General features: G+C 64.9%; 107 protein-coding genes and 1 pseudogene (2 of these 108 cut by a window edge). 49 read left to right on the plus strand and 59 right to left on the minus strand.

The features are described from left to right. The 4 genes and pseudogenes from AC0J5K_RS19510 to AC0J5K_RS19525 all read right to left on the minus strand — a co-directional run. Window positions 1-305: the start of a multicopper oxidase family protein gene (locus tag AC0J5K_RS19510; RefSeq protein ID WP_473009936.1), read on the minus strand. The gene continues 502 nt to the left of window position 1, outside the view; only the first 305 of its 807 coding nucleotides appear in the window; its start codon is at window positions 303-305; its stop codon lies off the left edge, out of view. Window positions 306-410: 105 nt separating this feature from the next. After that, window positions 411-650 (minus strand): annotated as a pseudogene (locus tag AC0J5K_RS19515) (multicopper oxidase domain-containing protein); the annotation flags it as partial. A gap of 160 nt (window positions 651-810) precedes the next feature. Further along, window positions 811-1,542 carry a DsbA family protein gene (locus AC0J5K_RS19520; protein ID WP_048535036.1) on the minus strand — a complete coding sequence of 244 codons (732 nt, stop codon included), beginning with the start codon at window positions 1,540-1,542 and terminating at the stop codon, window positions 811-813. Window positions 1,543-1,631: 89 nt separating this feature from the next. After that, window positions 1,632-2,195: a L,D-transpeptidase gene (locus AC0J5K_RS19525; RefSeq protein WP_420398558.1), complete on the minus strand. Its 564-nt coding sequence runs from the start codon at window positions 2,193-2,195 to the stop codon at window positions 1,632-1,634. Between the two features lie 127 nt (window positions 2,196-2,322). On the opposite strand from AC0J5K_RS19525, the gene AC0J5K_RS19530 reads away from it, so the two are divergent. Beyond that, entirely contained in the window at window positions 2,323-2,946 is a 624-nt protein-coding gene (locus AC0J5K_RS19530; RefSeq protein WP_283644065.1) for a hypothetical protein, read from the plus strand. Window positions 2,947-2,969: 23 nt separating this feature from the next. On the opposite strand, the gene AC0J5K_RS19535 is transcribed toward AC0J5K_RS19530, so the two are convergent. The 7 genes from AC0J5K_RS19535 to AC0J5K_RS19565 all read right to left on the minus strand — a co-directional run bounded on the left by AC0J5K_RS19535 (window position 2,970) and on the right by AC0J5K_RS19565 (window position 10,141). After that, window positions 2,970-4,352, minus strand: a complete 1,383-nt coding sequence (locus tag AC0J5K_RS19535; RefSeq protein ID WP_420398557.1) for a multicopper oxidase family protein — start codon at window positions 4,350-4,352, stop codon at window positions 2,970-2,972. 34 nt (window positions 4,353-4,386) lie between these two features. Beyond that, window positions 4,387-5,280: a c-type cytochrome gene (locus AC0J5K_RS19540; RefSeq protein WP_074837095.1), complete on the minus strand. Its 894-nt coding sequence runs from the start codon at window positions 5,278-5,280 to the stop codon at window positions 4,387-4,389. 1 nt (window position 5,281) lies between these two features. Further along, a complete protein-coding gene (locus AC0J5K_RS19545; RefSeq protein WP_283638661.1) occupies window positions 5,282-5,887 on the minus strand; it encodes a c-type cytochrome in 606 nt (201 codons plus the stop codon). A 47-nt stretch (window positions 5,888-5,934) separates the two neighbouring features. Next, entirely contained in the window at window positions 5,935-6,267 is a 333-nt protein-coding gene (locus AC0J5K_RS19550; protein WP_420398556.1) for a hypothetical protein, read from the minus strand. A 3-nt stretch (window positions 6,268-6,270) separates the two neighbouring features. After that, window positions 6,271-6,717 (minus strand): c-type cytochrome, encoded by a 447-nt coding sequence (locus AC0J5K_RS19555; RefSeq protein WP_048535048.1) that lies wholly within the window; start codon window positions 6,715-6,717, stop codon window positions 6,271-6,273. A 292-nt stretch (window positions 6,718-7,009) separates the two neighbouring features. Further along, window positions 7,010-9,298, minus strand: coding sequence for a copper-transporting P-type ATPase (locus AC0J5K_RS19560; RefSeq protein ID WP_274590377.1), 2,289 nt, complete (start codon window positions 9,296-9,298; stop codon window positions 7,010-7,012). A 261-nt stretch (window positions 9,299-9,559) separates the two neighbouring features. Continuing rightward, window positions 9,560-10,141 carry an EF-hand domain-containing protein gene (locus AC0J5K_RS19565; RefSeq protein WP_170850549.1) on the minus strand — a complete coding sequence of 194 codons (582 nt, stop codon included), beginning with the start codon at window positions 10,139-10,141 and terminating at the stop codon, window positions 9,560-9,562. Window positions 10,142-10,312: 171 nt separating this feature from the next. On the opposite strand from AC0J5K_RS19565, the gene AC0J5K_RS19570 reads away from it, so the two are divergent. Continuing rightward, window positions 10,313-11,035: a response regulator gene (locus AC0J5K_RS19570; RefSeq protein WP_048535052.1), complete on the plus strand. Its 723-nt coding sequence runs from the start codon at window positions 10,313-10,315 to the stop codon at window positions 11,033-11,035. Continuing rightward, complete coding sequence (locus tag AC0J5K_RS19575; protein WP_420398555.1) at window positions 11,035-12,483, plus strand: ATP-binding protein; 1,449 nt, start codon at window positions 11,035-11,037, stop codon at window positions 12,481-12,483. The genes AC0J5K_RS19570 and AC0J5K_RS19575 overlap by 1 nt, the downstream gene beginning before the upstream one ends. Window positions 12,484-12,567: 84 nt before the next feature. On the opposite strand, the gene AC0J5K_RS19580 is transcribed toward AC0J5K_RS19575, so the two are convergent. Together AC0J5K_RS19580 and AC0J5K_RS19585 are read right to left on the minus strand one after the other, a co-directional pair. Further along, on the minus strand, window positions 12,568-12,777 hold the full coding sequence (locus AC0J5K_RS19580; protein WP_074837091.1) for a hypothetical protein: 210 nt from the start codon (window positions 12,775-12,777) through the stop codon (window positions 12,568-12,570). 34 nt (window positions 12,778-12,811) lie between these two features. Next, entirely contained in the window at window positions 12,812-13,105 is a 294-nt protein-coding gene (locus AC0J5K_RS19585; protein ID WP_048535055.1) for a DUF2933 domain-containing protein, read from the minus strand. A 397-nt stretch (window positions 13,106-13,502) separates the two neighbouring features. On the opposite strand from AC0J5K_RS19585, the gene AC0J5K_RS19590 reads away from it, so the two are divergent. The 5 genes from AC0J5K_RS19590 to AC0J5K_RS19610 all read left to right on the plus strand — a co-directional run bounded on the left by AC0J5K_RS19590 (window position 13,503) and on the right by AC0J5K_RS19610 (window position 16,430). Then, on the plus strand, window positions 13,503-13,961 hold the full coding sequence (locus AC0J5K_RS19590; RefSeq protein WP_048535056.1) for a c-type cytochrome: 459 nt from the start codon (window positions 13,503-13,505) through the stop codon (window positions 13,959-13,961). Between the two features lie 55 nt (window positions 13,962-14,016). Beyond that, window positions 14,017-14,319 carry a hypothetical protein gene (locus AC0J5K_RS19595; protein ID WP_473009920.1) on the plus strand — a complete coding sequence of 101 codons (303 nt, stop codon included), beginning with the start codon at window positions 14,017-14,019 and terminating at the stop codon, window positions 14,317-14,319. Window positions 14,320-14,361: 42 nt separating this feature from the next. After that, window positions 14,362-14,943, plus strand: coding sequence for a cytochrome c (locus tag AC0J5K_RS19600; protein WP_074837089.1), 582 nt, complete (start codon window positions 14,362-14,364; stop codon window positions 14,941-14,943). Window position 14,944: 1 nt separating this feature from the next. Beyond that, window positions 14,945-15,889 (plus strand): c-type cytochrome, encoded by a 945-nt coding sequence (locus AC0J5K_RS19605; RefSeq protein ID WP_074837088.1) that lies wholly within the window; start codon window positions 14,945-14,947, stop codon window positions 15,887-15,889. Between the two features lie 133 nt (window positions 15,890-16,022). After that, window positions 16,023-16,430: a c-type cytochrome gene (locus AC0J5K_RS19610; RefSeq protein ID WP_048535139.1), complete on the plus strand. Its 408-nt coding sequence runs from the start codon at window positions 16,023-16,025 to the stop codon at window positions 16,428-16,430. A 93-nt stretch (window positions 16,431-16,523) separates the two neighbouring features. Here AC0J5K_RS19610 and AC0J5K_RS19615 read toward each other — a convergent pair whose 3' ends face one another. Continuing rightward, window positions 16,524-16,730 (minus strand): heavy-metal-associated domain-containing protein, encoded by a 207-nt coding sequence (locus AC0J5K_RS19615; protein ID WP_420398553.1) that lies wholly within the window; start codon window positions 16,728-16,730, stop codon window positions 16,524-16,526. Between the two features lie 138 nt (window positions 16,731-16,868). Here AC0J5K_RS19615 and AC0J5K_RS19620 point away from each other — a divergent pair, with 138 nt between their 5' ends. The 5 genes from AC0J5K_RS19620 to AC0J5K_RS19640 all read left to right on the plus strand — a co-directional run bounded on the left by AC0J5K_RS19620 (window position 16,869) and on the right by AC0J5K_RS19640 (window position 21,987). Continuing rightward, window positions 16,869-19,388, plus strand: coding sequence for a heavy metal translocating P-type ATPase (locus AC0J5K_RS19620; RefSeq protein WP_420398552.1), 2,520 nt, complete (start codon window positions 16,869-16,871; stop codon window positions 19,386-19,388). Window positions 19,389-19,400: 12 nt separating this feature from the next. After that, a complete protein-coding gene (cueR, locus tag AC0J5K_RS19625) occupies window positions 19,401-19,820 on the plus strand; it encodes a Cu(I)-responsive transcriptional regulator (RefSeq protein ID WP_048535064.1) in 420 nt (139 codons plus the stop codon). Window positions 19,821-19,832: 12 nt separating this feature from the next. Further along, window positions 19,833-20,249 carry an ion channel gene (locus tag AC0J5K_RS19630; protein WP_283646358.1) on the plus strand — a complete coding sequence of 139 codons (417 nt, stop codon included), beginning with the start codon at window positions 19,833-19,835 and terminating at the stop codon, window positions 20,247-20,249. Between the two features lie 105 nt (window positions 20,250-20,354). Next, window positions 20,355-21,221, plus strand: coding sequence for a DUF305 domain-containing protein (locus tag AC0J5K_RS19635; RefSeq protein WP_283638656.1), 867 nt, complete (start codon window positions 20,355-20,357; stop codon window positions 21,219-21,221). Between the two features lies 1 nt (window position 21,222). Next, window positions 21,223-21,987, plus strand: a complete 765-nt coding sequence (locus AC0J5K_RS19640) for a MauE/DoxX family redox-associated membrane protein (RefSeq protein ID WP_283638655.1) — start codon at window positions 21,223-21,225, stop codon at window positions 21,985-21,987. Here AC0J5K_RS19640 and pcaF read toward each other — a convergent pair whose 3' ends face one another. The 9 genes from pcaF to AC0J5K_RS19685 are packed head-to-tail and all read right to left on the minus strand — an operon-like array spanning window position 21,988 to window position 31,039. After that, complete coding sequence (gene pcaF / locus AC0J5K_RS19645) at window positions 21,988-23,190, minus strand: 3-oxoadipyl-CoA thiolase (RefSeq protein WP_283638684.1); 1,203 nt, start codon at window positions 23,188-23,190, stop codon at window positions 21,988-21,990. Further along, on the minus strand, window positions 23,190-23,585 hold the full coding sequence (locus tag AC0J5K_RS19650) for a RidA family protein (RefSeq protein ID WP_048535073.1): 396 nt from the start codon (window positions 23,583-23,585) through the stop codon (window positions 23,190-23,192). The genes pcaF and AC0J5K_RS19650 overlap by 1 nt, the downstream gene beginning before the upstream one ends. After that, window positions 23,575-23,988 carry an acyl-CoA thioesterase gene (locus AC0J5K_RS19655; protein WP_283644070.1) on the minus strand — a complete coding sequence of 138 codons (414 nt, stop codon included), beginning with the start codon at window positions 23,986-23,988 and terminating at the stop codon, window positions 23,575-23,577. The genes AC0J5K_RS19650 and AC0J5K_RS19655 overlap by 11 nt, the downstream gene beginning before the upstream one ends. Window positions 23,989-23,991: 3 nt before the next feature. Continuing rightward, window positions 23,992-25,614 carry an AMP-binding protein gene (locus AC0J5K_RS19660; RefSeq protein WP_283638654.1) on the minus strand — a complete coding sequence of 541 codons (1,623 nt, stop codon included), beginning with the start codon at window positions 25,612-25,614 and terminating at the stop codon, window positions 23,992-23,994. After that, a complete protein-coding gene (locus tag AC0J5K_RS19665) occupies window positions 25,611-26,765 on the minus strand; it encodes an acyl-CoA dehydrogenase family protein (protein ID WP_274590337.1) in 1,155 nt (384 codons plus the stop codon). The genes AC0J5K_RS19660 and AC0J5K_RS19665 overlap by 4 nt, the downstream gene beginning before the upstream one ends. Continuing rightward, entirely contained in the window at window positions 26,765-27,568 is an 804-nt protein-coding gene (locus tag AC0J5K_RS19670) for an enoyl-CoA hydratase family protein (protein ID WP_283644072.1), read from the minus strand. Before AC0J5K_RS19670 ends, AC0J5K_RS19665 begins: the two co-directional genes overlap by 1 nt. Then, window positions 27,565-28,032: a MarR family winged helix-turn-helix transcriptional regulator gene (locus AC0J5K_RS19675; RefSeq protein WP_420398551.1), complete on the minus strand. Its 468-nt coding sequence runs from the start codon at window positions 28,030-28,032 to the stop codon at window positions 27,565-27,567. Before AC0J5K_RS19675 ends, AC0J5K_RS19670 begins: the two co-directional genes overlap by 4 nt. Beyond that, a complete protein-coding gene (locus AC0J5K_RS19680; RefSeq protein ID WP_074837081.1) occupies window positions 28,029-28,748 on the minus strand; it encodes an SDR family NAD(P)-dependent oxidoreductase in 720 nt (239 codons plus the stop codon). The genes AC0J5K_RS19675 and AC0J5K_RS19680 overlap by 4 nt, the downstream gene beginning before the upstream one ends. Beyond that, window positions 28,745-31,039, minus strand: a complete 2,295-nt coding sequence (locus AC0J5K_RS19685) for a bifunctional salicylyl-CoA 5-hydroxylase/oxidoreductase (RefSeq protein ID WP_283638653.1) — start codon at window positions 31,037-31,039, stop codon at window positions 28,745-28,747. The genes AC0J5K_RS19680 and AC0J5K_RS19685 overlap by 4 nt, the downstream gene beginning before the upstream one ends. A gap of 118 nt (window positions 31,040-31,157) precedes the next feature. On the opposite strand from AC0J5K_RS19685, the gene AC0J5K_RS19690 reads away from it, so the two are divergent. Beyond that, on the plus strand, window positions 31,158-33,089 hold the full coding sequence (locus tag AC0J5K_RS19690; RefSeq protein ID WP_420398550.1) for a 3-hydroxyacyl-CoA dehydrogenase NAD-binding domain-containing protein: 1,932 nt from the start codon (window positions 31,158-31,160) through the stop codon (window positions 33,087-33,089). Window positions 33,090-33,097: 8 nt separating this feature from the next. On the opposite strand, the gene kynU is transcribed toward AC0J5K_RS19690, so the two are convergent. Further along, complete coding sequence (gene kynU, locus AC0J5K_RS19695; protein WP_283646361.1) at window positions 33,098-34,288, minus strand: kynureninase; 1,191 nt, start codon at window positions 34,286-34,288, stop codon at window positions 33,098-33,100. Continuing rightward, window positions 34,288-35,127 carry a tryptophan 2,3-dioxygenase gene (locus AC0J5K_RS19700; RefSeq protein WP_074837077.1) on the minus strand — a complete coding sequence of 280 codons (840 nt, stop codon included), beginning with the start codon at window positions 35,125-35,127 and terminating at the stop codon, window positions 34,288-34,290. Before AC0J5K_RS19700 ends, kynU begins: the two co-directional genes overlap by 1 nt. Window positions 35,128-35,307: 180 nt before the next feature. Here AC0J5K_RS19700 and AC0J5K_RS19705 point away from each other — a divergent pair, with 180 nt between their 5' ends. Next, entirely contained in the window at window positions 35,308-36,126 is an 819-nt protein-coding gene (locus AC0J5K_RS19705) for an alpha/beta hydrolase (RefSeq protein ID WP_074837076.1), read from the plus strand. A gap of 23 nt (window positions 36,127-36,149) precedes the next feature. Here the strand turns inward: AC0J5K_RS19705 and AC0J5K_RS19710 are convergent, their stop codons facing one another. The 8 genes from AC0J5K_RS19710 to chvE form a co-directional block, all read right to left on the minus strand. Continuing rightward, window positions 36,150-37,670: an aldehyde dehydrogenase (NADP(+)) gene (locus AC0J5K_RS19710; RefSeq protein ID WP_420398549.1), complete on the minus strand. Its 1,521-nt coding sequence runs from the start codon at window positions 37,668-37,670 to the stop codon at window positions 36,150-36,152. A gap of 10 nt (window positions 37,671-37,680) precedes the next feature. Beyond that, the gene (locus AC0J5K_RS19715) at window positions 37,681-38,598 is read right to left on the minus strand and encodes a dihydrodipicolinate synthase family protein (protein WP_420398548.1); all 918 of its coding nucleotides are present in this window, start codon (window positions 38,596-38,598) and stop codon (window positions 37,681-37,683) included. Next, on the minus strand, window positions 38,595-39,563 hold the full coding sequence (locus AC0J5K_RS19720) for an aldose epimerase family protein (protein WP_420398547.1): 969 nt from the start codon (window positions 39,561-39,563) through the stop codon (window positions 38,595-38,597). Before AC0J5K_RS19720 ends, AC0J5K_RS19715 begins: the two co-directional genes overlap by 4 nt. Further along, complete coding sequence (locus tag AC0J5K_RS19725; RefSeq protein ID WP_283646362.1) at window positions 39,553-40,494, minus strand: Gfo/Idh/MocA family protein; 942 nt, start codon at window positions 40,492-40,494, stop codon at window positions 39,553-39,555. Before AC0J5K_RS19725 ends, AC0J5K_RS19720 begins: the two co-directional genes overlap by 11 nt. Further along, window positions 40,494-42,236 (minus strand): L-arabinonate dehydratase, encoded by a 1,743-nt coding sequence (gene araD / locus AC0J5K_RS19730; protein ID WP_420398546.1) that lies wholly within the window; start codon window positions 42,234-42,236, stop codon window positions 40,494-40,496. Before araD ends, AC0J5K_RS19725 begins: the two co-directional genes overlap by 1 nt. 3 nt (window positions 42,237-42,239) lie before the next feature. Next, window positions 42,240-43,469, minus strand: coding sequence for a multiple monosaccharide ABC transporter permease (gene mmsB / locus AC0J5K_RS19735; RefSeq protein ID WP_074837070.1), 1,230 nt, complete (start codon window positions 43,467-43,469; stop codon window positions 42,240-42,242). 10 nt (window positions 43,470-43,479) lie between these two features. After that, window positions 43,480-45,000, minus strand: coding sequence for a multiple monosaccharide ABC transporter ATP-binding protein (gene mmsA, locus AC0J5K_RS19740; RefSeq protein WP_283646363.1), 1,521 nt, complete (start codon window positions 44,998-45,000; stop codon window positions 43,480-43,482). 100 nt (window positions 45,001-45,100) lie between these two features. After that, the gene (chvE, locus tag AC0J5K_RS19745; protein WP_283643404.1) at window positions 45,101-46,156 is read right to left on the minus strand and encodes a multiple monosaccharide ABC transporter substrate-binding protein; all 1,056 of its coding nucleotides are present in this window, start codon (window positions 46,154-46,156) and stop codon (window positions 45,101-45,103) included. Window positions 46,157-46,308: 152 nt separating this feature from the next. Between chvE and AC0J5K_RS19750 the strand changes: the two genes are divergently transcribed. Further along, window positions 46,309-47,199: a LysR family transcriptional regulator gene (locus AC0J5K_RS19750; RefSeq protein ID WP_244526504.1), complete on the plus strand. Its 891-nt coding sequence runs from the start codon at window positions 46,309-46,311 to the stop codon at window positions 47,197-47,199. A 31-nt stretch (window positions 47,200-47,230) separates the two neighbouring features. Here the strand turns inward: AC0J5K_RS19750 and AC0J5K_RS19755 are convergent, their stop codons facing one another. The 6 genes from AC0J5K_RS19755 to AC0J5K_RS19780 all read right to left on the minus strand — a co-directional run bounded on the left by AC0J5K_RS19755 (window position 47,231) and on the right by AC0J5K_RS19780 (window position 53,983). Then, window positions 47,231-48,055, minus strand: a complete 825-nt coding sequence (locus AC0J5K_RS19755) for a carbohydrate ABC transporter permease (protein ID WP_074837066.1) — start codon at window positions 48,053-48,055, stop codon at window positions 47,231-47,233. Next, on the minus strand, window positions 48,052-48,936 hold the full coding sequence (locus AC0J5K_RS19760) for a carbohydrate ABC transporter permease (protein WP_074837168.1): 885 nt from the start codon (window positions 48,934-48,936) through the stop codon (window positions 48,052-48,054). The genes AC0J5K_RS19755 and AC0J5K_RS19760 overlap by 4 nt, the downstream gene beginning before the upstream one ends. 65 nt (window positions 48,937-49,001) lie before the next feature. Then, window positions 49,002-50,276 (minus strand): extracellular solute-binding protein, encoded by a 1,275-nt coding sequence (locus tag AC0J5K_RS19765; RefSeq protein WP_473009937.1) that lies wholly within the window; start codon window positions 50,274-50,276, stop codon window positions 49,002-49,004. 32 nt (window positions 50,277-50,308) lie between these two features. Beyond that, the gene (locus AC0J5K_RS19770) at window positions 50,309-51,394 is read right to left on the minus strand and encodes an ABC transporter ATP-binding protein (RefSeq protein WP_420398545.1); all 1,086 of its coding nucleotides are present in this window, start codon (window positions 51,392-51,394) and stop codon (window positions 50,309-50,311) included. 40 nt (window positions 51,395-51,434) lie between these two features. After that, a complete protein-coding gene (gene arfA, locus AC0J5K_RS19775; protein WP_420398544.1) occupies window positions 51,435-52,952 on the minus strand; it encodes an arabinosylfuranosidase ArfA in 1,518 nt (505 codons plus the stop codon). Between the two features lie 104 nt (window positions 52,953-53,056). Continuing rightward, window positions 53,057-53,983, minus strand: a complete 927-nt coding sequence (locus AC0J5K_RS19780; RefSeq protein ID WP_074837063.1) for a LysR family transcriptional regulator — start codon at window positions 53,981-53,983, stop codon at window positions 53,057-53,059. A 717-nt stretch (window positions 53,984-54,700) separates the two neighbouring features. Between AC0J5K_RS19780 and repA the strand changes: the two genes are divergently transcribed. The 4 genes from repA to htpX all read left to right on the plus strand — a co-directional run bounded on the left by repA (window position 54,701) and on the right by htpX (window position 59,559). Further along, window positions 54,701-55,894 carry a plasmid partitioning protein RepA gene (repA, locus tag AC0J5K_RS19785; protein WP_283638643.1) on the plus strand — a complete coding sequence of 398 codons (1,194 nt, stop codon included), beginning with the start codon at window positions 54,701-54,703 and terminating at the stop codon, window positions 55,892-55,894. Continuing rightward, complete coding sequence (gene repB / locus AC0J5K_RS19790) at window positions 55,884-56,849, plus strand: plasmid partitioning protein RepB (protein WP_283638642.1); 966 nt, start codon at window positions 55,884-55,886, stop codon at window positions 56,847-56,849. The genes repA and repB overlap by 11 nt, the downstream gene beginning before the upstream one ends. Window positions 56,850-57,071: 222 nt before the next feature. Next, window positions 57,072-58,241, plus strand: a complete 1,170-nt coding sequence (locus tag AC0J5K_RS19795) for a helix-turn-helix domain-containing protein (RefSeq protein ID WP_420398543.1) — start codon at window positions 57,072-57,074, stop codon at window positions 58,239-58,241. Between the two features lie 400 nt (window positions 58,242-58,641). Then, the gene (gene htpX / locus AC0J5K_RS19800; RefSeq protein ID WP_420398542.1) at window positions 58,642-59,559 is read left to right on the plus strand and encodes a zinc metalloprotease HtpX; all 918 of its coding nucleotides are present in this window, start codon (window positions 58,642-58,644) and stop codon (window positions 59,557-59,559) included. Window positions 59,560-59,571: 12 nt separating this feature from the next. On the opposite strand, the gene AC0J5K_RS19805 is transcribed toward htpX, so the two are convergent. After that, on the minus strand, window positions 59,572-59,982 hold the full coding sequence (locus tag AC0J5K_RS19805; protein WP_048534868.1) for a heavy metal-responsive transcriptional regulator: 411 nt from the start codon (window positions 59,980-59,982) through the stop codon (window positions 59,572-59,574). A 134-nt stretch (window positions 59,983-60,116) separates the two neighbouring features. Between AC0J5K_RS19805 and AC0J5K_RS19810 the strand changes: the two genes are divergently transcribed. Further along, window positions 60,117-61,145: a lysylphosphatidylglycerol synthase transmembrane domain-containing protein gene (locus AC0J5K_RS19810; RefSeq protein ID WP_048534870.1), complete on the plus strand. Its 1,029-nt coding sequence runs from the start codon at window positions 60,117-60,119 to the stop codon at window positions 61,143-61,145. Further along, complete coding sequence (locus AC0J5K_RS19815) at window positions 61,132-62,418, plus strand: MFS transporter (protein WP_274590313.1); 1,287 nt, start codon at window positions 61,132-61,134, stop codon at window positions 62,416-62,418. Before AC0J5K_RS19810 ends, AC0J5K_RS19815 begins: the two co-directional genes overlap by 14 nt. A gap of 31 nt (window positions 62,419-62,449) precedes the next feature. On the opposite strand, the gene AC0J5K_RS19820 is transcribed toward AC0J5K_RS19815, so the two are convergent. After that, window positions 62,450-63,475 (minus strand): tyrosine-type recombinase/integrase, encoded by a 1,026-nt coding sequence (locus tag AC0J5K_RS19820; RefSeq protein ID WP_420398541.1) that lies wholly within the window; start codon window positions 63,473-63,475, stop codon window positions 62,450-62,452. Between the two features lie 117 nt (window positions 63,476-63,592). On the opposite strand from AC0J5K_RS19820, the gene AC0J5K_RS19825 reads away from it, so the two are divergent. Then, window positions 63,593-64,483, plus strand: a complete 891-nt coding sequence (locus AC0J5K_RS19825; protein WP_283646366.1) for a DUF1403 family protein — start codon at window positions 63,593-63,595, stop codon at window positions 64,481-64,483. 2 nt (window positions 64,484-64,485) lie between these two features. Further along, on the plus strand, window positions 64,486-65,082 hold the full coding sequence (scpB, locus tag AC0J5K_RS19830; protein WP_048534873.1) for an SMC-Scp complex subunit ScpB: 597 nt from the start codon (window positions 64,486-64,488) through the stop codon (window positions 65,080-65,082). Here the strand turns inward: scpB and AC0J5K_RS19835 are convergent. After that, entirely contained in the window at window positions 65,079-65,900 is an 822-nt protein-coding gene (locus AC0J5K_RS19835; RefSeq protein WP_420398540.1) for a sugar phosphate isomerase/epimerase family protein, read from the minus strand. The genes scpB and AC0J5K_RS19835 overlap by 4 nt on opposite strands. Then, window positions 65,897-67,600 (minus strand): FAD-dependent oxidoreductase, encoded by a 1,704-nt coding sequence (locus tag AC0J5K_RS19840; RefSeq protein ID WP_074837054.1) that lies wholly within the window; start codon window positions 67,598-67,600, stop codon window positions 65,897-65,899. The genes AC0J5K_RS19835 and AC0J5K_RS19840 overlap by 4 nt, the downstream gene beginning before the upstream one ends. A 115-nt stretch (window positions 67,601-67,715) precedes the next feature. On the opposite strand from AC0J5K_RS19840, the gene AC0J5K_RS19845 reads away from it, so the two are divergent. The 6 genes from AC0J5K_RS19845 to AC0J5K_RS19870 all read left to right on the plus strand — a co-directional run bounded on the left by AC0J5K_RS19845 (window position 67,716) and on the right by AC0J5K_RS19870 (window position 74,666). Further along, entirely contained in the window at window positions 67,716-68,642 is a 927-nt protein-coding gene (locus tag AC0J5K_RS19845) for a LysR family transcriptional regulator (protein ID WP_048534877.1), read from the plus strand. 122 nt (window positions 68,643-68,764) lie between these two features. Beyond that, window positions 68,765-69,766: a Bug family tripartite tricarboxylate transporter substrate binding protein gene (locus AC0J5K_RS19850; protein ID WP_420398538.1), complete on the plus strand. Its 1,002-nt coding sequence runs from the start codon at window positions 68,765-68,767 to the stop codon at window positions 69,764-69,766. 100 nt (window positions 69,767-69,866) lie between these two features. Then, window positions 69,867-70,436, plus strand: coding sequence for a tripartite tricarboxylate transporter TctB family protein (locus AC0J5K_RS19855; RefSeq protein ID WP_420398537.1), 570 nt, complete (start codon window positions 69,867-69,869; stop codon window positions 70,434-70,436). Further along, the gene (locus AC0J5K_RS19860; protein ID WP_420398536.1) at window positions 70,433-71,947 is read left to right on the plus strand and encodes a tripartite tricarboxylate transporter permease; all 1,515 of its coding nucleotides are present in this window, start codon (window positions 70,433-70,435) and stop codon (window positions 71,945-71,947) included. The genes AC0J5K_RS19855 and AC0J5K_RS19860 overlap by 4 nt, the downstream gene beginning before the upstream one ends. Beyond that, entirely contained in the window at window positions 71,944-72,783 is an 840-nt protein-coding gene (locus tag AC0J5K_RS19865) for a shikimate dehydrogenase family protein (protein ID WP_420398535.1), read from the plus strand. Before AC0J5K_RS19860 ends, AC0J5K_RS19865 begins: the two co-directional genes overlap by 4 nt. Further along, a complete protein-coding gene (locus AC0J5K_RS19870) occupies window positions 72,780-74,666 on the plus strand; it encodes a bifunctional sugar phosphate isomerase/epimerase/4-hydroxyphenylpyruvate dioxygenase family protein (RefSeq protein ID WP_420398534.1) in 1,887 nt (628 codons plus the stop codon). The genes AC0J5K_RS19865 and AC0J5K_RS19870 overlap by 4 nt, the downstream gene beginning before the upstream one ends. A 33-nt stretch (window positions 74,667-74,699) precedes the next feature. Here AC0J5K_RS19870 and AC0J5K_RS19875 read toward each other — a convergent pair whose 3' ends face one another. The 6 genes from AC0J5K_RS19875 to AC0J5K_RS19900 all read right to left on the minus strand — a co-directional run bounded on the left by AC0J5K_RS19875 (window position 74,700) and on the right by AC0J5K_RS19900 (window position 79,987). After that, window positions 74,700-75,740: a Gfo/Idh/MocA family protein gene (locus AC0J5K_RS19875; protein WP_048534884.1), complete on the minus strand. Its 1,041-nt coding sequence runs from the start codon at window positions 75,738-75,740 to the stop codon at window positions 74,700-74,702. Next, window positions 75,740-76,180, minus strand: coding sequence for a type II 3-dehydroquinate dehydratase (gene aroQ, locus AC0J5K_RS19880; RefSeq protein ID WP_048534885.1), 441 nt, complete (start codon window positions 76,178-76,180; stop codon window positions 75,740-75,742). The genes AC0J5K_RS19875 and aroQ overlap by 1 nt, the downstream gene beginning before the upstream one ends. Window positions 76,181-76,234: 54 nt before the next feature. Continuing rightward, a complete protein-coding gene (locus AC0J5K_RS19885; protein ID WP_048534887.1) occupies window positions 76,235-77,530 on the minus strand; it encodes a TRAP transporter large permease in 1,296 nt (431 codons plus the stop codon). Then, window positions 77,527-78,123, minus strand: a complete 597-nt coding sequence (locus AC0J5K_RS19890) for a TRAP transporter small permease (RefSeq protein ID WP_074837046.1) — start codon at window positions 78,121-78,123, stop codon at window positions 77,527-77,529. The genes AC0J5K_RS19885 and AC0J5K_RS19890 overlap by 4 nt, the downstream gene beginning before the upstream one ends. 26 nt (window positions 78,124-78,149) lie before the next feature. Beyond that, window positions 78,150-79,157 carry a TRAP transporter substrate-binding protein DctP gene (gene dctP, locus AC0J5K_RS19895; RefSeq protein ID WP_048534888.1) on the minus strand — a complete coding sequence of 336 codons (1,008 nt, stop codon included), beginning with the start codon at window positions 79,155-79,157 and terminating at the stop codon, window positions 78,150-78,152. A gap of 146 nt (window positions 79,158-79,303) precedes the next feature. Beyond that, complete coding sequence (locus tag AC0J5K_RS19900) at window positions 79,304-79,987, minus strand: GntR family transcriptional regulator (protein WP_048535118.1); 684 nt, start codon at window positions 79,985-79,987, stop codon at window positions 79,304-79,306. A 131-nt stretch (window positions 79,988-80,118) separates the two neighbouring features. On the opposite strand from AC0J5K_RS19900, the gene AC0J5K_RS19905 reads away from it, so the two are divergent. After that, the gene (locus AC0J5K_RS19905) at window positions 80,119-80,958 is read left to right on the plus strand and encodes a shikimate dehydrogenase family protein (RefSeq protein WP_274590302.1); all 840 of its coding nucleotides are present in this window, start codon (window positions 80,119-80,121) and stop codon (window positions 80,956-80,958) included. Between the two features lie 3 nt (window positions 80,959-80,961). Here AC0J5K_RS19905 and AC0J5K_RS19910 read toward each other — a convergent pair whose 3' ends face one another. The 6 genes from AC0J5K_RS19910 to AC0J5K_RS19935 all read right to left on the minus strand — a co-directional run bounded on the left by AC0J5K_RS19910 (window position 80,962) and on the right by AC0J5K_RS19935 (window position 87,332). Further along, complete coding sequence (locus tag AC0J5K_RS19910; RefSeq protein ID WP_420398533.1) at window positions 80,962-81,810, minus strand: dihydrodipicolinate synthase family protein; 849 nt, start codon at window positions 81,808-81,810, stop codon at window positions 80,962-80,964. Window positions 81,811-81,913: 103 nt separating this feature from the next. Continuing rightward, complete coding sequence (locus tag AC0J5K_RS19915; protein ID WP_274590300.1) at window positions 81,914-83,428, minus strand: sugar ABC transporter ATP-binding protein; 1,515 nt, start codon at window positions 83,426-83,428, stop codon at window positions 81,914-81,916. Further along, window positions 83,425-84,426, minus strand: a complete 1,002-nt coding sequence (locus tag AC0J5K_RS19920; RefSeq protein WP_048534893.1) for an ABC transporter permease — start codon at window positions 84,424-84,426, stop codon at window positions 83,425-83,427. The genes AC0J5K_RS19915 and AC0J5K_RS19920 overlap by 4 nt, the downstream gene beginning before the upstream one ends. A 12-nt stretch (window positions 84,427-84,438) precedes the next feature. Next, complete coding sequence (locus AC0J5K_RS19925) at window positions 84,439-85,413, minus strand: ABC transporter permease (RefSeq protein ID WP_048534895.1); 975 nt, start codon at window positions 85,411-85,413, stop codon at window positions 84,439-84,441. 83 nt (window positions 85,414-85,496) lie between these two features. After that, window positions 85,497-86,294: an SDR family NAD(P)-dependent oxidoreductase gene (locus AC0J5K_RS19930; RefSeq protein ID WP_048534896.1), complete on the minus strand. Its 798-nt coding sequence runs from the start codon at window positions 86,292-86,294 to the stop codon at window positions 85,497-85,499. 78 nt (window positions 86,295-86,372) lie between these two features. After that, window positions 86,373-87,332, minus strand: a complete 960-nt coding sequence (locus AC0J5K_RS19935; protein ID WP_048534898.1) for a sugar ABC transporter substrate-binding protein — start codon at window positions 87,330-87,332, stop codon at window positions 86,373-86,375. Between the two features lie 307 nt (window positions 87,333-87,639). Between AC0J5K_RS19935 and AC0J5K_RS19940 the strand changes: the two genes are divergently transcribed. The 8 genes from AC0J5K_RS19940 to AC0J5K_RS19975 all read left to right on the plus strand — a co-directional run bounded on the left by AC0J5K_RS19940 (window position 87,640) and on the right by AC0J5K_RS19975 (window position 97,273). Beyond that, window positions 87,640-89,388, plus strand: a complete 1,749-nt coding sequence (locus tag AC0J5K_RS19940; protein WP_473009926.1) for an extracellular solute-binding protein — start codon at window positions 87,640-87,642, stop codon at window positions 89,386-89,388. A gap of 18 nt (window positions 89,389-89,406) precedes the next feature. Next, window positions 89,407-90,216, plus strand: coding sequence for an SDR family NAD(P)-dependent oxidoreductase (locus AC0J5K_RS19945; protein WP_420398531.1), 810 nt, complete (start codon window positions 89,407-89,409; stop codon window positions 90,214-90,216). An 87-nt stretch (window positions 90,217-90,303) separates the two neighbouring features. Beyond that, window positions 90,304-91,602 (plus strand): M24 family metallopeptidase, encoded by a 1,299-nt coding sequence (locus AC0J5K_RS19950; RefSeq protein ID WP_283639079.1) that lies wholly within the window; start codon window positions 90,304-90,306, stop codon window positions 91,600-91,602. Between the two features lie 23 nt (window positions 91,603-91,625). After that, entirely contained in the window at window positions 91,626-92,630 is a 1,005-nt protein-coding gene (locus tag AC0J5K_RS19955) for a thiamine pyrophosphate-dependent dehydrogenase E1 component subunit alpha (RefSeq protein ID WP_420398530.1), read from the plus strand. Between the two features lie 10 nt (window positions 92,631-92,640). After that, window positions 92,641-93,639, plus strand: a complete 999-nt coding sequence (locus tag AC0J5K_RS19960; protein ID WP_283639081.1) for an alpha-ketoacid dehydrogenase subunit beta — start codon at window positions 92,641-92,643, stop codon at window positions 93,637-93,639. Next, window positions 93,626-94,939: a biotin/lipoyl-containing protein gene (locus AC0J5K_RS19965; protein WP_274590297.1), complete on the plus strand. Its 1,314-nt coding sequence runs from the start codon at window positions 93,626-93,628 to the stop codon at window positions 94,937-94,939. Before AC0J5K_RS19960 ends, AC0J5K_RS19965 begins: the two co-directional genes overlap by 14 nt. Before the next feature lie 15 nt (window positions 94,940-94,954). After that, on the plus strand, window positions 94,955-96,385 hold the full coding sequence (locus AC0J5K_RS19970) for an NAD-dependent succinate-semialdehyde dehydrogenase (protein ID WP_283639083.1): 1,431 nt from the start codon (window positions 94,955-94,957) through the stop codon (window positions 96,383-96,385). A gap of 9 nt (window positions 96,386-96,394) precedes the next feature. Further along, the gene (locus AC0J5K_RS19975; protein WP_420398529.1) at window positions 96,395-97,273 is read left to right on the plus strand and encodes a 2-oxo acid dehydrogenase subunit E2; all 879 of its coding nucleotides are present in this window, start codon (window positions 96,395-96,397) and stop codon (window positions 97,271-97,273) included. Between the two features lie 30 nt (window positions 97,274-97,303). Here the strand turns inward: AC0J5K_RS19975 and AC0J5K_RS19980 are convergent, their stop codons facing one another. Continuing rightward, complete coding sequence (locus AC0J5K_RS19980; protein WP_048534909.1) at window positions 97,304-98,569, minus strand: ROK family transcriptional regulator; 1,266 nt, start codon at window positions 98,567-98,569, stop codon at window positions 97,304-97,306. Between the two features lie 226 nt (window positions 98,570-98,795). Here AC0J5K_RS19980 and AC0J5K_RS19985 point away from each other — a divergent pair, with 226 nt between their 5' ends. Further along, window positions 98,796-99,452 carry a nucleoside/nucleotide kinase family protein gene (locus AC0J5K_RS19985; protein WP_074837162.1) on the plus strand — a complete coding sequence of 219 codons (657 nt, stop codon included), beginning with the start codon at window positions 98,796-98,798 and terminating at the stop codon, window positions 99,450-99,452. A 36-nt stretch (window positions 99,453-99,488) separates the two neighbouring features. Then, on the plus strand, window positions 99,489-100,430 hold the full coding sequence (gene tal, locus AC0J5K_RS19990; RefSeq protein WP_420398528.1) for a transaldolase: 942 nt from the start codon (window positions 99,489-99,491) through the stop codon (window positions 100,428-100,430). 53 nt (window positions 100,431-100,483) lie between these two features. Here the strand turns inward: tal and AC0J5K_RS19995 are convergent, their stop codons facing one another. From AC0J5K_RS19995 to AC0J5K_RS20005, 3 genes are all read right to left on the minus strand, one after another. Beyond that, window positions 100,484-101,590: a M24 family metallopeptidase gene (locus AC0J5K_RS19995; protein ID WP_274590294.1), complete on the minus strand. Its 1,107-nt coding sequence runs from the start codon at window positions 101,588-101,590 to the stop codon at window positions 100,484-100,486. A gap of 68 nt (window positions 101,591-101,658) precedes the next feature. Further along, a complete protein-coding gene (locus tag AC0J5K_RS20000) occupies window positions 101,659-103,248 on the minus strand; it encodes an ABC transporter substrate-binding protein (RefSeq protein WP_283639085.1) in 1,590 nt (529 codons plus the stop codon). A gap of 57 nt (window positions 103,249-103,305) precedes the next feature. Beyond that, complete coding sequence (locus AC0J5K_RS20005; protein WP_283643427.1) at window positions 103,306-103,914, minus strand: helix-turn-helix domain-containing protein; 609 nt, start codon at window positions 103,912-103,914, stop codon at window positions 103,306-103,308. Window positions 103,915-104,152: 238 nt separating this feature from the next. Between AC0J5K_RS20005 and AC0J5K_RS20010 the strand changes: the two genes are divergently transcribed. From AC0J5K_RS20010 to AC0J5K_RS20045, 8 genes are all read left to right on the plus strand, one after another. Beyond that, the gene (locus AC0J5K_RS20010; RefSeq protein ID WP_283639086.1) at window positions 104,153-105,196 is read left to right on the plus strand and encodes an ABC transporter permease; all 1,044 of its coding nucleotides are present in this window, start codon (window positions 104,153-104,155) and stop codon (window positions 105,194-105,196) included. 9 nt (window positions 105,197-105,205) lie between these two features. Beyond that, window positions 105,206-106,111 (plus strand): nickel transporter permease, encoded by a 906-nt coding sequence (gene nikC / locus AC0J5K_RS20015; protein WP_048534920.1) that lies wholly within the window; start codon window positions 105,206-105,208, stop codon window positions 106,109-106,111. Further along, entirely contained in the window at window positions 106,108-106,941 is an 834-nt protein-coding gene (locus AC0J5K_RS20020) for an ABC transporter ATP-binding protein (RefSeq protein WP_420398527.1), read from the plus strand. Before nikC ends, AC0J5K_RS20020 begins: the two co-directional genes overlap by 4 nt. Then, window positions 106,938-107,693, plus strand: a complete 756-nt coding sequence (locus AC0J5K_RS20025) for an ABC transporter ATP-binding protein (protein ID WP_283646371.1) — start codon at window positions 106,938-106,940, stop codon at window positions 107,691-107,693. Before AC0J5K_RS20020 ends, AC0J5K_RS20025 begins: the two co-directional genes overlap by 4 nt. After that, window positions 107,690-108,178 carry a GAF domain-containing protein gene (locus AC0J5K_RS20030; RefSeq protein WP_283643431.1) on the plus strand — a complete coding sequence of 163 codons (489 nt, stop codon included), beginning with the start codon at window positions 107,690-107,692 and terminating at the stop codon, window positions 108,176-108,178. The genes AC0J5K_RS20025 and AC0J5K_RS20030 overlap by 4 nt, the downstream gene beginning before the upstream one ends. Before the next feature lie 441 nt (window positions 108,179-108,619). Beyond that, on the plus strand, window positions 108,620-109,345 hold the full coding sequence (locus AC0J5K_RS20035; protein WP_048534927.1) for a ribonuclease activity regulator RraA: 726 nt from the start codon (window positions 108,620-108,622) through the stop codon (window positions 109,343-109,345). A 1-nt stretch (window position 109,346) separates the two neighbouring features. After that, window positions 109,347-110,867: an aldehyde dehydrogenase (NADP(+)) gene (locus AC0J5K_RS20040; protein ID WP_283639089.1), complete on the plus strand. Its 1,521-nt coding sequence runs from the start codon at window positions 109,347-109,349 to the stop codon at window positions 110,865-110,867. 606 nt (window positions 110,868-111,473) lie between these two features. Beyond that, window positions 111,474-112,292: the 5' portion of a Bug family tripartite tricarboxylate transporter substrate binding protein gene (locus AC0J5K_RS20045; protein WP_074837151.1), read on the plus strand. It continues 147 nt past the right edge of the window; 819 of the gene's 966 nt are visible here — the first part of the coding sequence; the start codon lies at window positions 111,474-111,476; the stop codon falls past the right edge of the window.

A 112,292-nucleotide genomic window follows, 5' to 3' on the forward strand; every position in this document is an offset into this window, starting at 1 on the left:
ACCGGGCCGGTCACATCCGCGATCACGTCGCAGCGCTGGCCGGGGGCCAGAATGATTGGTGCCAGCGGTCGCGGCGCCGGCAGCGGCATTCCGTCAAGCGCGACAATATTCCCCGCGACGCCCGAAAGCCGCAGCTCGTAGATCCGGTCGATCGACGGATTGATGCAGCGTAGCCGCAGCCTGTCGCCCTGGCGGATGCTGTCACGCGACACAAAGGCGGTGGCGACATTGCCGATCTTGCCGGCGGTGGCGAATTGCGCCGGGTCGAAGCTGTCATCATACCGGCCGTCTTCGTCGATCATCATGTCAAAGAGCTGAACCGTGATGTCGTGATCAACCTCCGGCGGATCGCGCTCTTCGACGACGAAGGCGCCGAACAAGCCGCGGCTCACCTGATCATAGGACAGGTAATGCGAATGATACCAATAGGTTCCGGCATCCGGCAGGGTAAAGCGGTAATCGTGCGACCGGCCCGGAATGACCACGTCCTGGGTCAGAACGTTCACCCCGTCCATCCGGTTGGGCACACGCAGGCCGTGCCAATGCACAAGCGCCCCGTCATCGAGACCGTTCTCGAGGCGGATATCAACCTGATCGCCCTGCCGCACCCTGATCTCGGGGCCGGGAATCGTTCCGTTGAAGCCCAGCATGTCGAGCCTGCGGCCCGCGATGCGCGTCGAGAGCGCGGCGGGGCGAAGCACGACCGATTGCCGCGCGGCGAGCGCAGGCCAAGGCAGGCAGGCCGCACCGAGGCCCGCCAGCAGGTTGCGGCGGGTCAGCCGGGGCGCACGTCCCAGTGTCTGCACGGCGTCACTGCTGCGCGTCGCGCGCCGTCTGGACGTGCTCGGCCAGCACCTCGGCCTCGACCAGCCCGCCGACCAGCGTATCGCCGATCACGAAAGACGGGGTGCCGGTGAACCCGAGCGCCCGGGTCAGCTCCATCGAGGTCTCGATATGTTCGCTCACCTCCGGCGCCTGCATGTCCCGGCGCAACTGCTCGATATCAAGGCCGACCTCGCCGGCGATGCGGAGTACGCTGGCCTCTTCGGCGCGTCCGTTCATGCCCATCATCGCCTCGTGGAATTCCTCGTATTTGCCCTGCTCGCGCGCGGCCAGTGCGGCGCGGGCGGCAAAGACGCTGCCGTCGCCGAGGATCGGCCATTCGCGATAGACCAGCCGGACGTTTTTATCCTGTTCGATCAACGCATCCACCTGCGGCATCGCGCGGCGGCAATAGGGGCAGTTGTAATCGAAGAACTCCACCACCGTCACATCGCCGTCAGGATTGCCCAGAACCGGCGCATTCGGATCCTGCTCGAGCTCATCCCGGATGCCCGACAGGGCCGCGGCGGCCGCCGCCGACTGGTCGCGCTGCTGCTGTTCTTCCAGAAGCCGCACCGCCTCCATGACGATGCCGGGGTTTTCGCGGATCGCCTCATAGACCAGCGCCTTGATCCGGTCCTCGTCCATCTCCTCGGCACCGGCGGCCAGGGGGGCGAGCAATGTGAGCGCGATCAAAGGCGCGAGTATATGTTTCTTCATGGCGGATCGTCTCTCCTTGCAGGACATTGGGGGCGCTCCTTCGGAGCACCCCGTTCAGGACGCGAAGGTCCGTTTCAGTGCCGGAACTGTCAGATCAGTTTGACCTGGGTTCCGATCGGCGTGCGTTCGTAGACCTCTTCGATCTGACGGTTGTAAAGGCCGATGCATCCGTTCGAAGACCGCCGGCCGATCTTGCGCGTGTCCTGGGTGCCGTGGATGCGGTAATAAGTCCAGGACAGATAGAGCGCGCGGGTGCCCAGCGGGTTGAGCGGATCGCCGCCTTCGACGACCGCCGGCCATTCCGGGTTCCGCTTGAGCATCGACGGCGTCGGGCGCCAGGTCGGGTTTTCGCGTTTCTCGACCACCGAGGTATAGCCCCGCCGCGTCAGCTCGTCGGTCAGCGGCACCGAGGTCGGATAGATCCGCATCTCGCCGTCAGCGGTCCAATGCTGGAGCACCTTGGTGTTGGTGTCGGAGAGGATGATTCCCTTGCCCAGCGTATCGAAGTGATCCCGCCAGTCGTGCAATTTGAAAGACGAGATATTGCGCCGCGTCGGTGCGCTTTCGGCTTGCGCCAGAGCGAGAGAGGGCATTGCCAGCGTGGCAGTCGCACAGGCCAAAACATGGCGGCGCGACCATTTCCTTTGGGTCATGGACTTGGTGCCTCGGCTTTAGAGTTTCACGACAGGCTTATCATTCCGTAGCCGGATTGTGATGTATCATTTTGTAACCAAGGCCCGTCTTGGGCTGTTCTCCGCCGCTATCGTGCTAGGAAGCCCCATGCACCGGTATTTCTCGCTCAGCCTGCCGATCGCGATCTTTGCGCGCAACGTGGCCCTGGTGAGCCTTCTCACACTGCTGCCGCTTCTGGCGATCTACGTCGCCTTGCAGCCCGGGTTCGCCGCCATGCTCTCGAGCGGCGGCCCTGCCCTGTCGCGATTTCTCAGGCAGGTTGCGACAAACGGATTTCCGGTGGTCTTCATCGTCAATTTCCTGGGCTTCGTCCTCTACGCCCGGCACATCAGCCTGACGCCGCGCAAGGCCGGTGGCCTTGGGTTGATCTTCACCGACATGGTGATGCGGGTGGCCGTGTTCATCCTGCTGCATGCCGTGATCTATGTCGCTTCGGCCGATTGGTTCGGCTCTTTCGGCGGCAGCAAGGGCACGGCGCTGCGGGTGGTGGCGCCGACCTTGGCGCGGTCGGCGCTTTTTGACAATATTTCCGGGGTTTACCTCTATGCCGTTCTGTTGGGCGCGCTGCCGATCTATGCCGCGGCCCTCAGCTGGGGGCAGACATCTGCCCCCAGGGCGCGGGCCTGGCTCGCCGCCGCGATCTGCTGCGGGCTTCTGGCGCTGGCGCTCACCCTCGTTGCCCGCGGATTGGTGCAGATGCAATCCGGGTGAGGCGCCCGCCACGGCCAGGCCGGTCAGCCGACGCGCAGCCGTGTCGTCATGCCGGCCACCGCATGCGACAGCATGTGGCAATGCAACAGCCAGTCGCCCGGATTGTCGGCGACAAAGGCCACTTCGCGGGTCTCGCCCCGCAAGAGCAGCGTGGTGTCGCGCAGATCGCCAAGCTGCCCGTCCTTCGTGACCTCGCGGAAATGCATGCCGTGCAGGTGCATGGCATGCGGAAAGGCGGTGTCGTTGACGATCTTCAGACGCACCGTCTCGCCGCGCGACAGCTCGGCCAGCGGCGGGCCTTCCATGGTGCCGATCGCGCCGTTGAAGGCCCAGAACTTGTTCTCTGCGACCAGGGCGTTCATCGATTGCATCTCGCCATCCAGCCGCGCCCCGCGCAGGCCGCCCATGGCGCCGCCTTCCATCCGCAAATCAAGCGCCGTCGCGGCGGCGAGATCGGGCCGGGCCACCGTGTTGGGCGGCAGCGGCGCGGCGGCGCCCCGCCGGGTGGCAGAGACCTCCGAAGTGACCGGGAAGGAGGCCAGGGCAAACCCCTCGCCGCGTTCGACACTGACCAGACCCGCCGTCTCGCCCGCCTCGGCGGTCACGTCGACGATCAGGTCCGCGCGCTGCGCCGGTGCCAGCAAGAGCGCCTCTGACAGCGGGCGCGGCGTGGGCAGCGGCATGCCGTCGAGCGCGACGATCCAGCCATCCAACCCGCTCATCTGCAACTGGAACACTCGCGCATTGGCGGCATTGATCAGCCGCAGACGCAGGCGTTCATGCCGCTTGACCGGCATGGTAAGATCATGCGCACCATTGGCGGTGACGAGATTTCCGACCTGACCGGCGTGGCTCAGATCGTGCATGTTGCCGAAACTGGCGGCAAGCTGGCCGCTGTCGGGGTCGATCAGCCAGTCATCGAGCACCAGCACTTCGTCCCGGTCGATGTCCAGCGGTTCGGGCTCCTCGACGATCAGCGCACCGTAAAGCCCGCGGCCAACCTGTTCGAAAGAGCGGTCATGCGCGTGATACCAGAAGGTTCCGGCATCCGGCACCGTGAAGTCATAATCGAAGCGTTCCCCCGGAGCCACCGCACCCTGGGTCAGCCCGGCGACACCGTCCATCGCATTGTCGATGCGAATGCCGTGCCAATGGGTCGAGGTGGGCTGATCGAGCCCGTTGACAAGGGTCCGCCGCACCCGCGCGCCCTGGGCGACGCGGATCTCGGTGCCGGGCGAGGCCGGTCCATAGCCCCAGAGCGTGGTCGGGCCATAGGGGTCGGGCAGCAGCTGGTGATCAAAGGCTGCGGCCCACAATTCCTCGGCCCCGGCCTGGGCAAAGGCCAGGCCCGGAAGGGCGGCACAGGCCGCACCTCCCAGCAGAATGTTCCGCCGTGTCACGTTCAACGCGGTGTCCTTTCGTGGTTCGGCAATCGTCCGATCATCCGTGATCGTCCATCAGATAGGTTGCCATTGCTTCAAGATCTTCATCGGACAGGTACTGAGTTCCATATAGGACGACTTCACCCATCGCACCGCCAAAAGCGTCACCCGACGGCGTGATCCCGGAGCGCAAGGCATATGAGAGGCTGTCGACATCCCAGCCCCGCGCCATCAGCGTTTCGGCATCGATCGCCGGCGCCTTGCCGCCGCCCGGCAGCATGTTGCTGCCCTTGAAATGCTGGCTTTCGTGATCGCGGCCGCCCAGCAGCGTCCGGCCGGTGTGACAGGCGCCGCAATGCGCCGCGCCCTCGACCAGCTCCTTGCCGCGATTCCACAGCGGATCGGCCCCCGGCACCGGCTCGGCGCGCGGCGGATCCAGATAGAGCGCGCGCCAGAACTTCATCAGTGCACGCTGATTGAAGGGGAACGGCATCTCCGGCTCGCGCGAAGGCTCGGCCACGGCGGGCACGGTCTGAAACGCGGCCCAGAGATCGGCAATGTCCTGATCGGTGAACTGCTGATAGAACGGATAGGTGAAGGCCGGGTAATAGGGGGCACCCTCCGGCGACACCCCCTGCCGAACCGCCGCCGCGAACTGCTCTATCGTCCAGTCGCCGATCCCGTGTTCCGGGTCGGTGGTGAGGTTTGGCGAGTAGATACTGCCGAAGGGAGTTTCCAGCTCGACACCGCCGGCCAGCGGTGCGCCGCCATTCTCGAAATCGGTGTGGCAGGCGATACAGCCGGACGCCCGCGCCAGATAGGCACCTCGATTGGCATCGCCTTGCAGCGCGATATCCTCGGGTGCCCGGCCGACGGGCCAGGCGGCCACCGCTGCCAGCCCCGCCGCGCCCAATGCTGCGGCGGCGACCAGCCCTCTTGTCACTTTGCGCATCTTATTTTTCCGCGCGGAACTTGGTGTGGCAGGCAGCGCAGGTCTGGCTCACCATTCGAAAGACCGCATCCGCCGGCATCTCTGCCAGCTGCGCGGGGTCAAGCTCGGCCGTCATCGGCCCGCTGCCCCCCATCATGCCGCCGCCGCCCATCATGTTGTCGCCACCCATCATGGACTGGCCGCCCATCATGTTGTCGCCGCCCATCATGCTGGCCGATGCTCCGCCCGCGGCCTTCAGCCCATTGTCCGCCGCCCGGTCCAGTCCTTCGGCGAGGGTCCCCAGCCGCACGGCCAGCGCCTCGAACTCGCTCCAGTCTTCCCAGATCCGGGGCTTAGCGACCGAGGGTGCCTCTTCGCTGCCTTCGGGGAACAGCTTGGTCATCGTCTCGCCCGAATGCTCTTTGATCGTGGCGGCAAAGTCCCGCACCCGCGCGGCATCATAGTCAACCTTGCCGCGCATGACCGGTGTGACCGCCTTGATCGCCTTGCTCATGGCCATCATGCCATCCATGCGTTCCTTCACGACGCCTGTCGCACCCGAATGGGCCAGAACGCCGCCTGCAAGTGTCACCGAAAGGACGATGCCGGTAATTCCTGTATATTTCATCTCTTGTCTCCGTTGAGTTCCAATGCGGCACTTGGGCCGCGGATGCATCAAGAGAGAGCTATAGGGACCGGTGGCTCGCGCCCGAGGGTGGCGTCGTTGAAATTCGTCGGGGCGCGATCCAGCGCCGGCAGCGGCGACCGCTCGGGCGGTAATGTACGAAGACCAAAGACGATGTGCAGCCCGCTGGAACAGGAGGCCTCGCCATGGCAATGGCCTATGCCGGTGCTGTGCGATTCGTCGGAGTGGATGTCATGCGCCAACTGCTCCGCAACCGGCGGCTGGTCGGAATGGGCGAAGTCCAGGTCAGGCGGGCTCAGCAGCGCCACGACACAGGCCGCGACGGCGAGCAGGATCAGCCGACCGGGAATCATGCCGCGCATCGTTCAGTCGATCCCGTTCGCTTGTTGCAGTTCCCGGACATAGGCGACAATCATCATCGCGTCGCCCTGGGTCAGCCCCTCGACCGGCGGCATGTCTCCGAATCTCCAGTGATGCGCGCGCACGCCGTTCTTGGCGGCGAGAACGAAGGCCATGTCGCCGTGATGGCTGGGCTCGTAGATCTTGTGAACCAGGGGCGGTGCCACCCCGTTTTGTCCGGCGGCGTTCGTGCCGTGGCACGCGGCGCATTTCGCTTCGAAAGCCCGCTGGCCGATTTTGGCATTGTCAGAGAATTCGGCGGGCACCGTGACATCCACGATCGCCGCCCCCTCGGAGAGCTGCGCCAGATCGGGTTGGTCCATGGAATGGCCGGTCGGGCGTGCGGCATACCAAGCCAAGGCACCGAGGCCGAGAAGAGCCGCCGCCACGATCGATATCGTCAATTTCGACATGCCCGTCCTTGTTCCTGCCTGCCCTTGGTCCGGTCGTCATCGGTCTGCCACGCGCCGCCGATTGCAGCTTCCGCGTTCTCCTCCCGATCCCTGACCCAGGAACCTAGGTGAATTCGCCGGACTTGCAAACGCCCGACCGGCGTATCTTTTGTATCCGAATGTATCGTTGCCGATCTACCCCGAATACGTCGGCGAACCTTTGCCGACGCACCCGGGGTTGCGGAGACCTTGATCGCAGCTGATCCGTCCGAACGCAGCACCGATCAACTCGTCATCAGGTGGGTTCCGCGGCCTAGATCCGCGCCGCCCGGAGACGCAGCGAATTGAGCACCACCGAGATCGAGGATGCGCTCATCGCAAAGGCGGCGAACATCGGGCTGATCAGGATGCCGAAGACCGGGAAGAGCACCCCCGCGGCCACCGGCACGCCGGAGGCGTTGTAGATCAGCGCGAAGAACAGGTTCTGGCGGATGTTGCGCATCGTGGCATGGGCCAGCCGCCGGGCGCGGACGATGCCGTCCAGGTCGCCCTTGACCAGCGTGATCCCCGCGCTTTCGATGGCCACGTCCGCGCCGGTGCCCATGGCGATGCCGACATCGGCCTGCGCCAGCGCCGGGGCGTCGTTGACGCCATCCCCGGCCATCGCAACCTTGCGGCCGTCCTGTTGCAGCTCCTTGATGATCCGCGCCTTGTCTTCGGGCAAGACGTCGGCCCGGATCTCGTCGATGCCGAGACGGGCGCCGATGGCCCTGGCCGTGCGCTCGTTGTCGCCGGTGGCCATGATGACGCGAAAGCCCAGCGCGTGCAGGTCCTTGATCGCGGCGGGCGTGCTGTCCTTGACCGGATCGGCAACGCCGACAAGCCCGGCGATCTCGCCATCCAGCACCACGAACATCACGGTCTCGCCCTCGTCACGCCGGGTATTGGCCTTGGCGGTCAGCTCGCCCGCGTGGAGACCCAGATCGCGGATCATTGCCAGGTTGCCAAGCGCGACGGCCTTGCCATCCACCACGCCCCGGACCCCCTTGCCGGTAATCGCCTCGAAATCCGCGGCATCGGCCATTTTCACGTCGCGCTCTTCCGCGCCCCGGACGATGGCCTCGGCAAGCGGATGCTCTGACCCGCGTTCCAGCGACGCGGCAAGCCGCAGCACTTCGGCCTCGTCATGACCGCGTTCGGGCAAAACGGCGACAAGGCGCGGCTTGCCCTCGGTCAACGTGCCGGTCTTGTCGACGATCAGGGTATCGACCTTCTCGAAGCGCTCCAGCGCCTCGGCATTCTTGATCAGCACCCCGGCCTGGGCCCCGCGACCGGTTGCCGTCATGATCGACATCGGGGTCGCGAGACCGAGCGCACAGGGACAAGCGATGATCAGGACCGCAACCGCCGAGATCAGCGCATAGGACAGAGCCGGCGCCGGCCCCAGAACCGCCCAGGCAATGAACGACAGAACCGCGATGGCGATCACCGCCGGCACGAAATAGCCCGCCACCCGGTCGGCATATTTCTGGATCGGCGCGCGCGAACGTTGCGCGTTCGACACCATCTCGACGATCTGCGCCAGCATCGTGTCCGCGCCGACCCGCGTTGCCTCCATCACCAGGCTGCCGGTGCCATTGATCGTCGCCCCGGTCACCGCATCGCCTTCGACCTTTTCGACCGGGACCGGCTCGCCGGAAATCATGCTCTCGTCGATCGAGGAGCGGCCTTCCACGACCACGCCATCAACCGGCACCTTGTCACCGGGCCGCACCCGCAGACGGTCGCCCACAAGCACCTCCTCGAGCGGAATTTCCTCTTCTGTGCCATCCGGCCTGATCACCCGCGCGGTCTTGGCCGCCATGTCCAGCAGGGCGCGGATGGCCTTGCCGGTGCCTTCGCGGGCCCGCAACTCCATCAGCTGCCCGAGCAGCACAAGCGTCACGATCACCGCCGCCGCTTCGAAATAGACCCCGACGTGCCCTTCGGCATCGCGGAACCCCGCCGGGAAGATGCCCGGCACCAGAACCGCCACGACACTAAAGAGCCAGGCCGCCGAAACGCCCATGGCAATCAGGGAAAACATGTTGAGGTTCATGGTGCGGAACGAATTCCAGCCCCGCACCAGGAAGGGCCAGCCGCACCACAGGACAACCGGCGTTCCGAGACCCAGCTCGATCCAGAGCGTCGTGCGTTCGCCAAAGGCCTCGCGCACGCCGGAAAAGCCGAGAAAGGGGGCCATCGTGAGAATGAGCAGCGGGATGGTCAGGACCGTGCCGACCCAGAACCGCCGGGTGAAATCCACCAGCTCCGGGTTCGGGCCCGCGTCGGCCATTGCCGCCGATTCCAGCTCGAGCCCCATGCCACAGATCGGGCAGGAGCCAGGATGCGTCTGGCGAACCTGCGGATGCATCGGACAGGTATAGACCGCGCCGTCATGATCCTCGGGAACGCTGTCATATCTGCCGTCCACGGCGCCGCTCTGGGAGCCGTGCGCATGGTGATCGTGTCCGCCGTGGTGCGCCTCTTGACCCTCAGGCACAAGATGCATCCCGCATTTCGGGCAGTCTCCCGGATGGTCCTGCCGCACCTCCGGGTGCATCGGGCAGACGTAGGTTGTTGTCTCGGCATCGTGCGAGACTGGGTGTGCATGGTCGCTCATTCTGAAGTCCTCTTGGACAAAGACGGGGAAGGAAACAGATAGAGCCTAGTCCTTCCAGTGACTGGAAGGTCAAGCGCGAACTTCGCGACATCGTGCAGGGCACCGCCGGCCGGCCTTCGCCCCGCTTTGCGGGGCGAGGATGTCCGTGCGGGGTCGTCTCTCGCTTGCGACCGGGCGACGTGAGAGACGGCCCCGCTTGGGTCAGTTGTCGTTCATCATGGCGTCGCCATCCATGCCCTTTTCGGCCTCCGGCTGCATCTGAGACATGTTGGAATGCATCTTTTGCATCCGTTCCATCATGTCGGCCGGTGCCGCCATCTCTTCCGCCGTCACGGCACCATCACCATCCGCGTCCAGATGCTGGAACCGGTCCACCATCATTTCCCGGATCATCGCGCTGTGCAGGGTTTCGAATTCGGCAATCGAAAGCGTGCCGTCGCCGTCACTGTCGTACTCGGCCAGCTTGGCTTGCAGCTGGCTGCGCATCTCTTCCGGCGTGACGGTGCCGTCGCCATCGGCGTCGAACATCTTCATCATGCCGCCGCCCATGGAACCCATGCCGCCCATCATGCCCCCACCCATCATCGAGCCATGCATGCGCTTCATCATGTCCATCATGCCGTCCATGCCGCCCATCATGCCGGAGCCGCCGCCCTGCATCGCTGCCGCACCGGATTTGCCGCCGGTCTTGCCGCCGTGGCCATGATCGGAACCGGCATAAGCGGCCCCGCCAAGCACGGTCGCGGCCAGAGCAAATGCAGCGAGAAGAGAATTGTGTTTCATTCGGATCACCTCATGTCAGTATTGCGATACCTGACATATGGCAGGGGTTTGTCGCGACAAAATGCCGGGGAGTCCACGGTTTTGTATCGGCGGATCACAACGGCGGTGGCGGTTACATTTCGTGACAAATATCTTCGGGAAAGCGCCCCTCACTCGTTTAAAAGAAGGTCCATGAGCGAACCACCACACATTCTTGTCGTCGACGACCACCGCGAAATCCGCGATGCCGTGACGCGCTACCTTGAACAGAACGGAATGCGGGCGACCTCTGCGCGCGACGCGGTCGACATGGACGCCAAGCTCGGCCATGGCCAGTACGATCTTATCGTTCTCGACGTCATGATGCCGGGAGAGGACGGGCTGTCGGTCTGCCGCCGGCTGTCAGCCAATGGCAATGTGCCGATCCTGCTGCTGACCGCGCTGGGAGAAGAGACCGACCGGATCGTCGGTCTGGAAATCGGCGCCGATGACTATCTTGCCAAACCGTTCAACCCACGCGAGCTGATTGCCCGCATCAAGGCCATCCTGCGCCGCACCACCAAGGCCGAACCCTATGCCGGCGCGCTCTCGGGCAAGCGCATCGCGTTTGCCCATTGGGTCCTCGATACCGACACCCGGGCGCTGTCGAATGACGACGGCGAGCAGATCGACCTGACCAGCGCCGAATTCAAGCTGCTGACCGTCCTTCTGGAGCGGCCCCGGTTCGTGCTCAACCGCGATCAGCTGCTCGATCTGACGGCGGGCCGGTCGGCCTCGGTCTTTGACCGCACCATCGACAACCAGATCAGCCGCTTGCGCCGCAAGGTCGAGCGTGATCCGTCGCGCCCCCGCATCGTGACGACGGTGCGCGGCGGCGGCTATTGCCTGGCATCAGACGTCCGCGAACTGAGCTGATGCCGCGCCCCTTTGACAGCCTCCGGGGGCAATTGGTTCTCTTGATCGTCGCGGCACTGGCGGCCGCCCAGACGATCAGCCTGTGGCTGTTCGTCGACGAACGCGGCCTCGCCGTGCGCGCGGCGCTGGGGTTCGAGGCCGCCGGCCGGGCGGCAAATGTGGCGCTGTTGCTCGAAGAGGCGCCGGAGTCCTTGCATCAGGCCATCCTGCGCGCGGCGAATTCGCCCCTCGTGCGGTTCGAACTCGCGGACAACCCCGACGTCGACCACGCCAGCCATGCCGATGGCGGCGCTGTCGAGGCCCGCGTGCGCGGGCTGCTTGGCGGCGCGGAACACCGGGAGATCCGGGTCGAGCTGCACGAGGTCGAGCATGGCATTCCGCCAATGCCCCATCTCGTGCCCGAGATGGCGGAAATGCACCTCGCCATGATGAAGGGCGAGCTCTCGGCCATCGAAATGCAGCTTTCGATCGCCCTGGCTGACGGCCAATGGCTGAACGTCGGAACCCGGTTCGAGCCGCCGCCGCTGCAATGGCCCTGGATTTCCATCCTCAGCTTCGGGATCACCGCGGCGATCATTCTGGTCGCGGCCTGCTGGTTCCTTCTGACCCGTCTGACCGGGCCTCTGCTGCGCGTTTCGCACGCCGCCGACCGGTTTGGGCGTGGGGAAACCGTGGATCCCCTGCCGCTGATCGGGCCAAGCGAGGTGCGCGGGCTCACGCAGACTTTCAACCGCATGCAGGAACGGCTGACCCGGTTCGTGGCGGACCGGACCAAGCTTCTTGCGGCGCTGGGTCATGACCTGCGCTCTCCGCTGACCGCAATGCGGGTTCGGGCGGAAATGGTCGAAGAGGACGAAACCCGCGAAAGCCTTGTCGCCTCGATCGAAGAAATGCAGGAGATGGTCGGTTCCACCCTGGATTTTGCCCGTGGCATGGCCAGCGCCGAACCCTCCGAAACAGTGGAGTTGCGCAGCTATCTTGAGCAGTTGCAGGCAGACATGATCAACGGGTTCGAGCTTGACGCCGCCGACGATGCCCAGGCGCGGTTGCGCCCGCAAGCGATGCGCCGCGCGCTGCGCAACATCATCGAAAACGCGCAGCGCTATGGCGGCGGGGCCCGGGTCTCCTTTCGGACCGATCCCGGCCATGTGCGGATACTGATTTCCGACACCGGCCCCGGCATACCGGAAAGCGAGCTTCAGCAGGTGTTCGAGCCGTTCTTCCGGCTCGAGAAATCCCGCTCTCGCGAAACCGGCGGCACCGGCCTGGGGCTGTCGATCGCGCGCACCATCATCCGGGCCCATGGCGGCGACGTGGCGCTTTCCAACCGCGCTGAAGGCGGATTGCTGGCGACGGTCACACTGCCGCTCGAAGCGGCCAACACCCCGAGCCGGGAGCCGTCGACCGCCCCCGAGCGGGGTGCCGTCCTTGCGCAAAACCGGCCGTGAGGCGCGGGCCACGGCGACGAGGGCCATGACCTGACAATCCGCCTGCGACCCGACACCCCTGTCCTGCGGCCAGGGGGGCGGGCCTTACCCGGCGCGATCCGCCCCGAGCACCATGAAACCCTCGCGACCGCCGGCACAGGCCAGCGTTGCCACCCCGTTTGCGCTGGTCCCGGTGATCTCGCATCCCGGCGGTAGATGCGCTTCGGCCCCGTTTGTGGACAGGCGCGCCGCCTCCAGGTCGAAGCAATCCGCCAGCGTCGTCGAACAGGCACCGAGACCGGCAAGCACCAGCATGCCGGCCGCGCACCGAAACATCCTCGCGCGGGGTTTATTCCGCGGCGACCCGTGCAGTGGCCCGGGGGTCTGGCGTCTCGGCCTTGGTCTCAGCATCTTCCGCCTTTCCGTGACAGGATTTTCCCATGAACCGGTGCATGACCAGATGCGCGCCGACACAGAGCACGATCGGCGCCAGGGTCGCGAGCCCCCCGGCCCCGCCCGACGCCCCGCCAGACACAAGGAAAGCCCCCAGCGGCAGCAACATCACCGCGCAGCAGGCCCACATTCCGTATTTCATGATCTTGTCGCTACCGGCCTGCCCGGCCGTCTTGTCGTTGGTGTCCATCGTTCGTCTTGTCTCCAGTGACCTGCCGAGGTGGCTAGCGGCCTCCAGCACGGGAAGGTCAATGTTGCAATCAGATACAAATTTCACTGTTTTGTCAGGGTGAACCAGCTTGACCTTCCTGCGCAGGAAGGTGCTCTACGTTGCCTCAATAGGCAAGAAACTAGGGGCGTGCATGCCATGGCAGGGCAGGCGCCATCACGGAATGATCGCATGTGCGTCGTTGCATCCGCTTACCACGGAAGCAGCGTTGCGAGACTCGGCAGGAATGGCAGAAAATCATCAAATGGGTCCATCGACGTTGACCGCGAAATGCGCGCCGAGGGCGCCCGGGCCGTGACAGCCCGGCCCCGGAGAAAATCGGCCCAAGTCGAACCGATGACCGCAAGGAACCAAATTCATGACTAAATCTCTACTGGCCCTCGTGGCCTTTTTTCTGCTTGGCGGATTGGCGGTCTATCTGAACATGGGGCAATCCACGTCTCAGACCGCGGGCCATTCGATGACCCCGCCAGACACCAGCGATATCGCGGACGGCGCGCCGATCGTCGAAGTTTCGCTGCCGGCCGAGCTATCCGCCAATGCGCAAATCGGCAAACGGGCTTTCGAAGCCAAATGCGCGGCCTGCCACGGGACAAATGCCGCCGGCCAGAACGGTATCGCGCCGCCGCTGGTGCACAAGACATACGAACCCGGGCACCATTCCGACATGGCCTTTGTCATGGCCGCGAAGAACGGCGTTCGGGCCCACCACTGGCAATTCGGCAACATGCCGCCGGTCGAAGGCCTGACCGATGCCGATGTGAAGATGATCGCGCGATACGTCCGCGAACTGCAAGCCGAGAACGGAATCTTCTAGCGGGATGCGGGGTGGGCGCTCTCCTCTGGCGATCCTGCGCACGGCACTCCTCTGTGTGCTGCTGGCACTCGGCCTTGGGCCAGAGGTCAACGACGCCCACCCCGACGACAGCCTGTCTTCTGCCACGGCATTCGCCGGCGCCGGCGATGCGCACGACGACGACCCGCATTCTCTGATCGAAGAGGCCCTGGGCCATTGCCACCCGGGGCTGGATTGCGCGGTTTCGGCGATTATGGCCGAACCGGCCCTGAAAGATCATGCGGCGCTCTTCGATACCAAGAAATTTCGGTCCCGTGTGGCCCTCTGGGCCGGGCTGGACCCGGGATATGACCCACCTCCTCCGCGTCCCTTCGTCTGACTGATTTGGAAAAACACCAACGGTAAGACGAAGGACAAGGAAATGAGAACCAAATTCACTATTGCCACCGTCGCGGCACTTTCGCTGGCGTCGGCTGCGCTTGCGCATACCGGCGCAAAAGGGATCGTGCGCGAAAGGATGGTCGCGATGTCGGCCATGGCCGATGCCATCAAGACCATCGCGCCGATGATGAGCGGCGCGTCCGAGTACGAGGCCGCCGCCGTGCGCGATGCCGCCGAGGCCATCGGCCGACATGCCGGCGCCTCGATGACGCGGCTTTTCCCGGCAGACAACGAAAACATGGCGTCTTACGTCAAGGCGTCCATCTGGCAAGACTGGGCCACCTTTGCCGAACTGGCCGAACGCCTTCACACCTATTCCGAAGGGCTCGCCCTGGCCGCCGAGAACGGACCGGCCGCGCCAAAACAGGGCATGGCCGACGCGGCATCGATGATGGGCGGCGGCGGCATGATGGGCGCCGGGTCGATGATGGGCACAGGAATGGCGCTGGAAGCGACGCTCGGCCGTGAAGAGCTGGCGGACATGCCGGCCAACGAGGTATTTTCGCTGGTCAGCAACACCTGCTCGACCTGTCATACGCGGTTCCGGAAAGAGGCCAAGTGACATGAGGCAGTTTCTTATTGCAGGCATCGCCGGGCTGTCCCTTGCCGGCGCAACCACCGTGGCGGCCCTCGTGGCCTGGCCGATCGGCAGCGACCCCAGGAAAATCGAACCAGAAGGCGATGTGCAGCGCGGCGCCTATCTGGCGCGGGCCAGCGGCTGTGTCGCATGTCACACGAATTTCGAGGAAGGTGGTGCGGCGCTGGCCGGTGGCGCGCCGCTCAACACCGATTTCGGCACCTTCTATCCGCCGAACCTGACCACCGATCCCGATCACGGCCTCGGCAACTGGGACGTGGAGCAATTCGCAAAGGCCATCAGGCAGGGCATCGCCCCCGATGGAACTCCCTACTACCCGGCGTTCACCTATCCGTTCTATGCGAATTTCTCGGATCAGGATATCGCCGACCTCTGGGCGGCATTTCAGACTGTCGCGCCGGTGGCCGAATCCACGCCCGAACACGACGTCGGCTTTCCCTTCGATCAACGATGGGGGCTCAAGCTCTGGCGGGCCGCGTTTTTCGGTGCCCCGGAAACAGCGCCGGTGGACGGCAAGAGCGCCGAATGGAACCGCGGCCGGGAGCTCGTGCGCGGCGCCGCGCATTGCGCGGCCTGCCACACCGGCCGGAACCTGGCCGGAGGGCGGGATCCGTCAGCCTTTTTCGCCGGCAACGACGCTCTTCCGGGTGGCAACAAGGCGCCGTCCATTCTTCCCGCGACATTGGCGGAAAGGGGCTGGACCGTCGACAACCTGAGCTATGCTCTGCAAAGCGGGATCACGCCATCCGGCGACGTCTTTGGCGGCAGCATGGGCGAGGTGGTGCAGAACGGGACACGATTCCTGACCCAGGCTGATCTGCGCGCGATGGCGACCTACCTGATGGAAGGCGAGGGCCTGAAAGAAAGCGCGGTTGCCGCCTTGTCGACGCCGCAGAAAACCTACGACTAGTATGATGGGGCGCGTCAGCGCCCCACCTTTCCTGAAGAATGGGGTAATGATGAAACTGCCGGATTTGTTATTGCAGCGACGCACCTTGATCGTGCTGCTTATCGCCCTGGGCGGCGTGGGCGCCACGGTCTGGATGCGCGGCGAGCTTGCTGCGCCGACGACCGCAACCATGCCTGCCACGGTGGATATCGCGCAGGGCGAGCAGCTCTACGGCGATTTCTGCGCCGCCTGTCATGGCGCAAATCTCGAAGGCCAGCCGGACTGGCGCTCGCCCGGCCCCGATGGCACCTTGCCCGCACCGCCCCATGACGAGACCGGGCACACCTGGCATCACCCGGACAGCGTGTTGTTCGATTACACCAAGCTCGGGGGCAAGGAGGCGCTCGCGAAAGAGGGCGTCGAGTTCGATAGCGCAATGCCAAGTTTTGGCGCGCAGCTGTCGGATGCGGAAATCTGGAATATCATCGCCTACATCAAATCGACCTGGCCGGAACGCCAGCGCACGGCCCAAGCCGAAAGAAGCGCCGCGGCGGGTCGCTGAATAGGGATAGGCCCGCGCGCGCGGCGCGGTGCCGGTTTCAAGAGCCGGGCTCTCAGGAGAACCCGGCGCCGCAGATCCGGCGCCGGGCCCGTTTCAGGCCGAAGCTTCGGCGGCCAGGTCGTATCCGGCGTCGCGAATGGCCTCGGACACCGCGCGGTCGCTGAGAATCGTCTCGACCGCGACGGCCCGTGCCGCGAGATCGCAGGTGACGGTGGCGGTCGGATCGATCGCCTTGATCGCTTTTTCGATTGCCGCGGTGCAATGCCCGCAACTCATTCCGGGAACCTTGAAGTTGCTCATGACCTTCTCCTTCTGTGTTGCCGTCATGTGGGTGCTTCCAGCCAGGGAAGGTCAAGATGGAAACAAAATCTTTCGAAAGTAGTTGACCTTCCAGTGAATGGAAGCCCTAGATACCTTCCCAGCAACGAAGGAGATGCCATGACACCCTCTACAAACATTCGGGTTTCGGTACAGAATATGTCCTGCGCGTCCTGCGTCGGCCGGGTAGAACGCGCGTTGGCGGCGGTGCCCGGGGTCGATGCGGTCAGCGTCAATCTCGCGTCCGAGACGGCACAGGCACAGATCGATTCCGACACCCGCGTTCCCGCTGTGATCGACGCGCTGGAGCGCGCCGGCTATCCCGCCCGCACCGGCACGGTGCGCCTGAACATCGCCTCCATGTCCTGCGCCTCCTGCGTCGGGCGCGTCGACAAGGCGTTGGAAGCGGTCCCCGGCGTGCTCGACGTCAACGTCAACCTCGCGTCTGAAACCGCGACGGTCACCTATGTCGAAGGCGCCGTCGAGCTCTCCGATCTGCTCAAGGCCGCGGCCGACGCCGGATATCCGGCAGAGCCGGCCGACGCGACCACGACCGAGGATCCCGGCGCGCGCAAACAGACCGAGGCCCGCGAGCTGGCCCGCCGCACCGTCTTTGCGGCAGTGCTGGCACTGCCGGTCTTCCTGCTGGAAATGGGCGCGCATATCGTGCCGGGCGTGCATGAGCTGATCGGCCGCACCATCGGCCACCAGACAAGCTGGATGATCCAGTTCGTGCTGACATCGGTGGTGCTGTTCTGGCCGGGGCGCCACTTCTATCTCAAGGGGTTCCCCGCCCTGCTGAAAGGCGCGCCGGACATGAACAGCCTGGTCGCCGTGGGCACCGGGGCCGCCTATCTCTATTCACTGACGGCGCTGTTCGCGCCCGCCCTGCTGCCGGAAACCGCACGCGCGGTCTATTTCGAAGCGGCGGCGGTGATCGTGGTGCTGATCCTTCTCGGCCGCTGGATGGAAGCGCGGGCCAAGGGCCGCACCGGTGCCGCGATTCAGAAACTGCTGGGCCTTCAGGCGCGCACCGCGCGGGTTCTGGTGGATGGTGAACCGCAGGAGGTGGCTATCGAGCGTATCGCCGCCGGCGACATCCTTGTCGTTCGGCCAGGTGAGCGCATCGCCGTCGACGGCGAGGTGACCCAGGGCAGCGCTCATGTCGACGAAAGCATGATCACCGGCGAACCGGTGCCCGTGGCCAAGGCCGAGGGCGACCCGGTGACCGGCGGCACCGTCAACGGCACCGGCAGCTTCCAGTTCCGTGCCACCCGCGTCGGCGCCGATACCACCCTGGCCCAGATCATTCGCATGGTCGAACAGGCGCAGGGCGCCAAGCTGCCGATCCAGGGCATGGTGGACCGGATCACCCTGTGGTTCGTGCCGGCCGTCATGGCCCTGGCCGCACTGACGGTGCTGGTCTGGCTGGTGGTCGGACCCTCGCCGGCGCTGTCGTATGCGCTGGTTGCCGGGGTCTCGGTACTGATCATCGCCTGCCCCTGCGCGATGGGTCTGGCCACGCCGACCTCGATCATGGTGGGCACCGGCCGGGCCGCCGAGATGGGCGTGCTGTTCCGCAAGGGCGACGCCCTGCAACAGCTGACCTCGGTCGATGTGGTGGCGCTGGACAAGACCGGCACGGTGACCGAAGGCCGCCCGGAGCTGACCGATCTGGTGCTGGCCAAAGGCTTTGACCGCGCCGACGTGCTGGCGCTGGTGGCAGCGGTCGAGGCGCTGTCGGAACACCCGATTGCCGAGGCCATCGTGCGCACCGCCCAGGCCGAAGGCGCGACGCGCCACGAGGTGGAGGATTTCGCCTCGATCACCGGCTACGGCGTGCAGGCCAAGATCGCCGGGCATGATGTGCTTGTCGGTGCGGATCGCCTGATGACCCGCGAGGGGATCGACATCGGCGCCATGGCCGATGCCGAACGCCGCCTGGCGGAACAGGGCCGGACCGCGCTCTTTGCGGCGGTTGACGGCAAGGTCGCGGCGGTGATCGGCGTGGCCGACCCGGTGAAACCGGCCAGCGCGGCGGCGATCCGCGCGCTGCACGATCTCGGGCTGAAGGTCGCGATGATCACCGGCGACAAGCGCGAGACGGCCCTTGCCATCGCCCGCGAAACCGGGATCGACCACGTGATCGCCGGTGTTCTGCCCGATGGCAAGGTGGCCGCCCTGGACGAGCTGCGGCAAGGCGGCAAGCAGATCGCCTTTGTCGGCGACGGCATCAACGACGCGCCGGCGCTGGCCCATGCCGATGTCGGGATCGCGATCGGCACCGGCACCGATGTCGCCATCGAGTCGGCGGATGTGGTGCTGATGTCGGGCGACCTGCGCGGCGTGGTGAACGCCTTCGAAGTCTCCGGCCGGACCATGCGCAACATCCGACAGAACCTGTTCTGGGCCTTCGGCTACAATGTCGCGCTGATCCCGGTGGCCGCGGGCCTGCTCTATCCAGCCTTCGGCCTGCTGTTGTCGCCGGTTCTGGCCGCCGGTGCCATGGCGCTCAGCTCGGTCTTTGTGCTGACCAACGCCCTGCGGTTGCGCCGCGTACGCGCGGTTATGGACGAATCCCGCATGCCGGGGCCTGCACAGGCCCCGACGCGCTCCCCTGCCCCCCTCGCCGCTGAATAAGGAGGAACTGACATGAATATCGGAGATGTGGCCGCCCTGTCCGGTCTGCCCGCCAAGACGATCCGCTACTATGAGGATATCGGCCTGGTGAAACCGCTGCGCAGCGCGAACGGCTATCGCTCGTTCCGCGAAAGCGATGCGCACAAGCTGGCCTTTCTGGGCCGGGCCCGCGCGCTGGGTTTTTCCATCGAAGACTGCCGCAACCTCATGGCGCTCTACGAAGACGAACATCGCGCCAGCGCCGAGGTCAAGGATATCGCGGAACACCACCTCGAACGGATCGACAGCAAGATCGCGGAACTGAAGGAGATGCGCGCCACGCTGGCGCATCTGGTGGATGCCTGCGCCGGCGATCACCGCCCGGATTGCCCGATCCTCGCCGATCTGGCCAAGGAGCAGAGCGGCGAAGACCGGCTGGAGAACACGGCGTAGCGGGGTTCGGGCATGGGCTGGGCCATTGTTCTGGCACTCATCCTCTTTGGCATGAGCGGTCTTGTCCATGTCGCGGCCATGAGCTGGGTGATGTCCGCCGCAACGCGGCGGACCTTCACCACACCGGCGCGCCTCCTGCTTGCCCTCTACGGGCTGGGAGGCGCGCATATTCTCGAAGCCGGGCTTTACGCCATCGGCTTTTCGCTGGGCGACAATCTGGGCATTGGCGGTTTCGAGCAGGAGGACGTCAATTCATTCATGGATGTCTTCTATTTTTCACTGGTCAATTATTCGTCGCTTGGATTGGGCGACATTTACCCGACCGGCCATTTCCGCTTTCTTGCCGGCGTCGAGGCGCTGAACGGCTTTCTCTTGATAAGCTGCTCGGCCTCGACCATCTTTCTCGTGGTGACGCGAAAACCCGATTGAAACATCGCGTCTCTGGCGATTGCTGCAAAAAAATCCGGAACATTCCAGCGCGGGAATGTCGTTTTCCATCTGTATTGGTATCCGTCCAAGCAGAGGAAACGAAACATGTCTTATTGGAGATTTGCCGGAATGATCGCGACATCGACGGTCGTGATGTTCATCCTGATGTATCTGAACACCTATCTGCTTTCCCATGTGTTCTGGTCCGAAACCCGGGCCTACATGGCGCTTCTGATGGGTGCGACGATGGCGATCATCATGCTCGCCTTCATGCTTTCGATGTATTCTAACAAGTCGATCAACACGGCGATTTTCGCCGGGGCCGCGCTGGCCTTTGCGGGCTCGCTCTGGCTCGTGCGCAGCCAGGTGACGGTCGGGGACACCAGCTACATGCGCGCGATGATCCCGCACCATTCGATTGCGATCATGACCTCGAGCCGGGCCGGAATTTCCGATCCGCGCGTGCGCAAGCTCGCCGACGAGATCGTTTATGCGCAGGACAAGGAGATCGCCGAGATGCGCTATCTGATCAACGAGATCGAAAACTCCGGCGATGCCCCCGAAACGCAAGACCCCGCCACGCCGAGTATCGTGAGCCTCGAGGAAGCGCTCTCGACCGCGAATGTCGCGGTGATCGACCCCGGTTTCATGACCGAGGACGAGATTGCGCAGCTTCTGCCCGGCGGCCCGGGCTGCACCTTCAACTACACCCCCGGCAGCCCGCCGGTGCTCGCTCTGGGTGAGGCCGATGGCGAAACTGCCGGATTGGTCAAGCTGAGCGACGATCTGGTCCGCATCGGGGAAACCGCGTCCGGTCTCGGCACCGAGGGCCTGACGATCCGTCTCGAAGCCGCCGAAGACGGCAGCTCGCTCGACGCCGCCGGTGCGGAGCCGGTCGAAGCGACCATGGTGCTCGAACTCGACGCCGGCCTCAGCGCCGGATACCGCGGCTTCTACAGCTGTGGAGCCTGACATGAACAAGCAGACAAACCCCGCTTCGCGCACCGCGAAACTCTACCGGATGGCCATGCCGGATCACCTCTGTCCCTACGGGTTGAAATCCAAGGCTCTTCTGGAGAGAGAGGGATATGCGGTCGAGGACCACCACCTGACCACCCGCGAGGAAACCGATGCCTTCATGGAGAAACATGGCGTCGAGACCACACCCCAGACCTGGCTCGGGGATGAGCGGATCGGCGGCTACGACGATCTGCGCGTCCACTTTGGCAAGGAGACGCAGGATGCCGACGAGACCAGCTATCAGCCGGTCATCGCCATCTTCTCCGTCGCCTTCCTGATGGCGCTTGGCCTGAGCTGGGAGATGTTCGGCTCGATCCTGACGCTACGCGCCGCCGAATGGTTCATCGCGATCTCGATGTGCTTCCTTGCGGTTCAGAAGCTGCAAGACGTCGAAAGCTTTTCGACGATGTTCCTGAACTACGACCTCCTCGCCCGGCGCTGGGTGCGATACGGATATATCTATCCCTTCGGCGAAGCCTTTGCCGGCATCCTCATGGTCGCAGGGGCGCTGACCTGGCTGTCGGCGCCGGTGGCGCTCTTCATCGGCACGGTCGGCGCGGTCTCCGTCTTCAAGGCGGTCTACATCGATCGGCGCGAGCTGAAATGCGCCTGTGTCGGCGGCAGCAGCAACGTGCCCCTCGGGTTCGTTTCCCTGACCGAAAACCTGATGATGATCGTCATGGGGATCTGGATGCCGCTGAAGGTTCTTGTGCTCTGATCAGGGTGCGCGCAGGGCGACGGCCACCCCCTGACCCACACCGACGCAGAGTGTGGCCAGGGCCCGCCGCGACTCCCCGCGGGCGATGGCCAGGGCGGCCGTGCCGATCAGCCGCGCCCCGGTCATGCCCAGCGGATGGCCCAGCGCGATCGCCCCGCCACGCGGATTGACGTGAGCGGCAAAGGGATCGAGACCCAGCTCGCGACAGACGGCGATGGCCTGCGCTGCGAAGGCCTCGTTCAATTCGATCAGGTCGAACTCTTGCGGCGTCATGCCGAGCCGGGCGCAGAGCTTTTGCACCGCCGGCACCGGGCCGATGCCCATCACGCGCGGCGCCACACCCGCGCTTTGCGCGCCGCGATATTCGGCCAGCGGCGTCAGCCCCTGCGCCGCGACCGCCCGTTCCGACGCCAGGATCAGCGCCGCCGCACCATCGTTGACCCCTGAGGCATTGCCGGCGGTCACGCTGCCGCCATCGCGGCAGATGGCCCTGAGCCCATCCAGCTTGTCCAGCGTGGTCTCGCGCGGGTGTTCGTCCTGCGTCACCTCGGTCATCTGGCCACGGCGTCCGGCGACCGGGACCGGCAGGATTTCCTCGGCCATACGCCCGTCGGCAATCGCACGGGCGGCGCGGGTCTGGCTGGATAGCGCCAGGCGGTCCTGGTCGGCGCGGCTCACGTCAAAGGCTTCGGCCACGTTCTCAGCGGTTTCCGGCATCGACTCGGTGCCGTATTGCGCGGCGATCCGGCGATTGACGAACCGCCAGCCGATGGTCGTGTCGTGGATTTCGGCGGCGCGGGAAAAGGCGGTTTCGGGCTTCGGCATCACAAAGGGCGCGCGGCTCATGCTCTCGGCGCCGCCGGCAATCACAAGATCGGCCTCACCCACCTGGATCTGACGCGCGCCGGCGACAACGGCATCCATGCCCGAGGCGCAGAGCCGGTTCACGGTGACCGCCGGAACGCTCTCGGGCAGGCCCGAAAGCAGCACCACCATGCGCGCGAGGTTGCGGTTGTCCTCGCCTGCCTGATTGGCGGCACCAAAGATGACCTGATCCACCGCCGCCGGGTCCAGCCCGGGGTTGCGCGCCATCAGCGCCGTGACCGGCAGGGCGGCGAGATCGTCGTTGCGCACCGTCGCCAGCGCACCGCCGTAACGGCCGATCGGCGTGCGGAGGTAATCGCAGATATAGACCGGCTCCATCATCCGATATGCGCCGTGGCTTCGATTTCCACCAGCGCCTCATCCTCGATCAGATCGGCGACGACCACCATCGACATGGCCGGGAAATGCTTGCCAAAGACCTCGCGATAAGCCGCGCCGACCTCGGCCTGATGGGCAAGATAGACCGATTTGTCGGTCACAAACCAGGTCAGACGCGCAACATCCGACACCTGCCCGCCCGCCGCCTCGACGATGGCCGCGATGTTTTTCAGTGCCTGCCGCATTTGGCCGACAAAGCCGCCGCCAACGAATTGCTTGGTGCCGTCCCAGCCGATCTGGCCGCCGATATGCAGCGTGCCGTCCTTGGCCAGAACGCCGTTGGCATAGCCCTTGGCGGGAAGCCAGCCTTCGGGGTGAATGATCTCATGTGTCATGGTTCGCTTCCTTCAAGGGCAGGAGTGTCTGCCGGATCTCTTCGGGCCAGGGCGCTGGTTTGCCCGCCCCGTCGACATGCACCAGCACGGCCTCAGTGGCAAAACGCAGCTCTTCGCCGCAAATCGCACGCATGTCATAGCCGAGCGAACTTCGCCCGACATGGGTGATGACCAGTCGCAGGGTCAGCCGATCACCGTGAAAACTCGGCCGCTGAAACCGGGTGCGGATTTCGGCCGTGGGCACGGCGGCCGTCTTGTGCACCTCGGCAAAGGGCCAGCCCAGCGTTTCGTCAAAGAAGGCCTCGACACAATCGTTCATCATTTCGAAGTAGCGCGGAAAGAAAACGATCCCCGCCGGGTCGCAATGGCGAAACAGCACCTTCTGCGCGATCTCGAAGGCCATGCCTCAGTCCTTCGCCCGCAACAAAAAGCGCTGGATCTTGCCTGTCGACGTCTTGGGCAGGCTGTCGACATAGCGCAGCGCCCGGGGATATTTGTAGGGCGCGATGGTGGCCTTGACGTGCTCTTGCAAGCGCGTGGTCAGCTCCTGCGAGGGCGTGACACCCGGCATCAGCACCACATGCGCCTCGACGATCATGCCGCGGGTCTCGTCCGGGGCACCGATCACGCCGCATTCGGAGACGTCGGGATGGGCCAGCAGCGCAGCCTCGACCTCGGGCCCGGCGATGTTGTAGCCGGCCGAAACGATCACGTCGTCGCTGCGGGCGGTGAAGTGGAAATAGCCCTCTTCGTCCTGCACGAAACTGTCGCCGGTGATGTTCCAGCCGTCCTGAACATATTCCGTCTGCCGCTCGCCGCGCAGATAGCGGCATCCGGTGGGGCCGCGCACGGCAAGCCGGCCCATCGTGCCGCGTGGCGCTTCGCGCCCATCCTCTTGCAGAACCCTGGCCTGATAGCCGGCGGTCGGTTTGCCGGTACAGGCCGGGCGATGATCGTCGAAGTGGTTCGAAATGAAGATATGCAGCATTTCCGTGGCCCCGATCCCGTCGAGCATCGGTTTGCCGGTCTGGGCGATCCAGGCGTCATAGACCGGCTTGGGCAATGTCTCGCCCGCCGACACCGCCGCCCGCAGGGACGACAGGTCCGCGCCCTCTTCCATCGCCTGCAACATCACGCGATAGGCCGTCGGCGCGGTGAAGGAGACGGTGGCGCGGTATTTCTGGATGATCTCGATCATGTTAGGCGGCGAGGCGGTTTCCAGCAGCGTCGCAGCGGCCCCGAAGCGCAGCGGAAAGATCGCCAGTCCGCCCAATCCGAAGGTAAAGGCCAACGGCGGCGAGCCGACAAAGACATCCTCGGGCGTCACGCCCAGAACTTCCTTGGCGTAGCCGTCGGCGATGATCAGCAGATCGCGGTGAAAATGCATCGTCGCCTTCGGCGCGCCGGTCGAACCGGAGGTGAAGCCCAAAAGCGCCACGTCGTCCTGTGCCGTGTCGACCGCGTCGAAATGCACCGGCTTTTCCAGCGCCAGCCGGTCCAGCTCGGCCTCGTGGTTCGAGGTGCCGTCAAACCCCATGACCGATTTCAGGCTCGGACATTTTCCGGCACAGGCCGTCATTTCCTCCATCAGCCGGGTATCGCAGAGCGCGAACTGGACCTCGGCCTTTTCGACATATTTCACCAGCTCTCCGGCGCGCAGCATCGGCATGGTGTTGACGACCACGGCCCCGGCCTTGGTCGCGGCCAGCCAGCAGGCCACCATGGCCGGATTGTTGGCCGAACGGATCAGCACCCGGTTGCCGGGCTGCACGCCAAGGTCTTCGACCAGCACATGCGCCAGGCGGTTGGTCCAGTCTGTCAGCTCCTTGTAGGTGCGCCTGCGCCCGTTGCCGATCAGGGCCGTGTGGTCGCCAAAGCCCTTGTCGACCATCGCATCGGTCAGCTCGACGGCGGCATTCAGCCGGTCGGGATAGTCGAAACCGTCAAGCAGCAGGTCGGGCCAGTTCTCTTCGGGGGGCAGGTTGTCGCGGGCAAAGGTGTCGACGTGGCCGGAGGGGCGGAGTGTCATGCGCGGTCTCCCTGATGGGCCGCGCGGGCGGCGCGGGCGATGATGACTTTTTGAACGTCCGAAGCGCCCTCGTAGATGCGCAGGGCGCGGATTTCGCGATAAAGCGTCTCGACCGTGGAGCCCGAGCGCACCCCCTCGCCACCAAAGATCTGTACCGCCTTGTCGATGACGATCTGGGCGTGATCGGTGGCAAAAAGCTTGGCCATCGCCGCTTCGCGGGTGATCCGTGGCGTGCCTGTGTCCTTGGCCCAGGCCGCGCGATAGACCAGAAGCGCCGCCGCATCGACGTCAAGTGCCATGTCAGCCAGATGGCCCTGCACCATTTGCAGATCGAAGAGGGGCGCGCCCTGCACGTGCCGGCTGTCGACGCGAGCAAGCGCCTCGTCCAGCGCGCGGCGGGCAAATCCCAGCGCCGCCGCCGCGACCGTCGGCCGAAACACGTCGAGCACGGACATGGCGATGCGAAACCCCTGCCCCGGCGCGCCCAGCATCGCGCTGGCGGGAATCCGGCACTCGGTGAAACGCAGGGTGGCCAGGGGATGCGGCGCGATGGTGTCGAGCCGCTCGGTGATTTCGAACCCCGGCAGATCGGCGGGGACGACAAAGGCGGAAAGCCCCTTGGCCCCCGGGGCCTCGCCGGTGCGGGCAAAGAGCGTGCAGAGATCGGCGATCCCGCCATTCGAGATCCAGGTCTTTTCGCCATTGAGGATGTAATCATCACCCTCGCGGCGGGCCGTCATGGTGGAATTGGCGACGTCGGAGCCCGAGCCCGGCTCGGTCAGGGCAAAGGCCGAAATCGCCTTGCCGGCGCGGGTTTTTGGCAGCCAGCGCGATTTCTGCGCCTCGGTGCCGAACAGCGAAATCGCCCCGGTGCCCAGCCCCTGCATGGCAAAGGCGAAATCGGCCAGCCCGTCGTGGTGCGCCAGGATTTCGCGCGCGAGACAGAGATTGCGCACCTCGAGCGCGCCATCGGGGCTCGCGGTGGCCTGCAAGAGCCCCGCCGCGCCCAGATCCTGGACCAGCCGGCGACAGGCCGCATCGGTGTCACTGTGGTCGATCTCGAGCCCGGCGGCCACGGTTTCGACTTGCCGGGCCCAGTCGCGATGCGCCTCGTCCAGAAACGGCCAGGAACGGTAAGATGTGTCAGCCATCAGTCGCCCTCGAATACCGGTTTTTCCTTGGCCACGAAGGCCTCGTAGGCGCGGGTGAAATCGCGGCCCTGCATGCAGATCGCCTGGGCTTGCGCCTCCGCTTCGATCGCCTGATCCAGACTCATGTTCCATTCCTGCGCCAGCATCGTCTTGGTCATGGAATTGGCGAATGTCGGCCCGGCGACGATGCGTTCGGCCAGTTTCACCGCTTCGCCCTCGAGCGCCTCGGCCGCGACCACGCGGTTGAAGAAGCCCCAGCGCTCGCCCTCCTCGGCGGACATGGCCCGCCCGGTGTAAAGCAGCTCTGCCGCGCGGCCCTGTCCGATGATCCGGGGCAGCATGGCGCAAGCGCCCATGTCACAGCCGGCGAGGCCGACGCGGTTGAACAGGAAGGCAGTCCTTGCCTCGGGTGTCGCCAGCCGCAGATCCGAGGCCATCGCCATGATCGCCCCGGCCCCGGCACAGACGCCATCGACGGCGGCGATGACCGGCTTGCCGCAATGCACCATCGCCTTGACCAGATCACCGGTCATCCGGGTAAAGGCCAGAAGCTCCTTCATGCTCATCCGGGTCAGCGGACCGATGATATCATGGACGTCTCCGCCGGAAGAGAAGTTTCCGCCATTGGGCAGGATCACCACGGCATGGATGTCCTCGGAATAGGCCAGCCCGCGAAACCAGTCGCGCAGCGCGGCGTAACTGTCGAAGGTGAACGGGTTCTTCCGCTCGGGCCGGTCGTGCGCGATGCGGGCAATGCCACCCGCCACCGTGCAGCGGAAATGTTCGGCCTGGGTGCCTGTCATGGTCTGGGTCCTCCCTCCCTCGATGCGCTGAGCAGGGCCAGGAGATGTTGCGCCTCGTCCTCATCGAACCCGTCCAGCATGTCGTTGATCCAGCTTTCGTGATCGACCGCCAGCGCGGCGAATTCCGCCTTGCCCGCTTCGGTCAGCCGCGCCACCTGAGCCCGGCGGTCGCCGGGAAAGGCCACGCGGCAGGCCAGCCCATCTTCGGTCAGCCGGTCGACAACGCCGGTGACATTGCCGTTCGACACCCGCAGGAATGTCGAGAGCTCGCTCATCTTCAGCCCCTCGGGATGGCGCGCCAGTGCCGCCATCACGTCGAACCTGGGCAGCGTCGTGCCATGTTGATCACGCAGCCGGCGGCGCAACTCGGCCTCGATGCTGCGGGTCAGCTTGAGGAGCCGCAGCCAGAGGCGCAGCCGGGTTTTCGACAGCGTGTCGGTCGAAATCTTGTCGTCAAGTGTCATATCTCGCCTCCGGAAATGCTGAGCGCGTGGCCGTTGATCGCGGCGGCCCCCTCCGAGGCCAGAAAAAGCGCCGTCGCCGCCACCTCCTCGGGGTCGATCAACCGCCGCATCGGGTTGCCGCCGACCAGCCGCGCGACGGCCTCGTCGCGGGGAATGTCGAAGCGTTTCATCAGCCCCTCGGTGGCGGCCTGCGCCATGTCGGTATCGACGAAACCCGGGCAGATGGCGTTGCAGGTAATGCCGCGCCGCGCCACGTCCTGCGCCACCGACCGCACCAGCCCCAGCACCCCGTGCTTGGCCGCCGCATAGGCCGGGATCGCCGCGCCGCCCTGCAAGGAGGCGGTGGAGGCGAGGGCGATCAACCGTCCGCCGACAGGCATCCCGGCCAATGCCGCCCGGAAGGTCAGGAAGGTGCCCGTAAGGTTGACGGCCAGCGTCGCGTTCCATTGTGCCAGCGTCAGGTCGGCGATCTTGGCGGGCTGGCCGCTGCCGGCATTGGCCACGACCACATCAAAGGGCCGGGCGAACAACCGGGGCATGTCGTCCTCGCAGGTGACATCGGCGGTGATCCAGTCGAACCCGCCGGCCGCAGCCGCAGCGCGCAGCGGCGCCTCGCGCCGGCCGGAAATGGTGACGCCCTCGCCGGCCGCCGCGAAGGCCCGGGCGATCGCGAGGCCGATGCCAGTGCCGCCGCCGGTGACCAGAACCCGTCTCATGCCCGCACCTGTTCGGCATCGCGGTCGGCCAGCCGCCACAACTGGTCGCGCCCGGCATGATAGGGCAAGGGCCAGTCCGGCGCGGCGCGGTCGCCGATCAGGGCAGCCTGATGCAGCGTCCAGTAGGGATCGGCCAGATGTGGCCGGCCCACCGCCACCAGATCGGCCCGACCCGCCATCAGGATCGAATTGGCGTGATCGGCCTCGTAGATATTGCCCACCGCCATGGTCGGGATGCCGGCTTCGTTGCGGATGCGGTCGCTGAACGGGGTCTGGAACATGCGGCCATAGACCGGGCGGGCCCGGTTGCTGGTCTGGCCCGCCGAAACATCGATCAGATCGGCCCCGGCCGCGCGGAAGGCACGCGCGACGGCGACGGCCTCGTCCGGCGTCACACCCTCGTCGCCCAGCCAGTCATTGGCGGAAATGCGGACCGACATCGGCTTGGTCTCGGGCCAGACCGCGCGCATCGCGGCAAAGACTTCCAGCGGATAGCGCAGGCGGTTGTCCAGCGGGCCGCCGTAGGTGTCGGTGCGCCGATTGGAGACCGGCGAAATGAAGGAGGACAAAAGATAGCCATGCGCGGCATGCAGCTCGATCATGTCAAAGCCGGCACCGTCGGCCATTTCGGCGGCGGCGACGAATTGCCCCCGGATCTCGTCCATTTCGGCCCGGGTGATCTCACGCGGGACGGGGTTGGCATCGGACCAGGGGATGGGCGAGGCGCTGACCGTCTCCCAGTTGCCGGATTTCAACGGCGCGTCCATCTCTTCCCAGCCGAGTTGGGTCGAGCCCTTGCGCCCAGAATGTCCGATCTGGCAGCAAATCCGGGCGTCGGTATATTCGTGGACAAAGCGGGTCAGCCGCCGCCAGGCTGCCGCGTGCTCGGCGGTATAGAGACCGGGGCAGCCGGGGGTGATCCGTCCCTCGGGGCTGACGCAAGTCATTTCGGTATAGACCAGCCCGGCGCCGCCCTTGGCACGTTCGCCGTAATGGGTCAGGTGCCAGTCGGTGGGACAGCCGTCTTTCGCCATGTACTGCGCCATCGGCGACACGACGACGCGGTTCTTGAGCCGCATGCCGCGCAAGGCGTAAGGCGCGAACATCGGGCTGCGCAGCGGCGTGTCCTGCGCCACCCCGGCACGGGCCAGAAACCAGCGCTCGGCACTTTCCAGCCAGGCCTTGTCGCGCGCGCGCAGGTTTTCGTGGCTGATCCGCTGCGACCGGGTCAGCATGGAATAATTGAGCTGAACCGGATCGAGATTGAAATACCGTTCGACCTCTTCGAACCATTCCAGCGAGTTGCGCGCCGCCGATTGCAGCCGCAGCACCTCGAGCCTGCGGGCATCGGTGTATTTCTCGAAGGCAGCGTCGATGGTCGGTTCGCTGTCCAGCAAGGTCGCCAACGCGATGGCGCTTTCAAGCGCCAGCTTGGTCCCCGATCCGATCGAGAAATGCGCCGTCGCCGCCGCGTCGCCCATCAGCACGACATTCTCGTGATGCCAGGTTTCGCACAGCACCCGGGGAAAGCGGATCCAGGCCGAGCCGCGAATGTGGGTGGCGTTGGTCATCAGGCTGTGGCCGCCGAGATGGCGGGCAAAGATCCTTTCGCAAACCGCAATCGACTCCTGTTGGCTCATCCGGCCGAAGCCCCAGGCCTCGAAGGTCTCGGGCGCGCATTCGACGATGAAGGTCGCGGTGTCATCGTCAAACTGATAGGCATGCGCCCAGACCCAGCCGTGCTCCGTCTCTTCAAAGATGAAGGTGAAGGCGTCCTTGAAGGTCTGGCGGGTGCCCAGCCAGACGAAATGGCACTGGCGCTCCTCGACATCGGGTTTGAAGGTGTCGGAATAGAGCGCGCGTGTCCGCGAATTCAGCCCGTCGCAGCCCACCACGATGTCATATTTGCTCCGGTAGTCCTCGGCACAGGCGGCCTCTGTCTCGAAACGCAGCGCCACCCCCAAGGCGCGGGCGCGCTCCTGCAAAAGAAGCAGCAATTGCCGGCGCCCGATACCGCAGAAGCCGTGACCGGACGAGACGATCCGCTCGCCCTTGAAATGCAGCGCGATGTCATCCCAATAGGCGAAATGCTGTTGAATGGCGGCGGCCGAAACCGGGTCGTTGGCGGCGAGGTTCTGCAAGGTCTCGTCCGACAGCACCACGCCCCAGCCAAAGGTATCATCTGCCTTGTTGCGCTCGATCACCGTGATCTCGTGCGAGGGATCACGCAATTTCATCGAAATGGCGAAGTACAGGCCGGCCGGCCCTCCGCCCAGGCAGGCAATGCGCATGATCCAAGTTCCCTGGTTTGCTCGCCTGCAAGATTAACCTGACCGAATTTTATTTCAAGCTTGAAATTTTAGGCCTAAACTAATATCAATGCGCCCGACCCGTTCGAAAGGCCGATCCATGACGGTAGAGCTGACCCACGACGGCAATCTGGCCATCGTCACCATCGACAATCCGCCGGTCAACGTCACCTCGCAGGCGGTGCGCGCGGCGCTTCTGAGCCGGATCGAAACGCTGGAGCGCGACCCGGCGGTCGCCGCCGTCGTGCTGCGCTGTGCCGGGCGGACCTTTATCGCCGGAGCGGATGCGACAGAGTTTGACGCCCCGCCCCAAGCGCCGCATCTGCCGGATGTCATTGCGGCCGTGGAAGCCTCTGACAAACCCTGGATCGCGGCGCTGCATGGCACGGTGCTGGGCGGCGGGCTGGAGGTGGCGATGGGCTGTCACATCCGCATCGCCGCCCCGGGCACCCGGCTGGGTCTGCCCGAAGTGACACTCGGGCTGATCCCGGGGGCCGGGGGCACGGTACGCCTGCCGCGTCTGGTGCCCGGCGATCTGGCGCTGCGGATGATTGCCGGGAGCAAGCCGATTACCGCGCAGGACGCCTTGAGCGCCGGTCTGATCGACGTGATTGCCGGCGACGACCTGCTGCAAGCCGCCCTGACGCGCGCCCGCAATGCCACCGGGACGGTGCCGACGCTGAGCCGGCCGGTACGGCCCTTCGACGCCGGGACGCTCGCCGGGATCGGCGCCAGGCTTGTCGCCAAGGCGCGCGGTCAGGTTTCGGTGGCCGAGGCGGTCGAGGCCGTGACGCAGGCCCTGACCGCACCGCCGGAGGACGCGCTGCAAGCCGAGCGCGCGCGGTTCCTGCGGCTCAAGTCCAGCCCGCAATGTGCGGCGCTGCGCCATGTGTTCTTCGCCGAACGGCGCAGCCTGTCGGACCCGCGCACCAAGGGCACGGCCCGCGAGATCGCCGAGGTCGGCGTTGTCGGCGGCGGCACGATGGGCGCCGGCATCGCCACCGCCTGTTTGCGGCGCGGGTTTCAGGTGCGGATGGTCGAACGCGACGCAGCCACCGCCGAGGCCGGCGCCAGGCGGGTGCGCGAGATGGTGGAGGAAAGCGCGCGGCGCGAAGGTCAGGATGCCGCCGCCGTCGCGGTCACGCTCGACCGTTTTGCGGCGGGCACGGAATATGCTGCGCTGGCGCAGGCCGATCTGGTGATCGAGGCGGTGTTCGAGGAGATGGCGGTCAAGAAAGCGGTGTTTGCCGAGCTTGAGGCCGCCACCCGGCCCGACGCGATCCTGGCCACCAACACATCGTATCTCGATATCGATGAACTGGCCGCGACCCTCGATGATCCCTCCCGGGTGATCGGGCTGCACTTCTTTTCGCCCGCGCATGTGATGAAACTGCTCGAAATCGTCCTGCCCGATGCGGTCGCCGACACGGTGGTTGCCAGTGCGGCGGCCTTTGCCAAGCGGCTGGGCAAGATCGGCGTGTTCGCCGGGGTCTGCGACGGCTTCATCGGCAACCGCATCATGTCGGCCTATCGTCGCGAAGCGGAGTACATCGTCGAGGACGGCGCCTGGCCCGAAGAAGTGGATGCCGCCATGCGCGATTTCGGCTTTCCGATCGGCATCTTCGAAATGCAGGATATGGCCGGGCTGGATATCGGCTGGGCGATGCGCAAACGCCGCGCCACCACGCGCGATCCGAACGAGCGCTACGTCGCGATCGCCGACCGCATCTGCGAGGCCGGCCGCCTGGGCCGCAAGACCGGCGCCGGCTGGTACGATTACGTCGAGGGCAGGCCGGTGCCGTCAGAGACCGTGCGCGGGATGATCGCGGCCGAGCGCGCGCGGCAGGGCCGCACGGCAGACCGCCCGGCCGACATCATGCGCCGCCTGCTGGATGCAATGCAGGCCGAAGCGCGCGCAGTGCTTGCCGATGGCACCGCGCGCCGGGCCGAGGATATCGACGTGGTGATGGTGAACGGCTACGGCTTCCCGCGCCATCGCGGCGGGCCGATGTTCCTGGCCGGACAGCCCTGACCGGCCCGTCAGGTCACCCGCGACCGGGTCTGATAGGCCGGATCCCGCCACAACCCGTCGCGGAACACCCGCTCGATCCGCCCGGCGGCAACCAGAATGTCATCGGCATCGAGATAGAGCGGCGTGAAGCCGAAACGCATTATGTCGGGCGCACGGAAATCGCCGATGACGTCGTGCGCGATCAGCGCCTGCATCGCCGGATAGCTGTTGTCAAAGGCAAAGGACACCTGCGAACCGCGCTGTTGCGGATCGCGGGGCGAGGCCAGGGTCAGATCGGGGCAGCGGGCTTCGATCTCACGGATGAAGAGTTCGGACAATTCGATCGACGCGGCCCGGATCTCGGCCATGTCGACGCCCTCCCAGATGTTCATCGCCTCATCAAGGATCGAAAGCTGCACGATGGGCGGCGTGCCGATGCGCAGCCTTTCGGTTGTCATGGCCGGGCGATAGTGCCGCTCCATGGCAAAGGGCGCATCATGGCCCATCCAACCGGACAGCGCCGGTTCGACCGTCTCGATCAGGTCCGGCCGCACGTAGATGAAGGCCGGCGCGCCGGGGCCGCCGTTGAGATATTTGTAGGTACAGCCGACGGCAAATTCGGCCTCGGACGCCATCAGATCCACCGGCACCGCACCGGCACTATGCGCCAGATCCCAGATCATCACCGCCCCGGCGGCATGGGCCGCCCGGGTGAGCGCCTGCATGTCATGCATCCTGCCGGTGCGGTAATCGACTTGGGTCAGCATCACCACGGCAACCTCGTCGGTGATCGCCTCCAGCACCGCCTCGGGCGCCGGCGTGCGCAGCTCCAGCCCTTTGTCGATGGTCTCGATCAGCCCCTCCGCCATATAGAGATCGGAGGGAAAGTTGCCGCTGTCCGACAGGATGACTTTGCGGTCCAGGCGCATCTTCAACGCGGCCGCCAGCGCCTGATACACCTTGATCGACAGCGTGTCGCCGGTGGCGATCGTCCCCTCGGGCGCGCCGACCAGCCCGCCGATCCGGTCGCCCACCTGCTTGGGCAGCCCGATCCAGTCGGCGGTGTTCCAGGCCTTGATCAACTCTTGCCCCCATTCGGCGTCGATCACCTGCGCAGCGCGGGCGCGCGCCTTGCGCGGCAACGGGCCGAGCGAATTGCCATCGAGGTAGATCACCCCCTCGGGCAGGGAAAACAGCTCTTTTTTCGGCAGGTCGGTCATCACAATTCTCCGCGCAGGTGCCACAGTTCGGGAAACAGCTCGACGCTCAGCATCCGCCTCAGGTATTGCACGCCCGAAGAGCCGCCGGTGCCACGTTTGAAGCCGATGACACGTTCCACCGTAGTGACGTGATTGAACCGCCAGCGGCGGAGGTAATCTTCGAGATCGACCAGCTTTTCGGCCAGCTCATATAACGTCCAATAGGTCTCGACATCCTGATAGACCCGCTTCCAGCGCTCCTGGATTTCGGGCATGGCCGCGTGCGGCTGACGCAGTTGCGGCGCGGGCATCCCGTCGGTGCCGCCATCCAGCGTCTGGAACAACAGGCGCACCACCTCGTCATACAGGCTGGGGCGCGCGAGCTCGTCCGAGAGCATCTGGCGGACCTGCGGCACATGCTCATGCGGCGCCAGCATGTTTGCATTCCGGTTGCCTAGAATGAATTCGATCATCCGGTATTGATAGGATTGAAACCCCGAGGATGCGCCCAGCGAATCCCGGAACCGGGTGTAATCGGCCGGCGTCATGGTGCGCAGCACGTCCCAGGCGGAATTGAGCTGCTCGAAAATCCGCGTGACCCGGGCGAGCATCTTGAACATCGCCGGAAGCTGGCCGGAAAGAAGCGCCTCGCGCGCGCTCGAGAGTTCGCGGATCGCCAGCTTCATCCACAGCTCGCTGGTCTGGTGCTGGATGATGAACAGCATCTCGTCATGCGCCGGGGACAGCGGTTGTTGCAGCGACAGCAGCTCATCTATCCTCAGGTAATCGCTATATGACATCGCGTCCGAAAAGGACATCTTGGTGCCCTCGGCGCCCGGATCGTAGCTGTTATCTGTCATCACATGCCCTTCAGGCTATGGTATCCGCGCACCCGGCGTCGCATGCTGCACGGCACCCGGGACGTGCCGCAGGCGGCGGCGGGCGGGCGCGGGGCAGTGTGGCCGGATCAGAAAGTTATTTCAAGCATAAACCTTTTATGCTTGAATAAAGATCGGCAGACGAAGGGAGAGGATTTGACGATGAGCGATTTGACGGGGATCGACTGGGGCGACGCCTTTGCCAATGCCGCGCATATTCCCGAAGGCGATGACTATCCCGACAGATGGGCCGCCGCGGCGGCACGATTTCGCGAGGACGTGGCAGGCGAGTTGGACCTGCCCTACGGCGATCATCCGCGCGAAACGTATGACATCTTCCTGCCGCAACAGGCCGCCCATGGTCTGGTGGTTATCGTGCATGGCGGCTTCTGGCTGGCCTTCGACAAATCCTACTGGTCCCATCTCGCGGCAAGCGCGCTGGCGCAGGGCTGGGCCGTCGCCCTGCCCGGCTATACCCTGGCCCCCGAAGCGCGCATCAGCGAGATCACCGGCCAGATCGGGCGGGCCATCGCCGCGATGGCCGCGCGGGTGCCCGGACCGATCCGTCTGACCGGGCATTCCGCCGGCGGGCATCTCGTGACCCGCATGGTCTGCGACGACAGCCCCCTGCCCCCCGAGGTGCTGGCTCGAGTCGACCGGGTGGTTTCGATCAGCGGCGTGCATGACCTGCGTCCGCTGCAACTCAACCCGATGAACGATTCGCTCAAACTCACCCCCGAGGAGGCCGCCGCCGAAAGCCCGGCGCTGTGCCGATTGGTGCCCAACGTCGAGGTGACGGCTTGGGTCGGGGCGGCGGAGCGGCCCGAGTTCCTGCGTCAGTCGGCGCTGCTGTCCGAGGCCTGGAGCACGGCTGACGCTCCGGTGCCCCTGATCGCCGAAGCCGACCGCCACCATTTCGACGTCATCGACGGGCTGCGCGACCCTTCACACCCGCTCTGCCGCGCCTTGACCGACCTTTAGCCGGGCCAGGGCCGGCAGGCCGGTCAGTCGTCGCGCAGGTCTGCCGGCAACAGGCGCTCGGGCATGTTCTGGTAACATACCGGCCGCAGGAACCGGCGGATCGCCAGGGTGCCGACCGAGGTAGCGCCAAAATTGGTAGATGCGGGATAGGGCCCGCCATGTACCATCGCATCTGCCACCTCGACCCCGGTCGGAAAGCCGTTCACAAGCACGCGCCCGGCCTTGTGTTCCAGAACCGGAACGAATTCCCGCGCCAGGTCGGTGTCGGCCTCGTCGAGCTGAAGCGTTGCGGTCAGCTGGCCTTTCAGGCTTCTGGCAACCTCGAGCATCTGCTCCGGCCCGGAAGCGGTCACGACAAGGCCCAGCGGTCCAAAGACCTCTTCGGCCAGCGCACTTTGTGCAAGCCAGTCCCGGGCGCTGACCCGGAACAGCGCCGGCCCGGCCTGTCGCCCCTCGGCGGGAGCATTGAGGATCTCCGTCACGCCGGGCCGCGATCTGACCTGCGCCGCGCCGCGCCCGAAGGCGCTTGCGATCCCCTCGGTCAGCATCGCCGAGGCGGCCACATCGGAGGCCGCGCGGGCCGCCGCCTGAGTGAAGGCCTCGAGCCCCGGCCCCTCGGCGGCCACCACGATGCCCGGCTTGGTGCAGAACTGGCCCACCCCCATGGTCAGCGATGCGGCCCAGGCCGCGCCAAGCTCGGTCGCCCGAGACGCAAGCGCCGCCGGCAGGAGAAAGACCGGGTTTACCGAGCCCAGCTCGCCAAAGAACGGGATCGGTTCGGGGCGGGCAGCGCAGAGATCGAAGAGCGCCCGGCCGCCCGCCAGCGATCCGGTGAAGCCGACCGCGCGGATCAGGGGGTGTTGGACCAGGGCGCCGCCAAGGGCATGGCTGGTTCCCTGAACAAAGGAAAAGGTGCCCGGCGGCATGCCGCTGCGCGCGACGGCCGCGGCAATGGCCTCCGCGACAATCTCGCCGGTGGCCGGATGCGCCGGATGGCCCTTGACCACAACCGGACATCCGGCGGCGAGGGCCGATGCGGTGTCCCCGCCCGCAGTCGAAAAGGCGAGCGGGAAATTCGAGGCGCCAAAGACCGCCACCGGCCCGAGGGGCCGCTGAACCATTCGCAGATCTGGCCGCGGCAAGGGCTGCCGCTCGGGCAGCGCCGGATCATGACGCCGGTCAAGATGGCGGCCCTCGCGGATATGCGCCGCAAACAGTCTGAGCTGGCCGGTGGTGCGTCCGCGCTCACCCTCCAACCGGGCGGCCGGCAGGCCGGTCTCGGCGCAGCCAAGCCGGGTGATCTCGGCGCCACGTCCCTCGATCTCTTCGGCGATGGCCTCGAGAAAATCCGCCCGCGCGGCGCGAGAGGTGTTGCCGTAGGTCGAAAACGCGCGTTCCGCGGCCCGTGCGGCGCGGTCCACTTCCTCTGCGCCACCCGCCGCAAAACTGAGCGCCGGCCCGGTCACCGGCTGCGAGTCAAAACTGTCGTCGGACCCGATCCAATCGCCTGCGATCAGATGCTTGCCTTTGTGGTCATAGGCCATCTTGTTGTCCTCACTTTCCCCAGCGCAGCGCGATCACGTCGCTTTCGGCCGCCAGTTGCAGCAGCCGGGCCCGCGTCCGGTCCGTCATCGGTTTGAGCGGATGGCGCACGTGATCCGAACCGATCACGCCCCCCGCCTGCATCACGGTCTTGGCCGCACGCAGCCCGCATTGGCGGTTTTCATGGTTGATCAGCGGCAGGCAGGCGCGCCATTGCGCCAGCGCAGCATCGACATTGCCGGCGCGATACTCGGTGACGATGGGCCGGATCAGTTCGGGTTGCAGCGCCGAGGTCATGGTGCCGGTGCAGCCGGCATCCAGGTCGGCCAGCAGGGTCACCGCCTCTTCGCCGTCAAACGGGCCAACGATATGCTCGCCCCCCGCCTCGATCAACGCCGCCAGCTTGTCGGCGGCAAACGGTGTTTCCATCTTGAAATAGCTGACATTCTCGATCTCTTTCGCCATCCGCACCAGCAGTGGCACCGGCAAGGTCGCGCCCGATAGTGGCGCATCCTGCACCATGATCGGGATCGAGACCGCATCCGACGCGGCGGCGAAATGCTCGAAGATCGCCGCCTCGCCCGGCACCAGACCCACACCGTGATAAGGCGGCATCATCATCAGCATCGCCGCGCCCAGGGCTTCGGCCTCGCGGGCGCGATCGACCACCACCTGAGTGCTGAAATGGCTGGTGGTGACGATCACCGGCACCCGGCCCGCCACATGCTCGAGCGAGAACCGGGTCAGAGTGGCGCGCTCTTCATCCGACAGAACGAATTGTTCCGAGTAATTGGCCAGGATGCAGATCGCGTCGACCCCCTGGTCGATCATGCAGTCCAGCACCCGTGTCATGCCCTCGGTGTCGATGGCCCCGTCGGCGTGAAACGGCGTCGGCGCCACGGGGAGGATTCCGGTCAATGGTTGGATCATGGGGTCTCCTTGCGGATGAATCTGAAACGGGAGGATTGGCGGAACACCCTGTTGGGGCTCAACTCGATCGAGGGAAACTCTGGGTGGTTCGGCGCATCGGGCCAGAGCTGGGGCTCCATCGCCAGACCGGCAAAGGCACCATAGGGCTTTCCGTGATGGCCCCGCGCCGGGCGCGTGTCGAGACCGGCGGCATCATAGATCTGAAGTCCCGGCGCATCGGTCTCCACCGTCATCGTCAGCCGGTCGGTTTCCAGCCACGCGACCTTGCGAAAGCCCGTGCCATTCAGGCAGAAGTTGGTGTCAAGATCGACAGCGGCCGGCAATGGCGTCGGGCTTCGCAGGTCATAGGCCGTGCCGGCGACCGGTGCGATCTCGCCGGCGGGGATCAGCGCCCGGTCGGTCGGCAGATAATGATCGGCGGCAACACGCAGTCGATGCCCGGCCAGGCCCTCGCCGCCGAGACACCAATAGCCGTGAAAGGCCGGGTTGCAGAAAGTTCGCGCCGGGCTCTGACCTGTGATCTCGAGCCGCAGCGCGCCGTCCTCCTCGATCTCATAGGCCACCCGGATCGTCAGCGGCCCAGGCGGACCGCCATCACCCGGGTCGGACGCGATGCCAAGGACCACCCGATGCCGGTCCCGGCTCTCGATGCTCCAGGTGCGCTGCGACAGTCCCTGCGGACCGCCGTGCAGCGCGGTGTCGCCCTCGTTGGTCGCGAGTGTGACGATCCCGCCGTCGAGTGGCGCCCGGCCGCCTGCTATGCGATTGGCAATCGGTCCGACAATGGCCCCGAAATAGCGCATCGGGCCGCGATAGGCGACGGCGTCCTCACTGCCCAGCACCAGCGAATGGGCAAAGCCATCGAGGCGAAAGTCGGCCAGCGTGGCGCCATAGGTCAGGATCCGCGCCCGCGACGGCCCGCGCGCAATGGTCAGGCTTTCCTCGGTCGGCGGGTCAAGCGGCATCGGTCGCACTCTCGACAAAGGGCGCCACACGTTCGCGCCGGCCGAGCGTGAAGATATCGGCCACCAGGGTCATCGGACGCAGATCGACATCGCATTGCCCCTGACGCACCAGGTCGGCCATACGCTTGTAGAGCCGCGGGTATTCCCCGGCGAGCGCCGCAGCCGCGCCCTTGACCGTGCCGTCGATCTCGAGCCTTGCACCGCCATCGGCCAGCCGGAGGCTGCCGCTTTCGGTCACCGCCACGATCTCCCAGATCTGATCGCCTTGCTGGCGCCAGTCGAAAACGGCCTCGGCCCTGGCGCCGCCGGGATGGCAAAACCCGACCCGGGCCGCAATCGGCGTCTGGCAGTTCTCGGGCACCTCCAGCACCGCCTGGGTGACATGCAGGTCTTCGGCCAGAATCTCGGTCACGATCGACAGCGCGTTGATGCCCGGGTCAAAGACACCGAGACCGCCCGGCTCCCAGAGCCAGCTCTGCCCCGGATGCCAGCGCCGCACGTCCTCTTTCCAGGTCACGGTCAGCGACGTCAGCGTCTTGTCCTCCAGCCAGGCTTTCGCCGCCCCGACCATCTCGGCCGCGCGCGAATGCCAGGTGGTGTAGAGCGTCAGCCCCGCTGCCCGCGCCGCCCGCTCGAGCGCATGGCACTCGGCCAGCGTGGCCCCGGGCGGCTTTTCCAGCATGACATGGCGCCCGGCCGCAATGGCCTGCATCGCATAGGCAAACCGCGGCACCGGGGGCAGGCAGAGCGAGACGACGCGAATGTCGGGCCGCGCCTCGAGCATGGCGCCGAGGTCGGTAAAGGCCTCCACGCCGTCAACCGCGCCCTCCCGGCTGACGGTGGCGGCGAGTTCCCAGTCGGGGCTGTCCGATATCGCGGGCACATGCTCGTCCACCGCGATCTTTCCTATGCCAACGAGGGCTATTTTCATCAGTGAGAATCCTTGCCCACGGGCGCCCCGCGGCAGCCCTTGAGGAAATCCAGGTCGGCGCCGGTATCCGCGCCTTCCACATGCGCCTGGTGCAGCCAGGCATAGCCGCTTTCGGCGCGTTCATGCGCCGGCGTCCAATCGGCCAGCCGCGCCTGCAATTCCGCCTCGGTGATGTCGAGGTGCAGGCGCCGGTTTTCGACATCGACCTCGATCATGTCGCCGCTGCGGACAACCGCCAGCGGCCCGCCCGCCGCCGCCTCGGGCGAGGTGTGCAGGATCACCGTGCCATAGGCGGTGCCGGACATGCGCGCATCGGAAATGCGGATCATGTCCTTGACGCCTTTCTTCAGTACCTTGGGCGGCAGTCCCATGTTGCCGACCTCGGCCATGCCGGGATAGCCTTTGGGGCCGCAGTTCTTGAGCACCATGATGCAGGTCTCGTCGATGTCGAGCGTGTCATCGTTGATCCTGGCCTTGTAATTGTCGATGTCCTCGAAGACGACGGCGCGGCCGCGATGCTGCATCAGATGCGGCGAGGCGGCCGAGGGTTTGAGGATCGCCCCCTTCGGCGCAAGATTGCCCGTCAGCACCGCGATCCCGCCCTTTTGCGTCAAGGCCTTATCGAGCGGCAGGATCACGTCCTCGTTCCAGTTCTTTGCGTCCTTGACCTCGTCCCAGATCGTTCGGCCCGAAACGGTCAGAGCCGTCTTGTGCAGCTTGCCGCCCTCGGCCAGCCGTTTCAGCACCACAGGCAGACCGCCGGCATAGAAGAATTCCTCCATCAGGTATTTGCCCGAGGGTTGCAGGTTGAGGATCGTGGCAATGTCACGCCCGCACCGGTCCCAGTCGTCCAGCGTGAGATCCACGCCCACCCGGCCCGCGATGGCCAACATGTGAACGACCGTGTTGGTCGAACCACCCACCGCCCCGTTGCAACGGATGGCATTTTCGAATGCCTCGCGGGTCAGGATGTCCGAGGGTTTCAGGTCGTCCTTGACCATCTGCACGATACGCCGCCCGGAAAGCTGCGCCATGACCCGGCGGCGGCTGTCCACCGCCGGGATCGCCGCATTGCCCGAGAGCGCCATGCCAAGCGCCTCGGCCATGCTCGCCATGCTCGACGCCGTGCCCATGGTGTTGCAGGTGCCGGAGGAACGGGTGACGGCCGATTCCGCTTCGAGGAAGTCCTCCGGCGCCATCTCTCCGGCCTTCACTGCCTCGGAAAAGCGCCACAGGTGCGTGCCCGCGCCGACCCTTTCGCCCTGGAACCAGCCGTTCAGCATCGGCCCGCCGGTCACCACGATGGACGGCAGGTCACAGGACGCGGCCGCCATCAGAAGCGACGGCGTGGTCTTGTCGCAACCCACCATCAGCACGCAGCCGTCCATCGGCTGGCCGCGGATCTGTTCCTCGATGCTGAGGGAGGCGAGGTTGCGGAACATCATCGCGGTGGGGCGGAAGGTGTTTTCCGAGGCCGAGAATACCGGCACCTCCATCGGAAACCCGCCGGCCTCCCAGATGCCGGCCTTCACCTTTTCCGCCAGCTCGCGCAGGTGACCGTTGCAGGGCGTCATGTCGGACCAGGTGTTGAGGATGCCGATCACCGGGCGGCCGTCAAAGAGATCGTCGGGATAGCCCTGGTTCTTCATCCAGCCGCGATGATAGATCACGTCCTTCGTGCTGCCCTCGTACCATTCGGCAGAGCGCAACTTGCGCGGCCATTTGGCGGGTTTGAAAGCCATGCCTCAGCCCTTCTTCTTGTTGTAGACGTCGAAGATCACGGCCGCGAGCAGCACCAGCCCCTTGATCATCTGCTGGTAATCGATGCCGATGCCCATGATCGACATGCCGTTGTTGAGAACCCCCATCAGGAAGGCGCCGACCACGGCGCCGACGATCCGGCCAACGCCGCCCGACATCGACGCCCCGCCGATAAAGACCGCCGCGATCACGTCGAGTTCCAGCGCGAACCCGGCCTTGGGGGTCGCGGTGTTCAGGCGGGCGGCAAAGACCAGTCCCGCGATGGCCGCCAGGATGCCCATGTTGACGAAGGCCAGGAAGGTCAGCCGTTCGGTCTTGATGCCCGAGAGCTTGGCCGCCTTCTCGTTGCCGCCAAGCGCATAGATGCGGCGGCCCAGCACCGTGCGTTCGGTGATGAAGGCATAGACAACGGTCAGAACGCCCATGGTCAGCAGCACATTGGGCAGGCCCCGAAAGGTCGCCAGCTTGTAGAGGATGAAGACCAGCGCCAGCGCGATGATCGCGGTGCGCACCACAAAGAAGGCGCGCGGTTCGTCCTCGATGCCGTAGGCTTTGTTGTGGGCGCGCTTGCGCAGCCCGGACCAGACCACCCAGCTTGCGGCGATGATGCCGATGGCGCAGGCAAGCACATTGAAATTGCGGGTGCCGAGGACGCCTTTCAGCGCCTCGCCGCCGGGCAGGACATCCGGCACGAAACCGGTGGCGATCACCTGGAATTCGCGCGGGAAGGGGCCGACCGACTGGCCTTCCAGAAGCCACAGCGACAAGCCGCGGAACACCAGCATCCCGGCAAGCGTCACGATGAAGCTGGGAATTTTCCAATAGGCCACCCAATAGCCCTGCGCGCCGCCGATCAGCGCCCCGACCACGACGCATGTCGCCATGGTCACGGCGATGGGCACCTCCCAGTTGACCACCATCACCGCCGCCAGCGCCCCGACAAATCCCATCACCGAACCGACCGACAGGTCGATGTGCCCGGCGACGATGACGATCAGCATCCCCAGCGCCATGATGACGATATAGCTGTTCTGCAACAGCAGGTTGGTCAGGTTGATCGGGCGCAGCAAGGTGCCGCTGGTGACCACCTGAAAAAACGCCATGATCGCGATCAGAGCAAACAGCAGCCCGTATTCGCGCAGATGCGCGGTGAGGTATTCGGCAAGTCGGCCCGAGCCGCCGGCCTTTTGGTTGGTGTCTTCGGCCATCGACATGGCAAGCCCCCTAGTTGTTCACGATGAGCGACATGATGCGCTCCTGACTGGCGTCGCTTGCGGGCATTTCGCCCACGAAGGCGCCTTCGTTCATCACGTAGATCCGGTCGCACATGCCCAGCAGTTCCGGCATCTCCGACGAGATCATCACCACGCCCTTGCCGGCGGCGGCGAGATCGTTGATCAGACCGTAAATTTCGTATTTCGCCCCGACGTCGATGCCGCGGGTCGGCTCGTCCAGGATCAGCACTTCGGGGCCGGCAAAGAGCCATTTGGACAGCACGACCTTTTGCTGGTTGCCGCCCGAGAGGTTCACCACCTTCTGGAACACACCTGGCGTGCGGATCCCCAGATCACCGCGATATTTTTCGGCCACGCGCTTTTCGGCATGTTCGTTCAGCACCGGCCCGCGCGCCACGTCCGGCAGGTTGGAGATGGTGATGTTGCGGGTGATGCTGTCGTCGAGGATCAGCCCGAGGCTCTTGCGATCCTCCGGCACATAGGCCAGCCCGGCGGCAATGGCGCGGCTGACGTCCGAGACATCCGCCGGCTGGCCGTGCATCTCGACCGTGCCCGAGATGTTCTGCCCCCAGCTCCGGCCGAAGATCGACATGGCAAGCTCGGTCCGGCCGGCCCCCATCAGGCCGGCGATGCCGACCACCTCGCCGGCGCGGACGTCAAAGCCGACGTCCTTGATCACCTGCCGGTCGTCATGCTCGGGGTGATAGACCGACCAGTCGGCAACGCGCATGATGCGTTCGCCGATCTCCGGGGTCCGCTCGGGATAGCGGTTTTCCATCGACCGGCCCACCATGTCGCGCACGATGCGGTCTTCGGTGATGCCGTCGCTGGTGTCGAAACTGCTGACCGACTGGCCGTCGCGGATCACCGTGACGCTGTCGGCCACGCGGCGCACCTCGTTCAGCTTGTGGCTGATGATGATCTGCGTCATGCCCTGCGCCTTGAGCTCGAGCATCAGGTCGAGCAGTTTCTGGCTGTCGCTCTCCGACAGGGCCGAGGTCGGCTCGTCGAGGATCAGCAACCGCACCTCCTTGGCCAGCGCCTTGGCGATCTCGACCAGTTGCTGCTTGCCGACGCCCAGCTTTTCGACCTGCGTCGTCGGGGCATCGCGCAGGCCCACCTTGCGCAACAGCGCCTCGGTCCTGCGGTTGGTGTCGCGCCAGTCGATGACGCCGCCGCGGGCGTTTTCATTGCCGAGAAACAGGTTCTCGGCAATCGACAGCAGCGGCACCAGCGCCAGTTCCTGGTGGATGATGATGATGCCGCGCGCCTCGCTGTCGGCGATGTCGCGCATCTCGGTCAGGGCGCCGTCATAATGGATTTCGCCGTCGTAGCTGCCCGCCGGGTAGACGCCGGAGAGCACTTTCATCAGCGTCGACTTGCCGGCGCCGTTCTCGCCGCAGATGGCGTGAATCTCGCCGGTCTTGACCTGCAACGAGACATTGTCGAGCGCCTTGACGCCCGGAAAGGTCTTGGTGATGGAGCGCATGTCCAGCAGCATGTCCTGCATGGCGGGTGCCTCACGGGTTCGGGGAATTTCAGGCGGACCGGCCCGACGATGCAGACCGGCCCGTCAGATCAACGACAGGGAGAGAAATGCGCCGGAGCGCTTACTTGATCTGATCGAGGGTGTAATAGCCGGTGTCGATCAGGCGTTCCTGCCAGTTCTCCTCGGTGACCTTCAGCGGCTCGAGCAGATAGGACGGCACGACCTTGACGCCGTTGTCATAGGTCTCGGTGTCGTTGATCTCGGGCTCGCCGCCTTCCAGCAAGGCCTCGACCATGCCAACGGTGACGCGGGCGAGTTCGCGGGTATCCTTGAAGATCGTAGAATACTGTTCGCCCGCCAGGATCGACTTGACCGAAGGCACCTCGGCGTCCTGACCGGTGACGATCGGCATCGGCGTGTCGCCGGTGCCGTAGCCCACACCTTTGAGCGAAGACAGGATGCCGATGGACAGCCCATCGTAAGGCGACAGAACGCCATGCACCTGCTTGTCGGTGTAATGCGCCGAAAGCAGATTATCCATCCGCGCCTGCGCCACCGCGCCGTCCCAACGCAGGGTGCCCACCGTGTCCATGCCCATCTGGCCCGAGACGACGTTGACCTTGCCGCTGTCGATCAGCGGTTGCAGCACCGACATCGCGCCATCGTAGAAGAAATAGGCGTTGTTGTCGTCGGGCGAGCCGCCGAACAGCTCGACATTCCAAGGCGCGACATCGGGATAGCGTTCCTCGAGCCCGGCGACGAGCGTCTCGGCCTGCTGCACGCCGACCTTGAAGTTGTCGAAGGTGGCGTAATAGCTGACATTGCCGCTGTCGCGGATCAGACGGTCATAGGCGATTACCTCGATGCCGGCGAAACTCGCGTTCTCCAGCGCGTTCGACAGGGTGGTGCCGTCAATCGCCGCGATCACCAGCGCATCGACGCCGTTGGTGATCATGTTCTCAATCTGCGCCAGCTGGTTGGGAATGTCATCTTCGGCGTATTGCAGGATGGTCTCGTAACCCGCGGCTTCGAACTGCTGCACCATCGACTCGCCGTCCGAGATCCAGCGGGCGGATGATTTTGTGGGCATGGCAATCCCGACAAGACCATCGGCATAGGCACTGGTGGCAAGAATGGTCGCCAGCGCGGTGCTGGCGAGAATGGATTTGAATGTCATTTTGTCCTCCTCTGAGGCGCCGCTCGTTGCATCGGAAGCGCCTTGGGGGCCAAAGTAACCGGGCAAAACATATCATACTAATTCGAACATTGACGACCGACATAACATATATGATATGCCTAAGTCGCATGACCTCCGCCCTGACCCAACGGATGAAACCGTCCCATCTCAAGCTGATCTGCGCCATCCGCGATCATGGCAAGTTGCAGCTTGCGGCGGATGCGGTGGGCATGTCGCAACCCGCCGCCTCGCGCATGTTGTCCGAGATCGAAACCGATGCCGGCGGGCCGCTGTTCGAACGTCTGCCGCGCGGGATGGCGCCGACGCCGATCGGCGCGGCCTTCGTGCGCCACGCCCGGGTCATCCTCGCCGAGGTGGACACGCTGACCACCGAGATCGCGCAGCTTCAGGGCGGCACCGCCGGCGCGGTGCGCGTCGGCGCGGTCACCGGGCCGGCGGTGGGCGCCCTGGTGCCCGCGCTGATGGCCGTGCGCGCCGAGATGCCGGACATCCAGCCCACCATCGAGGTGGCGCCCTCGGTGACATTGATCCGCGGGCTCGAGGAAGGCCGGTTCGATTTCGTGCTGGCGCGGGTCGGATCAGACAGCGACCTGCGGGCCTTTCAGGCCTATCCCGGCCGCACCGAAACCGTCTGCCTGGTGGCAAGCGCCGATCATCCGCTTGCAGGCCGACGGGTGGCGCTGTCAGAGACCCTGCCCTACGAGTTTGTCATTCAGGAACCGGGGTCACCGATCCGTACCGCACTGGAAACCGCGTTTCTGGAAAACCGTCTACCGACGCCGGCGCAGGTGACAAACAGCTCTTCCTTGCTCATCGCCCTGAACATCGTCTCGGATTCCCGGGCGGTCTCGCCTCAGACCCGGGAGGTCGGGCAGCTCCTGGCCCGCATCGCCCCCGGATTGGCGATTGTCGAAACCGACGAAAACATCGTGGTGTCGAACTACCTGGTGCTGCATGTCCGCCACCGCGCCTTGTCGCCGGTCGCGCAGCGCCTGCTGAACGAGGTGCTGCGGCGGCTCTGAGCGCGGCGGGGCATAGCGCCCGCGAAACCCCCTAGCCTTTCACCCCGGCCGAGATCATCACCGCTTCGGTGACGCGCCGCTGGAAGATCAGGTAGCCGATGATCACCGGCGCGGCGGCCAGAAGCGCCAGCGCCATCATCCGGGCATAGGCCACGCCAAAGGCATCGGTGACCTGGGTAATGCCGACCGGGATGGTCATCATGTCCTCGCTGGTGACCACCAGGAACGGCCAGAAAAAATTGTTCCAGGCCGAGATGAAGGTGATGATCGCCAGCGCCGCGGTGATACCCCAGTTCAGCGGCAGGTACAGCTTGAACAGCAGCACGAACTCGCCGCCGCCGTCCAGCAGCACCGCCTCGCGCATTTCGCGCGGAATGGCGTCGAAAAACTGCTTGTAGACGATCACCACCACCGGCACGATCAATTGCGGCAGGATGATCCCCCACCAGGTATTGACCATGTCGAGATCGTTCATCAGCACGAACTGCGCCACGTAAAGCGCCGGCACCGGCACCATGAAGCTCGCCACCACCAGAAGATAGAGCGTCTGGCGCCCCGGGAACCTGAGCTGCGACAGCGCATAGGCGCACATCATGCCGGTCAGCAGGACGATGACGGTGATGATCACCGAGGTGCCCACCGAATTGAGATACCAGAGCGGCAGCTTCGAGGTCGACAGCACATCGATATAGGCCGAGAAATTCAGCTCGTCGATCAGCACGCCGGCGTCCGAGATGATCCGGTTCTCGCTGCGCAGCGAGGTGGTCAGCGCCCAGTAGAGCGGAAAGATCCAGATCGCGGCGGCGATCAGCACGATGGCGGAAAAGGCGAGGTTGCGGGCGCGTTTGGCGGTCATTTACGGGCTCCGATACGCAGCAGCTGGAATTGCAGGACCGAGACGATGACGATGATCCCGAAGAGCACCATGGCGATGGCCGAGGCATAGCCGCCGTTGTTGAGCTGAAAGGCCTCGCGGTACATCTGCATCAGCACCACATACGACTGGTTGAAGGGGCCGCCATTCGACAGCAGGTAGACCTGATCGAAAAGCTTGAGTTGAAGGATCAGTTGCAGCGTCAGCACCAGCGCGGTGATCGGCCAGAGCAGCGGCCAGGTGATCCGCCAGAAGCGCTGCCATGACGTGGCCCCATCCAGGGCCGCGGCCTCGTAGAGATCCTGGGGAATGTTGCGCAGCCCGGCGATGAGCAACAGCACGTTGAAGCCATTGGTCCACCAGATGGTGACGACGGCGATCATCGGCATCACCCAATAGGGGTTCTTGAACACCGGCACCGGTTTGCCCGTCACCGCCGCGATCAGCGGTTGCAGGATGCCGAACTGGAAATCCAGCATCCAGGTCCAGATCATGGTGACGACCGAGACCGGCAGCACATAGGGCAGGAAAAACAGCGTCAGCACCAGCGCCTGCATCCGGCCCTTCAGCTTGCTCACCGCCAGCGCGATCAGAAGCGCGATCACCGTGGTCGGCACGACGGTCAGCAGCACGAAGTAGAAGTTGTTCCAGAGCGAGGTGTAGAACAGCCGGTCGTTGAACAGCTTGACGTAGTTCGCCAGCCCGATCCAGGTGCCCTCGCCGATCAGTGGCGCATCGGTAAAGCTGAGCGCGATGACCTTGTAGGTCGGGTAGAGAAAGAAAACCGTGAAGACCAGCAGGAAGGGCGCGATCAACAGGCCTGCGGCCCGCAATTCGCGACGGCGACGGTTTGCTTTCGACATGACGGCCTCCCTGCCTTCGGCATGTGACGCCGGGAACATGTATGTCACATCCCCGGCCATCGTCTTCAGTTCAACAGTGCTTGGAGCTGGGCTTTCATCTCGGCCGCGGCATCATCGGCGCTGAGGAACCCATGCACCGCAGGGGCGATCAGGTTGTCCACCGCGTCATAGATCGGCGAGGCGACGCCGGCGATTTTGGAGCGCGGATCAAAGGCCGCGTTGCCGGCCAGAGAGGCATAGGTCGCGTTCGGTTGCAACGCGCCATATGCGTCGCTGTCCACCGTCGGCTTGTACGCCGGGATGTGGCCGGCGCCCGCCCAGTCCAGGGAGTGCTTTTCCATCCAGCCGATCACGGTCAGAACCGCGTCGCGGGTTTCGGCGTCCATATCGGGATCATTGGGGATGGCAAAGGCGTGGCTGTCCGCCCAGGTCGCGGGCTGGTCCATCAGCTGCGGCACCTCGTTGGCGAACCAGTCAAAGCCCAGAGTGTCGGCCTCAGTCTGGTCCTTGAAGGTCGGCACTTCCCAGACGCCGTTGATGTGCAGCACCGATTTGCCGCCTGAAAACAGCGCCACGGACGCCTCGTAGGCGGCCTGCTCCGGGATCAGCCCGGCAGCGCGCCAATCAGCCATGATCTTGATCGCATTGGCCGCCTTGTCGAGATTGTCACCGGCCAGCACTTCGCCATCGGTCAGCATCTCGCCGTTCTGCTGGCGCAGCAGGGTATAGAAGACGCGCCAAGTGCCGCCGCCGCCCTCGGTCTGAAAGCTCAGCGGATCAGAAAAGCCGTGGTCCTTGGCCCAGGTCAGCAGCGCGGTCACGTCGTCGATCGAGTTCAGCCCGGTCAGGTTGCCGTCAGCGTCCAGCCATTCGGTGCCTTCCAGCGCGGTGCGGTTGTAATAGGTGACGATGGCATGGATGTCGAAAGGCACGGCCATCAGCGCGCCGTCCTCGCTCGAGGCGGCGGCGATGGAGGCCGGGAAGAAATCGCCGGTCGAGATCCCGGCGGTCTCGAGATCGGCCTCGGTGATCGGCGACAGCACGCCCTCCTCGAGCGCCAGAGGCAGGCGCGACAGGTGATAGGTCATGATGTCGGGCCCCTGCCCGACCGCCACCGAGGTGCGCACCTTGGTATAAAACGGCAGCCCCCATTCCAGCGTGGTGCCGTTGATCTGAATGTCGGGGTGTTCCTCGTTGAACTGGCCGATCAGCGCCTTCATGCGCACGCCGTCGCCGCCGCCAAGGAAATCCCACCACTCGACCTCGACCTGCGCCCAAGCCGGGCCCGAAAGCCCCAAAGCCAAGGCGGTTGCCGCGGTCAGTTTCCCAATTTTTCTAATCATTTCAGTCTCCTCCTGCTGTTCTCGTGACCCTACCGAACCCGGTCACCACTCTTGTCGAATACAAAGATCCGTGCCAGCTCGGGCGTGACGGTCTGGACCGTGCCGTGCATGCCGTGGCGCGCGCCGGTCTGCTGGAAAATCACGGCTTCGCCGCCCTCCAGCGTGCCATGCTGATAGGACACGCCGCCCAGCTCTTCGGCGACGTCCACGGTGACACGCATGCCGCCCGCTGCCGTTACCATCAGATGCTCGGGCCGCATGCCCAGCACGAGGACGGTGCCTTGCTCCGGGCGATGGCGCAGCGGAATATCAAAGCTCTGGTCGGGCTGGCCGGCCAGCTGGGCGGTAATGCCGTCCTTGGTATGGCCGGCGACCGTTGCCTCGAAAAAGTTCATCGACGGCGATCCGATAAAGCCCGCCACGAAGCGGTTCGACGGGTCGTCATAGAGATCAAGCGGCGCGCCATGTTGTTGTACGTGCCCGCCTTGCAGCACAAAGATCGTGTCGGCCAGGGTCATCGCCTCGACCTGATCATGGGTGACATAGATCATCGTCGCGCCGAGCTGCTTGTGCAGCCGCGCCAATTCGAGGCGCATCTGCACCCGCAGCTCGGCATCGAGGTTCGACAGCGGCTCGTCGAACAGGAACACATCCGGCGCCCGCACGATGGCGCGGCCGATGGCCACCCGCTGTCGCTGACCGCCGGACAATTGCGCCGACTTCTTGTCCAGGTGGTCCGACAGTTTCAGGATGCCGGCCGCCCGGCGCACCTTTTCGTCGACCTCCGCCCTGGGCCGTTTTGCCAGGCGCAGGCTGAACGCCATGTTCTCGAACACCGAGAGATGCGGGTAAAGGGCGTAAGATTGGAACACCATGGCCACGCCGCGATCTGCCGGGTCTTCGTGCGTCACATCGCGCGCGCCGATGGCGATCTGGCCATCGCTGGTGTCCTCGAGGCCGGCAATCATCCGCAGCAGGGTAGATTTGCCGCAGCCCGAGGGGCCGACGAACACCGCGAACTGACCGCGCGGAATGTCCATGTCGACCCCCCGGATCACATCCACCGCGCCAAAGCTCTTCTTGACGTCTCTCAGATGAACTCCGGTGTCCTGCATTGCCGCTCCCCCCTTTTCCGGTTCCTCACCCATTCTGCCGTCAGCCGACCGACAATCGGATCACGCTATAAGAGAACGCGGGCAGTTCACCGGTCACCCTGCCATCGGCAACCGCCAGCTTTTCGCCCTTGCGTGGCGTGATCCGGTCGGGCTCTGCCGCGGTATTGGCGATCCGCGCATCGGCGCTGTTGCCGCCCATCACCTGGTGATCGATCAGGCCGAGGCCATCGAAACCGTGCAGCGCAAGGTCGAGGTCCATGGTCGCGTCCGGGCTACGGTTTATCGCAAAGATGGTGATCGACCTGCCGTCGGGCGCCAGAACCGCCGCAACATCCAGGTAGTTCACGTCCTGCGCCACCCTGGCATCATATCGGGGGCCGTCCACCGCGACGTTCAGCGCCGTTCCCCGGCCATGGAGGCTGGCGAATTGATAGGGGTAATAGATCGTCGTCGCCCAGGCCGGGCCGCCGGTCTCTGTGCGGATCGGCGCGATGACATTCACAAGCTGCGCGATACAGGCGATCTTGACCCGATCCGAGCGGCGGATGAACTCGTTGAGCAGACCGCCGACAAAGATCGCATCTTCGAGGTTGTAATCCTCTTCCAGCAGCGCGGGCGCCTCGGGCCAGTCCCAGGACTGCCAATTCTTCGAATCCTGCGCGCGGTTGTGATACCAGACATTCCATTCATCGAAGCAGATGTAGATGTCATTCTTGGCCCGTTTCTTGGCCTTGACGTAATCGATGACGCCGCCGATCGACTGGATATACCGCCCGGTCTCCTCGATCTTGGCAAAGTAGTTCAGGCTGTCGCGGCTGTTGTTGCCGAAATACTTGTGCAGCGAGATGTAATCGACGTTCTCGTAGCATTCCTCCAGCACCTGCCGCTCCCAGTCGGGATAGGTCGGCATCTGGTCGTTCGACGAGCCGCAGACCACGGTCTCGATTCCCTTGCCGAAAGCCTTGACCGCCTTGGATGTCTCGTCGGCCAGGCGGCCGTATTCCTTGGCCTCCATGTGGCCGATCTGCCAGGGGCCGTCCATCTCGTTGCCCAGGCACCACATGTTCACGCCATAGGGTTGGTCGACCCCATGGCTGCGGCGCAGGTCGCTCCAATAGGTGCCCGAGGGATGGTTGCAATATTCGACGAAATTGCGCGCCTCCTCGATGCCGCGGGTGCCGAGATTGACCGCCAGCATCATCTCGATCTCGGCGTCGCGTGCCCATTTCGCAAACTCGTTGATGCCCACCTGGTTGGTCTCTTTCGAGCGCCAGGCGAGATCGAGCCGCACCGGGCGATCCGCTTGCGGGCCGATCCCGTCTTCCCATTTGTAGGCGGAAACGAAATTGCCACCCGGATAGCGGATTGCCGGGATCTTCAGCCCCCGCACCAGTTCGAGCACGTCCTGGCGGAAACCGTCGGCGTTGGCGGTCGGGTGATCCGGTTCATAGATGCCGGTATAGATGGCCCGGCCCATGTGCTCGATAAAAGCCGAATAGAGGCGATCGTCGATCTGCGCGATGGCAAAATCCCGGTGAATTGTTGCGCGGCTCTTCATGTCCCCTCCGGATGCAAACCTTGTGTTGAGGGGAGCCTATGCCGAGGACGGATTGCCCAACAATTTACATCTCGGACTATCGCGTTGACAGTATTGGTAACACACTAGCGGCCCAGACGGGCCTGGACCAGCGCCAGCAGACGCTGGGCCGCCGGCGACATCAATCGATCGCGCGGGCAGAGGATGTGATAGGGCTCGATCCGGATCTGCCGCACCGTCCGAAGCAGGGCCAGGTCGGCGCAAAAGGGCGGCGACAGCAGAAGATCGGCCACTTCATGAGTGACCACGGCAATGACGTCGGAGTCGCGCAGCAAGGCCATGATCGCCACCACCGAAGCGGTCTTGATCAGGTTTGCCGGCAGGTCCGTCCCCTCTTCGTGAAAGGCGATTTCCAAGGCGTGTCGGATGGGCGCGCCGCGATCCTGCATCGTCCAGGCCTGGTCGCGCAACTCGGCCAGCGTCACCTCGCCGGCCTCGGCCATGGGATGCCCGCGGCGCACCATCAACAGCACGGCTTCATCGCCGGCCGGATGGATCTCGAAGTCGCGGGAATAATCATGCGGCCCGACGCGGCTCAGGGTGAAATCGAATTCGCCGCGCTCCAGCCCCCACATCAAGCGTGAAGATGAGGATACATCCAGCGCAACATCCACCAACGGCGCCTCCGATTTCAGGTCCAGGATCGCCGGGATCGCCGCCGCAAGGGCGCCCCCGGTGACTGCTCCGACCCGCACCGAGCCACCGGTGCCCCCAAGATGAGCCGCGAAGTCCTGCGCCATCTGGTCAATGTCATGCACCAGCTTGCGGGCATGATTGACCAGCACCCGGCCTGCGGGTGTCGGCAACATGCCCTTGGGCGTACGGGTGAACAATTCGGTGCCAAGTTGGCTTTCGATCTCGGCCAACATGCGCGAGGCCGCCGGCGTCGTCATGTTGCAGGTATCCGCCGCCAGGCGCAGCTTGCCATGCCTGGCGATTGCCGAGATCAGACGCAATTGCACCGGTCGCAGCGAGCGAAGATAGAGTGTCACGGGCCAGGATCCTTGGGTTGCCTGCCCGAAAGCATGCGCGCCGGGCTTGCGCGAGACTCGCGCGGGCCCGGTGTGATATTCAAGCCTTTTCCGCGCGGCCGTCAGACCACCATCCCCGACCGACATCGGAAACCGGGAACACCGCACGGCGCTTATAGTATCCTTATCCACCAAAAACCGCCCCGCTAGGCTATCGCTCAATATGTCCGATAATTTCGTCGGATGCCTGCCAACACTGTGCTTTTCCCAGCCTGCGGCGATCCAGTAACGCCAATATCCGGTTCGTCCCTCGATGTGCAGACTGTTATGTGGCGTCGTGCGAGAATCGTTGCGCCCTATTCAGAGGACGCAGAGCCCGCCGAAATTTTGCAGTGAGCGTTACAACAGACAAAGGCAGAACGTAGCATTCTGAGGCCCCGAGAGCCGGAAAGCCGCGGATGTGGACAACCTGTGCATAACTTTAGGCATAAAATTCAATGTCTTACACTTGCGCCATTTGGTCCGTCGCCAAAATTTTCATTGCATCCGGGGAATGAAACCCTTCGAGATACAAGGCATGCGCGAACATTTTTCTTGAGTTTCAGAAGGCTACCCTGCATACCTGTAACGCGAAACAAAAGAAAAATTGCCGGCCGCGTTCCTCGAATCCAACCTCGACAGGCAAGAGGGAGTAACGCGAAACAGGCGGAACAAGACGGGCAGACCACGATGCACCCTGTGTTGCATGACAAGCTCAAGGCGGATGCTAACAGGCTTTCCGAAGCCCTTGAACACATGTCCAAGCTTTTCCTGGCTCCCAAGGAAGAGAAGACGCTTCGCAGCTTCACCACCGCCGAGGTGGGCGAGTTGCTGCGCGTGAGTGACGGATATCTCCGCAAGGCGCATTTTGACGGGCGCATCCCCGAGGTAGAGCAAGGCCCCGGCAACAAACGCCTCTATACAGCCGACAACATCTTGGAAATCCGCAACATTCTGGCTCAGAGCGCGAAGGACCCCTATCAGTTCCTTCCCGGTCGGCGCCCGGGGGACAAGCTGCAAATCTGGTCGACCGTCAACTTCAAGGGCGGCTCGAGCAAGACGACGACAACAGTCACCCTAGGGATGAGACTTGCCCTGCGCGGATACCGCGTGTGCCTGGTGGATGCCGATCCGCAGGCCTCTCTCACCACCTTTTTCGGATACCAGCCCGAGATCGATTTCCGTCACGGCGGCACGCTGTACGATGCGATCCGTTACAACGACGGCGACACCTCGCGGCAACCGATCACCGACGTCTTGAAAGGCACTTATTTTCCGAATCTCGATCTTGTCCCCGGCGGGATCATGCTCTCGGAATTCGAAACCGAGACGCCGACGGCCCTGAGCCGTGGCGAACAGCCGGTTTTCTTCAACCGCATCCGCGATTCCCTGCGCCAGGTTGAGGACAATTACGATATCGTGCTGATCGACTGTCCGCCGCAACTCGGATATCTGACCATGGCGGCCGCCTGCGCATCGACATCGCTTTTGATGACCGTCATTCCCGAGCGCGTCGACCTGGCCTCGGCCAGCCAGTTCCTGACCATGGCCTCGGGCATCCTCGAAGTGCTCTATACCAATGGCGGTATCGGCGCCTATGACAATTTCGCCTATCTGTTGACCCGGTTCGACACCGCCATCAGCACGCAGCAGGATCTGGCCGAATGGATCAGGGAACTGCTGGGCGAAAGCGTCGTCAAGACACCCTTTGTCAAATCCTCCGCGGTGAGCGAAGCCGGGCTGTCGCAGAAAACGATCTTCGAGGTCGATCTCGTGGGGTCGAAGAACCGCAAGACGTATGACCGCGCGCTTGAATCCGCCATCGGCTTCTCGAACGACATCGAGGACATGATCCAATCGGCCTGGGGTCGGGGAGGCATCCATGAAACGTGATCTTCTGGCCAAGAGCCTGGCCCAGATGGGGTCGAAGCCAGCGGCTCCGGCCACGCCCGCGCCGCAACAGGAAACGGCAGCGCCGCGTTCGATCAAGAGCATGTCGGATGTCCTGTCGCAGGTCTCGGCGCAATCGGCGCAAGAGTTGGATGTTGCTGAAATTGCGGATTCCGAGATTGCCGACCGGTTCGACGTGGCTGACGGGCTCGAGGATCTGATTGCGTCGATCCGCACCTCCGGCCAACAACTCCCTGCCCTGCTGCGTTATCGCCGCGGGGCCGGACCACGTTACGAGGTGGTCTACGGGCGGCGGCGCATTGCCGCCTGTCGCGCGCTTGGGATCAAGGTCAAAGCCTACATCAAGGAAATGGACCAGCGCGAGGCGCTTGTCTCGCAGGCGCTGGAAAACTCGGCCCGGCTGGAACGCAGCTTCATCGAACAGGCGATCTTTGCCACCAAGCTGGAAGAACAGGGCTTCAGCCGCAGCGACATCGGCGAGGTGCTCGCTGTCGACAAGGGGACGCTGAGCAAACTGATCGGCGTGGCGCGGGACGTGCCCGACACCATCATCTACAAGATCGGTGCCGCGCACGAGGCCGGCCGGCGCCCCTGGCTGGAATTGAGGCGCCTGGTCAAAAGCATTGGCGCCGGCTCATGTGACGCCGTCCTGCCCCTGATCCCCGGATCGGGGGCGCCTGCGGAAAGGCTGGCCGCCGCGATCGAGGCCATGCAGAACATCGAAGCCAGGGCGCAGCGCGAAGCCGCGCCGCAAAAGCCGGCCAGCTCCCCTGCCCCGCTGGAGCGTCTGGATGGAACCTCGCTGGCGTTCAAGGCGAAGGGCAAACGGATCGTTGTCGAGGTGACGGCAACGGATGAACAGGGCTTTATCGGGTTTGTCGAAGGCAACCTGGAAAGGCTTTACCGAGAATGGAAGCAACGTGAAGACCAATCATAATCACGTAACACGTTGATTTCATTAATGTTGGCCATGGCCAACAGATAGGCAGAAACGAAACCGAGCAGTAAGGAGGCAGACAGCAGCGCAAAAAGAAACCCCCCGAAGGCAGTGACGCACTCCAGAGGGTCCCGATTTACTAGCACTTTATTGGTACCCCCAAAAACGAATCCCTGCAACACCGTTTTCGGTGACCGGTCGCCTTTTGCCGTCTGAAATTGCATGAATCACCAGTATGTCGCGGCACCTGATGCCGTGGCACAGGAAACCTGTGCCTTGTCGACCCCTCGTGGCTTCGAGGGGATCGGCGCAATATCTACGCAACCCGACTTTCGGCCGATTACCCGACGCGCGCTCATGGCCGCGGTCAACACGGTCGGTCGGGATCTGGGCCTGCGCGCGGCGTCGATCGTCGTTCTGGACGCTCTTTTGAGCTGTCTGGCCTGCAAGAATTCCGAAACCGGGCGGGACATGGCGATCTCACCCACCACCCTGCTCACAGTCTTCGCGAGCAATGAGACACTGTGCTTTCGTGCCAAGGGCATCACCGACAGGCAGCTGCGCCGGCATCTGGAGCGGCTGGAGGCCGTCGGATTGATTGTCCGCAGGGACAGTGCAAACCGGAAGAGATTTCCGATCTACCGTGCGGGCAAAGTTGTTGCGGCCTACGGCATCGACCTCTCTCCGCTGCTGGTCCGATCCGAGGAACTTTTGCATCTTGCCGAAAAACGCCGCGAAGAGGCGCTTGAGCTGCGCGGCCTCAAGGCCCGTATCCAGACGCTGAGACGCCAATGCCTTGAACTCGATCTGGCAGAAGAGGCGCGGGCCTTTGTCGAAGGCACCCGCACCCTGATGCGACGCGCCAGTGCCACCATCGTGCAGGCCAGGTCGATCATCCAGGAACTGACACGACTGTTGATGCCCCCAGAGGTCAGCGCGCCGATGCAACAGGAAACCGAGGTCGAGGCCACGGGCAACGCCCTGCCGCATGGTGACGGGACACAGGCAACACCGGTTCCGACGTCCGCCAATGACGGTCAAAACGTCCGACACAAAGAGCCAACAAACTCCAATACAAAAAAATACTCCGAACCTTCGCAAGCCGAGCTATGGCCACAGCTTCGGGCTCTGGCCGCGTTCTACCCCGATCCGCCCACCTCGGAGCGTGGAGCGCAGCGGGTTCTCTATGAATTCGGCAAGATGCTGGGGGTTCAGCACAACACTTTGACCGCGGCACTAACGTCCTTGGGGTTGAGACAGACGCTGACCTTGCAGGACCGGATGGCCAGGCGTCTCTGCGACATTGCCAACCCCGACGCCTATTTGACCAGAGCCGTCCGGGATGCCCGGCAGGGGAAAGTTGGCCATGGCCAACTTTCTTGGGCAGGATGAACGCCGATCAGCTGGCGAGGCCCTGCCCTGTGCCGAAGAGATTGTCACGATGACCCTCGTTAAAGACCGGCCCAAAAATTTACCAAACCGCGCCGCACGCTGCTGCACTACGTTGATTGCAGACCCTCGCAACGGATCAATCTGGACCAAGGAACCCGACCGGAAAAATCACGGGCATGGCGTTCCTGAAAATGCTCGCATTCGCCGCGGTACAGCCCGCCAAATGGCTGTCTCTCTCGGGCGATTTTAAGGAAGTAGAAGGCCGCCAACGGGATCACCAACCTCGCGACAACCCATTGCCCGGAACGGGCCTATGACACACACAACGCGGCGACTTGCAGGCCCCGAAATCCGCGCCATATTTCCTGCATCAAGGCGCATTCAAGGATCGGAGACAACAATGGGCTACGTAAAAACGGCAACGCTGATGGCGGCAATGACCGCGTTGTTCATGGGCGTCGGCTATCTGATCGGCGGGGCAGGCGGCGCGGTGATCGCCCTGGTGGTGGCCGCGGCGATGAATGCCTTCACATGGTGGAACTCCGACAGCATGGTGCTGCGGATGCACAATGCCCAGCCGGTGACACCGGGAGATCGGATGGGGCTGCACGCTATGGTTGCGGATTTGGCCCGAAACGCCGGGATGCCCGAGCCCAAGGTCTATCTGATCGACACGCCGCAACCCAATGCTTTTGCCACCGGGCGCAACCCCGAAAATGCGGCGGTGGCCGTGACCTCGGGCCTGCTGCGCAGCCTGACAAGAGAGGAGCTGGCCGGGGTGGTCGCACATGAGCTGGCCCACATCCGCAACTATGACACCGCGATCATGACCGTTACCGCGACCTTTGCCGGCGCGATCTCGGTGCTGGCCAATTTTGCGCTGTTCTTCGGCGGGTCGCGTGAACGCCTTGGGCTGATCGGTACGTTGCTGATGATGATGCTCGCACCGCTGGCGGCTGCGCTGGTGCAGATGGCAATCAGCCGGACACGGGAATACGCCGCCGACAAGATGGGCGCCGAGATCTGCGGCCAGCCACTCTGGTTGGCCTCGGCTCTGGAAAAAATCGCCATGGGCGCTGCCCGGATCGACAATCACGCCGCCGAGCGCAATCCGGCGACGGCGCATATGTTCATCATCAACCCGCTGCACGCACACAAGCATGACAACCTGTTCGCAACCCATCCGGCGACCGAGAACCGCATCGCCGCCCTGCGGGCCTTGGCGAGCCAATCGCGGCCAGCGCCGCGGACAACCCCGCTGTCGGCCAGCAGTATCCCCAAGTCCCGAGCCCGGGGTCCGAAAGGACCGTGGACCTGACCGGGGCCGGCCTCATCGGTCGTGGGTTTCGATGGCCCCCAGAATGGTGCAATCCGACAGCTCCCCGGACCCCGGGCAGCCGGCAATGAGGTCATCAAGCAGGCTGCACATCTCCTTCAGCCTAAGAAGCTTGATCTCGATCTCCCGGCGTTTGGCGATGGCGCGGGCGCGCACCGTGGCGCAACCGGCCTCGCCATCATCTCTCAACGCCAGGAGCTCGGCAGTTTCGGCCAGGGAAAACCCCATCTCCTTGGCCTTGCAAATGAAATGCAATCGCGCAACGGTGTCGGCATCATAGTCGCGGGCGCCGCCGCCTTCGGGCCGCTTTGGCTGGGCGATAAGACCGCGGCGCTCGTAGAAGCGGATGGTTTCGACACCGACACCCGTTGCCTTTGCCGCATTACCAATCGTGAAGGGTTTCATCAGGCGCTCCTGTCACTTGTGTGGTTGACTCCGTACCATGATACGGTCTGTAGGATGGCGTGTCAGGGAAATTGCGCAGGGGAGATGGCAATGGCCACAGAACAGCATGTCCGGCACGGGGCAGGGGCAATGGCATGAAACGTATCTTGTCGCGCTGGGGGCTGCCTGTTGCCGGCGGCGTGGTCGCGCTTGCCATTGTTTTCTGGCTGTACCGCGATCTCGATTTCGGCCGGTTTCTGGCCGGGCTCGGCTCGGCCAACCTCGGGTGGATCGCGGTGCTGGCGGCGACTGTGCTGCTCGAGCAGGTGCTGAACGGCTGGAAATGGCGCCAGATTCTGCATGATGTGAAACCGGTGCGCACGCTGCGGCTGACCGGGGCGCTGCTGGCGGGATACGGCGCCAATGTGCTGGTGCCGCTTGGCATCAGCCCGCTGGTGCGGTCCTGGTTGATCGCGCGGATGGAAACCTTGAAGATGGGCACCGTGCTGACCACCACCATCATCGCGCGATTTATCGATGGCGTGGTCTTTGCGCTCTTTGCCGGGGTCGTGGCAATGGCGGGCGAGGTGCCTCAGATCGCCGGCAATCTGGAGCTGGGCCTGGCGGTCGCCGGGGCACTGAATTTCGCGCTCTTCAGCGGTCTGCTTTGGGCGATGTTCCGCTTTCGCGCCCTATTTGCGCGGGAAGGGCCGCTGATTTGCCGCATCTTCGACTGGGTGGCCCTTTGGTTCCGGGCCAACGGCACCGCCTTGCGCGGATCGCTGTGCAGCGGTGTCGTCTGGCCGCGCAGCCGGCAGCACAGGCTGAACGTGCTGCTCGGCGCGGTGGCGGCAAAATTTGTCTCGGCCACGCATTTTCTCTGGGCCGGGCTGGCCATTGGCGTGGTTCTGGCACCGCTCGATTACCTCTTCCTGATGGTGTTTGGCGGCTTTTCGCTGGTGCTGTCGCGGTTCGTCCGGGTGCCGGGGGGCTTTGTCATCGGCACGGCGCTTGCGTTTCAGCTGTTGGGCGTTCCCGAAGAACAGGCGCTGTTGATGATCCTGTTCAACTGGATGGTGTCGATCATCCTGGTCGTCGGCATCGGGCTGGTCGTGTTGTGGCAATCGGGGATCGACATCCGGCAAGCCCGGATCGAGGCGGAACGGGCCAATGTCCGGGTCTGAGCCGACGACACTGCCCGATGAGAGCCGCCGGTTCTGGCGCATTGCCGGCGCAGGTGCGGCGTTTCAGGGTGGGGCGGCGGCGGTCGATTCCGCGACCGTCGTGGCGAGCCTGGTCTTTCATCTGACCGGCAGCGCCTTTGCGGTGGGTTTTGCCAGCGCGATACTGCGGCTTGGCTGGTTGCTGCCGCAACTGCTCGTCGGCTACCTGGCCGAGCGGGCCGAACGGCGGATGCCCTTTTACGTCTTTGGTGCCTACGGGCGCGCGACTTGTCTGGCGTTCATCGCGATTCTGCTCTGGTGGGGGTCGGATTGGCCGCAATTCGACTGGCCGCCGGTGCCGCTGGCTGTCGGCTTCCTCGCGCTCTGGACGGTCTATGCCTTTGTCAGCGGGGTGGTCGCGGTGCCGTATAACGACATCGTCGGTCGCTCGATCCGCTCCGAGGCCCGCAGCCGGATGCTGGCCTGGCGCTTCTTTGGCGGCGGGTTGATCGCCTTTGCCGTGGCGGGCTTTGTCGGGCTGACGATCGACGCCTTGCCCCTGCTACTGGCCCATGCCGTGATCTTTGCGCTGGCGGCGCTGTTGATGATCCTGTCCTCGACGTTCTTTGTCGCGGCGGGGGAACCGCCGGTGCCGGCGCGCAAGGCGGGCACAGCCACGCCGCCCGGCATCACCGCCTTTTTGCGCGGCGGTTGGCAGGTGCTGCAAGACGACACCCGCTTTCGGCTGTTCCTCTATTCGCAATGGCTCGGTGGCGCGACGTTGATGGCGCTGCCGTTTTATGTCGTCGCTGCCGCCGGCAACGGCATCGGCGCGGCCGATGTCGGCATCCTGCTGGGGGCGCAAACCGCCGGGGCGCTGCTGTCGAACCCGCTCTGGGGCTGGCTCGGTGATGGCGCCGGAAAGCTGGCGATGCTGCGCATGGTCGCGATTGTCCGTATGGTGCCGCCGTTCATTGCGATATGGCTGATCTGGGCCGGGGCCGGGCTGATCGGTTTTGCCCTGCTCTTCGTTTTGATCGGGGCGATGATGAACGGCGTGACCATCGGCTATCTGGGCTATCTCATGGAGATATCGCCCGATGACCGGCGGCCGGCCTATTCCGCCTATTTCAATGCTTTGGCCGCGCCGGCAGCGCTTTTGCCGCTGCTCGGCGCCGGCTTTGTCGCGCTGATCTCGATTCAGGCGGTCTTCGGGGCGGCGATTCTGGCGGCGCTGTGGCAGATCTATCTGCTCACCCGGATTGCGCGCTTCTCGGGCGATGCCCGGCCCTGAGCCGCAAGGCGAAGGCCTCGGCTCATGCCGCTCAGAGCCCCGCCGCTCGGGTCAGGTTCACTTGAAACCTGTCGGCCTGGCGTCGAGAACCGGACCTCTCGGCCGAGGCATGGCCCTGCCGTTTCTGAACAGCCTGCGCGTCGATCTCGGCCGCGTTGGCAAGCCCGGTGCGCAGGCTGTGACCGGAGAACAGGGCAAGTCGTTCTTGCTCTGGCAAGTCCTGTCGCAGCCCGGCGTCCAGAACGGTGCGTTTGACAAGTCGCGCCACATGCTTGTCGTTCAGCCGTGCCTTCAGCGCCCGTTTGCCGTCGCGGGAGGTACGGACAAAGACCGGCCCGGTGTCGATCCTGGCAAAGTGCAGCCAGTCCTCCAGCGCCTTCACCGGGCAACTCCGCTCGGACGAACCGCGCCCCACCTCGAGTTCGCGCCAGCCGGTCCTGGCCTTGAGGGTAAGGAGCGCGCCGGCCTCCATGATCTCGATCCAGCCGCCGCCGTCGGCGGTGTCGTCCTTGCGGCGGTCGAGGCTGACGATTTCGCTTCGACGCAATCCGCCGGCAAAGCCCAGCAACAGGATCGCGCGATCCCGCAGCCCGCGCAGGTCGAAGCCCAATGTGCCCACCATGGCCAAGATATCCGCGGGCCGGATGGCCTCTTTCTGCGCCGGGGGGCGGGCGTGGCGGCGTCTGATCCCGGCCAGCACGGTGGCGATCTCCGGGTCTTGGCGGTCGAGTGCGAAGCCACGCCGCGCGTAGTTCCAGACCAGTCCGGCAAGCCGGCGCTCGATGGTGGACACCGAAAGGGGGCAGCGGGCCGCAGGGGATTGCCGGTCGTCTGCGGGCGCCGCCATTGCCGTCAGATAATCCCCGACCTGCTCGGGCGAAGGCGGCAGCGGATTGGCGCCGGTCATCCGGCACCAACGCGAGAAATGCGCCCAATCCCGGGCATAGGCTTTCAAGGTATTGTCAGAGGCCGCGCCGCGCGGGCCCGCCCCGGATGGGGCGTGCGCCGCTTCGATACTGTTCTCCGGGGCAGGGGGGCTGATGGGGCGGTTCGACATGAGCCGAAGCCTATGACCGGCCAGCCGAGAAGGCAAGGTTATTGGACATGAAGGAGGCAAGGGCGGTTTTGACAGTCGAATATGGCGACAAGCGCCGAGATGGGCTAGCCTTGCCGGATGACCTATGCCGCCGCGACCTTCAGAAACGAGAGTGACATGGCGCTCCGCATGCCGCCCTGGCTTGGCGCAGGGCGGGCCGAAACCTCTGAGGATCTGGCGTTTCTGTCGGGGGCGGCGCTGGCCCATTTGCATCTTGTCCTGGCACAGGGAGCCTTGCCCCACGCCCTGTTGCGCGCGCGGCTGGCCCTGCGGGCGGCCGAGAATTGCGTCGCCCATGCCGGGCGGCCCGAACGGGCGGGCGAATTGCGCGACGTGGTGGTGTTCCTGCCGCCGGGCCATCAGCCCGGCCCCGCAGGTGAGGTCTATCTGTCCTGGCGCCGGGCCGTGGAACGCCCGCTTTCGGCCAGGGCGTTGCCCCGGGCGCTGCCCAACACCGAACCGCCTCGGATCGCGGCCTGGCTGGATGCCGGGCAGGGGGCGCCGATCCGGCGCGCGGCCTCTGCCCTGCAAGCGGTTCTCGAGGACAGTCCGGGGGCCGAGGCCACCGCACTTCTGATCGCCGATGCGGTTCTGGCGCGGGCGCTCGGCTGGTCGCATCTCACGCCGCTTCTGTCGCTCGGCCTTAAGCGGCGCGATCTGCGCAAGACCGGCGAGGAGTTGCGGTTGGCCTGTCACCGGGCCGTGGCCGAGGCCACGCGCGAGGCGGCGCGCGAAGCCGCAGAGCTTGGCCAGCGCGCCGCCCGATTGCACGCGGTGGCGCCAAAGCTCCGGGCCAGAGGGGCGGAAGAGGCCGTTCGCCTGTTCCTGACGCGGGATGCGGTGGCGCCGACGGCGCTCACCTCGCTCCGGTCCGGCCGGGCCGCCCGCCGGTTCTGCGACCGGCTGGTCGCGCTTGGTGCGGCGCGCGAGCTGACCGGGCGCGACACCTTTCGGCTCTACGGGGTCTGACCATGGCCCGAAGCGCGACCGAGCCGGATTTCGACCGTGAGCTGGAGAGCCTGCCGCCCGAGCTGCGGTGGCGCGAATGGATGCGCCGGATCGAGGCGGTGCTCTTTGCCAGCGCCGCGCCGGTGCCGGCGGATGATCTGGCGCGGGTCGTGGGGCAGGGGGCCTCGGTGGACCTTCTGATCGAGGATCTTGCGGTCGAGCTCGAAGGCCGGTCTTTCGAAATCAGCAAATCCGCCGGCGGATGGCTGCTGCGGACGCGGCCGGCCTATGCGCCGGCGGTCCGCGCGGCGGCGGATGTCGGCGGGCAGGAACTCGACCTGCGGGACTTCGATCTCGCGGTGCTGGCGGCCATCGCCTATCACCAGCCGATCACCCGCGACGGGCTCAAGGAGATCTTCGGCAAGGAGATCGGCCGCGACCTGATCGGCAGGCTGCATGCCCTCGGCCTGATCGGGACGGGCCCCAGAAGCCCCCGGCGCGGCGCGCCCTATACTTTTGTCACCACCGACCGCTTTCTCGCGGCCTTCGATATGGAAGCGCTGACCGATCTGCCGGATTGGGAGCAATTGGTGGATGCCGGAATCGCGGCCGCCGGCTAGGATGAGCTGCTGTCTTGCGCCGCGAGAAACCCGGACGTCGCCGCGAAGACGTGGCGGATGACCGCCTCCGGCCCCAGCTCGGCGGTGCGGCGCGTCATCGGCACCTCCAGCGCGAGCGGCAGGTCTTGGGGCAGGGCGGAGAGGAAGCCCGCGAGGTCGATATTCCCTTCGCCCGGCAGCAGGCGCTCGGCCCGGCCGGCGTGCAAGAGCTGTTGCGTGGAATAGGGCGGCGCGACAAGCGCGTCGCAGAGATGGGCAAAGCGCAGGCGCCGCGACGGGATGTGTCGCAGATCGGCCAGGCGACTTTGCGAGCGGTCGAAATGCAGACTGTCGACGAGGATGCCGACATCGGGCGCCGCGCCCTCGACCAGCCGCAGGGCGGCCCCGAGATCGGGCACCACCGTCCAGGGAAAGAACTCCAGCGAGACGCCAAGACCGCGTGCCGCCGCAAGCTCGGAGAGCGCGCCGAGCCGGTCGGCCAGCCGGGACAGATCGGGATCATAGGGGGCGGTGATGACCTCGGAAGCGCCAAGCTCCGCCCCCGCGTCGAGGAAGGATTGCAGCCCGGCGGGGTCGGTCTCGGGCGTGAGCTTGACGAATTCGATGTCATGCACCCGCAGACCGGTTTCGCGCAGCGCGGCGCAGGTGGCGCGCCGCATTGCCGGATCCGCCATCAGTGGGTAGCCGGGGCTGGTGTCGGTCACCGCGATCAGTCGCAGGCCGACGGCATCGAACCCGGCCTCGGCAGCGGCACGGATCAGCTCCGGCGGCGCCAGCTCGATGGCGGTCAGATGCGCGAGCGAGAGCAGCCGGCTCATGGCGCCGCCCCTGCCGCATGGCGGCCGGCGACAAAGCCGAAAGTGAGCGCCGGGCCGAGGTTGATGCCGCCCGCCGGGTAATGCCCGCCCATGACGCTGGCCATGTCGGTGCCTGCCGCATAGAGGCCGGGGATCGGGCCCGTGCCGGCGCCCAAGACCCGCGCCTGGCCATCGGTCTTCAACCCCGCAAAGGTGCCGAAGCTGCCGGGTACGACCTTGACGGCGTAGAACGGCGGGGTCTCGATCGGGGCGACGCAGGGGTTGGGCGTGACCGCCGGATCTCCTTGCAGCCGCATGTAGGCCGAGCTGCCGCGTTGGAACGCCGGGTCTTCGCCGCGACGGGCGCCGGTGTTGTATCGCGCCACGGTTTCCGCCAATCCCGCGCCGTCGATGCCGCAGGCCTGCGCCAGTTCGGCCAGCGTGCCGCCGGTCTTGAGATAGCCCGCGCGCAGCCAGGGCCGGATCGGCACCGGCGCCGGGCGGACGATGCCCAGCCCGTAACGCCGCAGGAACCGCCGGTCGCAGATCAGCCAGGACATCTGTTCATCGCCGGGCGCGGTCGCGGCCTGCATCGCGGTGACGTAATCGTGGTAGCCGAGGCCCTCGTTGCAAAACCGCCGGCCGTCGGCCAGCACGCCGATCACCCCCGGTTTGCCGCGGTCGATGATATGCGGAAAGACGCCGCTGCGGCCGTCGGGCCAATTGACCCGGGAGACCGGACAATAGGCGGCTGGCGCGGCCAGCGTCATATCCTGCCGGCCGCCGGCGGCTTCGCCCAGCCGGAGGCCGTCGCCGGTGGCGGCGGGCACCGCCAGCGGCGTGTGGTGACGGTGGCAGGGATAGCTTGCCCTGCGCCGCGCGAGGTCATGCGGATAGCCGCCGCAGGCAAGTACGATCCCGCGGCGGGTGCGGATGCGGATTTCGGTGTCGCCGACGGTCAGGACGGCGCCGTGCACCCCGGAGGCATCCGAGATCACCTCGGCCAGCGCCTGCCCGGGGCGCAGGTCGACGCCGATTTCGCGCGCCGAAAGCAGGAGCCGCGCCACCAACGCATTGCCGTTGCGCAGGTCCATGCCGCGGCGATGGCGTGCCAGATCCCAGGCGTGGCGGCCCAGCCGCCGGGCGACGTGCAGGGCCGATCTCAGCGAACGGGTTGCAGTCAGGAAGGCCCGCAGGTCGGCCCCGGCCTGGATGGTCATGCCGAGGAAACTGGTTTCACGCAGCGGCGGCCGCAGCAGCGCGATGTCCGGTCCGAGCGCGCGGGCGTCGAAGGCTTGGGCGATGACAGACCGTCCGCCAAGCCCGGCGCCGGGCAGATGGCAGTAGGTGTCGGGAATGGCCGCACCGCAGTCGAAACGCAGCGCGGTCTCGGCCTCGAAAAACCCCACCATCTCCGGCGCGGCCTGCAAGAAGGCCCCGGCAAGCTCGGCGTTGAACGTCTCGCCCAGCACCGCCCGCAGGTAGCGGCGCGGCGCCTCGGGGTCTTCGGCGATGCCCTGACGCCGCGCCACCGGGTTGCCGGGTGCCCAGATCCAGCCGCCCGACCATGCGGTGGTGCCGCCAAGAACCGCGTCTTTTTCCGCCAGCACCACCTTCAGCCCGTGATGCGCCGCGGTTACCGCCGCCGCCAGCCCGGCTGCGCCAGACCCCGCCACCAGCAGGTCGCAGTCTTCGGTCCAGATGTGCTGTTTGTCGGTCATGGCCCGTCCTATCGGTTGATCCGGACCACAGCCTGCGGAGCGCACGCCTTAACGTCAAATGCTTGTTCTTGTGTCCACGTAACTCCATGTTAATCTCGGGGCGAAAGGAGGAACGATGCCCGAAATGACTCTGCGACAGATCGAGGTGATCCGCGCGGTGATGATGACCGGCACGATCAGCGGCGCGGCCCAGATGCTCAATGTCTCGGCCCCCGGCATCAGTCGCCTGGTCAAACATACCGAAGACTCGCTTGGTATCCGGCTGTTCGAGCGCAAGGCCGGGCTTTTTGTGCCTTCGGTCGAGGCCAGCGCGGTCTTCGATCAGGTGCGCGAGGTCTACAAGGGCGTCGCCAACCTGCAATCGGCGGTCGGTGCCCTGCAAAAAGGCGAGGACGTGCGGCTGGCCTTTGGTGCGGCGCCGTCGATTGCCCAGTTCATTGCCGCCCGCGTGCTGAAACGGGTGCGCCGGCGATATGCGGATCTGTTCATCGATCTGAACATTCTCAAGATCGAGGAGACCGTGGACTATCTGCTGCTGGAGCGCGGCGAATTCGTTGTGATGTCGTCGGCAGTGGAGAACGCTTCGATCGAAAACGAACAGATCGCCGAGGGGCGGTTGGTGGTGATCCTGCCCGAGGGGCATGCCCTTGCGGACAGGGCCGAGATTTCCGTGCGCGACTTGACCGACCAGCCCTTGATCGGCGTCGATCCCGCCGATCCTTATGGCGCGTTGCTCGCCCAGCCATTCAGGGATGCTGGGCTGCCGGTGAACCATGCGATGCGCGGCCGGTTTGCCCAGACGGTGGTGAGCTTGGTCCGGCACGGGTTGGGCGTGGCGGTGATCGACGAATTTTCCGTGGCCGAGGTCTATATGCCCGGTCTGGTGCGCCGTCCGCTGCGCGAGGAGGTCACCGTCAAATCCTTTGTGGTGCGCAAGAAGGGCAGGGTGCTGTCGGGCTTTGCCGAAAACGCAATAAGTCACTTTCGTCGTGAACTGGGGCGGGCGGTGGCGCAAGGGCCCGAGTTTCGCCGGTCGGAATAACATCAGGTTAATCATTTCTAGATTTGAGTATTTGACGTTACGCCGCGCCATCTGTGATAGTCCGCCTGTCCCGGGCTGGGAAGTTGCCTGGCCCGACTGTTTGAAGATTTGGGAGGATACAGATGAAACGAGCCATTTGGGGCGCGCTCGGCGCGCTCGCGCTGTCGGCGACCGCAGCCGTCGCGGAATACCCGGAAAAGGAAATCCAGGGCATCATCCAATGGGGGGCCGGTGGTTCGACCGACACGGTGATGCGCTCTGTCACGCCGCATGCCGAAGAGGTTCTGGGCGGTAGTGTCGTCATGCAGAACATAACCGGCGCGGTGGGCGCGATCGCACTGAACCATGTCGCGGGGGCTTCGGCCGACGGCTACACCCTGCTAATGGGCGCGGAAAATCCGATGCTCTACAAGATCATGGGCCTGGGTGACAAGGATTACGGCGAGTTCATTCCGATCAACATCCTGGCCCGTGGCACGCCCATTCTGGTGGCCAACAAGGATGCGCCGTTTGACGATTACGCCGGCATGATGGAACACATCAAGGCCAACCCCGGCGAGGTCCGCTTTGGTGCCACCGGCCCCGGCGGCCTGCCCTCGGTGATTACCGCGATGATCAACACCGTCGAGGGGGAACTGGATGTGATTGCCGTGCCCTATGACGGCGACGGCCCGGCGCTGACCGCGCTTCAAGGCGGGGCAATCGACGTGATGCCGGCCGTCCTTGGGGCCGCCATAGAAGGCATCCGCGCCGGCAACATGAAACCGCTGGCGGTGTTCGACGTCGCCGCCAACGACAAGCTGCCCGGCGTGCCCGCCGTGACCGAGTTCAACGACGGCTACAGCACTTATCTGCCCTGGGGCCCGTTCTTTGGGGTCTTTGCCCCCAAGGGCACGCCGGACGACGTGGTGGCCAAGCTGTCCGACGCCTTCGCCGCCGGTGTCGAGCACCCGGATTTCGTGGCGCTGATGGAGAACCGCGGCTTTACCCTGATGGGCATTGCCGGTGACGAGGCCGAGGAATTCCTGTCGAAATGGCAGCAAGGCACCGCCTGGCTCCTGCAAGACGCGGGCCTTACCAAAGCCTCGCCCGAGGAGTTCGGCATCGCCCGTCCTGGCGAGTGATTGCCTGACCGGCGGCCCGTTCGCCCCGCGTAACCGGCGCCGCGCGTTCCATTCGATGCGCGGCGCCATTCATTTCAGCAGGCCTTCCAGGGAGGACGCCATGCAACATATCGACCCCGAACATCACGACGGCACTTCCGACGCCACGCCCGGAGGCGCCCCGGATCAGCGGCGGCCCGGAGAACTGGTTTTTGCGGGGCTGATGCTGGCGGTCAGCCTCGGCCTGTTCTGGAGCGCGTATGGCATTTCAGGCTTCGAAGCGCTCTCGGCCCCCGGTTCGGTGCCGATGGCCACGACGGCGGTGATGGTTCTGGCTTCGCTGCTGGTGCTGCTGAAAACCGCGAAACTGCCGCTTGATCGCAGCGAGACGCTGGCGCGCGACATCCTGCCGCCGGCCGTGGTGCTGTTTTCGCTGGCGCTTGCAATCTACGGCATCTTGCTGAAACCGCTGGGCTTCCTGCCGACCTCGGCGCTGTTTCTGATCCTGGCGATCAAATTCCTCGCCCGGCGCGGCTGGGTCTGGACGCTGGCCGTTTCGCTTGGCAGCCTGATCGTGATCTGGCTGATCTTCCGCATCGTCTTTTCGGTGCTGATGCCCGCCGGCATCCTGCCCGAAGCCGAGTTCATCCAGTTTTTCCGCGATCTGTTCCAGGCGGAGGGGGCGCAATGAGCGCTGTGATGGATTTTCTCACCGTCTTCAGCCAGCCGCAGCTTCTGCTGCTGGTGGGGCTCGGTACCTTTGCCGGGGTTTATGTCGGCGCCATTCCGGGGCTTTCGGTCACCATGGCGGTGTCGATCCTGATCTCCTTTACCTTCTCCTGGGATGTCTATCCGGCGATCTCCTTGATGATCGGCATCTACATGGGCGGCGTCTATGGCGGCTCGCGCACCGCGATCTTGCTCAACATTCCCGGCGCACCCTCGGCCATCGCCACGGCGCTTGACGGCTATCCCATGGCCAGGCGCGGCGAGGCCGGCGAGGCGATCGGCGTCACCACCGTCATGTCCTTCATCGGCGGTTTCATCGGCATCGGCGTGCTGGCGCTGGCCGCGCCGCTGGTGTCGGATTTTGCGCTGACCTTCCAGCCGCGCGATTACATGCTGCTGGCGATCCTCGGTATCCTGCTGGTCGGTTCGCTGAGCCAGGGTTCCCTGGTCAAGGGCATCTTCGCCGGCGCGCTCGGCATTGCCATCGGCGCGGTGGGCCGCGATCCGCTGACCTTCGCCGAACGCTTCACCTTCGATTTCCAGGTCCTCGAAGGCGGCATTTCCTTCATCGCGGTGATGATCGGCATGTTCGGCGTTTCCGAGGCGCTGGGCCAGTTGCACCATGTCGACAAGGACGCGGTGCGCCAGAAGATCAGCCGCATCGTGCCCTCGCTGGCGAGCGTGAAAAAACACCTGCCGCTGTCGTTGCAGACCTCGACCATCGGCGTCACCATCGGCGCCCTGCCCGGCACCGGCGGCGACATTGCGGCGCTGATGGCCTATGACCACGCCAAGCGCGTCACCAAGTCGCCCGAGCGCGAATTCGGCGATGGCGCGATGGAAGGGCTTGTCGCGCCCGAAACCGCCAACAACGCCGCCGTCGGCGGCGCTTTCATCCCGATGATGACACTGGGCATTCCCGGCGACGCGGTGACCGCGATCATGATCGGTGCGCTGTTCATCCACGGGCTGAACCCCGGGCCGATGCTGATGATCGACCAGCCCGACATGTTCTGGTTCATCGTCGGCGCGCTGGTGACGGCCAATTGCTTCATGCTTCTCTTTGGTCTGACCGGGATCAAGCTTTTCACCAGGATCGTGGAGATGCCGCGTGCGGTGCTGATTCCCCTGATCATGCTGCTCAGCATCGTCGGCGCCTATGCGGTGAACAACTCGATTTCCGATGTTTACTGGATGCTCGGCTTCGGCGTCTTCGGCTACTTCATGCGGCATTACGGCTATCCGCTGGGGCCGGTGATCCTCGGCGTGATCCTGTCGCGCCTGCTCGACGACAACTGGCGTCGCGCGATCATCTCGGAGCGCGAAGACCTTGGCCGCTTCTTTCATGGTATCGTGACAAGCCCGCTGTCGCTGGTGCTCCTTGCCGCGGTGATCCTGATTTTCGTCAGCCAGACCCCGCTCTGGTCCAAGGGCAAGGCCCGCGTCTTTGGCCGCAAGGGAGAACAGCAATGACCCGCAGCATCAAGCTCGGCCTGATCGGCGACAATATCGCCCGCTCCAAATCGCCGCGCCTGCACCGAACCGCGGGCAAGCTGGCGGGGTTTGACGTCACCTATGACCGGCTGATCCCGAAAGACCTCGGCCAGAGCTTTGACGAGGTCTTTGACCGGGCGCAGGGCGGCGGCTATCGCGGCATCAACGTCACCTTTCCCTACAAGGAAATCGTCTCCGCCAAGGTCGCGGTCTCCGATCCGCTGGTCCGTGGCATCGGCGCGGTGAACACCGTGGTCTTTGACGCGGACGGGCCGAAAGGCTTCAACACCGATTACTCCGGTTTCAAGGCGGCCTACAGATCGGTGCGCGGCGATGCCGCGCCCGGCACCGTCTGCCTGATCGGCACCGGCGGGGTGGGCAAGGCGGTGGCCTTCGGGCTGATCGCGCTGAACGCACGATCGATCCGCTGCGTCGATCTCGACCCGGTCAAGGCCGAAGGGCTGGCCACGGCCTTGCGCGCCCTCGGCTCCGACACCCGAATCGAAACCTTCACCGAGGCCGTCGCCGCCGCCGACGGGGCGGACGGGATCATCAATTGCACGCCGTTGGGCATGGTGGGCATCGGCGGCACGCCGCTGCCGGTCGAGGCAATGGCCGGCGCCACTTGGGCCTTCGACGCGGTCTATACGCCGGCCGATACGCAGTTCCTGCAAGACGCCGAGGCTGCGGGGCTGGCGGTGATCTCGGGCTACGAGCTGTTTTTCGGACAGGGCGTCGATGCCTGGGGCATCTTTACCGGCGCCGATCTCGATCACGCCGCCCTGCGTGATGCCATTCAGGGGGACGAGGCATGAAAACCTCCATCGCCACCGTCTCGATCTCGGGCAACCTGCCGGAAAAACTCGAGGCGATTGCCGAAGCCGGCTTTGACGGGATCGAGATCTTCGAGCAGGATTTCATTGCCCATGACGGCAGCCCGCGCGAGGTGGGCGACATGATCCGTTCGATGGGGCTGGAAATCACCCTGTTTCAGCCGTTCCGCGATTTCGAAGGTCTGCCGGAGCCGCTGCGCGCCAAGGCTTTTGACCGCGCCGAACGCAAGTTCGACCTGATGCAGGAGCTGGGCACCGAACTGGTGCTGGTCTGTTCCTCCTGCCATCCGCAGGCGCTGGGTGGCATCGACCGGGCGGCAGAGGATTTCCACGAACTGGGCGAACGCGCCGCCCGGCGCGGGTTGCGTGTGGGTTATGAGGCGCTGGCCTGGGGCCGGCACGTCAACGACCACCGCGACGCCTGGGAAATCGTCCGCCGGGCCGATCATGAAAACGTCGGCATCATCCTCGACAGCTTTCATTCACTGGCCCGCCAGATCGACCCCGACACCATCCGCCGCATCCCCGGCGACCGCATCTTCTTTGTGCAACTGGCCGACGCCCCGCAAATCGAGATGGACCTGCTTTACTGGTCACGCCATTTCCGCAACATGCCGGGCGAAGGCGATCTGGCGGTCACCGACTTCATGCGCGCTGTGATGGCGACCGGCTATGCCGGCCCGATCAGCCTCGAAATCTTCAATGACCAGTTCCGCTCCGGCCCGCCGAAAACCATTGCCAAGGACGGCCATCGCTCGCTGATCGCGCTGATGGATGACGTGCGCCGGGCCGAGCCCGCGCTGGCTTTCACCTCCGCCGAAATGCCGGCCCGGTCCTCTGTCGACGGGGTGTCCTTTGTCGAGTTCGCGACCCGCGGCGCCGAGGCCGACAGGCTCGAGGCGATGCTGGAAACCTTGGGTTTCCACCAGTCGGGGCGCCATATCGCCAAGAAGCTCTCGCTCTGGACCCAGGGTGAGATCCGTATCGTGGTGAACCGCGAAACCACTGGCTATGCCAGCAGCGCCTACAACATGCACGGCACCAGCGTCTGCGACATCGGCCTCTCGGTCCCGGATGCCGCGGATGCGGTGGCGCGGGCAAGGCAGCTCGGGGCCAAACCCTTCGATCAGCCGGTCGGCCCGGGCGAGTTGCAGATTCCGGCGATCCGCGGCCTTTCGGGCAGCGTGTTGCATTTCATCGACGAGGCCAGCGGGCTGAGCGACGTCTGGTCGGTCGAATTCACCTCGTCGGTTGCGCAAGCCACGGGCGCCGGCCTCACCCGGATCGACCACCTGGCCCAGACCATGAGCTATGACGAAATGCTCAGCTGGTCGCTGTTTTACACCACGCTGTTCGAGATGGACAAATCACCCATGGTCGATGTCGTCGACCCCGACGGGCTGGTTCGCAGCCAGGCGCTGGAAACCCGCGACGGCCGGTTCCGCATCACGCTCAACGGCGCGGAAACCCATCGCACCATGGCGGGCAATTTCCTGGCGGACAGTTTCGGCGCCTCGGTGCAGCATGTCGCGTTCTCGACCGACGATATCTTTTCCACCGCCGAAGAGCTGGCCCGACGCGGCTTTGAGCCGCTGCCGATGTCGGAGAACTATTATGCCGATCTCGCGGCGCGGTTCGACCTGCCGCCGGGGATGCTCGACCGGCTCGCGGCGGCGAATATTCTCTATGACGAGGACGCCAGCGGCGCGTTTTTTCAGCTCTATTCCCGGCCCTATGCCGGCGGAATGTTCTTTGAGATCGTGGAACGCCGCGCGGGCTATGGCGGATACGGCGCCCCGAATGCGCCGTTTCGGATCGCGGCGCAAAAGCGCCTGATGCGCGGCAAGGGCGTGCCCAGCCGATAGGCGGTGCCCCGGAGCCGACCCGCCGTTCCGGTCTCAGCCGGTCAGCGCGACCGGCTGTCCGCTTGCGGCCGAGCTCTTGACCGCCTCGATCACCTCGAGCGCTGCCAGCCCGTCGCGCGCCGAGACAAGCGGCGCGGCCTCGCCCCGGACGACGGCGGCGAATTGTTCGATCTGAAGGATCAGCGGATCGGTGAGGTCGAAAGGGAAGCGGGTGGCCGAAAGCGGCTCCCACCAGGATCGCGTCGCCGGGTTGCGCCACAGCGCGAGGTTGGGAAGCGACAGCGAGCCTTCGGTGCCGCCCAGCCAGTAACAATCCTCGGACGTGGCGGGGTAGGCCGGGTTTTCCCGCGCCGTCAGCTCCCAGCTCCAGGGCGCGACGGCGGTGTCGCAGACATTGACCGTACCCAGCGCGCCCGAAGCAAAGCGCAGCAGGATCACCGCGGTCTCTTCGACCTCGTTGCCGCGCACGGCGTTGGATTCCATCGCCTGCACGGTGACCACAGGCCCCACCAGGTGCAGCAGCAGATCGATGTCGTGGATCAGGTTGAGATAGACCGGCCCGGCGCCTTTCCGGCGCCGCCAGTCGGTGGTGAAATAGCTGTCGGGTTTCATGAACCAAGTGGTGCCCTGCACGCTGGCGATCTGGCCCAGACGGCCTTCGTCGATCAGCGCCTTTGCCCGGGCGATCAGCGGGTTGTGCCGCCGGTGGTGGCCGACGGCGGCGGCGACGCCTGCGGCCTCTGCGGCCGCCACGATGCGGCGCGCGCCGGGCAGGTCGGTGGCGATGGGCTTTTCCACCAGCACCGGCAGGCCGGCGTCGATACAGGCGAGCGCGCCCGCCTCGTGCAGCCTGTTCGGCGTGGCGAGGATCACCCCGTCGATGCCGCCGGCGGCGATCATTTCCTCAAGCGTGAGGTAACCGGGCACGCCGCGCGCCCGGGCCGCGGCCTGGCCGGTTTCGGCGGGATCGACAATGCAGGCCAGGGTCGCCGCGGCCGTCTTGTCGATCGCCTCGATGTGGCGGATGCCGATCAGACCGGCGCCGACGACGGCGAGCTTCGGGCCCTCGGTCATTATCCGGCGGCTCCGGCCAGGGAGCAGATCCGCCGCACGCCGGCGACATAGCCGTCGAGCCCCAGCCCGGCGATCACCGCATCGGCGCGATGCGAGACATAGGAATGATGGCGAAAGGTCTCGCGCTTGTGGATCTGGCTGATGTGCACCTCCATCACCGGCGCCTCGAAGGCATTGAGCGCGTCGAGGATGGCAATCGAGGTGTGGCTGTAGGCGCCCGGGTTGATGACGATGCCGCAGGCCGCCTCGCGGGCCTGGTGAATCCAGTCGACGATCTGGCCCTCGTGGTTGGATTGCAGCGCCTTGATCTCGAAGCCCTCGGCGCAGGCCTCCTGGCACATGCGCGCCACGTCATCGAGCGTCTCGTGGCCGTAGATCTCCGGCTGGCGCTTGCCCAGAAGGTTCAGGTTGGGGCCGTTGAGCAGGTAGATGGTTTTCATCGCGTGGGTCTTTCGTGTCGGAACGGGAAGAACATGCGGGCCGGCTGGGGCCGCCTAGCCCTGATAGCCAAGCATCCGCGGCAGGAACAGCACCAGGTCGGGCACCAGGATCAGCACCAGCAGCGCCATCACCAGAACCGCAAGGAAAGGCAGCACCTCGCGGATGATCTCGGCCAGGGGGATGCGGGTGACCGCGTTGATGACGAACAACAGGATGCCATAAGGCGGGGTGATCAGCCCGACCATGCAGTTGACCACCGCGACCACGCCGAAATGCACCAGGTCGATGCCCAGTTCGCGGCAGGTCGGAATGAACAGCGGCAGGATGACCAGGATGATAGTCGTCGCATCCAGCACGCAGCCCAGCAGCAGAATCAGCAGGTTGACCCCCAGCAGGAAGGCCAGTGGCGAAATGTTCAGATCGACCATCGCCGCGGCCATCATCGAGGGGATGTTCTCGGAGGCGACGATGAAGTTCAGGATCAGCGCGCCACCGATCACCAGGCCGACGGCGGCCGAGGAGCGGGCGCTTTCGACAAGGATATGGTAGAACGCCCCGAGCGACAGCGCGCGATAGAAGACGGCGGCCAGGATCAGCGCGTAAAAGGCGGCGACGGCGGCGGCCTCTGTCGGCGTGGTGACGCCGCCATAAATGCCGTACAGCAGGATCGCCGGCATCAGCAGCGCCGGAAAGGCATTCACGGTCAGCGCCGGCAAATCCCTCAGTGGCACCGGATCTTCGGTGCCGAAGTCGCGGCGGTGGGCAATGAACCAGTTCATCCCCATCAGAACGCTGCCGAGGAACAGGCCCGGCACGATGCCGCCGAGAAACAGGTAGCCGATGGATTCGTTCGAAACCAGCGCATAGAGCACCATCGGGATCGACGGCGGGATGATCGGGCCGATCACCGCAGAGGCGGCAGTGATCGCGGCGGCATAGCCGCGGGTGTAATGCCCCGACTTGACCATCATGTCGATGATCACCTTGCCGATCCCTGCTGCATCCGCCACCGCAGAGCCGGACATGCCGGAAAAGATCAGCGACGCCACCACGTTGACATGGCCCATCCCGCCCTTGAACCGGCCCACGAGCCCGACGCAGAAGCGCAGCAGCCGGTCGCTGATGGTGCCGGCGTTCATGATGTTCGCGGCGACGATGAAAAGCGGCACGGCAAGCAGGATAAAACTCTGATAAACCCCGTCCATCAGTGTCTTGCCGGCGATGCCGATGCTCTGGCCACCGAGAAAGAGATAGACCAGCGAGGCCAGCAGGATCGCATAGGCGACCGGCATGCCGATGCCCGCAAACAGGAAGAGCGAGATCAGGCAGAGCGTGAATTCGAGGCTCATGTATCGTCGGCCTTGTGGATGTCTTTGCCTTTTTCGCGGGCCAGCGCCTCGTAGTGGTGCAGGTCCTCTTCCGCACCTAGGCGCCAGGCCTTCCAGCCGCGGATCGCATAACGAACCGGCACGATCAGGAGAAAGGCGATATAGATCATGTAGATATGCAGCATACGCACATCCGCGCCGAACAGCGTCTCGAGCGTGGCGGTGCGTTTCAGCCGCAGGATGTAGAAACGGTCCCAGGTCGGGCCGATCGAGGCCAGAAGCCCGATGATGATGGCCAGCGCCGCGACGATCACGAACCATTTGCGCAGCGCCGGATTGACGCCCTGATAGAGGATATCAAACGTCACGTGGTCGCGCTCGCGCACGATGAAGGCATTGCCCCAGAACACCAGCCAGATCCACATGAGCAGGCAGAATTCCAGCGTCCAGCCAAAGTTTTCGGGGCTGAGAAAGGGCACCGCTTCGGCGACCCCGGGAACACGCGCCGAATAGCGGATGAAAATCTGGATGATGAAGGTGGCGAACATGGCGGCCATCATCATGGCCGCCATGAATTCTGTCAGGCGGGACGCCCCGTTGATCAACCTCTTCATCGCGGTTTCCCCCGAGGCGCGCTAGATCAATTGCCCAGGGCGTTGATCTTCTCGAGCAGACCCTCGGGCCAGGTCTCGGCATATTCGCTGTCGAGATACATAGTCTGCACCCGCTCGCGGAAGGCCGCGACATCGGGCTCATAAACGGCGAGGCCCTGCTCTTCGAGGAAAGAGCCCAGCTCGGCTTCCTTCTGAAGCTGGTTCTCGCGCGCGAATTCGGCGGTGGCATCGGCAGCGGCCTGCACCACCTCCTGCTGTTCCGGCGTCATGCTGTCCCAGGTCGCCTTGGAGAGCGCCAGATAATTCAGGTCGACCAGGTGCGAGGTCAGGACGATCTGGTTGGTCACCTCGTAGAATTTGGCATCCACCACCGTGGGCAGCGGATTGTCCTGGCCATCGACCGAGCCGGTGGAGAGCGCGGTATATACCTCGGTAAAGGCCATCGGCGTCGGGTTCGCGCCAAGCGCGCGGCCGAGGAACTGCCAGGCGTCGGTGCCCGGCATCCGCAGGTTCACACCGGCCAGATCCTCCGGGGTCATGACGGTCAGCTCATCCTTGGTCTGGCGCAGGTTCACCTGGCGGCGGCCGAGATACATCACGGTCAGAAGCTTGACGCCCAGCTCGTCCTCGGCCTTCTGTTTGAAGTCATCCATCAGCGGATCGTTGAACACCGCCACCTGATGCGCCGCGTCCTGATGCACATAGCCGGCGGTAAAGATCGAGAATTCGGGGAAGAACGTCGCCAGTTCCTGTGCCGAGGTGATCGACATTTCCAGATCGCCCACGGCAATGGCTTCCAGTTCGGTGCCCTGGGCAAAAAGCGTGGCGTTCCAATGCGGCTCGAAATCGGCGATCTCGCTGACCATCGGGCCGAATTTTTCCAGCAGCGCGACAGCGCGCTGATCGGTATCGGACGACACGGCGGACAGGCGCAGCTTGATCTTGTCCTGTGCGGCGGCGGGGGTAAAGGCCAATGCGGTCGCGGTGGCCAGGGCGGCCGCCATCACCGAACGGCGGGCAAATTTCGTGGTCATCAGATTCCTCCCAGTGGTGACACGAGATGCCGCTTTTTTATGCGGTCATAGTGTCAGGTCGCACATTCTTCGATTCGAATCAACGCATGAAGTCAAAAATTTCCGTTGAATAAAGAAATCTCATACGATTTTCATTTTGTATGGTGTTATGGATCGGGCGCCCAGACCGGCGGATTGGCTGCCAGGCTGTCTTCGACTCCGCCGTCGATGTGGCGCCGCAGAACCTCCTTCGCACGCGCCCCGTCGCGGTCGAGGGCCGCCTGCATAAGCTGTTGATGTTGCTCGACGGCAATCGCGCCTCGGAAGGTCAGAGCCAGCATCTGGTAGCGCAGGTAGCGATCAAAGACATTGCCATGCACCGCCATCAACGAGGCCGAGCCGCAGGCGCTGATCAGCGCCTGATGGAACTCCCAATCGTAGCGCTTCCACTCTTCGCGAGCCGAGAGATCGTTGGCCAGCATGCGTTCTTCCATGCGGTGAAGCTTGTGATGCGCGGCCACGACCTGGCCTTCCCATTCGGTATCGCCGGCGGCAAATGACAGGTCCATCGCATGAGATTCCAGCAGGATCCGCAGATCGGCGATTTCCCGCAGCTCCTGCCGCGAGACCCCGGCGACAAAAAATCCGCGCTGGCCGCTGGTTTCGATCAGCCGTTCCGACACTAGGCGGTTGAGCACTTCGCGCAGGGTCGAAACGCTTGCGTTGTAACGGGCTTTCAGCGCCTCCAGCTTCAGCTTTTCGCCGGGCTTGAGATTGCAGAACACGATGTCCCGACGCAGCGCGTCAAAGACCGTGGTAGAGATCGTCTGGTCGTCGGATGGATGTTTCATGAGGGAATTGTAGACAAGCCGCACCGTCATCGCTAGAAAAAATATCCGACGAAATGTCTAATGTCATATGAAGATCGATTTGTTGGCCCGTTCGCGGGCCGGCCCGTGATCTGGCTATCGGGAGCGGTGGAATGGTCGATATCAACGGACAGACCCGCCTCATCGCGCATCTCGGCGTGCCGACCGAGAGCTTCAAGGCGCCGATGATCTACAACCCGTGGTTCGCCCATCGCGGCATCAATGCGGCGGTCGTGCCGATGGGTTGCGAGGTGGGCGATTTTCCCGACTTCCTGCGGCTGGTGTTCCGGCTGCGCAACATCGGCGGTGCGCTGGTCACCATGCCGCACAAGGTTGCCACCGTAGGCCTGCTTGATCAGGCGAGCGTTGCGGTGCGGATCTGCGGGGCCTGCAACGCGGTGCGGCGCGATGACGAAGGCCGACTTGTCGGCGACATGTTCGACGGCGAAGGTTTTGTTCGCGGCGTGCTGCGCAAGGGCCGACGGGTCGCAGGCGCGTCGGCGCTGGTGGTCGGAGCCGGCGGCGTGGGCTCTGCGATTGCCGCCTCGCTTGCGGCGGCAGGGGCGGCGCGCATCGGCCTGCATGACGTCAGTGCCGGGGCCGCCGAGGGGCTCGGGGCGCGGCTGCGGCAGCATTATCCCGCGTGCGAGATCCTGACCGGATCGAAGGATCCCGCGGGCTTTGACATCGTGGTCAACGCGACGCCGCTGGGCATGCGGCCGGGCGATCCGCTGCCGCTGGACCCGGAGCGGATCGACCCGACGACCCTGGTGGGCGAGGTGGTGATGAAGGTGCGGGAAACGCCGTTACTGGCCGCCGCTCGTGCCAGGGGCTGCGAGACCCAGGTCGGCACCGACATGCTGTTCGAGCAGATCCCTGCCTACCTCGAATTCTTTTGCCTGCCGTCGACGACGCCGGAAGAGCTGCGGCGGCTGGCGCGGATCGAATATTGAGCGTCAGCCCGCCGGGATCACCACGGCGCGCTGACTGTTGTTGAGTGGCGTCAAAGGCGCGCGCAGACGCTCCCAGGCGGGTTCGGCGGATTTCTCTGCCAGCATCGCCTTGAGCGCCGGGATCACCGGCACCGAGACAATCCGGGTGACCTCTTCTGACAGGGCGCGGTCTTCCGTGGCGCTGTCGAAAAGCTGTTTCAGCCGCCTGGGGCAGAGGTTGGCGACGCCCGAAATCGCCCCGCCGCCGCCCAGGGCCGCCGCACGGTGCAGCAGGCGTTCGTCGCCGATCAGCACCGGAATCGTGTTGAGGCCGAGCAGGGCCTCGGCGTTGCCCCAGTCGCCGGAGCTGTCCTTGATCGCACGGATGCGCGCGGGGAAATCGGCGACCAGCCGGCCGACCAGGGCGACCGAAAGCGGGACGCCCGTGACCTGGGGAATATGATAGAGGATGAACCTTGCGCGGCTGTCGCAACGGGCGAACAATTCGGCGTGCCAGTCGTAAAGCCCGTCATCACCGTTGCCTTTGAAGTAGAACGGCGGCAGCAGCAGGAAATTCTCGATCCCCTGCGCCAGCCCTTCCTCGACCTGCGTTGCCGCATCTTCGACCGACGGGGCACAGATGCCCAGCACGATGCGCGCGCGCGGCACGGCGGAATTGGTCAGCGCGTCGATGCCGCGCTGACGCGCCTGCCGGCCGATCGAGGCGCCTTCGCCGGTCGTGCCATAAAGCGCCACGCCGTCCGCACCCTCGGCCAACAGGGCTTCGGCGTGCCGGACAAGGAGGTCGGTATCGATGTCGCCACGCTCGGTGAACGGTGTCAGCAGTGCGGTGTAAATCCCGAATCTTTCCACGATGATCCTCCCTCCGGTCTGGCTGCCACTAGCCGTGACAACCGCAGGATAGTCAATCGCGCATCCCGCGACCGCAAAGCAGAACGGCCCGGGCAGGCCGGCGTCAGGCCACCCGCCCGGTGCTGCCGATCCCGGAGATCGCCTGGATCAGATTGTCTTCGGTGACCTCGTCAGAGGTAAAGGTCCGCATGATCCGGCCGGAATACATCGCGACGATCCGGTCGCTGACATGCAGCACCTCGGGCATCTCCGAAGAGATCACGATCACCGCATAGCCCTGTGCGGCCAGATCGCGGATCAGATTGTGGATTTCGGATTTCGATCCGACATCGATGCCCCGCGTCGGCTCATCCACGATCAGGACGCGCGGATGCATCGACAGCCATTTGCCGATCACGATCTTCTGCTGGTTGCCGCCGGAGAGATTGCCGACGAGCTGTTTCCAGCCCGGCGTGCGAATGTCGAGCTTGTCGCGGTACTGGTCGAAAATCGCCACCTCGGAGCCTTCGGCGACGAAGGGCCCGGCCGTGAGATCGTCGACCTGCGGCAGGGTCATGTTGTCACGGCAGTTCATCCCCAGCACCAGCCCCTGGCCTTTGCGATCCTCGGGCACAAGCGAAATGCCGAGGGCGATGGCGTCGGCCGGGGAGTTGATGCGCACCTCTGCCCCATCGAGCAAGATGCTGCCGGCAGAGGGGTCGCGCAGGCCGAACAGGGTCTCGGCAATCTCGGTGCGTCCCGCGCCGACCAGCCCGTAGAACCCCACCACCTCGCCGCTGCGCACCTCGAAATCGATTTCCTGAAACAGCGGCCCGCAGGACAGCCCGCGCACCTCAAGCGCCACGTCGCCAAGCGTGTGATGGCTGACATTGCGGCTGAGGTCGAGACTGCGGCCGATCATCAGCTGGGTGACCTCTTCCTCGGTGGTCTCGGCGGTGTCGAGCGTGCCGCGATACTGGCCGTCGCGCAGCACGCTGATCCGGTCGGTGATCTTGAAGATTTCCTCCATCCGGTGCGAGATATAGATGATGCCGACCCCGGCGGATTGCAGATCGGCGATCACGTCGAACAAAACCACCTTTTCCGCATCGGTGAGCGAGGCGGTGGGCTCGTCGAAGATCACCGCCTTGGCCTCGACCGTCAGGGCGCGGGCAATCTCGACCATCTGCTGGTTGGCAATCGAAAGGTCACCAACCCGGGTCCGGGCGTCGAAGCTCACCTTGAGCTTTTTCAGGATCGCATCGGTGCGGGCATATAGCCGGTCCCAGTCGACCAGCCCGAAGCGCTTGCGCGGCAATTCGCCCAGATAGATGTTCTCGGCCACCGTCAGCTCTTCGGCGAGGCTCAACTCCTGGTGGATGAAGACGATGCCCTTGGCCTTGGCTTCGAGCGGGCCGGACATGACGACCGGTCGCTCGCCAACGATGATCTTGCCGGCGTCCGGCTGGTGAATGCCGCCCAGCACCTTCATCAGGGTGGATTTTCCGGCGCCGTTTTCGCCCATCAACGCATGCACTTCGCCCGGCATGACGGAGAACGACACACCGTCGAGCGCACGCACCCCGGGAAAGGTCTTGACGATGCCTTCGAGCCGCAGGGCAGGGGTGTCATCGGTCATATCTTCAGCTCCTCTTTGCCCTTGACGTTCAGCTGCCTGTCGAGAAACAGCACCGCGATCAGGATCAGGCCGATGACGAGGTTCACCGTGGATGTATCGGCACCGATATGGGCCAGCCCCTTGCGCAGCAGCTGGATTGCCAGCACGCCGCCAAAGGTCGATACGATCGAACCCGCGCCGCCGGCCAGCTTGGTGCCGCCCAGCACCACGGCCGTGATCACCCAGAGCTCGTAGAGCTCGCCGTCATTGGGATTGACCGAGCCGCTTTCGGAATAGAACACCACCGCCGAGAGCGCCGCCAGAAAGCCGATGATCATGAAGTTGATCATCATGTGCGGCCCGACCCGGATACCGGCATTGACTGCCGCTTCGCGGTTGTCACCGATGGCATAGGCGTTGCGGCCGTGCACCGTGCGGTTCATCAGGAACCAGATCACCGCCGTCACGATCAGCAGAAACCAGGTGGCCGTGTGCAGCCAGAGAAACTGCGCCTCGGCGAAATCCACCAATGTCCAGTTGAGATGCGAGGTCGGCTGTTCGCCGTTGTACATGAAGACCAGCCCGCGATAGCCGAGCATCGAGCCGAGGGTGACGATGAAGGCATCGACCCCGGTTTTCCAGACGATCAGCCCGTTCAGCGCGCCCAGGGCAACCCCGGTCAGCAGCGCCAGCAGCCAGGCCACGGGGATCACCGCATCGCCGAGACCGGCAAAGACCGGCCAGCTCATCGCATCCAAAAGAACGATGGCGCAGATCGCATAGGTGGCGCCGACCGAGAGATCGATATTGCCGTTGATCATGATCACCGTCATGCCCATGGCGATGATGCCGATCGGCGCCGACTGCTTGAACAGCAGCAGCATGTTGTCGAAATCCATGAAGGCCTTTTCGCTCAGCGACAGGAACTCGCCCGCCACCGAAAAGAAGATCAGCTCGAGCACGATAAAGCCCCAGATGGCGCCGCGCTTGAGAAAGGTCGAAAGCGTTCCGGGTTGCATTGTCATCCTCCTTCAGGCGATCGGCGACAAGAGCTTGCCGCGTTTGGCCGCGACATCGAGCCAGACGGCGAGGATGATGATCACCCAGGTCACCACATACTGGACATAGAATTGCAGGCCGACCAGCAGCAGGCCGTTCTGGATGAAGCCCAGGATAAGCACGCCGATCACGGTCTTGAAGATCGTGCCCGACCCGCCCAGAAGCGATGCGCCGCCAAGGATCACCGCCGCCAGAACCTCCAGCTCCAGCCCCTGGCCGACGGTGTTCTGCGAGCCCAGCGAACGGCTGGCCTGGATCAGCCCGGCGGTGGCCACGCAGAAGGCCGACATCAGGTAGCAGGCGAAGACCACGCGCGCCCGTCGGATGCCGGAAAAGGTGGCCGCAGTGCCATTGCCGCCCACCGCATAGACCTTGCGGCCGAAGGGCGTCCGGGCCAGGATTGTTCCCAGCACGGCGGCCAGCAGCAGAAAGATCAGGATCGGCACCGGGATGCCCAGGGCCTCGCCTTGGCCGAAGACCGAAAACCAGGTTCCCGCCTTGTCGGCGATGTCCATGTTCTGGCCGCCGGAATAGGTCAGCGTCAGCCCGTGGATCGCCGAGAGCATGCCCAGGGTGACGATCAGCGAGTTGAGCTTGAGATATCCCACCAGAAAGCCGATGAAGGCGCCGAGGCAGAGGGTCATGGCGAACATCGCCGGGATTGCCAGCGTCGGGCCGAGCTTGTCGTGCAGGTCGAGCACCACGATGGTCGAGAACGACATCATCGAACCGACCGACAGGTCGAGATTGCCGCTGATGACCACGAAGGTCACCCCCAGCGCCATGACGCCGAGAATGGCCGAGGACCGGACCACGCCCAGGATGTTGTCAGGGTCCAGAAAGCGCTGATTGGCCAGCGTGAACCCGATGATAAAGAGCGCGAAGGCCACCAGGATGCCCTGGCGGGCCAGAAAGCCCCCGATCTGTGTCTTGGTGACGCTTGTCATGCGGTCCTCCCCTGCGGCGCGCTCCCGGCGCCGTTCCTTTCAACCAGCCGAGCGGTGGCGCCCCTGCCTGCGGAGCGCCCCGCTCAGACCAAAGTCATGCCGCCGTCGATCATCACGATCTGGCCGGTCATGTAATCGCTGTCGCGCGAGGCCAGAAAAGTTGTCGTGCCGGTGATGTCCTCCGGCCTGGCGACGCGGCCCCGGAGGATCTCGGCGGAAAACTCCTCCATCGCCTGGCCCGGTTTCTGCGCCGCACCGATGGCCAGCAGGTCGCGGTCGACCTCTTCCCACATTTCGGTGGCCACGACGCCCGGCGCAAAACCCGTGACGGTGATATCATGTTTCGCCAGATCGCGCGCGCCGGATTGGGTCAGCGAAACAACGCCCCATTTGCTGGCGCAATAGGGCGCGACATTGTCAAACCCCTGGCGGCTGGCGATAGAGGCGGTGTTGATGATCTTGCCCGGCGTGCCCTGGCGAATGAATTGCTTGGCCGCCTCCTGCATGCCGATCATGCAGCCCAGCCCGTTGACGCGCATGATGAAATTCCAGTTGTCCTCGGTTACTTCGAGAAAATTCATCGGCTTGTTGACGCCGGCATTGTTGAACTTGACGTCGAGCTTTCCGAAGACGGCCACCGCCTTGTCGATCATGGCGCGCACCTGGGCGCGGTCGGCGACATCAACGGCGGCCCAGGTCACCTTGCCGCCGGTCTCGGCGGCGCGCGGCGCGTTCCGGTCGGCGACCTGTTGCACCAGATCGCCGTTGATATCGGCAAAGCAGACGTCTGCGCCCTCGTCGAGCAGCGCTTCGCCGATGGCGCGGCCGATTCCGCGCGCGGCGCCGGTCACGATGCAGGAACGGTTCGACACTCGGCCCATGCTCGCCTCCCTGGGGTGACAACGTTCGGTGAAAACGGGCGCGGGCCAAGGCCGCGCCCGAGGCAGACCCTGAAGGCCTCAGAACACCGGTTTGGTGTAGTCGCCCATGTTGTCCTGGGTGATCTTCGGCGTGTCGAAGTAGTTCAGGAAGGGCACCTCCTTGCCCTCGAGCACATCGACCGCGGTCTTCAGCGCGGCTTCGGCGTCGTCCACCGGCGACTGGTAGATCGACCCCCAGTATTCGCCACGCTCCATCGCCTCGTAGCCGACCGAGAAATTGGTGGCGCCGACAAAGATGATGCCGTCGCGGCCGGCAGCCTTGGCGGCATTCAGGGCGCCGACGCCCATGTTGTCGTCGCCGGAATAGACACCGTCGATGTCATCGTATTTGACCAGGAAGGCTTCCATCACCTTCTGCGATTTCTCGCGGTTCCAGTCGCCCGGCTGGGTCTCGACTAATGTCACGTTCGGGCAGACCTCGGGCAGGCGGTCGTCAAAACCCTTCTGGCGCTCGATGGCGGTGGTATAGCCGGGCTGGCCCGAGATCTGCACCACGCGGGCCTCGTCTTCGATGCCCATCTCCTTGAATTTGTCGCACATGATCTCGGCCGAGCGCGAGCCCTGGGTGATATTGTCGGGGCCCGAGAAGGAGGCCACGAAATCGAAACCTTCCTCTGCGATGTTGGAATTGGTCACGATCACCGGGATGCCGGCCTTGTGCGCCTTGCGGACGGCGGGGATCACCGCCTCGCCATTGGTCGGCCAGATGATGATGGCATCGACCTCCTGCTGGATCAGGTCTTCCATCTGGGCGATCTGGCGGGCGACGTCGCCGCCGGCGTCGAGCACCACGGCTTCGACATCGGGGTTGGCCTCGGCCGCGGCAATGAACGATTTTTCATAGGTGGTCTGGTAGCTGTCGACGCCGACGTTGTTCTGGGTGATGCCGATCTTGTAGCCGCCATGGCCGCCCGCGAACGCGGCACCGGCAAGCGCGGCAGTGGCGGCGGACGCGGCAAGAACTCTGCGAAGTGTCATTTGGGTCTCCTCCCGGGTTGTCTCGTTCACGGCCTGTGACAAGGCCAATCCCCCTCCTCCTCGGGGAATCATCATCCGGTGCGCCGGACGACTGACGACAGAGTGCGCCGTCTCCCGGTTCGGGAACTTAGCGAAAATGTCCAAAATGAGCGCCTGCGTATCCAAATTGGATAATTTCGCGATACGCTGCAACGATCAATTTGAACAATCTGCGGGAGGTGATGGCATGGGCAAATCCAGATCATCCAAATTGAGCGAAACCGCGGCCGGAAGGCCCCAGGCGACACGAAAGGGCTGGTCTCCCGAGATGAATGCAATGGGCACACATACGGACACCCGCATGCAGACCCAGCTTGCCTCGGGCGAGATGCTTCAGATTCTGTCCTATCTGGAGGATTGCAGCGACGAGCTCGACCACACCATCGAGCTCAACGCCCCGAACCCGGTGTTCCGCATGGCGCTGCATGTGATCAAGGGGCACCTGGAGGCCAAGATCGTCACGCCCACCTCGCTGATCGCCGCCGCCAATGTGCCTTATGCCACCGCCAGCCGGCGGCTGAAGGAGATGATCGATGCCGGGCTGATCGACCAGCGGCCGCGCACCAAGTCGGGCAAGAGCTTCTCGATGCATCCCAGCGACAAGATGATGGATCAATGGACCCGGATCTCGGGCCGGGTGCGCCGGCTGACCGAGACCTATTTCGGCTCCGGGGCCAAGGCCGCCGAGGACCGCGACTATTACTTTGGCGGCTCTTACATGACCGCCCGTTCGATTCCGCCGATCCAGGTACTGCCCGAGCCGTTGAAGGTGGCGGGCGGCATTCGGGTGCTCGTGCATGGCGACCCGACCTTCATGGTGATGGAGAACCTCAAACGCCAGTTTGAACAGGTGATCGGCACGCAGATTCACCAGCGCGCCTTTTCAATCGACCGGCTGCGCGAGGAAGCCTTGCGCAATGCCGAACGCAAGGCGAGCCGCTATGACATCATCGCGCTCGATCTGCCCTGGGTTGGCGAATTTGCCGACAAGTCGGTTCTGATGCCGCTGGATGACGTGATCGATGTCGCGGCCGTCGATCCGGCCGATTTTCACACCGCCGGCTGGAAGGCGGCCCATTGGGGTGGCCGGCCTTATGGCGTGCCCGCCCAGACCACGCCCGAGCTGCTGTTCTATCGCCGCGACCTCTTTGCTGAGGCCGGGCTGGAACCGCCGGGCACGACCGACCAGCTGCTCGAGGCCGCGCGGCGGATGCACGACCCGCAGAAAGGCCGCTATGGCATCGCCTGGAACGCGGCCCGGGGCACCGCGCTTGGCCATACCTTCCTGATGACTCTGGCGGATTTCGGCCAGCCGGTGCTCGATCTGCCGGAAGCTGCCGGCGGCTTTGACACCGACGGGCTGGCCGACCGCGGCTATCGCGTCACCATCGACACCGACAAGGGGCTGCTGGCGGCGGACTTCCTGATGGAGCTGCTGCGCTATTCGCCGCCCGACATTCTGTCGATGTCCTGGTACGAACGGGTGCGGCCCTTTGCCGCCGGCAAGATCGCCATGGCCTATGGCTACACCCTGCTCGCCCCCTATTTCGAGCTTGATCCCTCGTCGCCGGCTTATGGCCAGACCGGCTATCTGCCGCATCCGCACGGGCCGGGCGCCACGAATGTGGCGCCGGTGGGCGGCTATGTGATGGGCATCCCGGCCAATCTGGCCCCCGAGCGGGTGCCGGCCGCGGCCGAGGCGTTGCGCGTCTTTACCAGCCCCGAGGCGCAGAAGCTCTTTGTCCAGAACGGCAGCCGCACCAACCCGCGCTATTCCGTGGCCTCCGATGCCGAAGTGCGCCGCGCCTCGCCGATTTTCGAGGCGGTGGACGCCATGTCCTGGCGCGACGAGTTGCAATTCTGGCCGCGCCCGCCGGTGCCCGAGATCACCGGCATCATCCAGATCTGCGGCGAGGAATTCCACGACATGCTGCGCGGGCTGACCGCGCCGCGCGATGCGCTGCGCCGCGCCCAGGAGCGGGCCGAGGCGCTGATCGACACAACCGGACCATCCTGATCTGAGGAGGAGAGAGCCATGGACCCCGACCGCCTGAAAGGCAAGAACATCCTGATCACCGGCGCCGCCCGTGGCATGGGCGCGGCCAATGCCGAAGCCTTCGCCGCGCAGGGCGCCAATGTCTGCATCGCCGATCTCGACGGTGATGCGGCGCAGGAGATGGCCGATCAGATCAACGCCGCCGGAAACGGCCGGGCGATCGCGGTCAGCGCCGATGTCACCCGGCGCGCCGACAATGCCGCCGCCGTCGCAGCCACGGTCGAGGCCTTCGGGTCGATCAACGTCGGGCTCTTCAATGCTGGTCTCAACAAGCCCCGGTTCTTCATGGATATCGACGAAGACAACTGGGACATGATCATGAACGTCAACACCAAGGCGATGTGGCTTGGCATGCAGGAAACCGCCCGCCAGATGATCGCCCAGGGCCCGATGAAGGATCACCCCTACAAGATCATCAACGTCGGCTCCATCGCCTCGCGCAAGCCGCTGGTCGATGTGACAGTTTATTGCACCTCCAAATACGGCTGTCTGGCGCTGACCCATTGCGGCGCGCTGGGGCTCTCGGAGCACAAGATCACCGTCAATGGCTATGCGCCCGGCGTGGTGGTGACGCCGCTCTGGGAACAGCTCGACAAGGACCTCGTGGACATCGGCTTCAAGGAGCGCGAGGGCCAGGCCTATGACGACATCGTGCGCGACGCGCTTCAGATCAAGCGGGTGTCCTATCCCGAGGACATCACCGGCACCGCGTCCTTTCTGGCCAGCGACGACAGCGACTACATGACCGGCCAGATGATCCACATCGACGGCGGCTGGTGCATCCAGTGACGCCCTGAGCGGCGCCAGCGCCGCCGCCCTTTCCGCAACAGACCGACCATCCGGTGCGTGCCGACACGCGCCCCAAGGAGTATTGCCATGAACCGCGCCCTGACCCCCAATGTCCTCACCCCGCAGGACCTTGACCCCAACTGGCAATGGCAAGGCCGCCTGCCTGCCCTGGGGTTTTCCTCGGTGGATTTCGAACGCCGGATCGACCACGACCGCCTGCGCCGCTACCGGCTGAGCCGCACCCGTCAGGCGCTCCAGGCCAGCGATGCCGGCTCGCTTCTGCTGTTTGACGTCAACAACATCCGCTATGTCTCGGCCACCAAGATCGGCGAATGGGAACGCGACAAGATGTGCCGTTTCTGCCTGCTGACCGGCGACGATGCGCCTTACGTCTGGGATTTCGGCTCCGCCGCAGTGCACCACAAGAAGTTCTCGGACTGGCTGATCCCCGATCATTGCCGCGCCGGTGTCGTCGGCATGCGGGGCACGATCCCGCCCAGCTTCGGGTTGATGAAGAAATACGCCGAAGAGATTGCCGGGCTGATCGAGGACGCCGGCATGAAGGATATGCCGGTGGGGTTGGATTATGCCGAAACGGCGATGTTTCACGCGCTCAAGGAGGCCGGGCTCAACGTGGTCGACGGCCAGCAGATCATGCTCGGCGCCCGCGAGATCAAGAACTGGGACGAGATCCAGCTTCTGACCCAGGCAGCCAGCATGGTCGATGGCGTCTATCACATGATCTACGAAGAGCTGAAACCGGGCATCCGCGAGAATGACATCGTCGCGATGTCGAACAAGCTGCTCTACGAGATGGGATCGGACGATGTCGAGGCGATCAACGCCATTTCCGGCGAGCGTTGCAACCCGCATCCGCATAATTTCACCGACCGGCTGTTCCGCCCCGGCGATCAGGCGTTTTTCGATATCCTGCAATCCTATCAGGGCTATCGCACCTGCTATTACCGGACCTTCAATATCGGCACGTCGACGCCCGCGCAGCAGGATGCCTATGTCAAGGCGCGCGAATGGATCGACGCCTCGATCGAAGCGATCAAGCCGGGCGTGACGACCGATCAGGTGGCTCGGCTCTGGCCCGAGGCGCATGAATTCGGCTTTCCCGACGAGCTGTCGGCCTTCGGCCTGCAATTCGGCCACGGGCTGGGGCTGGCGCTGCACGAACGCCCGATCATCTCGCGCGCGGTCTCGCTCGACAACCCGATGGAAATCCAGACCGGCATGGTCTTTGCGCTCGAGACCTATTGCCCCGCCGCCGACGGCTTTTCCGCCGCGCGGATCGAGGAGGAGGTGGTGGTGACCGACACCGGCTGCGAGGTGATCTCGCTCTTTCCGGCACAAGACCTGCCGATTGCCAACCGCTACTGACCGGCGCGCCGCAGGGGGACATTATGACCAAGAAAACCAACACCGAAGACTACCTGCGCATGTACCGCCAGATGGTGCGCATCCGCACCTTCGAGGACAATGCGAACAAGCTTTACCTCTCGGCCAAGATGCCGGGGCTGACCCATATGTATTCCGGCGAGGAAGCCGTCGCCGTGGGCATCTGCGAGGCGCTGAAGGTGACCGACAAGATCACCTCGACCCATCGCGGCCACGGCCATTGCGTCGCCAAGGGCGCGGCATTCCGCGAGATGTTCTGCGAGCTTCTGGGTAAGGAAGAGGGCTATTGCCGGGGCAAGGGCGGTTCGATGCATATCGCCGACCAGTCCAACGGCAACCTGGGTGCCAATGCCATTGTCGGCGGCTCGATGGGCATCGCCACCGGATCGGCCTTTACCGCCAGGTTGCTGGGCAAGGAGGACGTCACCGTCTGTTTCTTTGGGGATGGCGCCACGGCGCAGGGGCTGATGTACGAGGTGATGAACATGGCCGCGCTCTGGCATCTACCGGTCATCTACGCCTGCGAAAACAACGGCTATTCCGAATATACCCGGACCGAGGAAATCGCCGCCGGCTCGATCTGCGCCCGCGCCGAGGCCTTCGGCATCGAGGCGCATCAGGTCGATGGGCAGGATGTGCTGGCGGTCAATGCGCTGACCCGCACCTTGGTCGAACGCGCCCGCAAGGGCGAAGGGCCGTTCTTTCTGGAGCTGATGACCTATCGCTATCACGGTCACCACGTGGGCGACATCAACCGCGAATATTACCGCTCCAAGGACGAAGAGAAGGACTGGAAGGACAATCGCGACCCGATCATCCGGTTCCGGTCCTGGCTGGTCGAGGAAGGCATCGCCGGCGAAGACGAGATCGAGGCGATGAACGAAGAGATCAAGGCCGATGCAACCGCCGCCGTCGAATATGCGCTGGCGGCCCGATACCCCGACGTCTACGAGGTGGACATGCATGTCTACACCGATGTGACACACGCGCTGGCGCGCAGCCCGGCCTGAGGAGGAACCGATGCGACAAATCACCCTGTCCCAGGCCGTGAACGAAGCCCTGGCCGAGGAAATGCGCCGCGACGAGCGCGTGTTCATCATTGGCGAAGATGTGGCCGAGGCCGGCACGCCGTTCAAGGTGCTCTCGGGGCTGGTCGAGGAGTTCGGCACCGCGCGGGTGGTGGATACGCCGATCGCCGAGCCGGGCTTCATGGGCCTCGCCGTCGGCGCGGCGATGACCGGCACGCGCCCCGTCGTCGACCTGATGTTCGGCGATTTCATCTATCTGATCATGGATCAGCTCTGCAATCAGGCAGCGAAAACCCATTACATGTCGGGCGGCAAGTTGAACGTGCCGCTGGTGCTGCGCACCAATCTCGGCGCCACCCGCCGTTCGGCGGCGCAGCATTCCCAGTCGTTGCATGCGCTGGTTGCGCATATACCGGGGCTCAAGGTCGCCATGCCCTCGTCGGCCTATGAGGCCAAGGGGCTGATGAAGACCGCCATCCGCGACGACAATCCGGTGGTGATCTTCGAAGACAAGCTGATGTACAACGACAAGGCTCCGGTGCCGGAAGAGGAATTCCTGATCCCCTTCGGCGCCGCCAATATCAAGCGCGAGGGCCGCGACATTACCCTGATCGGCACCTCGTCGATGGTGCAGGTCTGCGAAGCCGCCGCCGATCTCCTCGCCCAGGAGGGGATCAGCGCCGAGGTGATCGACCCGCGCACCATCGTGCCGCTGGACGAGGCGACGCTGCTGGCATCCGCACGCAAGACCTCGCGCGTGATCGTGGTGGACGAAGGCCACCAGAGTTACGGGGTGACCGGCGAGATCGCCTCCCGGATCAATGAACAGGCATTTTATCACCTCGACGCGCCGGTGCTGCGCATGGGGGCGATGGATGTGCCGGTGCCGTTCTCGCCGGCGCTCGAGGATATCACCGTGCCGACCCCCGAGAGCGTGGCGGCGCAGGCGCGCAAGCTGATGGCGGGGGAGATGATCCATGCCGCGGAATGAAACCTCGGGTCTGCCCCCGCATGAGGTGATCATGCCGGCGCTCGGCATGGCGCAGGACAGCGGGGTGATTGTCGCCTGGCACAAGGCACTGGGCGAGGCGGTCGCCGCCGATGACGTGCTGTTCGAGGTCGAGACCGACAAGGCGACGATGGAGGTTCCCGCCGGCGCCGAGGGTTTTGTCACCCATATCGGCGCCGAGGCCGGGGCCGAGGTGCCGGTGGGCGAGGTGATCGCGCTGATCGGCGCGAGCTCTGACGCGGGGCAGGGCGCTGAGGGTTCCGGTTCGGCGCCATCCGTCACGCCGGAGCCCGTGCCCGAGGGCGACAACGTGATCATGCCGGCGCTTGGCATGGCGCAGGACAGCGGGGTGATCGTCGCCTGGCACAAGGCGCCGGGCGAGCAGGTTGCCGCCGGGGACGTGTTGTTCGAAGTCGAGACCGACAAATCCACAATGGAGGTCGAGGCCGGATTCGACGGCTACGTCGCGGCGCTGCTGGCCGAGGCCGGAGAAGAGGCGCCGGTCGGCGAGACCATCGCGGTGATCGTGGCGGAAAAGCCCGGCACCCCGGTGCAGAAGAGCCGTGGCGCGGTTCCGGCGGCCAAGGTGGAGCCGACGGAAAAATCGCCTTCGCCGGCGCCAGCAAAGGCGAAGTCCAACGCGCCGGCGCAAACGTCGCCGCCGGCTTCGCGGACCGGCCGTATTCTCGCTTCACCCAAGGCCCGGCGTCTGGCGCTGGAACAGGGGCTCGACCTGTCGCGCCTGGCCCGGGCCGGCCATCCGCAGCCCTATCACGTCGCCGATCTCGAGGTGCTGCGGGCGCTGCCCGCCGCAAGTGCCGAGGCGGCGCCGGCGGTGTCGCGACGTCTCACCGCCGAGATCCCGGCCGACGGATTTGCCGATTTCGCCGCCTGGGCCGCCGACAGCGCCGGGCTGACGGACCCGGCGGCGCTGCTCGCCGGCATGGCGGCGGCAAGCCTGGGCAAGCCGGGCGCGATCGTCGCGGTCGAGCGCCTCGGCGCCACCCGGTTCTATGTCACCGCCGCCGGTCCGCTGTCGGGCGTGTCAGAGGCGCCGCCCGATGCCGTGCCCGACCTTCGCTTGCGGGATCTGCGGCTCAGCCGGATCAGCAGCCTCGCCCTCGGGGCCGAGGACGCGCCGGTTCTGACCCTGACGCCCTCGGGCGGCGGTCATGTCGTCACGCTGGAATGCGCCGGGGATCAACTGGGCGCGGCGGATGCCGTGGCGCTTGTTTCCGAATTCGCGGGCCGGATGGAACAGCCACTCCGCCACCTGCTCTGAGCCATGGAGGCCAACATGGAATGCACCGATCTCTATATCAACGGACGCTGGGTGCCGGGCGCCGGCGGCGCGCGGTTCGACGTCATCAATCCGGCCGATGAACGGGTTCTGGCCTCGGTCGCCTCGGCCGAGATCGCCGATGCCGATGCGGCGCTCGACGCGGCCGAGGCCGCGATGAAGGACTGGGCCGCCCGCACCCCGCGCGACCGCTCGGAAGTGCTGCGCAAGGCGTGGGAGCTGATGACCGCGCGACAGGAGGCCTTCGCCCGGTTGATCACCCGGGAAAACGGCAAGGCGCGGGCCGATGCGATGGGCGAGGCGGGCTATGCCGCCGAGTTCTTTCGCTGGTTCGCCGAGGAAGCGGTGCGCGCCGACGGGCTGATCACCCGGGCCCCGGCCTCCGGCGCGCGGATCGTGGTTCAGCACAAACCCGTCGGGCTTGCCGTACTGGTCACGCCCTGGAACTATCCGGCGGCCATGGGCACCCGCAAGATCGCCCCGGCGCTGGCTGCGGGATGTGGCGTGATCATCAAGCCGGCCTCGGAAACGCCGCTGACCATGCTGGCGCTGATGCCGCTGCTGGAAGAGGCGGGTGTGCCGCCGGGCCTTGTCAACGTGCTGCCGACGACTGGCAGCGGCGCGCTGGTCGATCACATGCTGCATGATCCGCGGGTGCGGGTGATCTCTTTTACCGGCTCCACCGGCGTGGGCCGCAAGCTGTTGAAATCCGCCGCCGACCAGGTGCTGAAGCCGGCGATGGAGCTGGGCGGCAACGCGCCCTTGATCGTCTTTGAGGATGCCGACATGGAAACCGCCGTCGCTGGCGCCATGCTGGCCAAGATGCGCAATCTCGGCGAAGCCTGCACCGCCGCCAACCGGATCTATGTGCATGCGGAGGTGGCCGAGGCCTTCACCGCGCAACTCACCGCACGGATGGCCGCTCTGAAGGTCGGCAACGGTCTCGAGGCGGACATCGACGTCGGCCCGCTGGTCAATGCCGCTACCCGCGACAAGGTGGCGGCATTTGTCGAGGATGCGATGGCCCGGGGCGCCGAATTGCGACTGGGCGGCAAGGTTCCCGAGGGCCCCGGCTTTTTCTATCCGCCCACGGTGCTGACCAATGTCGCGCCGGATGCGGATTGTGTCCATGACGAAATCTTCGGCCCGGTCGCCGCGATCCAGACCTTCACCGATCAGGACGAGGTGATCGCCCGCGCCAATGACACCGAATACGGGCTGGTGGCCTATGTCTTCACCGAGGATTTCAGACGCGGAATGCAGGTTTGCGAGCGGCTCGACTATGGCATGGTCGGGCTCAATCGCGGTCTGGTGTCGGACCCGGCGGCGCCCTTTGGCGGGGTCAAGCAATCCGGGCTGGGCCGCGAAGGCGGGCACGAGGGCATGCTCGAATTCATGGAAACCCAGTATATCTCGGCAAGCTGGTAAGGGGCGGAAATGACGGATTTTATCGCAGCCCCCTCGGTTCGGGCGCTGGCCCTGCAACGGGGAATCGACCTGAAGACACTGGCGCAGGATCTGGGCCGGACCACCATCGCCCGCGAGGATCTGGAACGCCCCTCGCGCGCCACCGCGCCCTCGGGCGAAAACAGCTATTGGGAGGTGGATCACGCCGCCTTTGGCCCGGTCGCCGAAGAGCCGACAAGCCGCTTTGCCCGGGCGGCGGCGGCCAATCTGGCCGCGGCCAATGCGATGATCCCGCAGGTCACACATCACGACCGGGCCGATATCACCGCCCTCGAAAGTTTTCGCAGGACGCTGAAAACCGAGGCGAAAGAGCGCAATATCAAGCTGACCGCGCTGGCGTTCCACATCAAGGCGCTGGCGCGGGCCTTGCGCGCCTTCCCGCGGTTCAACGCCTCGCTTAGCCCTGATGGCAAGACGCTGGTTCTGAAGGATTATGTGCATGTCGGCATTGCCGTCGACACCGCCTATGGGCTGATGGTGCCGGTGCTGCGCGACGTCGACAGGGCAGGTCTCTGGCAGATCGCCGGCGAGATATCAGACCTCGCCGCGCGGGCGCAGGACCGCAGGATCGGGCCCGAGGAGATGGGCGGCGCCTCGATGACCGTCTCCTCGCTCGGGGGCATCGGCGGCACGGGGTTCACGCCGATCGTCAATCCGCCGGAGGTGGCAATTCTGGGCATTTCCCGCACCGAGACCGCCACGCTCTGGCAGGGCGACACCCCGCGCCCGGTGCCGATGCTGCCGCTCGATCTCAGCTACGATCACCGGGTGATCAACGGTGCCGATGCGGCCAGGTTCATGCGGTATCTTTGCGGGCTGCTGGAAGACCCGCGCCGGATAATGGTGTGACCGCACCGCCGGCCAGTGCCGCGCCGAATCTCAGGACGCGGGCGGCTGCGTCGGCGCCGGGCCGGTCCGCATCAGGGTGTTCTGGTTGATGGCGTAATCCTGGTACATTGGCAGGGTCGCGGCGCCGATTGCCCGGGCCATGCCGCCCAGCCGCCCGGCCTCGCAGTCCGGCCGCAGCACGCCTTGCAGGTCCATGCCGTCAAGTTGGCGGTTCACCTCTGCCACCAGCGCCCGGCGGACATGTTCGGGAAAGGCGCCGTCGATCACCACCGCATCGAAATCGATCAATGCCAGCGACGACACCGCGGCATGCGCCAGCCCATGCGCCGCGATCTCGATCCAGGCCTGAACCGGCCCGGGACAATCCTTCCAGACGGACGAATCGCGCGCCACCCGGCCCGGGTCTTCTCCGGCGTCGCGCAGCATTTCCTCAAGCACCGTCAGCGAGGCGTGATCGACCAGCCGGTCGCGTCCGGGGCGGCCGGGCACGCGCAGCGGCCCAAAGCCGCCGGCGTTGCCCCGGCGGCCGAAAAAGATGCCGGAGTTCAGAACGATACCGCCGCCGACAAAGGTGCCGACAAAGAAATAGACAAAGTCGGATTGTCCGAGATGCGCGCCATGCATCAATTCGCCGGTGCAGGCGGCGGTGGCATCATTGGCGATGCTGACGGGAAAGGGCACCAGCCGGCTTATTTCGCTCCGGATATCGACCGACTTCCACCGCGCCATCTCTTCTCTCGGCGCGCCGAATTCCTCGGTCCAGCTCCAGAGTTCCCAGGGCATGGCAATGCCCAATCCCGAGATGTCCGATTTGTGCAGACCGGCGCGGCGAAGCACTTTCGGCAGGGCGCTTTTGACAAAGGCGATGCTGCGCTCCGGCGTGGGATATTGGTGAAAGTCGTGCTGCACCGCGCGCAGCGCACCGGCAAAGTCCACGATGGCAAGGTCGAACCCCCGGCGCCCGATCCTCAGCCCGAGATAGTGGCGCGCGTCGGGGTTGATCCGGGCTGGGACCGACGGCTGGCCGATCTTGCCGCGCTGAGGCGTGCCGCGGATCAGGAGGTTTTCCTCTTCCAGCGTTCGGAAAATCACCGAGACCGCATTGGGCGACAATCCGGTCGCTTGAGTCGCCTCGGCCTTGGTCAGCTCGCCGTGGCTGCGGATCAGTTGCAGGATCAGCCGCTCGTTATAGTCGCGCACGGCAACCTGGTTGGAACCCTTTTGCGGGTTGGAGCGCAGCAGCGCCTCGCGAGCTGACGCCGGGCTTCCGGGCCCTGTATCGGTTTGATTCTTCACGATTCTGCCCCGTCTGGTCTGCCTCGTTTGGCTCCCGCCTGCATAGTAGGAGCTCTTGGCGGATTGGCAAGAGAAGACCGTGGTGTTACTCTCAATTATTACTTTCGAAGGAATTAATAATTGACTCACGACCCAACTCTGGCATACATAGCCACCCGTGATCGACGGATCACATAATGCCCGAGTCGTCGCCTGGCGGCCGGGGCCGAACCAGCGGACGCCGAAGATGATCACGCCCGACACCTTTCCCCAGAGCAAGATTGCCGATCTGGCGCAGCGCATCGCTGGCCTGCCGAAAAAGCCCGGCCGCTGGCTGGTCGCCATTGCCGGCGCGCCGGCCGGGGGCAAATCCATCCTTGCCGCCAATGTGACGGCGGCGGTCAACGAGGCCGGCCGCAGCGCGCGCGCCATCCCGATGGACGGCTTTCACCTCGACAACGAGATTCTCGCCGCCCGCGGCCTGCTGCCACGCAAAGGCGCGCCGGAAACCTTTGATGCCGATGGCTTCATTCATCTCATCCGGCGGCTGAAGGACGGTGGCGAGGTTGTCTATCCGCTGTTCGACCGGAGCCGCGACCTGGCCATCGCCGGCGCTGCCGTGATCGAGGCCGAATGCGACGTGGCGATCATCGAGGGCAATTACCTGCTGTTCAATGAGGCGCCCTGGTCCGCGCTCGCGCCGCTCTGGGATCTGTCGGTCTGGCTCGACACGCCGGGCGACGTGCTGCGCGACCGACTGGTGCAGCGCTGGCTCGATCACGACCATTCGCCCGACGCGGCGCTGGCCCGGGCCGAAAGCAACGACCTGCCGAACGCGCGCCGCATTCTCGCGGCTTGCCTGCCCGCCGATGTGACCTTTTCGCTGGCCGAGAGTCAGGGGTGAGACCCGCGCGGCCCCAATGATCAATGGAGAGACTTGATGCAAACCAGCCTGAGCCAATTGCGGCAGATGACGACCGTCGTTGCCGATACCGGCGATGTCACCGCGATCCGGGCGTTGAAACCGGTCGACTGCACCACCAATCCCAGTCTGATCCTGAAGGCGCTTCAGATGCCGGCGTTCGAAGAGCTGGTGGCGCGGGAAATCGAGGCCGGCCGAGCGGCCGGGAAGACCCCGCTCGAGATCGCTGACGCGCTGACCGTCGGGGTTGGCGTCGAACTGGCCAAGCTGGTGCCGGGCCGGGTATCGACCGAGGTGGACGCGCGGCTGTCATTCGACACCGCGGCCTCGGTCGCCAAAGCGCGGGCGCTGGTGGCCGCCTATGCCGAGCGCGGCGTCGGACGTGACAGGCTCTTCATCAAGCTGGCCGCCACCTGGGAGGGCATCCGGGCGGCCGAAATCCTCCAGCAGGAGGGGACGGATTGCAATCTGACGCTGCTGTTTTCGCTCACCCAGGCCGCCGCCTGCGCCGATGCGGGTGTGGCGCTGATTTCGCCGTTTGTCGGCCGGATCACCGATTGGCACACTGCCCGCGACGGCCGCGCCTTTGCGGCCCAGGAAGATCCCGGCGTGCTCTCGGTGCGCGAAATCTACGACTACTATAAATCCAACGGGATCGAGACCATCGTCATGGGGGCCTCGTTCCGCAATATCGGCCAAGTCAAGGCGCTGGCCGGCTGTGACCGGTTGACGATTTCGCCAGGGCTGCTGCAAGAGCTTGACGCCGAGACGGCCGAGCTGGAGCGGATGCTGACGCCGGAAAAAGCCACTGGCCGCGCGCGGCTTGCGGTCGACGAGGCGCGGTTCCGTTGGAAGATGAATGCCGATGCCATGGCCACCGAGAAACTCGCCGAAGGCATTCGCAATTTCGATGCCGATCACGAGAAGCTCTTGCACCGGATCGCCGAAAAGCTGGCGTGAGCAGGACGACGGCGCCGCGGGGCGCCGTCATTTCCGTCAGAGACAGCCGCCGATCAGCCGGGGCGCACCATGTCGCGCGGCATTTCCGAGAAGATCTCGGGCCCGTCTTCGCGCAGGATCACGATTTCCTCCAGACGAATGCCAAAGGCGCCGCTGATGTAGATGCCGGGCTCGATCGAAAAGACATTGCCCTCGGCCAGCACCGCGTCGGAATTGGCGGCGATATAGGGTGGCTCGTGCACGTCGATGCCCAGCCCGTGGCCGGTGCGGTGCAGGAAGCGGTCGCCATAGCCCGCCGCCGCGATCACCTCGCGGGCGGCCTTGTCGATGTCACGCGCCGGCACGCCGGGCTTGGCCGCCTCCAGCGCGGCTTGTACCGCGTCCTCCACGACATTGAAAACCTTGGTGTATTCCTCGCCCGGCGTGCCGAAGAAGCCGCAGCGCGTCATGTCCGAGGGATAGCCGTTCAGCCGGCAGCCGGTGTCGATCAGCACGGCCGTATCCGGCGAGAGAGGGGTCTCGCCCGGCGTGTGATGCGGAAAGGCGGAAGAGGCGCCGAAGCAGACCGAACAGAACACCAGGCTGGCACCATTGGCCTTGTAGTGGTCCTGGATCAATTCGACCACCTCGCGCTCGGTGATGCCCTCCTCGAGGGCGGCAAAGGCGGCCTTGACGGCGCTGTCGTTCAGCAGATGCGCGGCCTTGATCGCCGCGTCTTCGCCGGCGTCCTTGGCGGCGCGCAACGCTCCGACGGTGTCTTCGGTAAAGCGGCGCCGGGGGCTGTCCATCGCGTCGAGCAGGCGCAGGGCGAAATCGGTGCGCATGGTCTCGTCCAGCACTACCGACAGGCCCGGGCCGGTGGCGTCGCAGGCGGCAAGCAGGGCGGCAAGCGCGGCGTCCGGGCCTTCGTCGTCACGCCAGTCGCAGAACGGCAGGTCGGTGTCGCGGCGCGCGGCATCGGCGTTCAGCGCCGGCATCAGAAACCCGGCGTGGCTCTGGCTGACCAGCAGCAGCACCGGCCGTTCGTCGCCATGCGGGTGAACGCCCGAGAGCCAGGCCATGTGGCTCGAGGGCCCGAGCGCCACGAGATCAGTGCTGGTCTCGGCCATGCGGGCGCGCAGGTTGGCCAGGCGGGTTGCGGTGCGGGGAAAGGCGGTCATGCGGGCTCCGATGGGTGTCGCTGAAATGGGGCAGGCGCCGGGGATACCGGCAGCCTGCGGTTTTGTGGTCAGTCCTTGTCGACCAGACGGTAATAAACGAAATCCGAAGTCGCGCCGTTGACGTATCCGGTCACGTCATCATCCATCGCCACCTGATAGGCCGCCTGGAACATGATCACGATGGGCGAGCTGTCCTGCACCGATTTCTGAAGCTCGCGGTACATGTCGAGCCGCGCCTCGGGGTCAGCCTCGGAGAGCGCCGCCATGGTCTTCTTGTTCAGCGCCTCCGGCACCGCCCATGCGTTGCGCCAGGTGGTGGTGGCGGCATAAGAGCCGTCGGAATTGTCGGAGTTGTAGGCAAAGGCCTTGGCGTTGGAATGCGGGTCCATGAAGTCGGGGCCCCAATACAGCAGCATCGCCTCGTGGCTGCGCTCGCGGTACTTGGTGATCACCTGACTGCCGGTGCCGGGCAGGATTTCGAAATTGATGCCGGCGTCGGCAAAGCTGGCCTGCAAGGATTGCGCCATGTCGGTGAAGGGCGCGGCGTTGATCACATCCATCGAAACGGTGATCGGCGTCTCGACGCCGGCCTCGTCGAGGATCGCCTTGGCCTTCTCCGGGTCGTAGGTGAACGGCGTCTCGTCATAAGAGCCGGGGAAGCCCTTGGGCCAGAAGGCCTGGTGCACGTCCATCTGGCCCTTGATGATCGAGTTGGTCATGCCCTCGTAATCCACCAGATAGCGCGCCGCTTCCCAGACTGCCGGCGGCGTCAGGCTCTCGGTTTTCTGGTTGAACGACAGGAAGTGGACGGCGGCCTGCGGAAAGGTCTCGACCTTGATTTCTTCGCTGTCGATCGAGGCGATCTGATCCGGGGTCAGGTTGCGCGCCATGTCGACATCGCCCTGTTCCAGCAAAAGCTGCTGGGTCGCGGCTTCGGCGACATGGCGGATGATCACGCTGTCGACTTCCGGCGCGCCGTTGAAATAGTTTTCGTTGGCGCCCATGCGCACCATCTGCGCCGGGGCGTAGCGGTCGAGCGTGAAGGGGCCGGAGCCGGCGGAGTTTTCGTTCAGCCAGGCGTTGCCCATGTCGCCATCGACCTCATGCTCCTGGACCAGCGCGCTGTCGACGATCGAGGCCGGGCGCGAGGCCAGCACGTTGAGCACGAAGGCAGAGGAGAAATCGCCGTCATAGGTCACCGTGACGGTGTTGCCCTCGGCGGTGACCATCTGGTCGACATTCTCCGGGGTCCAGCCGAGCTGGGCCAGGATGAAGGCCGGCGTCAGGTTCAGCTTGATGACGCGGCCAAAGGAATACAGCACATCCTCGGTGGTCACAGGGTTGCCCGAGGCGAATGTCGCGCCGTCGCGCAGGGTGAAGGTGATGGTCTTGGCGGCATCATCCGCCTGCCAGTCCGTGGCGAGGCCGGGGGCCAGGACGGTGGTGTCCTCGGCGTCGTATTGCACTAGGCGGTCATAGAGGTTGGTGACCAGCTCGCCCGAGGTGAACTCATAGGCCTGGGCCGGGTCGAGCGCGACGATATCGTCGATGTTCTGCGCCACGACAAGCACGCCTTCGGGGGTTTCGGCCAAGGCCGCCGGGGCCGCCAGCGGCAGCGCCAGGACGCTGGCCAGCAGGGTGGATTTCAGATGTTTCACAGGGGGTCTCCTTGTTGGATCAGGGTGAAAGAGCTGGCAGCGGACGCTCTGCGGCGCCTATATCTTGTGTGCCAGCTCCGGGAGCTCGATAGCGCCTGCGCGGGTCAGGACGGTCAATGTCCCGGCCCAGAGGATGCGGGCCGTCTTTTCGGTCGGGTTGCTCCAGGCATGGGCGGTCTGGCCGCTGTAATGCAGGCAATCGCCCGCCTTCATGCGAAAGCTCTGGTCGTCGAGGGTCTGTTCGATCTCGCCTTCGAGGACAAAGATCATCTCTTCGCCCTCATGGCTTACGGTTTCCGAGACATAGCCGGGCGGAACATGCAGCAGATAGCTCGACAGTTCCGAGCCGGGGAAATCGGCGGCGAGGCTTTCATAGGTAAGCGAGGAATGCGCCAGCGAAAACTGCGGCCGCTGGCCGGCGCGGGTCAGCCCGTCTGACGGCTTGGGCGCGGCGATGAAATATTCCAGCGCGACGCCAAGCGCATCGGCAATCTGCGCCAGGGTGCCCAGCGACGGTGTGGCATTGTCGCGCTCGACCTGGCTGAGATAGCCGACCGAAACGCCGGAGCGGTCGCAGAGCGCTTGCAGGGTCATCTGCACCTGCTTGCGCCGCTTGCGGATCGCGGCGCCAAGTTGCGGATCTCGTCTGGCTCTTTCGCGCGGCATGGTCGCAGCCTTCCCCTTCTATGCGCCGCCCGCTTCTGCAAAGCTGTTGCGAACGGTCTCCCGTGCCGGAGCGACATGGTAAGAATATTTTTGGTATAGAAAAAAATTTTTTGCAATAAGCAAAATTTGTTTTATGCACGGAGGCATTCGGAACGGTGCGGCCTGCCTTGTCCGAAGGCAGTGGCCGTCACGATGCGGCCCAGACGGGGCGGCATCGACGCAGGAAAGGGGCGGTGCCTTGCGCAGGAAGACAGCAGGAGCCCAAAGGCTCAAGCAGGCGGCCAGGTCGCTCGGCGGCTTTGTCGTGGTGACGGCGCTGACCTTTATCGGGTTGATGGCGATCACCTTTTTCATCGGCCGGGTGATCCCGATCGATCCGGTTCTGGCGGTGGTCGGCGACCGCGCCACGCAAGAGCAATATGACGCCGCCCGCGTCGCCATGGGGCTCGACCGGCCGCTGGTCTTGCAGTTCGTCTCTTATGTCGGCGATGTCTTCCAGGGCAATCTCGGCCATTCGGTCTCGACCAATCGCCCCGTGGCGCAGGATCTGGCGCGGGTGTTTCCCGCCACGCTGGAAATGGCGACGCTGGGCATCCTAATCGGTGTCGGTCTCGGCGTGCCCTGCGGCACCTGGGCGGCGGCGCGTCAGGGCACCTGGGTCGATCAGCTGATCCGGGTCTTTGCGCTTCTGGGCTATTCGGTGCCGGCCTTCTGGCTGGGCCTCGTCGGGCTGGTGGTGTTTTATGCCAATCTCGGCTGGGTCGCGGGGCCGGGACGCGTCGATATCTTCTACGAGGGGCTGGTCGAGCCACGGACCGGGTTGATGTTGGTCGATGCGGCGCTGGCTGGCGACTGGGAGGTGTTCTGGAACGCGCTCGATCACCTGATCCTGCCGGCGGCGATCCTCGGGTTCTTTTCGCTGGCCTATATCGCGCGGATGACCCGCAGTTTCATGCTCGACACGCTGGGGCAGGAGTTCATCACCACTGCACGGGTAAAGGGCGTCTCGGAATGGCGGGTGATCTGGGTGCATGGCTTCCGGCCGATCCGGGTGCCGCTGATCACCGTGATCGGCCTGTCCTATGCCGCTCTGCTCGAGGGCTCGGTGATGATCGAGACGGTGTTCAGCTGGCCCGGCATCGGCAATTACCTGACCGTGGCGCTGCTCAATGCCGATATGAATGCGGTGCTGGGCGCGACGCTGGTGATCGGCGCGGTCTTCATCCTGATCAACAAGCTCTCGGACGTGCTTTACCGCGTCCTTGACCCGCGCAGCCGATAGGAGGCCCGCATGACCACCGCAAGACATTGGCTGCTCGACGAGTCTCCGGCCTCGAGATTGCAGGCCAACTTGGGCCATGCCTACCGCATGGCGCTGCAACTGGCGCGCAATCCGCTGGCCATGCTGGGCGCCTTCATCCTCCTCCTGCTGATCCTCGCGGCGCTCTTTGCGCCCTGGATCGCACCCTACAGCCCGCTGGGCCAGAACCTCGAGGCGCGGCTCTTGCCGCCTTCGGCGCAGCACTGGATGGGCACCGACGAGCTGGGCCGCGACATCTTCAGCCGGGTGATCTATGGCGCCCGCATCACTCTGACCATCGTGGCGCTGGTGGCGGTGATCTCGGCGCCGCTGGGGCTCGTGATCGGCGCCATCTCGGGCTATTTCGGCGGCTGGACCGACAAGCTGCTGATGGGGGTGACCGATGTCTTCCTGTCGATGCCCAAGCTGATCCTGGCACTGGCCTTTGTCGCCGCGCTCGGGCCGGGGATCGAAAACGCGATCATCGCCATCGCCATCACGTCCTGGCCGGCCTATGCCCGGATCGCCCGGGCCGAGACGCTGACCTTCCGCAACTCCGAGTTCATCTCGGCCACCCGGCTGCTGGGCGCCTCGCATACACGGATCATCACCCGCCACGTGCTGCCGCTCTGCACCTCGTCGATGATCGTGCGGGTGACGCTCGACATGGCAGGCATCATCCTGACCGCCGCCGGTCTGGGCTTTCTCGGGCTGGGCGCGCAGCCGCCGCTGCCGGAATGGGGCGCGATGATCTCGCGCGGGCGGACCTTCATCCTTGATCAATGGTGGGTGGCGACCATGCCGGGCTTTGCCATCATCGTGGTTTCGCTGGGCTTCTGCTTCCTCGGTGACGGGCTGCGCGATGTGCTCGATCCCAAGCAGGGGGGCAAGTCATGAGCCCGCTTCTCGATGTCAGCAACCTTCGGGTCAGCTTTCCGACGCCGCAAGGCCGGGTCGAGGTGGTCAAGGGGCTGTCGTTCACCCTCGGCCGCGAACGTCTTGGCATCGTCGGCGAAAGCGGCTCGGGCAAGTCGATGACCGGCCGCGCCATCCTGCGGCTGATCCGCAAGCCGGGCCGGCAGGAGGCAGATCGGCTGGCGTTTGACGGCATCGACCTGACGACGCTGTCCGAACGGCGGATGCGCGATCTGCGCGGCGCGCGGATCTCGATGATCATGCAGGATCCCAAGTTCTCGCTGAACCCGGTGATGACCGTGGGCGCGCAGATCGCCGAGGCGCTGCTCACGCATGAGAAACTGGCGCGCCGCGACGTGCAGGCGCGGGTGATCGAGATGCTGCACGCGGTACGCATCAACGATCCCGAGCGGGTGACCGGGCTTTATCCGCATGAGGTTTCCGGCGGCATGGGCCAGCGCATCATGATCGCGATGATGCTGATTCCGCAGCCCGACCTGCTGATTGCCGACGAGCCGACCTCGGCGCTGGATGTCTCGGTGCAGGCACAGGTGCTCGACCTGATCGACGAGCTGGTGCGCGACAAGGGCATGGGGCTGATCCTGATCTCGCACGACCTGCAATTGGTGGCGCGCTATTGCGACCGCATCCTGGTGATGCATGCCGGCCAGGCGGTCGAGAGCTGCGCCGCCGCCGATCTGCACAAAGCGAGCCATCCCTATACCCGGGGGCTGCTGGCGGCGGTGCCCCGGATGGAAGAAACCCGCGACGAGCTGCCGGTGCTCGACCGCAGCGCATGGAGCGGCACATGAGCGCGATTTCCCTCAAGAACCTCGATATCTCCTACGGGCCGACCAAGGTGGTGCAGAGCGTCGATATCGAGGTTGCCGAAGGCGAGAGCTTTGCGCTGGTGGGCGAGAGCGGTTCCGGCAAATCCACCGTGCTCAAGGCGATTGCCGGGCTGGCCCCGGAATGGACCGGCGAAATCAGCGTGCTGGGCCAGCCGCGCGGCCACAAGGTGGATCACGGATTTGCCCGCCGCTGCCAGATGGTGTTCCAGGATCCCTATGCCTCGCTGCATCCGCGCAAGACGGTGGATGCGGTGCTGTCCGAGCCATTGCAGGTGCAGGGCATCGGCAACCGCGGCCGCCGCGTGGTCGAGATGCTGGCCGCCGTCGGGCTGGACAAGCGCTTCCGCTTCCGCTTTCCGCACCAGCTCTCGGGCGGGCAGCGCCAGCGGGTGGCCATCGCCCGGGCGCTGATGCTGGAGCCACGGGTGATGCTGCTCGACGAGCCGACTTCGGCGCTGGATGTCTCGGTTCAGGCCGAGATTCTCAACCTGCTGAAACGGCTGCGCCGCGAACAGGGGCTGACCTATCTGCTGGTCACCCACAACCTGCCGGTGGTGAGCTTCATGTGCGACCGCATGGCGGTGATGAACAAGGGCCGCATCGTCGAGATCGCCCCGGCGACCGCGCTGCACGACGGCAGCTTCCAGGATCCCTATACGCAATCCCTCTATGCCGCCTCGGGTGGCAATCCAGACCGCAAGGACATTCGATGACCGAGACCAAGACCGCCCTGCGTGCCTTCGAGGACGCGCTGTCCGGGGCCGTGACCGAAACCCAGGCTTTTGACGCGCTCTGCGCCCTGACCAAGGCCACGGTTGGCGCCAAGCTCTTTACCGTGATGACCGCCGACATGCAGGCGATGCTGGCGCGCCGCGCCTATTCCGACGACCCGGAGAATTATCCGGCCTCCGGCACCAAGGAGATCACGCTCAACCCCTGGTTCGAGCAGGTGCACGGCCGCCGCGAGAGCTTTGTCGCCAATACGCTGGCCGATATCGACGCGGTCTTCCCGGATGCCGAGCTGATCGGCCGGCTGGGTTGCGCCTCGGTGGTCAACCTCCCGGTGATCCTCGGCGGAGAGCTGGTGGCCACGGTCAACATCCTGCATGAAGAGGGCTATTACACGCCCGAACGGGTGACGCAGGCCGAAGAGCTGTTGCGCCTGCCGGCGATGGCGGCGATGGCCCTGTCGCGCTAAGGTCCCGGCACCCCATACCAGACCGATTTTCCCCGGCCGCTGGCAGCAACGGCCGGTTTTTTCATGTCTGCATCAGCGCGATGATTTCCTAATCTGTAAAGTCTGTGCGCTGATTTCCGCGAAAATCGCCATCTGCCGTCAAATTTGTGAAGTTCTTCATTACTAATATTGACACATTTTCGGTCAAAGTATACTAATCCTGTTAACTTTGGCGGAGGGAGTTTGGAGGGGGCGATCTGCTGACTCTTCTGAAAATCGGAGTGCGGTCGAGCCGCTGAACGCCACCGGCGTTTGGTGGCCGGCCGGTGCGGTTGCCCGACGGGCGGGCCGATCTGCGGCCGGCGCCCGACGGCCGCGCAGCGCCGGGGCTGCCTGCCGCCGCTGGGGCGGGCCGAAGTCACGATAACCAGGGCTGCTACCAGCCACACGATAGGAATGACCATGAGCGATTACATCTTGTCCAGCGAGACACGTGACAAATTCAAAAGGGTATCCACGGCCTCCGTTGCCACGGCGCTCTACAAGCGGGGATTGCGCAACCAGTTCGTGCAGGGCGTCGTGCCGGTCGAACGCAAGCCGGTGACCATGGTCGGCCAGGCCTTCACCCTGCGCTATATCCCGGCGCGGGAAGACCGCAATCCGCTTACCGTGTTCCGTGACCGCGACCACAAGCAGCGGGTGGCGGTCGAGGCCTGCCCCGAGGGTCATGTGCTGGTGATGGATGCCCGCAAGGACAGCCGCGCCGCCACCGCCGGATCGATCCTGGTCACCCGGCTGCAAAAGCGCGGCGTCGCGGGGGTGGTGTCGGATGGCGGGGTGCGTGATGCGATGGGCATCGGCGCGCTCGAGATACCGGCCTATTTTGCCTGCCCCTCGGCGCCGACCAACCTGACGTTGCACGAGGCGATCGACATCAATGTGCCGATTTCCTGCGGCGACGCGCCGGTCTTTCCGGGCGACGTGATGCTGGGCGACGGCGATGGTGTGATGGTGATCCCGGCGCATCTGGCGGAAGAGATCGCCGAGGAGTGCACCGGCATGGAATCCTACGAGGATTTCGTTCTGGAACAGGTCAACGAAGGGGCCGCGATCATCGGCCTCTATCCGGCGACCGACGAAGACAACCTAGTGAAATATAGCGCATGGCGCGAACGGACAGGACGATAACATGACTTTTACGCCCCACGGAGATCACTGGATCGCAGGCAAGCGCGTCGGCGCGGCGGCGCGGTTCTCCTCCGCTCCGGCCAGCGGCAGCACCTTTGAGTTTTCGGCCGGCACGCCCGAGCTGGTGGCCGAGGCCTGCGCGGCGGCCGAGGCCGCCTTTGCCGGATTTGCCGCCACCAGCCGCGAGGCCCGGGCGCGGCTTCTGTCCACCATCGCCGATGAGATCGACGCCCGCGGCGCGCAGATCACCGAAATCGGCAGCGCCGAAACCGGCCTGCCCGCGGCACGGCTCGAGGGCGAGCGCGGCCGGACCACCGGCCAGCTGCGGCTGTTTGCCGAGCATGTCCTGAAGGGCGATTACCTCGACCGCCGCCACGACGCGGCCCTGCCCGAGCGTCAGCCCCTGCCGCGCCCGGATCTGCGGATGATGCAGCGCCCGGTCGGCCCGGTGGCGGTCTTCGGCGCCTCCAACTTCCCGCTCGCCTTTTCCACCGCCGGCGGCGACACCGCCGCCGCGCTGGCCGCCGGCTGTCCGGTGGTCGTCAAGGGCCATGGCGCGCACCCCGGCACCGGCGAAGTCGTCGCGGATGCCATCGTCGTGGCGCTGGACACGCTCGGAATGGACGCGGGCATCTTCAGCCTTGTCCAGGGCGGCAGCCGCGCCGTGGGCGAGGCACTGGTGACGGACCCGCGGATCAAGGCGGTCGGTTTCACCGGCAGTCTCGGCGGCGGCCGGGCGCTCTTTGACCTCTGCGCTGCCCGCCCCGAGCCGATCCCGTTCTTCGGCGAGCTGGGCAGCGTCAATCCGATGTTCGTTCTGCCGCAAGCGGCCTCGGCCCGGGGCGTGGAGCTGGGGACCGGCTGGGCCGGAAGCCTGACCATGGGGGTCGGTCAGTTCTGCACCAATCCCGGCATTGCCATTGTGATCGACGGGCCGGAGGCGGATGCCTTCGTGCAATCGGCGACCGAAGGGCTGAAGGCGGTTGCCGCCCAGACCATGCTGACCGATGGCATGGCCGCGGCCTATCGCGACGGCGCCCGCCGGGTGGCCGAAGGCGCCGGCGTCAAATCCCTGCTGAGCACCGCCTGCGAGGGTCGCACGGCCGCGCCTTACCTGTTCGAGGTGTCCGCTGGCGACTGGCTCGAGAACGAGGCGCTGTCGGAAGAGGTCTTTGGCCCGCTCGGGCTGGTGATCCGGGTGGCGGACGCCGCGCAGATGACACAGATCGCGCAGAGCTTCAAAGGGCAGCTGACCGCGACGCTTCAGATGGAGGCCGAAGACATCGAGCTGGCGCGCGCGCTGTTTCCGTTGCTCGAGCGCATGGCCGGCCGGGTTCTGGCCAATGGTTTCCCCACCGGGGTCGAGGTCTGCGACGCCATGGTGCACGGCGGGCCGTACCCGGCCAGCACCAACTTTGGCGCAACCTCCGTCGGCACGCTGTCGATTCGCCGTTTCCTGCGGCCGGTGTGTTACCAGAACCTCCCCGACGAGCTCCTCCCGGCCGATCTTGTGAAGGTCTGACCTTTTGCCGGATCGGCACCTCATGGCCCGCCGCCGCGTTCCGATGCGGTTGGCGGGCCATTTTTGTTTCGCGCCGTCACATCGCGGGGCCTGATCCGAGGCGCTCCGCAGGTCCGGCCTTACAGATCTTGTCAGAAGGCGTCCCAATCGCCAAAGACCTGTCAGGTTTCGTCTATATTTGTCGCTAAAGTAGACAGATTTTGCGAGAAATGCGTAAAAATTGCGGATAATTAGTAACTTTTTCCGTTGATTTGTAAAAAGCTATTCAGTAATGTGACTCAAGCCTCCTGGAGCGTCCGGTCTGATCCGGCGACACTCCGAGGCGGCCCCGGCTGGGTAATATATGGGAGGGTGTTATCAGTCGCATCGGGAGCGTGGCGCAAGCCCGCTTCGAGAGGCGCAAGGTCCGGCACGGCGATGACATATGTCGCGCCCTGTCGATGCCGCAGCGCGCACGTGAGGTCGGACCGACAGTCCGGTTTCGCGCCCCCACCAAAGACAAAACCGAAACCGCACTGGCGAGGCCTTCGCGTCGTCAGGCCAATCGGTGCATTCAAACGGCCAGATTGATCTGGATGACGACATCTGTGAAGGAGGAACAGGTCTATGATTTCCCAAAGCCTGAAAAGCAAACTCGCGCTGGCACTTGGTGCCTGTATCATTGGCACATCGGTCGCTGCGGCGGATTTCCCCACCCGGGACATTCGCCTGATCGTGCCCTGGCCCGCAGGCGGCGGCGCCGATGCGATCTCGCGCAAGATCAGCAACATCGCCGAGCAGGATCTGCCGAAGTCGATCTATGTGGAAAACATCGCCGGCGCCGTGACGGCCACCGGCCTGATCCAGATGACCAGTGCGCGCCCCGATGGCCACACCGTCGGCGTGCTGACCTATGACAGCGTCATCACCCTGCCGCGCGGTCAGATGGTGCCGGGCTATTCGCTCGACAACATGACGCCGATCGCCCGCATCACATCCGAAGCCGATGCCATTGTCGTGTCCAAGCACACCGGCATCAACACCTTCGAGGAACTGGTCGAACGGGCCAAGGCAAACCCCGGCACCGTCACGCTCGGCGTGGCGCCCAAGGGCTCGGGCCCGTATCTCTCGGCGATGCAACTGGAAAAGCTGCTGGACGTCGATTTCAACGTCATCACCTATGCCGGCTCGTCGAGTGCCGAAGCCGAAGCGCTGCTCTCGGGCGAGCTTGACGCGGCGATCTCCTCGCTGGGCGATTTCAGCGGCATCCTGTCGTCGGGCGACGCCAAGGGCGTGGTCGAGCTGACCTCGGTGCAGAACGCCACCTATACCGACGTTCCGACGCTGAAATCCAAGGGTTATGACCTTCAGACCGGCAGCTTCATCGTGCTCGCGGCCCCCGCGAACACCCCCGATGACGCGATCGACACGCTCGAGACGACCTTC

It is taken from the genome of Marinovum sp. E3, assembly GCF_055755275.1.

Excerpts from the sequence above, each read along its gene's own strand:
- scpB (WP_048534873.1), top strand. The coding sequence starts at position 64,486 with ATGGCCCGAAGCGCGACCGAGCCGGATTTCGACCGTGAGCTGGAGAGC.
- AC0J5K_RS19520 (WP_048535036.1), bottom strand. The coding sequence starts at position 1,542 with ATGAAGAAACATATACTCGCGCCTTTGATCGCGCTCACATTGCTCGCC.
- AC0J5K_RS19915 (WP_274590300.1), bottom strand. The coding sequence starts at position 83,428 with ATGACCGATGACACCCCTGCCCTGCGGCTCGAAGGCATCGTCAAGACC.
- AC0J5K_RS19630 (WP_283646358.1), top strand. The coding sequence starts at position 19,833 with ATGGGCTGGGCCATTGTTCTGGCACTCATCCTCTTTGGCATGAGCGGT.
- AC0J5K_RS19700 (WP_074837077.1), bottom strand. The coding sequence starts at position 35,127 with ATGACAGATAACAGCTACGATCCGGGCGCCGAGGGCACCAAGATGTCC.
- AC0J5K_RS19550 (WP_420398556.1), bottom strand. The coding sequence starts at position 6,267 with ATGCGCGGCATGATTCCCGGTCGGCTGATCCTGCTCGCCGTCGCGGCC.
- AC0J5K_RS19560 (WP_274590377.1), bottom strand. The coding sequence starts at position 9,298 with ATGCACCCGGAGGTGCGGCAGGACCATCCGGGAGACTGCCCGAAATGC.
- AC0J5K_RS19575 (WP_420398555.1), top strand. The coding sequence starts at position 11,035 with ATGCCGCGCCCCTTTGACAGCCTCCGGGGGCAATTGGTTCTCTTGATC.
- AC0J5K_RS19940 (WP_473009926.1), top strand. The coding sequence starts at position 87,640 with ATGAATGCAATGGGCACACATACGGACACCCGCATGCAGACCCAGCTT.
- AC0J5K_RS19795 (WP_420398543.1), top strand. The coding sequence starts at position 57,072 with ATGAATCACCAGTATGTCGCGGCACCTGATGCCGTGGCACAGGAAACC.
- AC0J5K_RS19840 (WP_074837054.1), bottom strand. The coding sequence starts at position 67,600 with ATGACCGACAAACAGCACATCTGGACCGAAGACTGCGACCTGCTGGTG.
- AC0J5K_RS19580 (WP_074837091.1), bottom strand. The coding sequence starts at position 12,777 with ATGCTGGTGCTTGCCGGTCTCGGTGCCTGTTCGACGACGCTGGCGGAT.
- AC0J5K_RS19555 (WP_048535048.1), bottom strand. The coding sequence starts at position 6,717 with ATGTCGAAATTGACGATATCGATCGTGGCGGCGGCTCTTCTCGGCCTC.
- AC0J5K_RS19805 (WP_048534868.1), bottom strand. The coding sequence starts at position 59,982 with ATGAAACCCTTCACGATTGGTAATGCGGCAAAGGCAACGGGTGTCGGT.
- AC0J5K_RS20035 (WP_048534927.1), top strand. The coding sequence starts at position 108,620 with ATGAGCGATTACATCTTGTCCAGCGAGACACGTGACAAATTCAAAAGG.
- AC0J5K_RS19820 (WP_420398541.1), bottom strand. The coding sequence starts at position 63,475 with ATGTCGAACCGCCCCATCAGCCCCCCTGCCCCGGAGAACAGTATCGAA.
- AC0J5K_RS19665 (WP_274590337.1), bottom strand. The coding sequence starts at position 26,765 with ATGGCTGACACATCTTACCGTTCCTGGCCGTTTCTGGACGAGGCGCAT.
- AC0J5K_RS20040 (WP_283639089.1), top strand. The coding sequence starts at position 109,347 with ATGACTTTTACGCCCCACGGAGATCACTGGATCGCAGGCAAGCGCGTC.
- cueR (WP_048535064.1), top strand. The coding sequence starts at position 19,401 with ATGAATATCGGAGATGTGGCCGCCCTGTCCGGTCTGCCCGCCAAGACG.
- AC0J5K_RS19530 (WP_283644065.1), top strand. The coding sequence starts at position 2,323 with ATGCACCGGTATTTCTCGCTCAGCCTGCCGATCGCGATCTTTGCGCGC.
- AC0J5K_RS19635 (WP_283638656.1), top strand. The coding sequence starts at position 20,355 with ATGTCTTATTGGAGATTTGCCGGAATGATCGCGACATCGACGGTCGTG.
- AC0J5K_RS19590 (WP_048535056.1), top strand. The coding sequence starts at position 13,503 with ATGACTAAATCTCTACTGGCCCTCGTGGCCTTTTTTCTGCTTGGCGGA.
- AC0J5K_RS19930 (WP_048534896.1), bottom strand. The coding sequence starts at position 86,294 with ATGGGCCGAGTGTCGAACCGTTCCTGCATCGTGACCGGCGCCGCGCGC.
- AC0J5K_RS19955 (WP_420398530.1), top strand. The coding sequence starts at position 91,626 with ATGACCAAGAAAACCAACACCGAAGACTACCTGCGCATGTACCGCCAG.
- AC0J5K_RS19890 (WP_074837046.1), bottom strand. The coding sequence starts at position 78,123 with ATGAAGAGGTTGATCAACGGGGCGTCCCGCCTGACAGAATTCATGGCG.
- AC0J5K_RS19620 (WP_420398552.1), top strand. The coding sequence starts at position 16,869 with ATGACACCCTCTACAAACATTCGGGTTTCGGTACAGAATATGTCCTGC.
- AC0J5K_RS19875 (WP_048534884.1), bottom strand. The coding sequence starts at position 75,740 with ATGACCGAGGGCCCGAAGCTCGCCGTCGTCGGCGCCGGTCTGATCGGC.
- AC0J5K_RS19585 (WP_048535055.1), bottom strand. The coding sequence starts at position 13,105 with ATGGACACCAACGACAAGACGGCCGGGCAGGCCGGTAGCGACAAGATC.
- AC0J5K_RS19900 (WP_048535118.1), bottom strand. The coding sequence starts at position 79,987 with ATGAAACATCCATCCGACGACCAGACGATCTCTACCACGGTCTTTGAC.
- aroQ (WP_048534885.1), bottom strand. The coding sequence starts at position 76,180 with ATGAAAACCATCTACCTGCTCAACGGCCCCAACCTGAACCTTCTGGGC.
- AC0J5K_RS19565 (WP_170850549.1), bottom strand. The coding sequence starts at position 10,141 with ATGAAACACAATTCTCTTCTCGCTGCATTTGCTCTGGCCGCGACCGTG.
- AC0J5K_RS19850 (WP_420398538.1), top strand. The coding sequence starts at position 68,765 with ATGAAACGAGCCATTTGGGGCGCGCTCGGCGCGCTCGCGCTGTCGGCG.
- AC0J5K_RS19670 (WP_283644072.1), bottom strand. The coding sequence starts at position 27,568 with ATGACAGGCACCCAGGCCGAACATTTCCGCTGCACGGTGGCGGGTGGC.
- AC0J5K_RS19720 (WP_420398547.1), bottom strand. The coding sequence starts at position 39,563 with ATGCCGCTTGACCCGCCGACCGAGGAAAGCCTGACCATTGCGCGCGGG.
- AC0J5K_RS19545 (WP_283638661.1), bottom strand. The coding sequence starts at position 5,887 with ATGAAATATACAGGAATTACCGGCATCGTCCTTTCGGTGACACTTGCA.
- AC0J5K_RS19750 (WP_244526504.1), top strand. The coding sequence starts at position 46,309 with ATGAAACCGTCCCATCTCAAGCTGATCTGCGCCATCCGCGATCATGGC.
- pcaF (WP_283638684.1), bottom strand. The coding sequence starts at position 23,190 with ATGGAGCCGGTCTATATCTGCGATTACCTCCGCACGCCGATCGGCCGT.
- chvE (WP_283643404.1), bottom strand. The coding sequence starts at position 46,156 with ATGACATTCAAATCCATTCTCGCCAGCACCGCGCTGGCGACCATTCTT.
- AC0J5K_RS19615 (WP_420398553.1), bottom strand. The coding sequence starts at position 16,730 with ATGAGCAACTTCAAGGTTCCCGGAATGAGTTGCGGGCATTGCACCGCG.
- AC0J5K_RS19755 (WP_074837066.1), bottom strand. The coding sequence starts at position 48,055 with ATGACCGCCAAACGCGCCCGCAACCTCGCCTTTTCCGCCATCGTGCTG.
- AC0J5K_RS19870 (WP_420398534.1), top strand. The coding sequence starts at position 72,780 with ATGAAAACCTCCATCGCCACCGTCTCGATCTCGGGCAACCTGCCGGAA.
- AC0J5K_RS19860 (WP_420398536.1), top strand. The coding sequence starts at position 70,433 with ATGAGCGCTGTGATGGATTTTCTCACCGTCTTCAGCCAGCCGCAGCTT.
- AC0J5K_RS19905 (WP_274590302.1), top strand. The coding sequence starts at position 80,119 with ATGGTCGATATCAACGGACAGACCCGCCTCATCGCGCATCTCGGCGTG.
- AC0J5K_RS19985 (WP_074837162.1), top strand. The coding sequence starts at position 98,796 with ATGATCACGCCCGACACCTTTCCCCAGAGCAAGATTGCCGATCTGGCG.
- AC0J5K_RS19655 (WP_283644070.1), bottom strand. The coding sequence starts at position 23,988 with ATGGCCTTCGAGATCGCGCAGAAGGTGCTGTTTCGCCATTGCGACCCG.
- AC0J5K_RS19855 (WP_420398537.1), top strand. The coding sequence starts at position 69,867 with ATGCAACATATCGACCCCGAACATCACGACGGCACTTCCGACGCCACG.
- AC0J5K_RS19885 (WP_048534887.1), bottom strand. The coding sequence starts at position 77,530 with ATGAGCCTCGAATTCACGCTCTGCCTGATCTCGCTCTTCCTGTTTGCG.
- arfA (WP_420398544.1), bottom strand. The coding sequence starts at position 52,952 with ATGAAGAGCCGCGCAACAATTCACCGGGATTTTGCCATCGCGCAGATC.
- AC0J5K_RS19540 (WP_074837095.1), bottom strand. The coding sequence starts at position 5,280 with ATGCGCAAAGTGACAAGAGGGCTGGTCGCCGCCGCAGCATTGGGCGCG.
- dctP (WP_048534888.1), bottom strand. The coding sequence starts at position 79,157 with ATGACCACGAAATTTGCCCGCCGTTCGGTGATGGCGGCCGCCCTGGCC.
- htpX (WP_420398542.1), top strand. The coding sequence starts at position 58,642 with ATGGGCTACGTAAAAACGGCAACGCTGATGGCGGCAATGACCGCGTTG.
- AC0J5K_RS19525 (WP_420398558.1), bottom strand. The coding sequence starts at position 2,195 with ATGACCCAAAGGAAATGGTCGCGCCGCCATGTTTTGGCCTGTGCGACT.
- AC0J5K_RS19925 (WP_048534895.1), bottom strand. The coding sequence starts at position 85,413 with ATGACAAGCGTCACCAAGACACAGATCGGGGGCTTTCTGGCCCGCCAG.
- AC0J5K_RS19995 (WP_274590294.1), bottom strand. The coding sequence starts at position 101,590 with ATGACCGCCTTTCCCCGCACCGCAACCCGCCTGGCCAACCTGCGCGCC.
- kynU (WP_283646361.1), bottom strand. The coding sequence starts at position 34,288 with ATGACCGACCTGCCGAAAAAAGAGCTGTTTTCCCTGCCCGAGGGGGTG.
- AC0J5K_RS19680 (WP_074837081.1), bottom strand. The coding sequence starts at position 28,748 with ATGAGACGGGTTCTGGTCACCGGCGGCGGCACTGGCATCGGCCTCGCG.
- AC0J5K_RS19810 (WP_048534870.1), top strand. The coding sequence starts at position 60,117 with ATGAAACGTATCTTGTCGCGCTGGGGGCTGCCTGTTGCCGGCGGCGTG.
- AC0J5K_RS19660 (WP_283638654.1), bottom strand. The coding sequence starts at position 25,614 with ATGACACTCCGCCCCTCCGGCCACGTCGACACCTTTGCCCGCGACAAC.
- mmsA (WP_283646363.1), bottom strand. The coding sequence starts at position 45,000 with ATGCAGGACATGCTGCTGGACATGCGCTCCATCACCAAGACCTTTCCG.
- AC0J5K_RS19865 (WP_420398535.1), top strand. The coding sequence starts at position 71,944 with ATGACCCGCAGCATCAAGCTCGGCCTGATCGGCGACAATATCGCCCGC.
- AC0J5K_RS19725 (WP_283646362.1), bottom strand. The coding sequence starts at position 40,494 with ATGAAAATAGCCCTCGTTGGCATAGGAAAGATCGCGGTGGACGAGCAT.
- AC0J5K_RS19770 (WP_420398545.1), bottom strand. The coding sequence starts at position 51,394 with ATGCAGGACACCGGAGTTCATCTGAGAGACGTCAAGAAGAGCTTTGGC.
- AC0J5K_RS19845 (WP_048534877.1), top strand. The coding sequence starts at position 67,716 with ATGCCCGAAATGACTCTGCGACAGATCGAGGTGATCCGCGCGGTGATG.
- AC0J5K_RS19685 (WP_283638653.1), bottom strand. The coding sequence starts at position 31,039 with ATGCGCATTGCCTGCCTGGGCGGAGGGCCGGCCGGCCTGTACTTCGCC.
- AC0J5K_RS19600 (WP_074837089.1), top strand. The coding sequence starts at position 14,362 with ATGAGAACCAAATTCACTATTGCCACCGTCGCGGCACTTTCGCTGGCG.
- AC0J5K_RS19710 (WP_420398549.1), bottom strand. The coding sequence starts at position 37,670 with ATGGCCTATGACCACAAAGGCAAGCATCTGATCGCAGGCGATTGGATC.
- AC0J5K_RS19705 (WP_074837076.1), top strand. The coding sequence starts at position 35,308 with ATGAGCGATTTGACGGGGATCGACTGGGGCGACGCCTTTGCCAATGCC.
- AC0J5K_RS19975 (WP_420398529.1), top strand. The coding sequence starts at position 96,395 with ATGACGGATTTTATCGCAGCCCCCTCGGTTCGGGCGCTGGCCCTGCAA.
- AC0J5K_RS19715 (WP_420398548.1), bottom strand. The coding sequence starts at position 38,598 with ATGATCCAACCATTGACCGGAATCCTCCCCGTGGCGCCGACGCCGTTT.
- AC0J5K_RS19950 (WP_283639079.1), top strand. The coding sequence starts at position 90,304 with ATGAACCGCGCCCTGACCCCCAATGTCCTCACCCCGCAGGACCTTGAC.
- AC0J5K_RS20005 (WP_283643427.1), bottom strand. The coding sequence starts at position 103,914 with ATGCCGCGCGAAAGAGCCAGACGAGATCCGCAACTTGGCGCCGCGATC.
- AC0J5K_RS19570 (WP_048535052.1), top strand. The coding sequence starts at position 10,313 with ATGAGCGAACCACCACACATTCTTGTCGTCGACGACCACCGCGAAATC.
- AC0J5K_RS19825 (WP_283646366.1), top strand. The coding sequence starts at position 63,593 with ATGACCTATGCCGCCGCGACCTTCAGAAACGAGAGTGACATGGCGCTC.
- AC0J5K_RS19935 (WP_048534898.1), bottom strand. The coding sequence starts at position 87,332 with ATGACACTTCGCAGAGTTCTTGCCGCGTCCGCCGCCACTGCCGCGCTT.
- AC0J5K_RS19965 (WP_274590297.1), top strand. The coding sequence starts at position 93,626 with ATGCCGCGGAATGAAACCTCGGGTCTGCCCCCGCATGAGGTGATCATG.
- AC0J5K_RS19920 (WP_048534893.1), bottom strand. The coding sequence starts at position 84,426 with ATGCAACCCGGAACGCTTTCGACCTTTCTCAAGCGCGGCGCCATCTGG.
- AC0J5K_RS20025 (WP_283646371.1), top strand. The coding sequence starts at position 106,938 with ATGAGCGCGATTTCCCTCAAGAACCTCGATATCTCCTACGGGCCGACC.
- AC0J5K_RS19945 (WP_420398531.1), top strand. The coding sequence starts at position 89,407 with ATGGACCCCGACCGCCTGAAAGGCAAGAACATCCTGATCACCGGCGCC.
- mmsB (WP_074837070.1), bottom strand. The coding sequence starts at position 43,469 with ATGTCGATGGCCGAAGACACCAACCAAAAGGCCGGCGGCTCGGGCCGA.
- AC0J5K_RS19675 (WP_420398551.1), bottom strand. The coding sequence starts at position 28,032 with ATGACACTTGACGACAAGATTTCGACCGACACGCTGTCGAAAACCCGG.
- nikC (WP_048534920.1), top strand. The coding sequence starts at position 105,206 with ATGACCACCGCAAGACATTGGCTGCTCGACGAGTCTCCGGCCTCGAGA.
- AC0J5K_RS19690 (WP_420398550.1), top strand. The coding sequence starts at position 31,158 with ATGACGGTAGAGCTGACCCACGACGGCAATCTGGCCATCGTCACCATC.
- AC0J5K_RS19835 (WP_420398540.1), bottom strand. The coding sequence starts at position 65,900 with ATGAGCCGGCTGCTCTCGCTCGCGCATCTGACCGCCATCGAGCTGGCG.
- AC0J5K_RS19640 (WP_283638655.1), top strand. The coding sequence starts at position 21,223 with ATGAACAAGCAGACAAACCCCGCTTCGCGCACCGCGAAACTCTACCGG.
- AC0J5K_RS20020 (WP_420398527.1), top strand. The coding sequence starts at position 106,108 with ATGAGCCCGCTTCTCGATGTCAGCAACCTTCGGGTCAGCTTTCCGACG.
- AC0J5K_RS19760 (WP_074837168.1), bottom strand. The coding sequence starts at position 48,936 with ATGTCGAAAGCAAACCGTCGCCGTCGCGAATTGCGGGCCGCAGGCCTG.
- AC0J5K_RS19610 (WP_048535139.1), top strand. The coding sequence starts at position 16,023 with ATGCGCGGCGAGCTTGCTGCGCCGACGACCGCAACCATGCCTGCCACG.
- araD (WP_420398546.1), bottom strand. The coding sequence starts at position 42,236 with ATGGCTTTCAAACCCGCCAAATGGCCGCGCAAGTTGCGCTCTGCCGAA.
- AC0J5K_RS19605 (WP_074837088.1), top strand. The coding sequence starts at position 14,945 with ATGAGGCAGTTTCTTATTGCAGGCATCGCCGGGCTGTCCCTTGCCGGC.
- AC0J5K_RS19650 (WP_048535073.1), bottom strand. The coding sequence starts at position 23,585 with ATGACACATGAGATCATTCACCCCGAAGGCTGGCTTCCCGCCAAGGGC.
- AC0J5K_RS19815 (WP_274590313.1), top strand. The coding sequence starts at position 61,132 with ATGTCCGGGTCTGAGCCGACGACACTGCCCGATGAGAGCCGCCGGTTC.
- AC0J5K_RS19960 (WP_283639081.1), top strand. The coding sequence starts at position 92,641 with ATGCGACAAATCACCCTGTCCCAGGCCGTGAACGAAGCCCTGGCCGAG.
- AC0J5K_RS20030 (WP_283643431.1), top strand. The coding sequence starts at position 107,690 with ATGACCGAGACCAAGACCGCCCTGCGTGCCTTCGAGGACGCGCTGTCC.
- repB (WP_283638642.1), top strand. The coding sequence starts at position 55,884 with ATGAAACGTGATCTTCTGGCCAAGAGCCTGGCCCAGATGGGGTCGAAG.
- tal (WP_420398528.1), top strand. The coding sequence starts at position 99,489 with ATGCAAACCAGCCTGAGCCAATTGCGGCAGATGACGACCGTCGTTGCC.
- AC0J5K_RS19970 (WP_283639083.1), top strand. The coding sequence starts at position 94,955 with ATGGAATGCACCGATCTCTATATCAACGGACGCTGGGTGCCGGGCGCC.